This is a genomic window from Rhodococcus oryzae, from assembly GCF_005049235.1.
Taxonomy (GTDB): Bacteria; Actinomycetota; Actinomycetes; order Mycobacteriales; family Mycobacteriaceae; genus Rhodococcus_G; species Rhodococcus_G oryzae.
In genome coordinates this window covers 344,605-457,357 of the sequence record NZ_SUMD01000002.1, presented here as the reverse complement: position 1 = coordinate 457,357, position 112,753 = coordinate 344,605, and the positions used below count along the sequence as shown (strand labels likewise).

Genomic DNA, 112,753 nt, shown 5'->3' with positions numbered 1-112,753 from the left:
CGAGCTGATCCCTGGCGGAGAACTCACCACCACCTTCTACGCGAAGAACCCGACCAGCCAGGGCGGCACCCTGCAGGTGTACCTCGGGAACTGGACGAAGACCGCCCCGGACATGCAGGCGTACGTGCGCGTGGAGGTCAACGACGCCTCGGGCGCCATCGTGGACCTCACCAACAACCTGGCCGCGCCGGGCACCGAGCTCCAGTCGACCCACCTCGGCGCCGGGCAGACCGCGAAGGTGATGCTGGTGGTCGGCATGCCCGCCGAGGCAGGCAACGAGTCCCAGAACCAGTCGGTCAACCCGGACTTCGCCCTCGACTTCGAGCAGGACGCAGCCGCGGTCGCGACCACCACCACGCTGACCGGACCGGCCACCGCCAACTCCACCACCGCGTTCGAGCTGACCGCGACCGTGGCCCCTGCCGGCGCCACGGGCACCGTCCAGTTCAAGGACAACGGCGCCATCATCGGTAACCCGGTGCCGCTGACCAACGGTGTCGCGAAGCGGACGCAGATCCTCACCACCGCAGGCGCGCACAGCATCACCGCCGTCTACAACGGTGCCGACGGCTTCATCGCCTCCACCTCCGAGGCCCTCACCGTCACCGTCACCACCACCCCGGTCGAGCCGGGCACCGGCTCCGCCGGATCCTCCTCCGGCTCGCTCGGCGATCTGGGCAGCATCTTCGGCTCGTAATCGACCGAGCCCCAAGGCTTCACCGGAAACGCCCCTCACCGCGAAGGTGGGGGGCGTTTGCGTGCGCGCTCCGAGGTTGGCTTACCGACCACCGCCCCAATCGCCGCAATTGTTCAAAGAAATCTGGTTGAGCAACATTCCTTGCTGTCGAACACCTGTTCGAGTATGCTTCGAACATGGATCTCGACGAGATGCTCACCGCGCCACAGGATGTGGTCGCATGGCAGCTCGCCGACGCTGAGCTCCTGAGGCTGGTTCCCGAGCTCTCGCTGCGGATGCGGCAGCTCGAGGCGCTGCGCGTGCGTCTGATGCATCAGGTCGATCAGCGGTGCGTGGCCGAAAAGGTCGGCGCATCGTCGCCCGGCAACTGGCTCGCCGGAGCGACCACCATGACGCCCGGCCAGGCCAATAAGATCGTCCGGCTCGGACGGGAGCTGGCGAAGCATCCGGAGGTGGCCGCCGCGTTCGACGCCGGAGAAAGCGACCACGACCAGATCCGGGTGATCGTCGAACTCCTGGACAAGGTGCCCGATCCCGATGCCCCGGCCCACTCCGACGACAACACCGCCGCGGACAAGACCGACGGTGACGGTGGTGGGGACAGTGATGGCGACGCTGCGAAGGTGTTAGACATCGTCGGAACCGACGCCACCCGAACACAAGCCTGCGCCCGCTACCTCCTCTACGCCGCCCGCACCGAAGACTCCACCACCCTCGCCCGCCGCGCGAAGGCCCTCGATCAGATCCTCAACGGCGACAAGAAGAACCCCGACTCCGAGAACGCCGAACTCAACGAATTCCACGCCTCACCCGGACTCGGCGGTCGCGTCCACCTCAAGGGACACCTCGACGCCGCCTCCGGCGAAGCCCTCCTCACCGCCCTGTCAGCACTGTCCAAGCCGCGCCCCGGGGCCGACAACCGCGACGGACAAACCGGCAAGGACCAACGCACCCCCGCGCAACGCCGGGCCGACGCCTTCACCCACATCGTCCGCAGCTTTCTGGACTCCGGGCAGGCGCCCAGCGAAGGCGGCGAACGACCCCACATCAACGTCTTCGTCGACGCCGACGACCTCGCCGCCACCACCGACGACCACCACCATCACGAACACGGCCAGCGTGGGCGGCGGCGCGGACCTGCTTGGATGCCCTGGCTCGGACCGATCTCCCTCGACCTCGCCGCCCAGATCTCCTGTGACGCCGACATCACCCCCATCACCATGGACTCCGACGGCAACCCGATCGATGTCGGTCGCACCACCCGCCTGATCCCTCGCAGGCTTCGCCGCGCCCTGAACGCCCGTGACTGCGGCTGCGCCTTCCCCGGCTGCGGGCGACCCGCAGCCTGGACCGAAGGCCACCATATTCAGCACTGGTCCAACGGCGGACCCACCAACCTGTCAAACCTGGTGCTGCTCTGCCGCTTCCACCACACCACCATCCACCGCGGCGACTGGACCGTCCACATCAACAAAGACGACGGCCACCCTCCCCCAAGGACTTCGTCCAGGGGGGACCCCCAGGTTCACCCCACCACCCTGGATCGACCCCCAACGACAACCCATGCCGGCACACAACCGGCGCAACCAACTCACCTTCGCCGCCTAGGTGAAACCACAGGGCACCGCCCGACACCACCCAGAAGATGGGAGGCGTCGGCGCGGTGCCCTGCGCTATCAGTGTTCGTGCCAGAGACGGACGCGATTCAGGCGTCGGCGGGCTTGAAGTCGTCGGCGGGTGCGGACTTGTCGCGCGACCGTTCCCGGAACGCGCCGACGAACATCCACCCGGCGTAGAGGAACAGCCCGCCGACCACAACCGTGATCATCAGCGCACGCTGCTTGCCGGTGATGAGGCTGTTGACGTAGCCCATATAGGGCACGCTGTACCAGACCTTGCCTCGAACCTGCTCCGGAACAACCGGATTGGTGTCCGGCGACGGGTTCGCGTCACCCTGGGTGACGAAGGTGGTCTCGCCCTGCGAGTTCTTGCGCACCATGGTGATGCGATGGGTGACCACCTCGGGCTTCCCCGATTCCTTCTGGAAGGTGATCGCATCGCCTGCCGTCAGCGCGGTCGGGTCCTGCGGCTTCACCACGATCAGGGTTCCTGGCGGATAGGTGGGCACCATCGAGCCCGTGAGCACGGTGTAGGGCGTCGACCCGGTGAGCCGCGGGATGACGATCGTCAGCGCGAGGATTGCCACCAGCACCAGGAGCAAGAGCCACGAGACGATGCTCTTGATCCAACCCCACACACTGGTGTCCGTATCGGCGTCCTGCACCGCGTGGCTCATCGGGATTCGGCCGCGAACGTAAACGTCGCGGTGGTGCTTGCGCTCGGCGCCGCGGCGGCCCCCACCGTGCCCCGCAGGCACAGCACCTCACTCGCGCCCGGCTGCACCGTGCGCCAATCCGGAGCCGCCGGGGCCTGAGCACCGATCATCGCGCCGGCGTAGAGCTGCGTCGCTCCTGCCGGGTCACCCTGCGCGGGGCACGCGGACTCGGAGCCCACCGTCGAGACCGTCAGCTCCAGCGGCACAGCGGCATTGGACTGCGCGGCGTTCTGCAGCCGGTACTTCATCAGCACGTTGCCAGAGTTGTAAATGGTCACCGGCGCCTGGGCGTACGCGCCCGGCATCAGGTTCGCCCCAGCCAGGGCCGAGAACGGGTAGTTCGTGGTACCACCCTGTCCCACAGATAGATCCAGGATGCCCGAGTGGATCGAGCCGGCGTCGACGGCCACGGACTTGCTCCACAGTGCGCCGGTCTGCTGGGCCGACATCAGCGCCACTCCGACGACCACGGCGCCACCGATCGCCAACCAACGAGTCTTGTTCGACATGGTGCCTACACCTGCTTCAGAGTGACGTTGAAGTTGGACAGATCGATCTGGGCGGTCTGCGCCGTGACGCCCTGGGTTCCCTGCGCGAAGTTGAAGGTCACCTTCACGTCGACAACCTTTCCGTTCTGCGCGGGCGTGATCACGGCACCCCCGGCGCCCGACGGGAGCGGTGCCCCGTTGACGGTCGCGGTGACGGCGGTCGTCATCGCGGCCTTGAGCGCCGGGTCGCCGGTGATGGTGGCGCCGTCGACTGCGAGGTTCGCCCGAAGGTTGGTGCCCTGTGCGGTGACCGTGAAGCTAGCGGTATAGGTGACGACGTCACCCGGCACCGCCCGGAAGCCGGTGATGGAGACGGCTCCGTTCTGGTCTTTCCAGTTCGGCGTGCCGCTCTGTCTGAGTGCGAGCGCACCGGCACCGACCCCACCGCCGCCGATGCTGGCCCCCGAGTTCCACGCCGCCAGAGTGCCTGCACCGCCGGCCAGCAGGACGGTCGCGGCCCCAGCCGCGATCGCGCCCTTCATCTTGTTGTTCATCTGATGATCAGCTTTCGTCGGAACCCCGTCGGGGGTTGGATGATTCGGCGCCGAAGCGGGCTGTTACTTGACGAGTTCCGCGATCGCGGCCGGCACGTCACCGGTCTTCGGATCCACCTTCGTCTTCGTCCAGCCCGACGAACCATCGACCACATACAGCGCGTCGGCGTCGATGATCCACAGCCGGTCGGTCCCGTCCTGCCACTTCACCATCGCGTTCGCACCCGCCGGGGTGCTGAACACCTCGGCACCCGAGGCATCGGTCACCACCGCGTTCGAACCGGACACTCCGGCCTTGTACGTTCCCGACGGCGACGGATTGCTCAGCGTCAGACCGCCGAGGGTCGGCGAGGGCTCCTGTGCCACAACGGCCTCCGCCGCGGCAGGGGGTTCCGTCGTCGTGGTCGTTGTCGTTGTCGTCGTTGTCGGCGGCACGGTCGTCGTCGTTGTCGTCGGCGTGGCCGTCGTGGTGGTCGGCGCAGTCGTGGTGGTCGTCGGCGTAGCCGTCGTCGTGGACGGCGCGGTCGTCGTGGTGGACGGCGCAGTCGTCGTGGTCGTAGTAGTCGTCGGCGCAGCCGTCGTCGTCGATGGCGCGGCGGTCGTTGTCGATGGCGCCGTTGTCGTTGTCTCGGGCGCAGCCGCTCGGGCCATCATCGCCTCGGCCCCACCGGGAGCCATCAGCGCCTGGGGCCCGCTCGAGATCTTGCCATCGCACTTGATGTTCCAGAGCGTGTAGGCCCAGATCTTCTCGCCGACCATGCCGGTACCGACCTGCCCGTTCCGCACCGCCTTCACCTCGATACGGGACGACGAGGCCGTCTCGTACACATTGTTGTACGCGTTCACATCGATGTAGACCTGGTCACCCTTGTTCGGCGGAATCGTGGGATTCCAGCTGCCACCCCAGGCGTCATACAACTTGATGTCGTAGGTGTAGCCCGGGCCGAGATGCTCCCACTTCATTCGGACGTAGCTGCTGTTGCTCTCGCAGCCCAGCCACTTCGGAGCGGGCAGGAAGTCGACCGCCGATCCGAACGAGCTCGTCGCGGCGGAGGTCTTCGTCCACGCCGCGCTGGTGCCGGCGACCTGGGTCATACCGAGCACCGCCAGCGACGCGGCACCGAGGGCCATCAATGACCGGGCAGGTACCGCGAAATGCTGTGTCGGAGTGTCGGTTCCGTCGTATGCCCCCGGGCTCGGCTGGGACATCACCTGATCCTGCTCCGACACCACCTGGTCCTGCGCGGCCGGAGCGCCACCGGTGCCCGCATCCCCGTCGTCGCCCTTGCGACCCGAGGTGGGACGGAAGGCGATGACCATCAGGCCGCCGACAAAGGCGCCGCCGAGGAAGATCGCGATCGGCGAGGACAGCCACGCCACCACGTATCCCAGTCCGGGAAGGCTGAAGAACACCCGGTCGGCCTCGGTGACCGTGTACGGGGAGATGTCCGCGTCCTGGTTCGCGTCGCCCTTGAGGATCAGCACGGAGCTGTCGCCGTCGGCGGAGACGATCTCGTGCACGCGGTGGGTGATCCGCGTGCCCTGCTCGTTCTCGACACTGACGATGTCGCCGACGCTCAGCTCGGAGGCAGGCACGGGCTTCGAGAGCGCGAGGGCCCCGGTGGAGATCTCCGGAGACATCGAACCGGAGCGGAAGATCAGCGGCTTGATGCCGAAGAAGAACGACGCCGCGGCGGCCAGCACGCAGATCAGGCCCGCGATGGCACCCACGTTCAGGGCGATGTCACGCCCGGAGCGAGAACTCGTGGAATCCACTGGATTCTGGTGGTCGGTCATGGCGCGCTCAGGCCGTCGTCGCGTTGAAGTTGAAGGAGGTGTTGACCGTCTGGTTCTGCGCGGCCGTCGGCGCCGCCGAGTCCAACACCACCTGGAAGCAGAGGGTTTCGCTCACGCCGTTGGCCAACGAACGACCCGTTCCGATCAGGTTGGCCGAGCCGCCCGACACCAGGGCGACGTTGTTCGCGATCACCGTGCCACCGCTACACGCGGTGCCGTTCGACGTCCCGGTGGACACCGTCACCTTGAGGTACTGCGCCAACGCCGAGGACGTCGACGACGCCGCCATCGTGTAGGAGAACGGTCCCGAACCGTTGTTCTTCACCGGCAGCGTCGCCGCGACGCTGTTGCCCGGCATCATTCCGGTCTTGGTCAGGGTCGTGAACCCGACCGTCGACCCGGAATCCCCGTTGAGCTGCAGATCGATCGACCCCGTGCTGAACACACCTGACGTTGCGGTCGCCGTGTCACTCCAGGCTGCCAACGTCCCGATCGCCCCGAGACCCAACACAATCCCCAGCGACGCAATCGCCCGCGGCTTTCTCCCCGACATCACAGAACGCGCCCGGGCGCCCAGCCCCGACACCGAACTCGAATCCTCATGACGAGACATTGATATGCCTTTCCTGCTCAGTCCAACGGGGCGCCGCAGCGCCGAGAGTCGATGTGTGCGTGGCGATGCCGACGCGGGACGCGATTGATCACCTGGCCCGCGATCCCCGCATCGGCGTCGGCGGCCGGCCCGGGATCGGGCCGGGCCGACGACCGACGCCTCCGGGTGCTCGCCGGATGGCGGCCAGGCGTTGCGGTGCTAGTTCTGCTGCAGCTTGACGGCGAAGTTCGACAGGTTGACGCTCTGTCCCTGCGCGGTGGTGCCGGTGGTGGCGTTGTCGAAGGTGAACTTCACCTTCACATTGACCGTGCTGCCGTCGTTGGCCTCGGTGATTGCTCCACCGGCCAGCGGCGTGGCACCGATGGTCGCGGTGGTCTCCTGCCCCAGAGCCGCGAGGAGCTCGGCGCCGCCGGTGATCGTCGCGGGATCGGCAGTCAGGGTCGCGTGCAGGTTCTTACCCTTCGCACCGACGTTGAAGCTGGCGTTGTAGACGACGATATCGCCGGGCACCGCCTTGAACTGGGAGATGTCGGCGATGGCGGTGCCGTTGCCTTCGGTCCATCCCGTGGAGCCCGTCTGCGTCAACGACAAGGTGCCGGAGTTGACGGCGCCGCCACCGACGGTCTGCGAGGAGTTCCAGGCGGCCATGGTGCCCGCGCCACCTGCGAGGAGGAGTGCGGCCGCGCCGGCGGCGATGGCGCCCTTGGTCTGCTTGTTCATGTAAGAGCTCAGCTTTCGTCGGACCCCCGTCGGGGGTCAGGGAGAGTCGGTGATCGGATCTGGTTACGTGCGCCCAGTCGAGTGGGCTCGGTTTCGGACATCCGTGCTCGTTCAGAGGGTCTCGACATCGCGGCCGGTTCGCAGGTGAGGCGGCGCCTGACTCCGGTAGCCGGTTTGCGATTGCATGTGTTTATCACAACGCTGTATCGAATTTCCGGCGTTTCGGGTCAATCGTCCAAATGATCTTGAACAGTTGTCCAGATGCCATTCCATTTCCCGATAGAGCGGGACAGATCCATCGCCTACCAGTGACTATCCGTTACACATGCCCCTGAATCGACTGTCCCTCATTCGGCGGATAGCGCGCCTCAGATCGATTACGTAACGTAATTACACTTCGCATGGAATGGTGAATGCCGGTCGAGCCCTCGAACGTCGAGGCCGGCTGTTAACGTCATCCGCGGCCCGCCCGATAACGCGATGGGCACGGTGCCGAGAACCCCCGGTGCGAGGAGCAGATTGACCGAGAATTCGTCGAACGCAGACCATCTCCCCGTGGCCGAAGCGGACCCGCGACGCGTCGGCATCGTCGAGGACCACGAATCCGTCGTGATGGGCCTCGAGGCGATGCTGGCCGACCAACCGGATCTGGTGATCGTGGCGTCGGCCCCCACCGTGCCCGAACTGCTCGCGCTCGGCGTCGATCTGGATCTCGTCATCCTCGACCTTCGACTCTCCGACGGCTCCTCCCCCAAGACGAATGTCGAGCAACTACGGGACGCCGGACTCGAGACCCTCGTGTTCACGGGGGCGGAGAATCCCTACCTGGTGCGGCTCGCCGCAAAGGCCGGGGTACTCGGCGTGCTGCGTAAGTCCGAGCCCACCGCCACCGTCGTCGCCGCAATCACCGCGGCCGCGAACGGCGAGCAGGTGGTGACCACCGAATGGGCCGCCGCTATCGACGGCGACCCCGGCCTGCACGATGTCGGCCTCAGCCCTCGCCAACGAGATGTGCTCGCGCTCTATGCCTCTGGAGAGAAGGCCGCCCGCGTCGCCAGCCTGACCGGCCTCGCCCCGCACACCGTCAACGACTACCTGGCCAGGATCCGTGCCAAGTACGCCGAGGCCGGCAGGCCTGCCCGCACCAAGACCGATCTGTACAAGCGGGCGGTGGAGGACGGGTGGCTACCGCCACCGCTGCTGCACCCCGGCCGGCCGTGATCACACCGGCGAACAGTCCGCGCCACGAGTCCTCCGATCACATCTCGCGGATGGTCGCGCGGTTGATCAGCGCCGGCTACGCGGCCTACCTGATCCTGCTGTTGCCTGCCGCGATATCCATGGCGCCGCGGATGGACGCCTGGTGGACCCCCGTGATCGTGGCCGCCGTCTACGGGTCGGGGCTGCTTCCCGGCGCGCTGTCGTTCCGCCGCGACACCCGGCCGATGCGAATCGCCTCCGGGGTCGCGGCCACGGCGTTCCTGCTGGCGGTGTTCAGCTGGCCCCTGGCCTGGAACGGCCCGCCACTCCCCAGTGGCGAACTCCTGTGGTTGGCCACCTTCCCGGGCCTGGCGAGCCTCGCGGTCGTTTCGACATGGCCGACATGGATGATGTTCGCGCACTTGGTGATCGGGTGCGTCACAGTCCAGATCGCCAATTTCGCCGCACACGAGGACGCACCAAGGGAGCTGCTGCTCCCGGAGATCACCTTCGCCATCATGTTCTGCACACTCTTCGTCGGCGCGGCGGTGATGGCGCTGCGCACCGGCCGGGTCCTCGATGCCACCACCGATGCCACCCACGCCGCGGCGGCCGCCGCGGCCGCACGGCGCGCGCGCACCGTCGAACGCGAACGCTTCGACGCACTGATCCACGACGGCGTGATGTCCACCCTGCTGGCCGCGTCCCGGCAGGGTGCGACGCCCGCGGTCAGCCGCCTCGCGACCACGACGCTCCGCCAGCTCGACGCCCTGCGCGACGGTCGGGGCACACAGGAGCATTTCGGCTGCGAGGAGGCACTCTCCCTCTTCCGCGCGGCGGCGACCGATGTGGACGAAGGAGTCACGTTGCACGTCGAAAGGCTCGACGGCGCAGAAACTCTCACCGTCCCGGCCGAGACGGCCCGAGCCCTGTCCGCGGCCCTCGCGGAGGCACTGCGCAACAGCAGTCGCCACGCGGGCGAGGCCGCGACCCGCTCGGTGGAGGTCGCGGTGGCGCGGGAGGGGATCGCCGTCCTGGTCGCGGACGACGGGCGGGGCTTCGACCCCGCCGCGGTCCCCGCACACCGACTCGGGGTGTCCGTGAGCATCAACGGGCGGATGCGGCAGCTCCACGGCGGGTCCGCCCGGATCGAGACCGCGCCGGGGGCAGGCACCCGGGTCCACCTGGCCTGGAGCTCGTCATGAGCACCGCGGGCGGAACCCGGGACGTCCGTGAGCTGCTCGGGCTGCACACGCGCGGAGCGAAGGCCCTCGTCGCCGCCTATGTGCTGACCTTCCTGCTGCTCTCCCTCAGCTCGAGCCCGGGACCCGGCGCGGTGTGGGCGGAGCTGGCAGCCTGGCTCGTCGTCAGCGCGGGCGCGATCACCCTCGTCCGGATCGCGGGAGACCCCTTGCCGTTCCGTCCGGCGGTGGCGATGGCACTCGCAGGCCCGATCGCGCTCAACCTGGTGCTGTCCGTGGTCCCCGTCCCGGTCGACGGGCTGCTGCAGACCTGGCCGCTCGGCGCGGGAACCGCGATCCTGGCGTACATGTGCGTACGCGGCCGGATCGCACTCGGCTGGCTCGGCATGACAGCGATGCTCGGCAGCTGCGTGCTGTGGGCGATGCGTACCGGGCAGGGCGCCGGCTACGGCCTCGGCATGTCGGCGATCAACATGGCGCCGCTGCTGATGGCCACCTTCGTCGCCTACACCGTCCGACCGGCCGCGAAGGAGATCTTCGAGCTCCGCGAGCAGACCGTCCAGCGCGTCGCAGCCGAGGCCGCCGACTCCGCGGTGCTCGAGGAACGCGACCGACAGCTGCGTCGCCTCGACGAGCTGGCCAGGCCGCTGCTCGACCGGATCGCCACCGGCGTCGAACTCGATGAGAACGAGCGGATCGCCTGCCGGCTGCTCGAGGCGCACCTGCGCGACATCCTGCGTGCCCCTGGTCTTTCCGGACCCGTCGTGTCCGCCGCCGCACGCGCCGCCCGGGGCAGGGGAGTCGAGGTCGTCCTGCTCGACGACCGCGCCGTTGACGACGGGGGCGGGGCGCCGGACCGATTCCTCGGCATGGTGGCGGCCGAGCTCTCCGCGGCCACCGACGGGGCGATCACGGTGCGCGTCCTACCCCCCGGCCGCGCCACGATGGCAACGGTGCTCGCCAGCAGCGCCGACCGGGTTCGACGCACCGAGTTCGACCACGACGGCCACCCCGCGGACGCCGAAGCTTCGCTCAGCTAACCGTGCCCCTGGTTTCATGGGCAGGAAACTGCCGTCTCGGCAGATCGCGTCCCACCCCATAGCCTCGATCCGCAAGGAGGGCCCGCGACGAGGGGTCGTGCCCTCGGCCAGCCGCGTACGTCCGGGGGTCGTGACATGAGAACCGCAGTCGACGAACAGCACCACCATGCGCACGCCCCCGCGGCGCGACCGGAACCGCGCAGCCTGCGCAGGCCGGCGCTGTCGCCGCGCGAGGTCGAGGTGCTGCTCCAGTGGCTGCGCTGCGATTCCAAGAACACCGTCGCCGCCGACCTGTACCTGTCCGTCGGCACCGTGAACACCCATCTCGCACGCATCCGCGCCAAGTACAACCAGGTCGGCCGCTCGGCCCCGACGAAGGCCGCGCTCGTCGCCCGCGCCGTGCAGGACGAGTTGATCTCGCTCGACGAGCTGTGAACCGGCCTTCGGCAGTGCCCGCGTGAATGACGGACCGCGGACGCGGATGACGAGACGCGTCAATCGGATCGGCACCGCCGAAGAGAAGATCATCCGCACCTTTGCCCGCGTGATCGGCGCCGGAGCGCTGGTCTTTTGCGTGGTGCTGATTCCCATCCTCATCATCCAGTCCCGTGAACTCGCACCGTGGTACACCCCGGTGGCCGCGGTTGTCGTCTTCGTTCCCCTACTCGCCCTGTGGCCCGCAAGCTTCGCCAAGGACCTCCGTTGGGTTCGCGGTCTCGGCTCGCTCTGCGCCGCGACCTACCTCCTCGCGGCAGCCGGCTGGCTGGTCGCGCTGCAGGGACAGATCTCGCCGACCCGCGAGGTGTGGATGTCCGCGATCCCTGGTCTGGTGGCGATGGCGGCGGCGCTGGGCTGGCGTCCGGCGCCGAGCGTGCTGTTCCTCGTGGTCAGCGCCAGCACTGCAGAGGTGATCCGTCACGTCACCCGCGGCGACTCACAGAGTCCACTGCTGGCGGAGACCTTCTACGTTGTGATGACCAACAGCCTGTTCGTCGTCGCGACCATCGCCGCGGTCCAGTCCGGACGCACCCTCGACCGCACCCTCGCCGCAGCCAAGCGCCAGTCCGCGGCGACCGCCGCCGCCTCCGCGCTGTACGTGGAACGCAAGCGGTTCGACGGGCTCATCCACGACCGCATCATGTCGACGCTGCTCGGCATCTCCCGGCACGGCAACACCGATCATCTCAGCGGGCAGTCGGCCGTCGCGCTGGCCGAACTCGATCGGCTACGCGCCAGCGACGTCGCCACCGAGGACCTCGACGTGGACGCCGCGGTTGCGCTGATCCGCACCGCGCTGGTCGAGGTCGACGAGGACGCGTCCGTCGACCTCGAGGTCCGGGACGCAGCGCTGACCGTTCCCAGGGAGGTCGCGCGCGCGATGGCATCCGCCGCTGCCGAGGCGCTTCGGAACAGCCTGCGGCACGCCGACCACCCGGAGGTGGAGGCCGACCGACTGGTGATCATCGACGTGGACACCGAGGGCCTGCGGATGCTTGTCGCCGACAACGGCCGCGGCTTCGATCCGGCCCGGGTCCCGCAGTACCGCTTGGGGATCAGCGTGAGCATCAGTGCGCGCATGGCAGCGGCCGGCTGCACCTCGGAGATCCACTCGGTCCCGGACCGCGGTACCCAGGTCACGCTCCGATGGGCGGCCCCGTGAGCGAGGTCCCGCCGCGCGACGTGCGCGACGTGCGCGTGCTGCTCGGCATGGACCGTCCGGCGGCGAAGGTGCTCGCTGCTCTTTTCTGCCTGAGCTTCACCCTGGCGGCCCTCGCCAATCTCGACGGGGTGCAGCATGTCTGGCCGATCGTCCTGGCAGCCGTGCTGGTCACCGCCGCGGCGGTGGTGATCATCGCCGTCCCCGGGGACCCGCTGCCGATGGCCTACACGCTCGCACTCACCGCTCTCGGACCGGTCGCGTGCGCACTGGTCCTGTGGCAGCTGCCCGTGCCGGGCTGGACTCTGGACTCCGCCTGGCAGATTCGGGCGGTGACCGCTGTGCTGGTCTACATGTCGGTGCGCGGCCGTGCGCCATACGCCTTTGCCGGCGCCGCGCTGATGGTCCTCACCAGCGGGGCCTGGTCCGACGCGACCGGCCAGGGATGGGGCACCGGAATCCGTTTGGCTTCAATCAATCTCGCACCCGTGCTGATGTCGGTGTTCTTCGCGTTCAGCATCCGACCGGTTGGCCCCGCGGTGTTCAGGCTGCGCGAGCAGGAGTCCGAGCGGGCCGCGGACGAGGCGATGACCCAGGCCGTGCTGCGCGAACGCGACTCCCAGCTGACCCGGTTGGACCTGCTGGCCCGGCCGCTCCTCGAGAGGTCCGCGACCGGGGACGAGTTCGGCGACGGATGCCGCGAGGAATGCGGGCTGCTGGAGGAGCGCCTGCGCGACACCCGCCGTGCTCCCGTGCTCGCGTCCGACGAGGGGGTCAGCCGCGCCGTGGAATCGGCAAGGAGGCGCGGCGCCAGGGTGATCCTCCTCGACGACGGCGGACTCCGCGACGGACCGCAAGCCCTGGTGTCGCAACTGCACTCCGCGTTGATCGACGCCCTGCAGGACACAGAAGGCGGGAAGTTGACCGCCCGCGTCCTGCCCGCGGGACGGGCGACCGTTGCCACCATCCTGTCCGAGAACGGCGCTCGCGTCGGTCGCGTCGAACTCGGTCACGACGGCCGGGTGCAGACCGCGGTACACCACGGCGGCATGCGCGAGATCATTCCTCAGCGATGATGCGGCGTGTCCCTGGCACCGCGCCTCGGCCCGCTCAGGTGATCGTGAGTCCACCGTCGACCGGAATGGTCTGCCCGGTGACATAGGCGGCCGCGTCCGAGGCGAGCCAGACGAGGGTGGCGGCGAGTTCCTCCGGGTCGCCGATCCGGCCCAGAACCAATCGCGGCGCCATGCTGTCGAGGTACCCGTCCTGGTAGGAATCGGTCATCTCGGACTTGAAGAAACCGGGCGCGATCGCGTTCACCCGGATGCCCCTTCTGGTGCCCCACTGCTGGGCCAGGTCGCGGGTCAGTCCGATCAGCCCGGCCTTGCTGGCGGCGTAGGCGGCCTGCGGCAACCCCGCGGTGGTCAGGCCGAGGACACTGGAGATGTTGACGATCGCCGAACCCGGCGCCATCACCCGGCCACAGGCCTGCGCGGCCCAATAGGCACCGTTGAGGTTGATGTCGATCACCTGCCGGAACTGTTCCGGGGTCTCCCGCGTCGCGGGGTGCGCCGTGCCGATCCCGGCATTGTTCACCAGCACGTCCACCCGGCCGAAGCACTCCATTGCGGCATCGATCATGTGCTGGGCCTGATCCGGATCGGCGATGTCGGTCGACACGCACAGTGCCTCTCGGCCGGTGTTGCGCACGAGTTCGGCTGTCCGCTCGAGCTTGTCGACGCGACGGGCCGCGAGCACGATGTCGGCGCCCGCCTCAGCACAGGCCACCGCGAAGGCCACCCCAAGACCCGAGGAGGCGCCGGTCACGACGACGACCTTGTTGTCCAGCCGGAACCTGTCCAGGATCCCCATCGCGTTCTCCTTCCGAAGGCTTCTAAGCGTGCGCTTAGTTTAGGGCATGGGGGCAGGGCCCCTGTGCGCGGTTGATGAGTCCAGACACTCGCCAACCGCGCACAGGCGGCGCAGCCGCCTATTGGTCTTACCACTTGACCACTGACCACATCAGGCCTAGCGTCGGTCACATGACCTTCGAGCCGATCGTGCGGCAGTCCGCGTCAGGCGCCGTGTTCGAACAGATCACCGCCCGAGTCCTCGGCGGCGAACTCGCCGCGGGCGATTCGCTCCCGAGCGAACGCCACCTGGCCGAAGCGCTCGGGGTCTCCCGCCCCGCCGTCCGGGAGGCGCTGCAGAAGCTGGCGCACTCCGGCCTCGTCGAGGTGCGGCAGGGAGACTCCACCTCGGTCAAGGACTTCCGGCGCCACGGCGGCCCCGAACTGCTGCCGAGGCTCCTCATCCGTGGCGGGCAGCCCGACTGGGCCGTGGTGCGCAGTGTCCTCGAGGCCCGCACCATGATCGGCTCCCAGGTCGCCCGGTTGGCGGCCGCCCGGTCGGGGACCGAACTCGCCACACAGTTGCGGGACGCGGTGCACGCACTCGGCACGGACGACGACCCCGTCGCCCTGCAGCGGCACGCGCTGGCCTTCTGGGAATGCGTCGTGGACGGCGCCGACTCCATCGCCTTCCGCCTGATCTTCAACAGCCTGCGTCAGGCCTACGAGCCCACGATGGCCGCCCTCGGCGAGGTGATGAAGGCCGAGGTGGGCCGAACGGACGCGTACCTGCGACTCGCCGACGCCATCGCCGCGCGAGACGAGGACGCCGCGGAGCGCCTGGCCGTTGAGCTCCTGGAGCTGGGCACCACCGCGATCAGCACCATCATCGACAGCCTGGAGGGAGCGAGATGAGTACGGATACACGGCCCGCGCGCGGCAGGAAGCCCGTCGATCTGCGTACCGCCGCAACGGAATTCTGGCGGCACCCCTCCCCCTGGATGATCTCGGCGATCCTGGTGACCGCCCTGATCGGCCGCCTCGTCGTCGGCGACTGGCAGCTGAGCGACGCCGTGCTGCCGGTCGTCATGCTGGCCGCGTTCCCGTTCGTCGAGTGGACCATCCACGTCTGCATCCTGCACTGGCGGCCGAAGACCGTCGCGGGCGTGACGCTCGACTCGCTGCTCGCCCGGAGCCATCGTGAACACCACGCGGACCCGCGCGATGTGCCGCTGATCTTCATCCCCTGGCAGACCCTGGTCTGGCTGATCCCGACCCTGGCCGTGCTCGCGGCGCTCGCCTTCCCCCGGGCGGGCCTCGCCCTGACATTCCTCACCGTCATCGGCGCGATCGGGCTCGTGTACGAGTGGACGCATTACCTGATCCACAGCGACTACCGCCCGAAATCCCGTATCTACCACTCGATCTGGCTCAACCACCGCCAGCACCACTACAAGAACGAGCACTACTGGTTCACCGTCACCACCGCAGGCACCGCCGACCGGGTCCTGCACACCTACCCGGATGCCAAGCAGGTGCCGACCTCGCCGACGGCGAAGAACCTGCACGCGGGCGCGGCACGCGGCACCTGAGCTGCGCCTAGGGCGCATCTCCGGACGAGCGGCCGGCCGCGTCGAGTGCCGCGAGGTAGCCGAACACGATCGCGGGACCGATGGTCGCGCCGGGTCCGGCATAGGTGTGGCCCATGACCGGCGAGCTGGTGTTGCCCGCGGCATAGAGCCCCTCGATGATCGACCCATCCTCGCGCAGCGCCCGGCCGGCGCTGTCGGTGTTGACGCCACCCTTGGTTCCCAGGTCTCCCGGCACCATCTTCGCGGCATAGAACGGCGCCTTGGTCAGCTCGCCGAGGCTGGGGTTGGGCTTGTTGGTGATGTCGCCGTAGTAGTGGTCGTATTTGCTTTCCCCGCGGTGGAAGTCGGGGTCCGTGCCCGTGCGCGCGTTGGCATTGAACCGCTCGATCGTCTCCGTGAGGGAGCGTTCGGGCACACCGATCTCGAGAGCCAGTTCTGCGATCGTCCCGGCGGTGACGATCGCTCCCGATCGCAGCCAGGATCGCGGCAGCGGCCTACGGGCGGGGACACCCGCGAAGAGATACCGATTCCGGTAGGTCTGGTCGAAGATCAGCCATGCCGGGAGGTTCTCGGCCGGGCCCTCGCCCTGCCCGTACGGGCCGCCGAACATCGCATGGGTCGCTTCGACATACGGCAGGGACTCGTTCATGAAGCGCTGCCCCCGGTCGTTGACCATCAGGCTGCGGGGCAGCGACCGCTCGGCGAGGGCGAACCACGGCCCCTTCGGCAACGGGATCGACGGGGCCCACCAGGCGTCGTCCATGTAGGAGATCGCCGCGCCCGACTGCAGTGCGGCATTGATCCCGTCGCCGGTGTTGGTGGGAGCGCCAAGAGTCCATTCGGCGCTGCTGGGCGCGCGGTGGTACCTCTCCCGCATCGCACCGTTGTTGTCGAACCCGCCGCACGCGAGCACCACCCCGCGGCGAGCGAGCAGGCGCGATCGGGTTCCGTCGCTCTCGATGACCACACCGGTCACCCGAGCTCCGTCGGTGATCAGGTCCGTCATCGCCGTGTCGAGCCGCACGGGCACTCCCGCGGCGCGCACACCGATCATCAACTGCGACATCAGTGCCGGGCCGAGACCGAGCAGCTTTTGTCGACGCATCTTGGCCAGCATCGACCGGGCGCCCACCTTCAGCATGCGCTGAGGGCCGCGCCAGCTCCGCAGCCCGGTGCTGAGCCACCGGTAGTCGGACTGCTGGACCACGACATTGAGTGGCGCCTTCATATAGGGCGGATGCAGCGTGGCCAGATCCTCATCCGCCAGGGCGCGCGCATCGAACGGAGCCGGCTCACACGAACGCCCGGTGGCGCGGCCGCCTGGTGCTTCCGGGAAATAGTCGGAGTAGTCCTGCACCCATTCGAGCTTCAGCGCCGAGTTGTCGATCAGGAAGTCGAGGGCCTCGGGCCCGCGATCCACGTACGCGGCAATGCGATCCGCGTCGGCGTCCTCCCCGACAATGCTGGTGAGGTAGTCGCTCGCCGCCTCCCGATCGTCTGCGGGCGCTTGGCTGCGCAACACCGAATTGCCCGGGATCCACACCCCGCCACCCGACCGCGCGGACGAGCCGCCCCAGAACTGCGACTTCTCGACGATCACCGTGGTGAGACCGTGCCTCGCGGCGGTGATGGCCGCGGCCATCCCGGCTGCGCCCGACCCCACCACGACCAGATCGACGATGCTGTCCGCGCTGTCTCGCGCGCCGACGGTCGACTCTGTCATTTCGAAACCTCCGTGTGTCCGTTCATCGGAATCAGCGTGCAGATCATCAGCTTTCGACCCCTTCACTCTCGACGCCGTCCGCCGACGCCCATCGGGGGTGGAGGACCGCGGTCAGCGCCCCCTCGACGCAGACGGGAAGCGACGCCCCACGGTTCTGCGGGCTGCGTATCCACTGGCGGTAGCCGAACTCCGCGGCGGCGAGCATCAGGTGCACGAGAAGTCCGGGGCGACTGTCGATCTCGGGATCGCACCCCATTCGCTGTGCAGTGAGCTCGACCAGCCGGGACCGATGCTCGGGTGCGATCAGCGTGACGCGGTCCATCAGGTGGGGCGCGGTCCGGAAGGCGGCACGCCACGGATCGATCTCCGCCGCGGTGAGCGCGGTCGAGCGGGCCAGGATCGCCCGCGCGAGCGCCGCGTCGGCCGGCTCGGATCCCGGGCGCTGTTCCACGAGCGCCACGATGCCTGCTCCGCCCTCGTGCACCGGCTCCAGCAGCAGGTCCTCCTTGCTGCGCACGTGGCGGAAGTACGTGCTCGGCGACACCCCCGCGGCCGCAGCGATCTGTTCGGTTGTCACGGCATCGAAGCCGTCCCGGGCGAACAACTCGAACGCGGCGCGCTGCAGGTCCGCACGAACCTGGAGGCGCTGCCTCTCACGTAGCGACATCGTCAACTGCCTTCCTCTCACGAAGAAACCCGGGTACCGATTTCATCAGCGGTCGATCTGCGATGAAATCGCTAAGTGACAGCATCTCTAAAGATGACAGTTTCTGTCAAGAGTGAAGTATCGCTTGCACATACCCACTTTTGTGGGTAGCGGCCGCCTGCGACCGGGCCATAGCGTCGCAGCAACCGCCTGTACGCCCGTCATACGAGGTAGCCGCATGTCCACCACCCCGACCGCCCACAACTCCGAGCTCAGCCCGCTGCGCTTCCTGGAACGCTCGGCGGCCGTCTTTCCCGAGCGCACCGCGATCATCCACGGCCACCGGCACTACACCTACCGGGAGTTCGCGGCGGAGGTCGAGCAGCTCGCGCACGCGCTGCGCGGGCGGATCGAGCCCGGCGACCGGGTCGCGTACCTCTCGCCGAACACCCCGGAACTGTTGATGGCGCATTTCGCGGTGCCGCTGGCCGGGGGCGTGCTGATCGCGCTGAACTCGCGACTTGCGGGTCCCGAGCTCGAATACATCCTCGAGCACTCGGGCACCCGCATCCTGTTCGTCGACTCGGAGTTCCTCGGCTCGGTCACGACCGTCCGCGACCGGGTCACGTCGGTGCACGAGATCGTCGAGATCCCCGACTCGACCATCACCCTCGCCGACCCCGTGACCGGCATCGCCACCGCCGTCTACGACGACTTCCTGCGCACCGTCGACGCGGCGCAGTCGGAGCCCCTCGTGTGGGGCGTCGACGACGAGCAGCGGACGATCGCGATCAACTACACCTCGGGAACCACCGGAAAGCCCAAGGGCGTCATGTACTCCCACCGCGGGGCGTACCTGAACTCGTTCGGCGAGACCTTCCACAACGGTTTCACGGGGAACACCAAGTACCTGTGGACGCTGCCGATGTTCCACTGCAACGGCTGGTGCACACCATGGGCCGTCACCGCCGCCGGCGGCACCCACATGTGCCTGCGGGCGGTCCGGGCCGACGCCATCTGGGATGCCATCGACACCCTCGGCATCACCAACCTGTGCGGCGCGCCGACCGTGTGCTCGACCATCGCGGACGCGCCGCAGGCGCACCCCCTCTCGACCCCGCTGCGGATCACCACCGCGGGGGCTCCCCCGTCCCCGACGGTCATCGAGCAGCTCGAGACGCTCGGCGCGACGGTCGTGCACGTCTACGGCCTCACCGAGGTGTACGGGCCGTACACGATCTGTGAGTACCAGGAGTCCTGGGACGGGTGCTCGGCCGAGGAGCGCGCGGTGCTGATCTCGCGGCAGGGCGTCGGCATGCTGCAGGCCGAGACGGCGCGCATCGTCGACCCGCAGATGCGCGACGTGCCCGCCGACGGGAAGACGACGGGCGAGATCGTGCTGCGCGGCAACAACGTGATGCTCGGCTACTACCGGGATCCCGAGGCCACCGCGGAGGCCTTCGCGGGCGGCTGGTTCCACACCGGGGACCTCGGCGTCATGCACCCGGACGGCTACATCCAGCTCAAGGACCGGGCGAAGGACATCATCATCTCCGGCGGCGAGAACATCTCGACCGTCGAGGTGGAGCAGGCCATCGTCTCGCACCCGGCGGTCGCCGACGTCGCGGTCGTGGGCGTGCCCGACGAGAAGTGGGGCGAGCGACCGAAGGCATTCGTGCTGCTCAGACCGGGCGCCGAGGCGACCGTGGACCAGCTCGTCGCGCACACCCGTGGCCTGCTCGCCGGCTACAAGGTGCCACGGGACATCGCCTTCGCCACGGACCTGCCGCGGACCCCCACCGGCAAGATCCTCAAGTACCAGCTGCGGTCCGGCGCCGAGGCCGCTACCCGCGGGTAGCAGAATGACCCCCCGAGACAAGACGACCGACACGCGTTTGGAGATGACAGTGGAGCTAGTCGGAGTGATCGGTGGCGGCACGATGGGTGCCGGCATCGCAGAGGTGTGCGCCAAGGCCGGGAGCTCGGTTCTCGTCCTGGAGACCAAGCAGGAGTTCGCGGATGCCGCCAAGGCCAGGATCGCGACCTCGATCGGCCGCGGCGTAGCCAAGGGCAAGATCACCCAGGAAGAGGCGGACGCCGCCATCGCGCGGGTGCGCGTGACCCTCGACATCGAGGAGTTCGCGGACCGCGACCTGGTCATCGAGGCGGCCCCGGAGATCGAGTCGCTGAAGTACGAGATCTTCGGCAAGCTCGACAAGATCGTCAAGCCGTCCGGCATCCTGGCGACCAACACCTCCTCGATCCCCGTCATCAAGGTCGCGGGCGCCACCCAGCGCCCCGAGCAGGTCGTCGGCGTGCACTTCTTCAACCCGGTGCCGGTGATGCCGCTGGTGGAGATCATCTCCACGCTGGTGACCTCCCCCGAGGCCGCCAAGGCCGTCACCGACTACGCCAAGGACACCCTGCGCAAGACCACCGTGCAGGCGGGCGACCGCTCGGGCTTCATCGTCAACGCGCTGCTCATCCCGTACCTCACGTCGGCGATCCGGATGCTCGAGTCCGGCTACGCCACCGCCGAGGACATCGACGCGGCCATGAAGGGCGGCTGCGGCTACCCGATGGGCCCGCTCACGCTGCTCGACACCGTCGGCCTCGACGTCACGCTGGCGGCGGCGGAGTCGCTGTACGCCGAGTTCGCCGAGCCGCACTACGCCCCGCCTGCGCTGCTGCGCCGGATGGTCGAGGCCGGTCGCCTCGGCAAGAAGTCGGGCCGCGGCTTCTACGATTACAGCTAGGCAGCTCCGCTGCCCGTGAGTCCTTCTGGCCCGTATGGGGACCAGAAGGACTCACGGGCGGCGCGGCCACACGAGGGAAGGGAACGATGACTCTGCTGATACCCGGCCGATTCAACGGCCCGGACAATTCCGGCAACGGCGGCTACATCGCCGGCCTGCTCGCCGCGACCCTCGACCCAGGACCGGTCACCGTCTCGCTGCGCCGTCCGCCGCCGCTGGACACCCCGATGGATGTGGCCACAGCGGGCGGTCGATCCGTCGCGCAGGACGCCGATGGAGCCATCGTCGAGGCTCGGCAGGCCGCCGCCGAGGAGGAACTGCCGCGGGTGCTCGCGGTCGACCTGCCTGCCGCGCGAGCGGCGGCCGAGCGGTTCCCCGGCCACGTCAGTCACCCATTCCCGCATTGCTTCGTGTGCGGCAGCGCCCGCGACCGCGGCGACGGCCTGCGGCTGTTCTCGGGGCCGCTCGAGGACGGGCGCTCCGCGTGCGTCTGGCACGTCGAGGCCGACGTCGCTGGGCAGGCAGAGTTCGTTTGGGCGGCACTCGACTGCCCCGGCGCGTGGACCGCCCACGACAAGATGCCGATGGTGCTCGGTTCGATCACCGGACTGATCTCGGCGCTGCCCGAACCCGACGAGGATTGCGTCGTGCTCGGCGAGTTCCTCGGCACCGAACGTCGCAAGGTGTGGACCGCGACCACCGCGTATGGGTCGGACGGCCGCGAACTCGGCCGCGCGCACGCCACGTGGATCACGATCTAGCGGCGTAGCGTTCGGCGCATGGACGCGCTGGGTGCGACGGTCCGCCTGCGCTCGACCAAGGGCCGCTGGGTGGTGCTCGCGACGGTCCTCGGCTCCGCGCTGGCCATGCTCGACGCGACCGTTGTCAACATCGCGCTGCCCCGGATCGGCGAAGACCTCCACACCGATGTCGCGGGCCTGCAGTGGGTGCTGAGCGGGTACACCCTCACCCTGGCCTCCCTGATCCTGTTGGCGGGCGCGCTCGGCGACCGCCTCGGCAGGCGCAAGGTGTTCATCTGGGGCACCGTCTGGTTCGCCGCCTCCTCCCTGCTGTGCGGGCTGGCGCCGAACATCGAGCTGTTGGTGCTGGCCCGGATCCTGCAGGGCGTCGGCGCCGCCCTGCTGACCCCCGGCAGCCTGGCACTGCTGTCCGCCGCCATCGACCCAGACGATCGCGGCGCCGCGATCGGGCTGTGGTCCGGCCTCGGCGGGGTCGCAGGCGCGATCGGTCCGCTGCTCGGCGGCTGGATCGTCGAGGTGTCGAGCTGGCGGATGGTGTTCCTGATCAACCTCCCGCTCGCGGTCGCGGTGGTGTGGGTGGCCGCGCGGCACGTCCCGGAGAGCCGCGACCCCCACGCCCACGGCCGGCTCGACCTGCTCGGCGCCGCGCTCGCCGCCCTCGCCCTCGGCGCGCTGACCTACGGCCTGATCGGCGGGCGAGGGGCGCCCGTCGTCCTCGGGCTGCTGCTGTTCGCGGCGTTCGTCGTCGTCGAACGGCGCTCGGACAATCCGCTGGTCCCGCCCGCCCTGTTCCGCTCGCGTGTGTTCGTCGCCGCGAACCTGGTGACCCTGGCGGTCTACGCCGCGTTGGGCGGGGTGTTCTTCCTCCTGGTGCTGCAACTGCAGCTCGCGGCCGGCTACTCGCCATTGGCCGCCGGCCTCGCCACCCTGCCCATCACCGCCCTGATGCTGGTGCTCTCGTCGCGGGCGGGCCGCTTCGCCCAGCACCACGGGCCGCGCCTGCTGATGACACTCGGCCCGCTGCTCGCCGCGACGGGCCTGCTGCTGATGCTGCGGATCGGCCCCGGCGCCTCCTACCTGACCGACGTGCTGCCCGGCGTCATCGTGTTCGGGCTCGGGCTGTCGGCCCTGGTGGCGCCGCTGACCGCCGCGGTGCTCACCTCGGTGTCGACCGACCGGGCCGGGATCGCGTCCGGGGTGAACAACGCGGTCGCGCGCAGCAGCCAGCTGCTCGCCGTCGCCGCGCTGCCGGGGCTGGCCGGGATCGCAGGCGCGGACTTCGCCGATCCGGAGGTCTTCTCACACGGATTCGACGTGGCGATGCTGATCTGCGCGGGCCTGCTGGTGCTCGGAGCGGTGCTGGCCGCCGCGATGATCCCGGCGGGGGTTCCCACGGTGGTCGACGAGGAATCCGTTGCCTGCCGACCGCACTGTGACATCTCGGCTCCCGCGGTGCAGCCGGAGTCGGCGACCGGGCCCTGAACGATTCTCGACGCCGGGTGGGACGAATCCATTGGCACCGGCCCGATTCGGGTCGGGTTGCCTCTTCCCAAACGTCGCGGGTGCTGGAACCGTGGTCCGTGGGGCGTCACGCCCGCACCGACCGAGAGGAGCAGCAATGCCCACCCGTTCGAGCTACAAGCAGGGAACCCCGAGCTGGGTCGACCTGTCCACCACCGACCCCGAGGCCGCGAAGGCGTTCTACGCCGGGCTCTTCGGCTGGGAGTTCGAGGACATGCCCACCGCCGACGGCGGCATCTACTCGATGGCGAAGCTGCGCGGCGAGTACGTCGCCGCGGCCTCCGCCATGCCGCCCGATGTCCCCGAGGACCTGCCGCCGGTCTGGAACACCTACCTCGCGGTCGACGACGTCGACGCGGCCACCGCGCGGGCGACCGCCGCAGGCGGCACGGTACTGGCAGGCCCCTTCGACATCGACCCGTCGGGCCGGATGGCGTATGTCGTCGACCCGGTCGGCGCCGCGGTCGGCCTGTGGCAGGCAGGCACCCACATCGGCGCCGGACTGGTGAACGAGGCGGGCACGTTGATCTGGAACGAGCTGATCACCGCCGCACCGGAAAAGGCGCTCCCGTTCTACGAGGCCGTGCTCGGCCTCACCGGGACCACCACCGACATGGAGGGCGGGCAGTACACGGTCCTCCAGGTCGGCGAGGATCAGGTCGGCGGCTGCGCCAAGCCCCGAATGCCGGGCGTCCCCGCCCACTGGCACGTGTACTTCGCCACCGAGAACGCCGACGACACCGTCGCGGCGATCAAGGCGGCCGGTGGCAAGGTGGTGGCCGAGCCGTTCGACGTGCCCGAGGTCGGCCGGATGGCCGTGGTCTCGGACCCGCAGGGTGCGGTCTTCAGCGTGATCCAGCCACCGGCCGGGCAGTGAGAACCGGGGGAGCCTGACATGGCGCTGGGATGGCTGGAGCTGCAGCGTCGCTCCCACGTCGAGTTCGGGACCCGGATCGAGGCGGTCACCGACTGGTCCGCTCCCACTCCCGACACCGACTGGGACACGGAGCAATTGGTGCGCCACGTGGTCACCGAGCAACAGTGGGTGCTGCCCCTGGTCGGCGGGCTCACCGTCGCGAAGGCGCAGGCGCACGTGCACCCGCTCGGGGACGATCTCGTCGAGGAGTGGCGGCGGTACTCGGGACTGGCGACCGCGGCGTGGGCCGTGGCGCCGCCTGCCACCATGGTGCATCTCTCGTACGGCACCGTGCCGCTCGAGCGGTACCTGCGGGAGCAGGTCTTCGACGTGACCGTGCACAGCTGGGACCTGGCCCGGGCGGCAGGCCTCGACGAGAGCCTCGACCCCGAACTGGTCGCCGCGGTCTGGGAGGAGGCCGAGGCGCAGCGCGAGATACTGAGTGCCAGTGGACTGTTCGCACCTCCCGTCTCCGTGCCGGACGACGCCCCGCTGCAGGTGCGCCTGCTGGCCGTGACAGGACGCGACGCCCGTTCCGCGCCCACAGCCGGACCGACCGGAGGATGATGATGACCGTGCCCACTGACCCGAACGCCCCCGACATCAAGCCCCGCAGCCGCGACGTCACCGACGGCCTCGAGAAGACCGCCGCGCGCGGCATGCTGCGGGCGGTCGGCATGGGCGACGACGACTGGGGCAAGTCGCAGATCGGGGTGGCGTCCTCCTGGAACGAGATCACCCCGTGCAACCTCTCGCTCGACCGGCTCGCCAAGGCCTGCAAGGACGGCGTGTTCGCGGGCGGCGGCTATCCCCTGGAGTTCGGCACCATCTCGGTCTCGGACGGTATCTCCATGGGGCACGAGGGCATGCACTTCTCGCTGGTCTCCCGCGAGGTCATCGCCGACAGCGTGGAAACGGTGATGCAGGCCGAGCGGCTCGACGGCTCGGTCCTGCTCGCCGGCTGCGACAAGTCGCTTCCCGGGATGCTGATGGCCGCGGCCCGCCTCGACCTGGCCAGCGTGTTCCTCTATGCCGGCTCGATCCTGCCCGGCATCGCGAAGCTGTCCGACGGCAGCGAGCGTGAGGTGACGATCATCGACGCGTTCGAGGCGGTCGGCGCGTGCTCGCGCGGCCTGATGAGCCGTGAGGACGTGGACGCCATCGAGCGGGCAATCTGTCCCGGCGAGGGCGCCTGCGGCGGGATGTACACGGCCAACACGATGGCCAGCGCAGCCGAGGCGATGGGCATGTCGCTGCCCGGCAGCGCGGCACCCCCCGCCACCGACCGGCGTCGCGACGGCTACGCCCGGCGCAGCGGCGAGGCCGTGGTGGAGCTGCTCCGACGCGGGATCACCACCTCGGACATCATCACGAAGGAGTCGCTGGAGAACGCGATCGCGGTGGTGATGGCCTTCGGCGGGTCCACCAACGCGGTGCTGCACCTGCTCGCGATCGCACACGAGGCGAATGTCGACCTGAGCCTGGACGATTTCGCCCGCGTCGGCGCCCGCGTCCCGCACCTGGCCGACGTGAAACCCTTTGGCAAGCACGTGATGACGGACATCGATCGCATCGGCGGCGTGCCGGTGATGATGAAGGCCCTGCTCGACGCGGGTCTGCTGAACGGCGACTGCCTGACCGTCACCGGGCGCACCGTGGCGGAGAACCTCGCCGACATCGCCCCGCCCGATCCCGACGGCAAGGTGATTCGGGCGCTGAGCGCACCGATCCACCCGACCGGCGGCATCACGATCCTGAGCGGGTCGCTGGCGCCTGGCGGCGCGGTGGTCAAGTCGGCCGGTTTCGATTCCGACGTGTTCACAGGCACGGCAAGGGTTTTCGACCGCGAACGGGCCGCACTCGACGCCCTCGAGGACGGCACCATCACCGCGGGCGACGCCGTCGTGATCAGGTACGAGGGACCCAAGGGCGGGCCCGGCATGCGCGAGATGCTCGCCATCACCGCGGCCATCAAGGGCGCGGGCCTCGGCAAGGACGTACTGCTGCTCACCGACGGCCGCTTCTCCGGCGGCACCACCGGGCTCTGCGTCGGGCACGTGGCACCCGAGGCCGTCGACGGCGGCCCGATCGCCTTCGTCCGCGACGGCGACCAGATTCGGCTCGATGTGGCGTCCGGCAAACTGGACGTGATGGTCGAGGAGGCCGAGCTGACGCGGCGCGCGGAGGGCTGGTCGCCGCTACCGGCCCGCTACACCAAGGGCGTGCTGGCCAAGTACTCGAAGCTGGTCGGCTCGGCATCGCGCGGAGCCGTGTGTGGCTGAGGACACGGCCGGCGGCCACCCCACCCCGCCCGAATTCGCACTGATCCAGGCCGAGGTGGAGCGGAACCTGCTCGGCGGCGACGTCAAGTACACGCGCGGGCAGGCGACCGCGGTTGCCGGAGTGCCCCTCGAACGCGCGCAACGGCTGTGGGTTGCGATGGGCTTCGCGGTGGACTCGAACCCGGACACGCCGATGTTCACCGATGCGGACGTCGAAGCCCTACGCACCATCACCTCCCTCGTCGACATGGGGATCATCGACCCCGAGCTGGAGGTGCCGGTGACCCGCGCACTGGGCCAGTCCTTCGCGCGGCTGGCGGAGTGGCAGCTCGGCCTGCTCAACAGTCACATCCTCGACCGGGTGAAGCAGTCGGGCGGATCCGATCAGGCAGACGTGCTCGCCGTCGCGGCGCAGGCGACCCTGGTCGCCGAACAGATGCTGCCTGCGCTGGAGAAGCTGCAGTCGTACGTGTGGCGCAGGCACCTCGCCTCCAATGCCGCACGGTTCCTCGACAGCGCGGGCGACGGCTCCGACAGCCGCACCCTGGTGATCGGATTCGCGGACATGGTCGGCTACACCAGCCTGACCAGGCGCATCGACATCGACGAACTGACCCGCCTGCTCGAGGACTTCGAGTCGACCGCGATGACCGTGATCAATCAGGGCCGCGGCTGGGTGATCAAGAACCTCGGCGACGAAGTGATGTTCGCGGTCGAGGACCCCGCCGACGCCGCGCGGATCGCGCTCGCGCTGCAGGATGCCGCCCTCGCCACCGTGGACCTGCCCGCCCTGCGGGTGGGCCTGGCCATGGGCCCGGTCCTGTTGAGGTTCGGTGATGTGTACGGATCCGTGGTGAACATCGCTGCGCGCCTGACGAGTTCGGCCCGGCCAGGCGCCGTGCTCGTCGACGCTACGCTCGCGACCGCACTGGAGGGCGACGACGACCTCCAGCTCAGGTCGCTGCGGTCACTGCGCGTGCGTGGGTTCAGCCGCCTCAAGGCGTACGCGCTGCGGCGGTCGCGCGACATCTGAACCGGACCGTCGCCGAGCGTCAAATCTGCATTCACCGGTCCGTCACCTCAGACCTGCACACTGCGGCCCATGCCAGCAGTACGACCCCCGGTTGCGCCCCTCCGCGGCCGGTACATCTGTCTCGAACCCCTTTCTCCCGCAGACCTTCCCGAACTCTGCAAGGCGATCGCAGACCCCCGGGTGTTCGCGGGCGGCTTCGGCGGCGGCAGCGCGGGCTACCGGGCCGACCGAGACGACTTCCTGGCCTGGGCGAGGGAGTACCTGCAGTTCGACCGCTGCAACGTCTACGGCGTCCGGATCCGCGGTGGCGCGCACGACGGCGCCCTCGTCGGCACGACCTCCCTCGGCGACTTCGACGAGGCCACCGAATCCGCCCACATCGGCTGGACCGCCTACGACCTCCGGGTCTGGGGCAGCGCGGTCAATCCCGAGGCGAAGCTACTGCTGTTCGGCCTCGCCTTCGAGAGCGGCTTCGGCCGCGTCAAGATCCAGGCGGACGCCGCGAACGTCCGCTCGCGCTCGGCGATCGAACGGCTCGGCGCCGTGCTGGAGGGAGTACACAGGCGGGACAAGCGCAGAGCGGACGGCGCGTGGCGCGACACCGCCATCTACTCGGTACTCCGCGGGGAATGGCCAGCCGTACGGTCGGGGCTGCACGCGCGGCTCGACGCGCTCGGGGGCGAACCGATCGACTACCGGACCGTCGACGAGGCGCTCACCGCCTGACCGACCGGGCCGAGGGCTGCCGCATTCACCCCTGCCCGCGAAGTCGCTCCCCCTCCGCCTCGAACCGCTCCTCGTAGGCCGCCGCCAGCTCGCGAAGCGCGCCGGCGCAGTCCCCGGTGAACGCGGGTCCGTGCATGAGCCCGAGGGTCCGGGGGGCGAGGTCGGCCAGCCCCCGGATGGTCGGGCCGAGGGCGGGGGTCAGCGCCGTCGCATGACCCATCTCCTCCCCGGCCAGCGCGGGGCCGACGATCTCGCTGTCGGTGACGGCAGGATGCCGGCCGAACGCCGTGAACAGGTCGCCGCACAGCAGGGTCGACGTCGTCTCCTCGTACACCAGGCAGGCGTCCCACCCGTGCGGCACGTGCGGGGTGTCGATGTGACGCACGCGCCGAGCGCCCACCTCGATCACCTCGCCGTCCTGCAGCGGTCGGGGCCGCCGGTCCGCCAGGTCGTCGACCTGGACGAAACAGCTCAGCGCGCCGTGTGCCACCTCCGCGTGGGGCGCGGCCGCCAGCCACGAGTTCATCGACCCGCACTCGTCGGCCTCGACGTGGCCGAACGCGATCCACCGCAGCCGGTCGAGTGGGAGCACCCGGCCGACCGCCGCGGAGGCGAACGGGAACAGCGCGCGCTGGCCCATGTGGAACAGCAGGGGTTCGTCGCCGTCGATCAGGTACTGGTTCATGACCAGGTTGGCGTCGCTGACGTAGGTCGAGAATCGGTAGACATCCGGTGCGATCTCGGTCGTCTCAGTGTCCATGTCCGGCTCCGCTCGCCTCACGGCCCCCTGGATCAGCGTGCGCGCCCGCGAGGGCGAGCACAAGGCCCGCCGCGGCTATCGGAACGCCGACTCGCCCGTCAGGGCCTGACCGATCACCAGTTGGTGCATCTCCGAGGTGCCCTCGTAGGTGAGCACCGACTCCAGGTTGTTGGCGTGCCGCAGCACCGGGTACTCGAGGGTGATGCCGTTGGCGCCGAGGATGGTCCGGCATTCGCGGGCGATGGCGATGGCCTCGCGGACGCTGTTGAGCTTGCCGAGGCTCACCTGCTCCGCCCGCAACTCGTGGCGATCCTTGAGCCGCCCCAGGTGCAGCGCCAGCAGCTGCCCCTTCCCCAGCTCGAGCGCCATGTCGGCGAGCTTCGCCTGGGTCAGCTGGAATGCGGCCAGCGGCTGGTCGAAGACCTCGCGGCTGCCTGCATAGTCGATCGCGGTCTCCAGGCAGTCGCGAGCGGCGCCGAGCGCACCGAAGACGATGCCGAACCGTGCCTCGCCGAGGCAGCTCAACGGTCCCGACAACCCACGCGCCTCGGGCAGCATCGCCGATTCGGGCAGCCGCACGTCCTCGAGTACGAGCTCCGCGGTGACCGAGGCCCGTAGCGACAGCTTGTGTTTGATCTCGGGCGCGGAAAAGCCGGGACTGTCGGCGGGAACGAGGAACCCGCGGATGCCGTCGTCGGTGCGTGCCCACACCACGGCGACGTCGGCGACCGATCCGTTGGTGATCCACATCTTGGTGCCGCTGAGCACCCAGTCGCCGCCGTCCCACCTGGCGGAGGTCCGCATTCCGGCTGGGTTGGAGCCGAAGTCGGGTTCGGTCAGCCCGAAGCAGCCGAGGGCTTCGCCAGCGGCCATCGGGGGCAACCACTGCTGCTTCTGCTCCTCCGAGCCGAAGCGGTGGATGGCGAACATCGCCAACGACCCCTGCACGGACACCAGGCTCCGGATCCCCGAGTCGACCGCCTCGAGCTCCAGGCAGGCCAGCCCATAGGAGGTCGCACTCATCCCGGCACAGCCGTAGCCCTCGAGGTGCATGCCGAGCAGCCCCATCCCGCCGAGCTCGGCCGCGAGCTCGCGCGCGGGCAGCGTGCCCGCCTCGAACCATCCAGCGACGTGCGGTCGGATCCGTTCCGCGGCGAACCGGCGGGTGGTGTCCCGGATCGCCAGCTCCTCCTCATCGAGCAGCGAGTCGAGCGAGAACAGCTGAGAGACGCTCTGGGGCACGGGCATCGAGTTACCTCCGCTGCGATCAGGCGCCGTCGGCGCTGGTTCGATCAGGCGCCGTCGGCGCCGAGCGCGGCCAGCGTGCTCTGCGCCTCGGCGAGCTGCCTGCTCAGTTCCTCCACCCGCTTGGCGGCGGCATCGCGGGCCGCGCTGAGCACGGACGCGACCGCCTGTTCCGCTGCGGGATCACCGAGCTCGCGCACCGCGCGCTCCACCGCATCGGCCGACACGGGGGCCGCGCGGCCAGGGCGACGCTCACCGTGGGTCACGGTCACCGTCCACTCGTTGCCCGCCTCGGCGTGCAGGGTGACGCTCACGCTGGCCGGATCCTTCGGCCTGCGTGCACGTTTCGCCTGCGCGGCCGCCGCTCCGTCCGTGTGAGCCGTCTCCGGCTTCGGCACCAGCGTCATCGATGCGGGGGTCTTCGGTGCGGTCACGGGCGCCTTCGGTCGGGTCGGGGTGGTTGCGGGTGCCGCGGGCCCGGCCGAGGTCGGCTGCGCGGCCTTCGCCGGGACTGCGGCCTTCACGGGTGCGGCCTTCGTCGGTGCGGCCTTGGCAGGCGCGGCCTTGGCCGGTACAGCCTTGGCGCCCTTCGCCTTTGCCTGTACCGCCGGGATCCGGGTGAACCGGAGCTCGTCGGCCTCGAACGGCAACTCGTCGTTGACGCCCTTCGGCCGCAGCATCAGCGTGGTGCCCTGCACGGAGAGCACCCGGGCGGAACAGCCCGCGGCCAGGTTCAGGCTCGGTGTGGGTTCGATCAGATAGACGGTGGCGCGCTTACCCGCGGCGAGTGCCTCGGTCAGCTCGATCAGGTTCTGTGCGGTGAGGCCGTCGCCGCTTCGCTTACGTGGTGGCATTCCGGGTTAGATCGGGCGATAGCCCGCGCCAACGCCACCACGGGCGTTGATGTCGGCCATGATCACATCGATATTTGTGCCGAGTTCCGGTCCGATGCATGCGAATCCCACGTAGGCGTTGACCATGCCGACCAGGGTAGTGCCTCGCACAACCGGGCTTCCGGAGTCACCCTCGATAACGCACATCTGGGTCCACGTCTCGTTGGTCTGGACCAGGTCACCCCACGTGATACCGCAGGTGTTGCCGGTGCGGAGGCCTTCCTTGCACACGATGTCCGGGAAGTTGGCCGGTGCGCCGATGCCGGTGATGGTGACGCCACCGACCCGGTTGACCGGGGCCACCGTGGCCGGGTTGAACTCGATCACCGCGTAGTCCCACTGGGTGCTCTTGCTGACCATGTGGCCGACGATGCCGGCTTCCTCGTTGTGCGAGGACGCGATTGCCATGCCCGGCTCACCGCAGTGGCCTGCCGTGATACCGACCAGTCGACCCGCTCCGTCGTGCCCGATGGTGGTCAGCGTGCACAGCGCTTCACCGCCGACGATGATCCCGGATCCACCTCCCAGCACCGCTGGACCGGCGGCCGACGCGGGACCGACACCGACGAGGGCGAACATGGCCGCCACCATGGCGAATAGCACTGCGAGTCTTTTCAACATCGTCTGTCCCCTCCGGACGTCTGTCGTCGTCATGTCTCGGCCCCATCTCACCTTTGATGATCGACTGCCTTGTCGGCTGGGCCTCACGATCGAACCGTGGGGTGCCTTCGATCATAGATCCGCGACAGCGTCGGCACCCAGCCTTTAGAGGGGGGAGGATTCAGAGGGGCACGATTGCCCAGCCGATGCGCGAGCCGTCAGGAAGTCGTCGACGATCCGCCCGCAGGCCTCCGGACCGAGCGGCCGCAGTGTCGCGAGTTTGGTGAACACCAACGGCCCGAGGAGCTGCGCAAGGGCCAACTCGTAATCGGTGTCCCCGAGCAGCGCCCTCGCCTCCGCACTCGCGAAGATCCGGTCGAACGGCGTCCGGTACTGCTCGGCGATCTGGCTGCGCAGCGACCGCAGCTCCGGACGATCGCTGCCGCCCGCATCCTCCCGAGCGGCACGTTCGTCGAGGCCGGGCCCCATCCCCAGCCAGCACAGCGCGGTCAGCTGCATCGGTGCGGCCTCGATCAGCCTCGCCTGGTCCGTGAGCAGTGCGATGAGCTGCCCCCGCAGGTCACCGTCCTCCGGCACCGTCGCGGCCGGGGGGATCAACCGACCGAACGCGGCCGCGACCAGTTCGGTGCCGCTGTCGAAGTGCCGGTACAGCGTCGCGCGGGCCACCCTCGCCGCCCTGGTCACCGCGTCGATGGTGACGGCCTCGGTGCCGCCCTTGGCCAACAGCGCGGTTGCCGCGTCGAGCAGTCGCGCCCGTGAGCGGACCTTGCGCGGGTCCTCGCGGGAATCGGTTTCGGCCGCCTCGGCGGGCTCGGCTCCCATGCCACCTCCATTGACCGCAGGTATGCGGGGTTGTGGAACCATCGGTCTTCAAACGATACTGACAGTCTTGTTTTCTCCTCCGGAGGCGCTGATGAACCGTCCGACCGAGTCCGCCAAGACCAAGATGTCCTTACGAGAAGTATGGACGCTGACGGTGGTGTGCTCGGCCGTGGCGATGGTCATCGCCGCGGCCGCCGGGCTGAACTCGGCGCTGCCAGCCCTCGCGCTCGACACCGGCGCCACCCAGAGCGAACTGACCTGGATCGTCGACGGCTACACCCTGACGCTGGCCGCGCTGCTGCTGCCCGCCGGGGCGCTCGGCGACCGGTACGGCCGACGCGGGGTGCTGCTGGTCGGGCTGCTGATCTTCGCGGCGGCCTCCGCGCTGCCGATCTGGCTCGACTCCCCGCAATGGCTGATCGGCTCGCGGGCGATCGCGGGAATCGGCGCGGCACTGGTGATGCCCGCGACCCTGTCCCTGCTGACCGCGAGCTTCCCGCCCGAGCAGCGTTCCCGCGGCGTCGCGATCTGGGCGGGCGTCGCGGCGTCGGGCGGGATCGCCGGACTGTTGGTGTCTGGCCTGCTGCTCGAGAAATGGCAGTGGCAATCGATCTTCGTCGGGTTCGCCGCGGCCGCGGTCGCCCTGTTCGCGATCGCCTGGACTGTGCCGTCGTCGCGGGAGGAGGACTCGCCGCCGTTCGACCTCCTCGGCGCGGTGCTCGCCGTCGCGGCCGTCGGACTGGTCGTGCTCGGCCTGCTCGAGGGTCCGGCCCGCGGCTGGCTCGATCCCCTGGTGCTGCTCGCGGTGGTCGGCGGACTGCTCGCGGCGGTCGCGTTCGCGGTCGTCGAGATGCGGCACGCACATCCACTGCTCGACGTCCGACTGTTCGGCGTGCGCGGGTTCGGCGCGGGCGCGGCCTCGCTGACGCTGCAGTTCCTGGCCTCCTTCGGGTTGTTCTTCCTGGTCATCCAGTACATGCAGCTCGTGCTCGGCTACAGCCCGCTGCAGGCCGGAATCGCCCTGGCCCCCATGGTCGTTCCGATGGTCGCGGTCTCTGCGATCACGCCGTGGCTGATCCCGAGGGTGGGCCAGCGCGTGCTTGCCCTGAGTGGACTGGCGCTGGCCGGGGTTGGCCTGATCCTGCTCGGCGGACTGGATATCGACGGCGGGTACGGCCAGGCGGTTGTGGCGTTGCTGATGTTCAGCACCGGCCTCGGTCTGTGCTCGGCCCCGGCCACCACCTCGATCATGGAGAACACCCCGGACGACAAGCAGGGCGTCGCGTCCGCGGTCAACGACACCGCGCGCGAGGTCGGCGCGGCGATCGGCATCGCGGTGGCGGGCAGCCTGCTCGCCGCCACCTACACCCGGGAGATCGCGCCCGCCGTCGCCGCGGTGCCGGAGGTCGCCAAGGATCCGGTCGGGGCGTCGCTCGCGTCGGCGCTCGAGGTCGCGAAACGTGCCGGCCCCCAAGGCGAGCAGCTCGCCGAGTTCGCTCGCGACGCGTTCATGGCGGGGATGTCGCACTCGTCGTATGTACTGGCCGCGGTGATGCTGGTATCCGCGGTGCTCGTCGGCATCTGGGCGCCGGGACGCGTGCAGCCGGCCGGAGCCGATTCCGAGGTCACCGCCCCCAGCCTGGTCGCGGCGGCCGAACCCGAGTGATCGGTCGCGCCCACCCCCAGGTCGTGTTGATCAAGAGGTTGGGCGCTGCTTCGAGCAAAGAAGCATCTCACCCTTCGAGGACGAACTCCTCTGCTTGGTCGCGGAACCACGTGAGCGATGCATCAAGGTACGCCTCACCATCGGGCGCCACCAATGCGATCTGGTCGGGGTCGTGCACGTAGGAGATCACCTGACCGACCTCGCCCCCGGAACCCGGGTGGCAATCGGCGAACAGCACGATCGTGCTCCCGCCAAAGGCCGCGAACGGCACCCACGCGTCGAGGAACCATCCCGGGCGGATCCGACCATCGCGAGGCTCCGGCTCCTGCCAGCCCGAGAAGTTGCCTGCGATATCGCGCAGGCGATTGCGCAGCGCAAGGGCCTGCGACACGGACAGGAAGTCCGCACCTGTGAAGAAGCCCGGCCGCGCGAACACCGAGCTGTACGCTGCCCCGCCGTCGGCGACTCGCCACAGATCGACGAGCCAGTCCGCCACTCCGAACCCCAGCGACCCGAGCATCGCGTCTCGATTCGCGTCCGCCAACGGGGCCCGCAAATCGAGAGAAGCACCAGACTCCGTGTATACCTCTGCAACGGCGTCGAGATAGGCGCGAGGTGTCGTCATGTGCTCATCCCTTCGCTCCTCGGCGCCCAGAGCATGAACGGCTCCAGGGGATTCGATCGTATCCGCGACCACAAAACGCTCGATCAACACGGCCTAGCGGCTGGCGTGCTCGTCGTGTTCCCCGTCGAAGTCCGCGACCCCCCGCTTCCAGTAGCCGGTGATCAGGCAATCCGCCGGCCCGAGTCCCCATTCGTCACGCGCCCAAGCCCGCAGAGGTCGCAGCATGGTCGCCTCACCGGCGATCCAGGCGTAGGCCCGCTCGCCCGGGGGGACGGTGACCGTGCGCAGCGCCCTCTCGAGTACGTCCGCATGGCCGGCCGGGACGGCCCCCCGATGCAGCCACCGCACCTCGACGTCGGCAGGTGCGGCCAGTTCGATCTCCTCGGACGCGTCCGCCACCTCGACGAAGGCCCAGCCGGCCGCGTCCCGCGGCAGCGCCTCGAGCCAGCGCGCGATCGCGGGCAACGCGGTGATGTCGCCGGCGAGGAGGTAGCGGTCGTAGCTCGGCGGGACCACCAGCCCTCCCGGCGGGCCCGCGACGTGCACCCGGGTTCCCGGCGTTGCCGCCGCCGCCCACGTCGAGGCGAATCCGCCCGGATGCAGGGCGAAGTCGATGTCGAGCTCACCCGCGACCGGATCATGTCTACGGACGGTGTACTCCCGCGAGATGGGGAGCGGCCGAGACCATTTGAGGCTCAACCCGTCGCGCTCCGGCAGCCGCAGCGCGCCGTCTGCATCCGGGAAGATCAACCGCACGTGCTCATCGGGCACATGGGTCTCGAACCCATCCAGGTCCGGCCCGCCCAGGGTCAGGCGCAGCAACCCGGACCCGACCATCCGTGAGCCGAGGACCTCGAGCTCGCGCAGACCGATCGGGTAGGGCACCTTCGCGCCGCTCGCCCCGGCGAGCACAACGGCTATCCGCTCGAGATGAGCGCCCCGGTTCATCCGAAGCTCTTCTCGATCACGTCGAGCGTGGCCATCACGCCGTCGTAGTCGGGCCGATAGCTGGTCGCGGGCAGCTCGAATGCCTTGCCCCGCGCGATGGCCGGGAGGCGGGCGTAAAGCGGATCCTGCGCGAGTTCGGCCAGGGCCCGACCGGAGACGGGGACGACGAACGCCACGGGCGCGTCGGCGACCGTGGAGAGCAGCTCCGGGCTCACCTCGAAGGAATCGCCTGAACCGAAGAGCGGCGGATTGCCCGCCTTGCTCAGCACGTCGTCGGCAGCGAACCCGAGCTCGCCCAGCATCTCCGGCAGCGCCGCGGCGGGCGGGATGAGGAACGGCTTGTCGCTCCCCACCGACAGCAGGTAGACCGTCGGGCCCTCGGGCACCGCGATTGCGGACCGCACCTGCGCGACCCGGTCGTCGTAGGTGGTCATCATCGCCTGCACCCGATCGGAGCGCCCGGCCGCCTCCGCCACCAGCCGGAGCTGCTCCTTCCACGACGTCACAGTCTTGGGGATCAGGACCGTCGGGGCGATCGCGGCCAGCTGATCGTGGAGCTCCTCGGCCTGGACGGAGGTGACGCCCTGACCGCCCCCGATGATCAGATCGGGGTCTGCGGCCGCCACGGCCTCGATGTTGAGCTGCTCTCCCGCGGGCAGCTCCGTGGTGCCCTGTGCGATGGCCTTCGCCGACCAGGCGGGCGGGAAGCCGCCGTCGAAGTTCGTCACGCCCAGCACCCGGGTATCGGTGGCGACCACCGGCGCTTCCAGCGCGTAGAGGTAGCCGGCGAGCCCGCCGCTGAGAACCACGATCCGCTCGGCGGCGGCCGGCACCGTGACGGGTCCGCCGGCGGTCTCGATCACCCGGGTCTGCGGCTCGGCGGCCTCGGTCTCTGCGCCCGAACCGCAGCCGGCGATCGCAGCGACCGCGATGGCGAGCAGCCCGATCAGCGCGATCACGCGCCGGCCCTTCCGAGCCGCGAGCGGCGACGATGTGGAACTCATGACTCTCCCGATGTGTCCGATTTGTTTGGTTAGGCTAATCAAATCAGACCCCCTCGGTCCGTGGTGGACCTACGTTTCGGGGCGGGTGGGCGTCAGGCGCCGGTGACGGTGAGGACCAGCAGAGCGAGGTTCAGCGCGACGATGACGGCCGTCGCCGCCCAGGCCGCGACGGTGGTTCCGCGCCGGTTGAGGTGCTCGCCCATCAGCCCGCGCTCGGATGTCATCCGCACCAACGGCACGAGCGCGAACGGGATGCAGAAGCTCAGCACCACCTGACTGATCACCAGCGACAGCGTCGGATCGGCGCCCATCGCGAGCACGACAAGCGCCGGGATGAGCACCAGGGTCCGGCGCAGCAGCATCGGGATCCGGAAGTGCAGCAGGCCCGACATGATCTCGGCACCCGCGGCGCAGCCGACCGAGGTGGACGCAAGACCCGAGGCCAGCAGGCCGATCGCGAAGATCACCGCGACCGCGGGGCCGAGCGCGCTGGAGATGGCCGCGTGCGCGCCGGCGATCGTGTCGGTTCCCTCGATCCCGCGCAGCGCGGACGCGGCCAGCAACAGCATCGCGATGTTGACCGAGCCGGCGACGATCAGCGCGCCGACGACGTCGATCTTGGTGGCCTTGAGCAACCGGGGCAGCCTGCCCGGCTCGATGTCGCGTCCGTGCCGGTCGCGTGCGAGCGCCGAGTGCAGATAGATCGCGTGCGGCATCACGGTCGCGCCGAGCATGCTCGCCGCCAGCAGCACGGTCTCGGTGCCCTCGAAGCGCGGCACCAGCCCGGCCAGCGCCTCGCCGCCCGACACGTCGGTGAACGCCAGCCCGCTGACGAAGCCGAGCGTGATGATCGCGAGCATGCTGATCACGACGAACTCGAAGGTCCGCTGGCCGCGGCTCTGGGTGGCGAGGATCGCCATCGACACGACGCCGGTGATGAGGCCGCCGAGCGGCAGCGGCACCCCGAACAGCAGGTTGAGGGCGATGGCGCCGCCGATCACCTCAGCGAGGTCGGTGGCGACCGCGGCCAGTTCGGCCTGGACCCAGAATGCCTTGCGCTGGGCAGGGCGGAGTCGGTCGCCGAGCAGCTCCGGGAGCGAGCGCCCGGTGACCAAGCCAAGTTTCGCGGAGAGGTACTGCACCAGCACGGCCATCGCGTTGGCCAGCACCAATACCCACACCAGCAGGTAGCCGTACTTGGCGCCCGCGGTCAGGTTCGAGGCGACGTTGCCCGGATCGACATACGCGATCGCGGCGACGAATGCCGGCCCGGCCAGAGCGATGAGACGGCCCTTGGCCGAGCCGTTACGCCTGGGCGCGCGCTCCGGCGTCGTGACGCCGAGCTCCTCCACTGACAACGCCGTCCCCCTGTCGATCCGTGCATCCACCACTCTAGTTCGCTAGACCATATCAGGAAGTTTGGTGAGCCAAACTTTGATCCGCCTGGACAGCCGTCCGGTGACAGTTGTCACACCACGGGGGTAGATGTACAGTCGCAGTACCTGTTACTCGGTGTCACACAAATGGAGGACTGCCAATGACGACCGCTATGCCGCTGCAGCGCCCCGCGATCTCCGACCGCGAAGAAACAGCGAAGCGGTTGCTGGCATCCTCCGCCCGCAAGTCCTACGACCCGATGATCGAGGTCGACTGGGAGGCACCGGTACCGGACGACAAGTACGGCCTCACCCCCGAATGGAGCACCCTCTACGGCACCGCGCTGTGGGACGAGATGACCCTCGAGCAGAAGGTCGAGCTCACCAAGCACGAATGCGCCAGCGTCGCAGGCGTCGGGCTGTGGTTCGAGATCCTGCTCATGCAGATGCTGCTGCGCGACGTGTACGGACGCGACAAGCACTCCCGGCACGTGCAGTTCGCGCTCACCGAGGTCGCGGACGAGTGCCGTCACTCGGTGATGTTCGGCCGAGCCGGCGAGCGGCTCGGCATGCCCAGCTACGGCCCGCACCCCGTCATCCACAAGCTGGGCCGGATCTGGGGCGGATTCTTCAAGGGGGCCAACGCCTACGCCAGCGTAATGGCCGCCGAGGAGATCCTCGACATGATGCAGCGCGACTTCATGAAGGACGAGCGCGTGCAGCCGATCACCCGCACGGTCAGCAAGATCCACGTCCTCGAGGAGGCCCGGCACATCCGCTTCGCCCGCGAGGAGGTCGGTCGCCGCCTGGAGGGCGCGAGCCGGGCGCGACTGGCGGTGGAGCGGGTCAACACGGCGGTCGTCGTCTACTTCGTGATGAAGTCGATGATCAACAAGGACGTCTACGCGAACGCCGGTCTCGATCCGGAGCGCGCCATCGCCGAAGCCAAGGCCAACGCGCACTACAAGGACAAGGTCCGCACGTCCGGCGCCAAGCTCATGCAGTTCCTCGACAGCGCCGGCCTCGTCGGCGGCCCGTCCAAGCGCCTCTACAAGAAGGTCAACCTGCTCTGATCGCGCGGTCGGGCCGAACCCGACCGGCGATCCGACCCGCAGCCCCAGCTCCCGCCCCTAGGAACGACTCCCATGGCATACGTGATCACCCAGGCGTGCTGCAACGACGCCTCCTGCGTTGCGACCTGTCCGGTGAACTGCATTCACCCGACGCCGGACGAGGCGCAGTTCAGGACCACCGAAATGCTGTACATCGAGCCGGACACCTGCATCGACTGCGGGGCCTGCGTGGATGCCTGCCCGGTCGCCGCGATCTTCCCCGCGGACCAGCTGTCCGAGGCGGACGCGCGATACGCGGAGATCAACGCGAACTACTACGAGAAGTACCCGTTGCAGGAGGGCTGGCAGCCCCTCCCGGCGACCGAGGCCAAGCGCGTCGATCTCGGCACCCTGCGGGTCGCCATCGTCGGCGCGGGGCCTGCCGCGTCGTATGCCGCCGAGCAGCTCCTGGTGCACTCGGACGTCGAGGTCGAGGTGTTCGAAAAGCTACCGACCCCGTGGGGGCTGATCCGCGCGGGTGTCGCGCCCGATCACCCAGGCACCAAGGTCATCACCGACGCGTTCGAGTGGACGGCAGCCAAGGACGGCTTCCAGTTCCACCTCAACGTCGAGGTGGGCAAGCACCTGAGCCACGACGAGCTGATGGCCAACCACCACGCGGTGATCTACGCGGTTGGCGCCTCCAGCGACCGCAGACTCGACATCCCCGGCGAGGACCTGCCCGGCAGCCACGCCGCCACCGAGTTCGTGGCCTGGTACAACGGCCACCCGGACTACGCCGATCGCGAGTTCGACCTGTCCGGCGAGCGCGCGGTCATCGTCGGCAACGGCAACGTCGCGATCGACGTGGCCCGCGTGCTCACCATGGACATCGCCGAGCTCGCCAAGACCGATATCGCCGATCACGCGCTGGAGGCCCTGCGCCACAGCAACATCCGCGAGGTGGTGCTGCTCGGGCGTCGCGGGCCCGCCCAGGCCGCGTATTCCACGCCCGAGTTCCTCGCCCTCGGTGAGCTCGAGAACGTCGACGTGGTGATCGACCCTGCCGAGCTCGAGCTCGACGAACTCAGCGCCCGCCTGCTCGAGAACGGCGAGTACGAACCGTCCACCGAATTCAAGGTGCAGCTCGCCCGCGAGTTCGCCGAACGCACGAGCACTCCCGGCCGCAAGCGGATCGTCTTCCGCTACCTGGCCTCGCCGACGGCGCTACTCGGCACCGATCGCGTCGAGGCCGTCGCCGTCGCGCGCAACGAGCTGGTCGCCGGGACCGACGGTTCGCCGAGCGCCCGGCCGACCGCGGACTCCGAGACGCTGGCGGCATCCCTGGTGCTGCGCTCGATCGGCTACCGCGGGCGGCCACTAACGGGCGTCCCGTTCGACGAGCGACGCGGGACCATCCCCAACGACAACGGCCGGGTGCTCGAGTCCGCCGGGGGTGCACCCGTCGACGGCGTCTACGTCACCGGCTGGATCAAGCGTGGACCGTCGGGCGTGATCGGGACCAACAAGGCCTGCGCCAAGGAGACCGTCCGCGGGCTGCTCGAGGACTTCCAGTCCGGCAGCCTCAGCCGCCCGGTCGGCAGCCGCAAGGACCTGACCAAGCTGGTCGCGCAGCGCCAGCCCGCCCGGATCGACTACCGCGGCTGGCAGGCGATCGACGCCGCCGAGCGGGCAGGCGGCGCCGCATCCGGTCGGCCGCGCGTCAAGATCACCGATGTCGACGAGATGCTCGGTGTGGCCAGGGTCCGCCGCCGCCTCCCGCTGATCCGGCGCTGACCCGGATGGGCGCCTCCCCGGCTGATCAGTACCGGGGCTCGCCCGCCGGTACTGCGCCGCCGAGGCCGACCCTCCGCAACAGGTGCGCGGTGACCGGGGTCAACACGATCGCGACAGCCACCGCGATCGACGCGCCGAACACCAGGCCCGCCGCCACGTCGTGCGGGTAGTGCACGCCGCTGACGACGCGCAGCATCGCGACCACGACCGCCGACGCGGCCGCGAGCACGCACAGCCATATCCGACGCGCGGCGTAGGAGGCGAGCACCACCGCGGTCGCCAGCGCGGCGGCGATGCCCGAGTGGTTGCTCGGGAACGACCAGTCCCCCATCGGCGGACACTCGGCGAGCGCGTGCACCCCGGGGACCGCCGTGCACGGCCGCTCCTCGGTGACGACCGACTTCACCGCGAGCGTCGCGAGCGCAGACGCCGCCGCGCCCGCGCCGCCCGCGAGCCCGACCGCGAGGGTGCGGGTGTCGCCGCGCCCCCACCACAGCGCCGCCGCGAGCATCGCCGCGAGCGCGAACAGCAGCGCCTCCGCCGCCAGCTCGGTGAGGGTGCCCATCTCGCTCGGCCACGAGCTGGTGACGGCGTCGACCTGCCGGTACAGCGACGTCGAGGCGCCGAACACCGGGTTGGTGGCGACCTCGGACGGGCCGAACACCGCGAGGATCCCGGCGGCGAGGATCAGGGCGGCAACGGCGAGCGGCCAGTGCCGCGGTGGGGAGGGAAGGCGATCACGCATCCGCGGGAATTTACCCAGGGAAACTGGCAGGAAACTGAGAGTGAACAACTCCGCCCTGTGAGTCCTTATGGCCCTATCCGGACCGAAAGGACTCACGGGCGGCGCAGGCGCCTACCCCCAGCGGGACTGGCCGCCGTCGAGCGGGATGGTGGCGCCGGTGAGGTAGCGGGCGTCCTCGCCGACCAGGAACACAACGGCCCGGCCGATATCGGCTTCCGGCTCGCCGACGCGGCCGAGCGGGATGCCGGCGACGAACTCGGCGGCCTCCTCCGGATTCTTGTTCATCCACCACTTCAGCGCGGGCGTGAGTGCATGCGGGGCAACGTTGTTCACCCGAATGCCGTCACGGCCCCACTCGGACGCGGCGGCGCGGGTCAGCACCCGCATGCCCTCCTTGATGGAGCCGTACACGCCGTAACCGCCCGCGTCCCACCGGACCGCCGCCGAGGTCACCAGGTTGATGATCGAGCCACCGCCGCGCGCGACCATGTGCGGATGACAGGCCTGCATCAGCCGCAGCGTCGCGAGCGGTCCGGAGGCAAACGCCCGCTCGAACTCCCCATCCTTGACATCGAGCAGCTTGCCGGGCATGGCGTCGTTGGCATTGTTCACCAGGATATCGACGCCGCCGAGTTCGGTGACGGTCTTGTCCACCGCCGCCGCGATGTCGTCGCTGTCCGAGACGTCGCAGCGCACGGGGATCGCGGTGCCCCCGAACTCACGGATCGCGGCGACCGTGGTGTCGAGCTTGGATTCGGTCCGTCCGGCCACCGCAATGGCGACGCCCTCCTTGGCGAGGGCGAACGAGATGCCCTGACCGATCCCCTGACCCGCACCCGTGATCAGCGCGACCTTTCCGTCGAGAGTCCCCATGTGCAGTGCTCCGATCCTTGAGAATGCGTGTGGCTCAGCCGAGCTCGGGATGGGTTGCAATGTAGCGCGCCGGGTACTCGCCGCCACCGTGAACGGCGATGTCGGCCCCGTTCACATAGGAGGACAGCGGACCGCCGAGGAACAGGCACGCGCCTGCGATGTCCGCAGGCACCGCCATCCGGCCGATCGGCAGCGTCCGGGTGACCGCCGCTCCCCCGTCCGCGCCGTACACCGACGCGGCGGCCTCCGTGCGGATCAGCCCGGTGGTGATGTGATTGACCCGGACCTTCGGCGCCCACTCGAGCGCCAGGGCCCTGGTCAGCACCAACAGGCCACCCTTGGCGGCCGAGTACGCGGCGGTGCCGGGCTGCGGGTCGTGCGCGGAGACCGAGCCGATGTTGATGATCGACCCGCCCTCCTGCTGTGCCTGCATCAGCCGGTTTGCGGCCTGCGCAACGTAGAAGGGCGCCAACAGGTTCAGCGCGACGATCTTCTCCACGAATCGGGGCGAGACCTCGGCGGCGTCGGCATCGGGCGAGCCACCGGCGTTGTTGACCAGCACGTCCAGCCGGCCCATCGCCCTATGCGCGTCCTCGACCATCGCCCGGACCGCATCCGGGTCGCGCACGTCGACCGACCGGAACTCGGCGCGGCGACCGTCCGCCTCGGGCAGCGCGTCCGGTTCGGTACGGGCGCACACCAGCACCCGGGCGCCTGCGGCCAGGAACGTCTCGGCGACCACGCGCCCGATGCCCTTGGTGCCGCCGGTCACCAGGACGGCGCGGCCGGCGAAGTCGGCGGGATTGGCGACACCCATCGCGGTCAGCCCGCGAACCGGGCGCGCGCGCCCGCGATCGCCACGGTGTCCGCGCCGACCTCGAACTCGACCGCGCCGCCGTCGCGCCAGCCGCGTACGGGCAGCACCTGCCCGGGGAACACCGGCGCGGAGAACCGCCCCGACAGCTCCACCAGGTCGGCGGGGTGCGCGCCGAGCGCGCGCGCCAGCGGCAGCGTGCTCGCGGCCAGGGTGCACAGTCCCTGCAGGATCGGACGCGGCTGGCCGATGCGCTCGGCGGCCGCCGGGTCGATGTGGATGTGGTGGAGGTCGCCGGTCAGCCGGTAGAGCGCGGCCTGGTTCTCGAAGGTCGCCAGCTCCGTCGACAGGTTCGGCTCACCCTCCGGCGCCGGGGGCTTGGACGGGCCCCGCTCGCCGCCGAAGCCGCCGTACCCGGGCGCGAACAGCGACCAGGTCGCCACGAAGTACTCGCACTCGACGCGCACCTCGAACACCGCGGCGGCGCCCTTGTCCCAGACCTCGCCGACGGAGGCGGTCAGGGTCAGCTCGCCGCTGCGCGGCAGCGGCCTGAGCACCTTCAATTCCTGCGACCCGTGCAATGCGGTCTTGGTGTCGAAGGCACCGCGTGAGCCCAGCTCGTCGGGGGCCCACTGCGCGAGGGTCAGCGCGAACGTCGGCAGCACGCGCAGCCGGTCCTCGAACACCAGGTCCAGCTCGCTCGCGGCGGCGCCGACCGCGAGCGCGTAGACGATCGCGTCCCGCTCGGTGTAGCTGACGGTCCTGGTGCCCAGGTCCGCGCCGCGCCAGCGGCCCGCGTTCGAGGTGTCGGTCTCGGTGGTGCTCATCAGGCTGCTCCCAGTATCAGTCCGCTGGTCGGCGCGGCTGTTCCCGCCGACACCAGCACGTTGTCCACTCTCGTCGCACCGTACTGACGGATGTGGTGCCGGGCGAACATCGCGACCCACTGGGCGGGAACCACCCTCGCCGCGATCATGCACCCACCTCGACGCCCGATGCGAGGAGTGCGCCCAGGCGAGCCAGGTCCGAGCTCGCGCCGCCGAGGGTGGCCGCGATCTGTTTGCCCCACAACAGGTGCCGGTGCACCGGGTAATCGGTGTCCACACCCATGCCGCCGTGCACGTGGGTGGTCCGGTGCACCACGCGCTGACCGCCGTCGGTCGCCCACCACTTCGCGACGAGCACCGAGGTGCCGGGATCCGCGCCGGCGGCGAGCAGCACCGCCGCCTGCCACAGGGTGACCCGCATGGCCTCGAGGTCGATGTAGCAGTCCGCGAGCTGGTGGCTCACGGCCTGGAAGGTCGCCAGCGGGCGCCCGAACTGCTTGCGCTCGTTGAGATAGGCAACGGCCTGGGACACCGCGCCGGAGCCGACACCGAGCTGGATCGCGGCCAACGCGAGCTCGGTGCGGTCCAGCAGCCAGGACACGGCGGACCCGTCGGCCGGGCCGAGCAACTCCACCGCGGCGCCCGAGAACTCGACGTTGGCGCAGATCTCGTGGGTGGTGGACTGCGTCCGCACGACGCTCACGCCGTCGCCGGAGAGGTCGACGAGGAACAGGGCGGCGCCGGATCCGGTGGTCGCCGACACGACCGCCCGGTGCGCGAGGTGCGCCACCGGTACCGCGGCCTTCGCGCCGTCGAGGCGCCACACGCCGTCGGCGGACGCGGCGGCGGTGGTCTCGGGGTCGCCCGCGACGTAGGGCCCGAACTCCTCGAGCCCGACGGTGAGGAAGGTGCTGCCCTCGGCGACGCCTGGCACAAGCGCGTTGCGCTGATCCACGGTCCCGAACTCGGAAACAGCCAGCGCCGCAATGGCGGTCGGCCAGATCGGCACGGGCGCGACGTGGCGACCCTGCTGTTCGAGCAGGACATACAGCTCGGCGACGCCCAGTCCCCCGCCGCCGAGATCCTCGGGCAGGGCGATGCCGAGTAGTCCGGTGGCCGCCAGCTCACGCCAGAGGTCGCGGTCCACGCGGTCCTCGGTGGCCTCCACCGCCTTGACCCGGTCGATGCCCGCCTTGCTCGTGAAAACCTCGTCGGCGAGGGCGCGGATCGCCTCTTGCTCTTCGCTGAAGTCGAAGTCCATCAGTGCTCCTCGCTCATCTGACCCTCTTCTCCCGGACCAGGCCCAAACCGATGGTGCCGACCATGTCGCGCAGCACCTCGTTGACTCCGCCGCCGAAGGTGTTCACCACGCCCTGGCGGGAGATCTGCTCGATCTGGCCGGCCAGGATCGCGCCCGGCGACTCCGGCCGGATCCGGCCCGCGGCGCCGAGGATGCCGAGCAGGGTGCGGTACACGTCGACGTGCGTCTCGGTGCCATACGCCTTGGTCGCACCCTCGTCGGCACCGGACAGGGTGTCCCGAGCGACCGCCGAGGTCATCTTCCAGTTCAGCAGACGCATCGCCTCGAGCTTGGCGTGGGTGCGCGCGAAATCCTGCTGTACCCATGGAATCTCGATGGTGCCGTTCGCGCGCGACCAATCGAGCACCTGGTTCCACAGCCCGTAGGTCCGGCCACCGAGGGCCGCCAGACCGATCCGTTCGTGGTTGAGCTGTGCGGTGATCAGCTGCCAACCGCCGTTGACCTCGCCGACGACGTCCTGGTCGGTGACCCGGATACCGGTGTAGTAGGTGGAGGTGACCATCAGGCCGCCCACCGTGTTGATCGGCGACCAGGAGAAGCCCGGGTCGTCGGTCGGGACGATCAGGATGGAGATGCCCCTGTGTTTGGGCGCCTCGGGATCGGTGCGGCAGGCCAGCCACACATAGTCGGCGGTGTTCGCGCCGGAGGTGAAGATCTTGTTGCCGTCGATCACCCAGCCGTCGCCGTCGCGGATCGCACGGGTGGTGAGTGAGGCGAGGTCGGTGCCGGCCTCGGGTTCGGTGTACCCGATCGCGAAGACGATGTCCCCGGCGAGGATGCCGGGCAGGAACCTGTCCTTCTGCTCCTGCGTGCCGTACTTCATCAGGGTCGGGCCGACGGTGTTCACCGTGACGAACGGGAAGGGCAGACCGGCCCGCTGGACCTCGTCGAAGAACACGAACTGCTCCTCGATGGAGCGGCCCTGTCCGCCGTATTCGACCGGCCAGCCGATGCCGAGCCAGCCGTCGCGGCCGAGCAGCCTGACGATCTCGCGGAAGTGCTCGCCGCCGACGCCCTGCTCACCGGCGGTGCGGCGCTTCTGCTCCGGCAGCAGCGTGGCGAAGTACGCGCGCAGCTCGCGGCGCAGCTCGGTCTGCGCGGCCGACTCCCTCAGGTCCATCGATGCTCTCCCCTCTCTCGCGGCGCTTGCGCAGGTCACGTGCGCTCGCGCGAATGGGACGCTACGGAGCGGCGCGGATCCGGTCCGGTTCAGTCTCACTCAGCGGCAGATCCTGCGGGCGGACTTCGTCGCCCGGGATGAACACCGCGACCAGCAGCGCGACAAGCGCCGCGGCCGATCCGATCCCGAACACCAGCGCGTACGCGCCCGCCGTCGGGAACTGCACGCCCGCGACCTGCATCATCGACGCCGTGGTGACCGCCGCGACGACCGCGCTGCATGCGGAGGTACCGATGGAACGCGCCAGCGAGTTGAGGCTGTTCGCGGCCGCGGTCTCGGAAACCGGAACGGCGCGCATGATCATCGCCGGGACCGCCCCGTAGGCGAAGGCGGCGCCGATCGCGGTCACCGCGATGCACGCGACGATCACGCCCAGCTGGTGCGGCACCAGCGCGCGCGTGAGATTGGCGACCAGCAGGATGACGGCGCCGAGCATGAACGTCGTCCGCGGCCCCCTGCGCCGCGAGATGTGCGCGGACACCGGCGAGAAGGCGATCATCATCAGGCCGCCGGGCAGCAGCGCGATCCCGCTGAGCGTCAGCGACATCCCGTATCCGTACCCCGTCGCGGCAGGCGCCTGGAAGATCTGTGCGCTCACCATGAACGAGGTGAACATGGCGAAGCCGATCAGGATCGAGGCGATGTTCGTCAGCAGCACCTGCCGTCGAGCGGAGACACGCAGGTCCACCAGCGGGCGCTTGACGCCGGTCGAGGCCAGCCGCAGCTCGTAGACGCCCCAGAGCAGGAACAATGCGGTCGACCCCGCGAACAGCCCGAGGACCACCGCGCTGGACCAGCCCCAGTTGTTGCCCTGCGTCACCGCGAGCAGCAGGCAGACCAGCGCCGCGGACAGCCCCACAGCCCCCACCAGGTCGAACCTCCCGCCGGTCCGCACCGGCGACTCGGGTACCAGCGCCCAGACGGTGACGATCTCGATGATCCCGAGCACGGCCGCGCCACCGAAGAGCCAATGCCAGCTCAGGTGCTCCGCGACCACGCCGGTCAGCGGCAGCCCGATGGCGCCGCCCGCGCCGAGGGTCGAGCTCATCAACGCGATGCCCGAGCCGACCCGATCCTCGGGCAGCTCGTCGCGCATGATGCTGATGCCCAGCGGGATGACGCCCATCGCGGTGCCCTGCAGCGCCCGAGCGACGAGCACCACCGCGAACTCGTCGGAGACCGCACCGAGGGCACTGCCCAGCACCATCACGGCCAGCGCGATCAGCAGCATCCGGCGCTTGCCGAACATGTCGCCGAGCCGGCCCAGCACGGGAGCGCAGACCGCGCCCGCGATCAGGGTCGCGGTCACCAGCCAGGCCGCGTTCGAGGCGGAGGTGTTCAGCAGCCGCGGGAACTCGGGGAGCAGCGGCATCACGATCGTCTGCATCAGCGAGACCGCGATGCCGCAGGAGGCCAGGGCGATGACCACGAGTCGGGCGGACGTCGGCCTCCCGACAATCGGTTGTGTGGCCAACATTCCTCCAGACAGAGTTCTCGACCCCGATCATGCGCCCGCGCAGCCGAATCCCGGAGCACATTTCCCGCTCAGCGGGCGCGGGCGCGGTCCGAACCCGCAGCCGGCGTCGCATACTCGGGACATGAGCACTCACAACCACGCCGACCGACTCGATCTCACCGATCTGGTCGGACGGTACGCGGCGGCGGTGGACGGCCGTGACACCGCCGCCCTCGCCGCGCTGTTCACCACGGATGCCGAGTTCGTTCAGCCCTCCGCGCTCGTCCGGCGCGGTCAGAGCCCCACCGTCGCGGGCCCCGAGCAGATCACCGCGACGGTGCTCGGGGCGGTCGGGCACCTGCACTCGACGCACCACGCGGTCGGGCAGCAGGTGCTCACCGTGGAGGGGGACGCCGCGGACGGCCTGGTCTATTGCCAGGCGCACCACATCTACCGGGTCGAGGACGGGTTCCGTGACAACAGCCTCGCCATCCGTTACCGGGACAGCTACCGGCGCGTGGACGGTCGATGGCTGGTCGCCCGCCGCGAGCTGACCGTCGACTTCGCGGAGGACCGACCGGTGACGGTTCCCGGCACCTGACCACCCTTCCCGGGGCCCTCGATCAGGGGACGCCGAGCAGCCGCAGTCCGGCTGCCGTCGCCGCCGCGGCGAGCACGGCCACCAGGAAGGGCGCCTTGCGCCAGGCGAGCACCCCGCCGACCAGCACGCCCAGCGGTCGTGCGATGCCGGCCGCGCCCTGGTCCTGCGTCAGCGCCGTGGTGGCGGCGACCGCGACCAGTAACACCACCGCGGCCGTCCCCATCAGCTTCTCCACCCGATCCGGCACGACCACCCGGGTCCGCAGCGCGGGGCCCGCGAATCGGAAGGCGAACGTTCCCGCCGCCAACACGAGTATCGAAACCATCAGTACCGCAGACACGTTCACCGAACCGCCACCTTTCGTACGCCGCCGGCACAGAGCCCAACGAGCGCCAGCAACACCGGGATGCCCGCGGGCAGGAACGGTGTCGCGGCCAGCGCCACGCCCGCGCCGACCAGTGCCGCCCGAGCGGTGGCCAGATCCCGCAGCGCCGGAATCACCAGCGCCAGTAGCACCGTGGGGAACATCGCGTCGAGTCCGAGAACGTCGGTGTCGCCGATGACGCTGCCCGCGGTCGCGCCGATCAGCGCCCCGGCGGGCCAGCAGACCAGGATCCCGATGCCGCACAGCCAGTAGGCGGCGCGCCTGCGCGCCGCCTCGTCCTGACCGAGCGCGAAGACCGCGCTCTCGTCGTTGAGGATGTGGCTGCCCAGCATCCGCCGCCAGCCACCGCCGGTCACGTCGCCGACCGCCAGACCGAACGGCAGGTGCCGCGCGTTGACGAGCAGGCCAGCGGCGAGCGCGGCGAGCGGGCTGCCGCCTGCCGCAACGATGCCGACGAACAGGAACTCCGAAGCGCCCGCGAGGACCAGCCCGGCCATCAGCACGGGCAGCCACGGCGCGAACCCGAGACCGACCGCGATGGCGCCGTAGGACACGCCGACGATCCCGTCGGCGAGGCACACCAGGGCGATGTCTGCCCGGAGCCCGCGATCAAGTGTTCGCCATGTCGAACGCATGGCTTTTATAATGAACAGGGTGCCAAGTGTTCGTCAAGTCGAACAATACGACCGATACAGTGAACACATGGCACCGGAGGGGAAGGCACCGCTGGACGCGATCGCGTCCGCGCTGCGGCAGGAACGCGAACGGGCCGGGCTCTCGCTCACCGAGGTCGCCCGGCGGGCCGGGGTGGCCAAGTCGACGCTGTCCCAGCTCGAGGCGGGCACGGGTAATCCCAGCGTGGAGACGCTGTGGGCACTGTGCACCGCGCTCGACATCCAGATCTCGCGGCTGCTCGATCCGCCGCGACCGAGGGTGCAGGTGATCCGTGCCGACGAGGGCCCGGCGCTGCATTCTGATCGGGCCGACTACCAGGCCACGCTGGTCGCCTCCTGCCCGCCCAACGCACGCCGCGATGTCTACCGGATCGCGGCCGAACCCGGTCCCGCGCGCGAGTCACAGCCGCACCCGCCCGGTGTCATCGAGCACGTCGTGCTCAGCGCAGGCCGGGCCCTGGTCGGGGTGACCCCGAATCCCGTCGAACTCGGCCCCGGCGACTACATCGCGTACCCGGGCGATGTCGCGCACGTGTTCCAGGCGCTCGAGCCCGGCACCCGCGCGGTGATGATCTCCGAGCACACCTGAGCTCCACCACCCCAGCACCTCGACCGGGAACCGAATCCCGACGGCGTGCGTCCAACTGGTCATGACGCCGACACACCTGAACTCGACCGCCCCCGCCCCCGTCTCCGGACTGAGCGAGAGGTGGATGTTCCGGTTCGGCTTCTTCGCGCAGCACGGACTGCCCGGATTCTGGAAGAACAGCCCCGAGTGGGTCGCCGCGTTCAAGGCATTGCCCTTCGGTCGACGGATGACCGTCCAGTTCAACTGGCTGGCCGCGCTTTTCGGCGTCTTCTACCTGTTCGCCAAGGGCCTGTGGCGGAAGGCCGTGGCATTCATCGCACTCGGCGTCACCTATGGCGTGGTCGCGACGTTCGGGGACACCCCCGAGTGGGTGGACCGTGGCGTCGCAATCGGTCTCCTCGCCTTCTGCGCGACCCGAGCGAACGTGTACGTCTACGAGAAGAAGGTCCTCGGCAAGCACACCTGGTCGCTGTAGCAGGGCCTACGGGATCGGTGCATCCTGGAGACATGACCGAACGCAAGCCCTGGGACGTCCCGTTCGAGTCGTGGGTCGAGCGTCAGATCCGGGTCGCCCAGGAACGCGGCGACTTCGACCACCTACCCGGCGCGGGCAAGCCGATCCCGCACCTCGCCGACGACGACGAGCTGTGGTGGGTGAAGAACAAGCTGCGGGCCGAGGGGCTGTCCACCGAGGCGCTGCTGCCGCCGTCGCTGCAGCTGCGGCGCGAGGTCGCGCGACTGCCCGAGACGGTCGCCGACCTCCCGACGGAGGCCGATGTGCGGGAGGCTGTCGCGGACCTGAACCGTCGCATCGCCGACTACCTGCGCGCCCCGAGCGCGCCGCGGGTGCCGGTGCACCGGGTGGATGCCGAAGCGGCCGTGGCCGGCTGGCGGTCCTGCCGCGTGAACCGGCGCGGCGATCGCGGCTAGGCCAGGCCCAGCCGCTTCGAGCACTCGGCCATCTCGTCCAGCACCGCCTCGAAGGTGGTCGCGTGTCGCGACGCGGACAGCAGGATCCGATCGGACCCGAGCGACGTCGCCCAGTCGATCTTCGACTCGTCCACCCTCGTCAGCAGGTGGCCGAGCACCAGCGCGACCTCGGACGGGTCGCGGCCCGCCTCGACGGCGGCCGAGCGCATCAGCGCGACCGCCGCGTCGAGGTCCTCGCCGCCGAGACCGAGCGGCTGAAACCCGTTGCCCAACCGCCCCGCCCGCCGCGCCGCCGCCTTGCTGTGGCCGCCGATGTACAGCGGCACGCCGGACGGGCGCGCCGGCTTCGGGAACGAGTACGCCCGCTCGAACCGATAGTGCTCGCCCGCGTGGTCGACGCCCTCTGACCCACCGGCCCACAGCGCGCGCATCACCGCGATGGCCTCGTCGGCGACCTTCCCGCGGCGGTCGAACTGGCCCCCGCAGGCCTCGATCTCCTCGCGCATCCAGCCGACGCCCAGGCAGATCCGCAGGCGCCCGCCGGAGAGCCGGTCGAGGGTCGCGAGCCGCTTCGCCAGCACCACCGGGTTGTGGTTCGGCAGCACCAGCACCCCGGTCGCGAGGCCGAGTGTGGTCGTGGCCCCCGCCACGAAGGACAGCAGCTCCAGCGGGTCCGGGATGTCGCAGTCGTCGGGCAGGTGGGACTTGCCCGTCGGCGAGTACGGGTACGCGCTGTCGGTGTCCCCGATGACCACGGAATGCTCCACGGCGGAGATCTCGTCGAACCCGAGAGACTCGGCGGCCCTGGCGAACTCGAGGATCTTGTCGGGCTCCCCGGTGACACCGAGCTCGACCGGGATCACGACTCCCAGCTTCATGGAACATCCTTTCGACAGAGGCGACTGCGCCGCCCGTGCGCGGTTGGCGAGTCCACACACTCGTCAACCGCGCACGGGCAGCGCAGCTGCCTAGATGTAGCGCTGACGCCCGTGCGAGGCGAAATCCGCCTCCAGTGCGACCTTGTCATCCTCGGACATCTCCCGGTACATCGGTTCGCCGCGTCCCTCCCAGCGGAACACCGCGTCGACACACCGCCAGAGCTCGGCCTGCAGCTCGCGTTTGAGCACCTTGTTCGACCCGGTCACCGGCAGGTTCGTCGACACCCGGACGAAACGCGGGGCCGCCTTGGTGCCCAGGTCGTCCTGGGCCGCGAGGAAGGCGGCGAACTCGACCGGATCGAAGTCCGAGGCGTCGGCCACCTCGATCGCCGCCATCACCTGGTCGCCCGAGCGCGGATCCGGCACCGCGTACACCCCGGTCGCGATGACCTTCGGGTGCCTGCGCACGATCCGCTCGACCATCAGCGCCGAGGTGTTCTCGCCGTCGACGCGGATCCAGTCGCCCTTGCGCCCGGCAAAATAGATGAACCCGGCCTCGTCCACGTAGCCGAGATCGCCTGTCCAGTACCAGCCGTGCCTGATCCGGTCCGCCACGGCCTGTTCGTTCTTGTAGTACCCCTCGAACCGCTTGGCGCCGCCCTTGTCGACCATCTCCCCGATCGCCGCGTCCGGGTTCAGCACCCGACCGTGCTCGTCGAGGCTTGCCCGCTCGCACTCCACCAGGCTGTCAGGATTCACCACCGCGATTTCCGCGTGCGCGGGACGCCCGAGCGCACCGTCGGGCGCGGCCGGGTCGAGGCGAACCGAGCCCGCGCCCTCGCTCGAACCGTAGCCCTCGAACAGTTCGGCACCGAACCGGCGGACGAACTCCGCCCTGTCCTCCGGGGAGGCCTCCGTGCCGAAGCCACGGACCAGCGTGTTGTCGTGGTCGTCCGGCCGCTCCGGCGTGGCCATCAGGTACGCCAGCGCCTTGCCCACATAGGTGAAGTAGGTGGCGCCGAAGAACCGCACGTCCGGCAGGAACCCGGTCGCGGAGAACTTGCGCGTCAGGCAGACCGTCGCGCCGTTGGCCAGGGCCGGAGCCCAGAGAGCCATCAGGGCGTTGCCGTGAAACAGCGGCATGCAGCAGTAGTCCACGTCCTCGCGGACGTGACCGTACTTCGCGGTGTTCGCGTGCGCGAGGCGCGCGAGCCTGCCCTGGCTGCATCGCACGGCCTTGGACATGCCGGTGGTGCCGGACGTGAACAGCAACAGGAACAGCGTCGACCCGGAGACCTCCGGATCCGCGGCGGGGGCGGCCACCCGATGCGCCGCAACGCGTTCCGCGTACGCGGGATGGTCGACGAGGAGGAACCGGTCCTCGGCCAGCCCGAGATCGAGCCCGCGCAGCTGCGCCATGCCCGCCGCGTCGGTGACGATGAGCTGGCAGTCGACATAGCGGACCTCGGCCTCCAGTTCGGCGCCGCGCCGCGTCGGATTGATCCCGACGATCGCGGCCCCGCTCAGCGCGGCGCCGCCGAGCCAGAAGAGGAACTCCGGGGTGTTCTCGAGCAGCACACCGATGTGGAACGGACCGTCGACGCGCAGCGCGGTGGCCAGGGCGCCGCGGGCCGCGCTCTCGTGGACGGTCTCGTCCCAGGTCCAGTCCCGCTCGCGGGTGCGCACGCCCAGGTGCTCGTCACCGACGCGGTCCAGCAGCATCTCGGCGATCGTGGCGCGTTCCAACTCGACTCCTGTAACTGGGTGTCTCGGTGTTCACAGCTTCGGCGGCTTCGACACTAGCCACACCGCCGCCGCTCGGCGGCGGAAGTCCCGGTCAGCGGTGCGACCGCCCTCTCCCTCCTCCCGGTGACCGGGAAGGTCCTGCCCCACGGCCAGGCCCTGCGGTAGAACTCGTGGGCGCAACGTGGCACGGGGCGACAGGAAGGGGACGGCAGTGACGGCACTCGATGAACTCCTCGACAAACAGGCCATCTACGAGGTGGTGATGCGCTACTGCCGCGGCATCGACAGACTCGACTTCGACCTGGTACGCGGCGCCTATCACCCGGACGGCATCGACCACCACACCGGTTTCGACGGCGGCGTCGAGGAGTACATCGCCTGGGTACGCCCCAAGCTGGAGCTGCTCGGCGGCACCATGCACCACATCGGGAACCATCTCGTCGAGTTGCACGGCGACCTCGCGATCAGCGAGTCATACTCCACGGCAACACATTGGGGCCATCCCACCGGGGGCGACTTCACCAGCGGCGCCCGCTATGTCGACCTGATGGAGCGCCGCGCGGGCCGCTGGGCGATCGCGGAACGCTGGGCCGTGCGCGAGTGGACCCGTTCCGACGAGGGCCGGATGATCACGCCGGAGGCCGACGGACCGCGCGGCCGTCGCGACGGCGCCGACCTGGTGGTCGAGCTGCGGTCGCGACTGACCGCGCGATAGCGACGCTCGGCGCCTATCAGCTGGAGAACACCATCGCGGCACTGCCGGCAAGATCCAGGGGCGGGTGATCCGTGCCGGGAAGGGAGGTCACACCGTCAGCGTCGACGCAGGTCGGCTCGACAAAGTAGGTCCAGGACTTGTCGGGCACGGTCAGGCGGTAGGTGCCCGAGCCCGGATCACCGGTCAGCGCCATCTCGCCCCGGATTTCGAACCTTCCGTATGTCTCGACCACGTCCACGTAGCATCCGACCAGGGTCGGAGAACTGATGCCCGTGAATGTCACCTCGATGACACCGTCCGACCTAGTTGCGTGGAAGGAACCGGCGACTGCTGCGGAGCCGACCGCGGGGTTGGCGAGCAGGGCCAGTCCGGCGAATCCGGCGATCGCGCCCACACGGGCAATGCTCTTACGAGATGTCTTCACAGTGTGTCCAATTCTTGGCTGGTGGCCTGTTCCGATGGCGCGCGAGCAGGCATGACAGCTGACATCATGCACCGGCCCTCCCGATCCGATATCTCATTCGGAAATGATCGGACCATTCGCCTATTTAGGCCAGTCATGCTGTTTAACAACATGTTTCAGTAGCGAATAGCACTCCGCCTCACCCCCGGTGATGCGCGAACGGGACCCTCTCCGGCGCAGGCCGGAGTCCTGGGAACCGCGCGGCCGTCGCGACCGCGCCGACCTGTTGGTCGAGCTGCGACCGCGACTGACCGCGCGGTGGCGGTACGGGGCGCGGGGTCGATCAGCTGCCGGTGGTCAGTTGGACGCTGCCCAGGTTTATGCCGCTGCTACCCGAGCCGTCACCGATGGTGACCTCCTCGCCGCCCGCAGGGGTGAGGAAGGTGAAGCCTCCGGCGTCGAAGCAGACCGCCTCGACGCGGTAGGTGCCATCCTTGAGCGCGGGCGACTTGTACGTGCCCGAGGCCGGGTTGCCCGACAGCGGGGCCGGGTCTCCCGCCACCCACTGACCGGAGAGATCCTTGACCTGGCCGGAGCACACGAGCAGGGTCGGGGAGCTGACGCCGGTGAACTCCACGACCACGCTCTTGCCCTCGACGTGCACGGCGGCCGAACCGGCCACCGCGGCGGAGCCGAGGGCGGGGTTCGCGAGCAGGGCGATGGCGGCGAGTCCGGTGACGGCGCCGGCACGGGCGATGCTCTTACGGGATGTCCTCACTGCATGACCTTTCATGTCGGTTTGTCCGGGATCTCCGACCTGGACAAACGGGGATAGTCGAACTGCGGCTGCCATCATGCATCGGCCCTCGGTGCCTCATCCGGACTTCCCGCATTTCAGCACCTGCGGTGATCCATCGAATTAAGGTGCCTGCCTCGATCATTCGGCGGCGAGCGCCCGACGCTGGCAGGAGCAGCCGCGGTGGCCGTAGTATCGGCAGGGTGTCGCAGATCAGCGGTACCGACGATCTGACCTCGGCGATCGCCGCGCTGCGCGTGCGCGTCGCGGGGGAGGTGGACGACAGCACCCGACGCCGGGCCGAATACAGCACCGACGCCTCCAACTACCGTGTCGTGCCCGATGTGGTGGTGTTCCCGCGCTCCGACGAGGACGTGGCGGCGGTCCTGGAGGTCGGCCGCACCCACAACCTTCCGGTGACCGCCCGTGGGGCCGGAACCTCCGTGGCGGGCAACGCGATCGGTTCCGGATTGGTCCTCGACTTCAGCAGACACCTCGACCGCATCGTGGCGCTCGATCCGGACCGCAGGACGGCCGTCGTGCAGCCCGGCGTGGTGCTGAGCACCCTCCAGCGGGCGGCCGCGGCGCACGGGTTGCGGTTCGGCCCGGACCCGTCCACGCAGGACCGCTGCACCCTCGGTGGGATGATCGGCAACAACGCCTGCGGCCCCCGGGCCGTCGCCTGGGGCCGCACCGCCGACAACGTCCACTCCCTGCGGATCCTCGACGGGACCGGGGCCGAGCGGCGCCTGGCCGACGACCTCTCGGCCGCGCCCGGACTCGACCGTCTCGTGGCCGAGAACCTCGCGCTGATCCGCACCGAACTGGGCCGCTTCGAACGGCAGGGCTCGGGGTACGGGCTCGAGCACCTGCTCCCCGAGCGCGGGCACCACGTGGCCCGTGCCCTCGTCGGCTCCGAGGGCACCTGCGGCCTGATCCTCGATGCGACGGTCGGGCTGGTCCCGGTCCCGGCCGCCACCGCGCTCGCGGTCCTCGGCTACCCCGACATGCCTGCCGCGGCGGACGGTGCCGCCATGGTGCTGACCGGCCGCCCGCTGGCGATCGAGGGCATCGACGCCCGGTTGGTCGACGTGGTTCGCAGACACAAGGGTGCGGGCGCGGTCCCGGACCTGCCCCGCGGCGCCGGCTGGCTGTTCGTCGAGGTCGACGGCTCGACGCCGGCCGAGGCGCTGGCCAGGGCCGCCGAGATCTGTCGCGGCGCGGGCGCACTGGACAGCCGCGTCGTGCCGACCGGCCCGGAATCGGCCGCGCTGTGGCGGATCCGAGCGGACGGCGTTGGGTTGGCCGGCCGCACCGTCGACGGGCGGCCCGCCTGGCCCGGCTGGGAGGACGCCGCTGTCCCCCGGGAGCGCCTCGGCGCCTACCTGCGCGATTTCGCGGAGCTGACCGGCAGGCACGGGGTGGACGGCCTGCTGTACGGGCATTTCGGCGACGGCTGCGTACACGTGCGGCTCGACCTGCCCATCGCCGATGCCCCGCAACGCTTCCGGGCCTTCCTGGTCGACGCCGCCGCGCTGGTCGCGAGCCACGGCGGATCGCTGTCCGGCGAGCACGGCGACGGTCGCGCCCGCTCCGAACTGCTCCCGCTGATGTACTCGGAGTCTGCCCTGGCCGTGTTCGCCGGTTTCAAGGCGGTCTTCGACCCGAGCAATGTCCTGAACCCGGGCGTGTTGGTGGACCCGGCGCCCGTGGACGCCGGTCTGCGGGTGGCGCAGGCGCCGCCGGTCCCCTTCGCAGGCGGCCTGGCGCTGGCCGCGGACCGCGGCGACCTGAGCATGGCGGCGCACCGCTGCGTCGGCATCGGCAAATGCCGTGCGGACACCTCGGGCGCGGGCGGTTTCATGTGCCCGTCGTACCTCGCGACCGGCGACGAGAAGGACAGCACCCGCGGCCGTGCCCGGGTACTCCAGGAGACGATCAACGGGTCGCTGGTGACGGGCGGCTTCGGCTCGCCGGAACTGGAGGAGTCGCTCGACCTGTGCCTGTCCTGCAAGGCGTGCGGCTCGGACTGCCCCGCCGGGGTTGACATGGCCGCCTACAAGTCCGAGGTGCTGTATCGGCGGTATCGACGGCGGCCGCGTCCGCGGACCCACTACGCGCTCGGGATGCTGCCGCGGTGGTCGCGAATCGGCGGACGGCTGCCGTCGATCATCAACGCGGCAAGCACAATCGGGGCGCTGCGCCGAACGGGACTGCGAATGGCCGGACTCGACCCGCGGCGCGGGGTCCCCCGGTTCGCCGACCAGACCTTCCGCCGATGGTGGCGGCGCAGGCCCACCCCCACGGGGCCCGGCCGCGAGGTGCTGCTGTGGGTCGACACCTTCACCGAGACCTTCTCCCCCGCGGTTGGCCGTGCGGCGGTCGCCCTGCTCGAGGACGCCGGCTATCGGGTCCTGATCACGCGACGGTCGACCTGTTGCGGACTCACGTGGATCAGCACCGGCCAATTGGACGGCGCGCGACGACAATTGCTCGGGACCCTGGATCAGTTGCAGCCCCACCTCGAGGCGGGCCGCACCATCATCGGCCTCGAGCCGTCATGCACCGCTGTGCTCCGATCGGACCTGCCCGAGCTGCTCCCCGACGATTCCCGATCTGCCCTCGTCGCTGCGTCCACGCGCACACTGGCCGAATTCCTCACCACCGCAACCGATACCGACGGCAAGCCGTGGTCGCCGCCTCGGCTCGATGGGGTCCGGGTCGTCGTGCAGCCGCACTGCCACCAGCACGCGGTGATGGGCTTCACGCCCGATCGAGCGCTGCTGGTGCGGGCGGGCGCCGAGATTCAGGAGATCGCCGGGTGCTGCGGACTGGCCGGGAACTTCGGGATGGAGCGCGGCCACTACGACGTCTCGGCCGCGGTGGCCGAGAACGGGATCCTGCCCGCGCTCCGGGAGGCGGGACCCGACGCCGTGCTGTTGGCGGACGGCTTCTCCTGCCGCACCCAGGCCGATCAGCTGGCCGGCCGCGAGGGCATCCACCTGGCGCAACTGCTGCAGGCGCCTCCGGCGCCCGTGAGTCCTTCTGGTCCGCCAGAGGGCTAGAAGGACTCACGGGCGGCGTGGCCGCCTACCGGGGGCGCGGCACCGCGGCGTCGATGAACAGTCCCTCCACCGAGACGCACACCTCGCCGTCCGCGGTGGTGATGCTGCCGACGGTGTTGATCTTGCGACCCTCCACGGACATCTGCCTACCGGTGACCGTGAGCGGCTCGAACAGCGGGGTCGGGCGGTGGTACCGCACGTTCAGCTGCGCGGTCATGCCCGCCTGGCCGCCCCATGCGTTCGCGACGCCGAGCACGTGGTCCAGGATCAGCGCCGAGACGCCGCCGTGCACACACCCCGGCGGCCCCTGGTAGGGCATGGTCAGGGTGACCTCGCCCCGCACCGAGCCATCGCTCAGACCCTCGAGCACGATCGGCGGTGCGATGGCGTTCTCCGGGCCGGTGACGGGGTCGTGCCGGGTCACGCCCTCGCCGTTCCACATGTCGATCAGACGTTCCGCCACGGCGGGAGCGTGCTCCTCGAGGTGATCGGCGATGCTGTTCAGCTCCTCGGCCACCCGGTCGAGGTTCGCGTTCGCGCGGTCGGTGCGCAACATCGCATCGACGACCCGGCGGGCCGCGGCGGTGGCCCGGTCCACCGGAGCGTCCTGCGGGGCGGAGGTGAGAACCGTTCCGTCGTCATGACTCTCGAAGGTGGGGTGGCTGCCGAGGTCCATCAGTTGAGCTCCAGGGTCCCGGCCCGGTACAGCGTGACCACGCACGCGCCGCCGAGGCCGAGGTTGTGCTGCAGCCCCACACGGGCACCGTCGACCTGACGGGCGTCCGCCTTGCCGCGCAGTTGCCAGGTCAGCTCGGCACACTGCGCAAGGCCTGTCGCGCCAAGCGGGTGGCCCTTCGAGATCAGGCCGCCGGACGGGTTGACCACCCACTGACCGCCGTAGGTGGTGGCACCGGACTCGACCAGCTTGCCGCCCTCGCCCGCCTCGCACAGGCCGAGGCCCTCGTACGTGATGATCTCGTTGATCGCGAAGCAGTCGTGCAACTCGATCACGTCCACGTCCTCGATCGTGAGCCCGGATTCGGCGAACACCTGCGCGGCGGCCGCCCGCGTCATCGGGGCACCGACCACGTCGATCATCGACTGGTCGGCGAAGGCCTCCGCGGTGTCCGTGGTGAGCGCCTGCGCGACGATCTCGATCGCCTGGTCCTCGAGTCCGTGCTCGCGGACGAAGCGCTCGCTGACGACGATCGCGGCGCCCGCACCGTCCGAGGTCGGCGAGCACTGCGAGCGGGTGAGCGGCGCGTGGATCATCTTGTCGTCCAACACCTGCTGCAGCGTGTACTCGTCACGGAACTGCGCGTACGGGTTGTTCACCGAGTGCTTGTGGTTCTTCACCGCGACGGATGCGATCTGCTCGGCGGTGGTGCCGTAGCGCTCCATGTGCTCGAGCGCGGCGTTGCCGAACAGCTGCGCCGTCATGGGGCCGCGACCCCACTCGTGCTTCGCCTTCATGACCTTCAGGTGATCGTCGAGCGTGGAGACCTTGGGCATCTCCCCGGTGCCGGAGAGGGCGGTCTTGGTCATCTTCTCGAAGCCCACCGCCAGCGCGACGTCGACGATGCCGCCCTGCACCCACTCGCGGGCCATCATCAGCGCCGAAGAACCGGTGGCGCAGTTGTTGTTGACGTTGACGATCGGGATGCCGGTCAGGCCCGTCTCGTACAGCGCGCGCTGGCCCGCGGCCGACGGCTGGAACACGTAGCCGACCGCGGCGCGCTGCACCTGCTCGTACGAGATGCCCGCATCCTCGAGCGCGGCGCCGACGGCCTCGGACACCATGTCCGGGTACTCCCAGTCGCGGCTCTCGATCTTCTCGAACTTGGTCATGCCGACGCCGACAACGAAGGTGCGATTCATAACGGTTGCTACTTTCCGGGCTCGGGGTCTCGGGGAGACCCGGGATGCGCTCGCCGATGGTGTTCGGCTGCGCATTGGTGGTATCACCCGCAACGGACACGCACTGCGAGTTCACGAACATCAGGGAGGGTTACCGGCACCCGGAGGGTGGCAGGACCACTTTTTGGAATGTATTCCATTTCCTCGGGCCTGGCAACGGCCTGCCCGGCTACGGCCGCGTCGTCCGTTCCCACCCGCGCCGGACCGTCGCCAGGCGCCGCCACCCGAGGCCCTCGAGGTATTCCATCTCCTCGACGTCCCCCCGCCCGAGAGCGATGAAGAGGTTCGCGACGCCGCCCGTTCGGAGCCAGTCCGCGACGGTCCCCATGAACGCACCCCTGGCCCCGGGATCCGGAGGCAGCTTCAGGTCTGCCAGCTCTGCCCATCCGGCGAGCCGCAACAGTGTTCCGCCCCTGGTGCAGTCATCGATCGTCTCGACGCGGCCCTGCTCCGTCCCGCTGTCACCGAGCGTGAACCGAACCCCGCGTTCCCCCACCGATCGCCGAATCTGTTCGGACGCAGAATCATCGGCTATCGGGAGGGTCTCGATCCCGCCGGCGAGGAGCAACTCGACGGCGCCCTCGGCGGACCGGAACCCCGCGCCGAGCAGCAACTCCTCGAGGTGCGGCCAACAGTCCGGGATTCCGAAGGTGGCAGGCGTCGGAAGGTCGCCATCGGCGAATATTCGTCTTGCGCCCCATGACTCGAACACGCGCAGCGCGGCGCCCAACAGCTCCGCTGCGGCGTCGGCCTGGTTCGGCCAGCAGACCATCCAGGCCACCTCGCCCGAGCCGCGGTGGTCGGGCTCCACTTCCGGAGAATTCCGATAACACCGCAGGTGCGCCGCGCCGACCACCCGGGAGTCGACGACCACCACCAGGGTTTCGCGGGTGCGCACCCAGGGGTCGGCCACGTACTGTCCGGGATCGGCCTCGAGCTGGGAGATCAGGGTGTCGGTCGAGACGGCCCATCCCGGCACGACGGCCGAGATGTGGGCGTTCACCACGTCCGTGACCTGCCTGCGGTCGGAGCGGCGGAACGGACGAATGTGCGGCATGCGGGTGGTCCGCTAGTGGACGGTGCCGGTGAGGTCCGCGAGCAGCAGGTCGCACGCGATCCGCAGGTCGGATTCGATCTCGGGGATCGACGCCCGTCCGTTGAGGCTGGACTGGATCAGCCCGAACCACAGTGACACGATCAAACGGATCACCGTGGTATCCCGGACGGAGGGGTTCGCGATGCCCGCGGCGTCGAGCAGCTGCGCATCGAAATGCTGGTCGATCTTGGCGACGTCGGGAATCGTGGCCGCGTTGGAGGTGGCTGCGGACTGGATCATCGCCGTCGCCAGCATGGGCCTGCGCAGCAGCGCCCTGGTCGCGCGGAGCAGGATCTCGTAGACCGCGTCCGCGGGCGAGCCGGTGCCCTTCGGCCGCTTGGTCAGGCCGACGCCCATCTGGTCGATCTGGTCGACCATCACCGCGACGAACAGGTGTGTCTTCGATGGGAAGTAGCGGTAGAGGGTGCCGATGGCCACGCCCGCCGACTTGGCGACCTCGTGCATCTGGACGCGCTCGAGCTCCTTCCCGGAGGCCAACACGGCGGCCGCGTCCAGGATGCGGCCGTACCGCGCCCGCTGTTCGACCGAACTGGGTTCGGCCGCGTCGCGCGCCTCCGCAAGCCTGGGCATGTCTCCCCGCCTTCTGTCCGCATTCCGTCCCCGCAGGATAGATCCTGACATCAAACGCGGACCACCGTCCGGGCGGCTCCGCTCAGTGGGACAAATAGGCGGCTCCGCCGCCCGTGCGCGGTTGACGAGGGCAGGGACTCGTCAACCGCGAACAGGCGCGGAGCGCCTCCTAGGGTGTGTCCCATGCCGACACGCCGGGAGCCTGTGCAGTTCGATTCGCTCGATGACGCCACGGAATGGCTGCTGACCCGCACCGACGGCCCACTGCACGTGGCGGGTCCGCTCGGGCTCGGCAAGCCGCACCGCCTGCTGAACGCGCTGTACCAACGGGTCGAAGCCGACCCGTCACAGCCGCTCCACCTCTACACCGCGCTGTCGCTGGACCCGCCCGCCGCAGGCGAGGGCCTGCAGGCGCGCTTCCTCGGACCGTTCCTGCAGCGGCACTTCGGCGACGACTTCCCGCGGCTGGCATACGTGCGGGCACTCAAGCGCAACGCGCTGCCTGCGCACATCGAGGTCGAGGAGTTCTACCTGCAATCGGGCGCGCTGCTGGGCTTGCCCCAGGCTCAGCAGCGCTACGCGAGCCTCAACTACACGCACGTTGCGCGGGCACTCGCCGATCGCGGCGTGAATGCGGTGCTGCAGAAGGTCGCCCGAGAGCCGGGCGGAACCCGACTCTCGCTGTCCTGCAACACCGACCTGACCTTCGACACCCTCGACGAGATCGCGGCGCGCGGCCTGCCGCGGCCGATGCTGATCGCCGAGGTGGACCCCGAACTGCCGTGGCTCGGCGGCACCGCGGCCGTCGATCCCGACTTCTTCGACGCGGTGCTGACCCCGCCGGGCCCGCACCCGAAGCTGTTCGGCCTGCCCCGCGAACCGGTCACCGACGCCGACTACGCGATCGGCTTCCACGCCAGCACCCTTGTGCTCGACGGCGGCACCCTGCAGATCGGCATCGGCGCCCTCGCCGACGCGCTGTGCCACGCGTTGGCGTTGCGGCACACCGACAACGCCACCTACCGACGGGTGCTGCGCGCCCTCGGGTCACCCCACGCGGACGACCCGGCGCTGGCACCGTTCATCGACGGCCTGTACGGGTGCACCGAGATGATCAACGAGGGCTTCAAGCGGCTGGTCGAGGTCGGCGTCGTCAAGCGCAGGGTGGTCGACGACGCCGAGGCGATGTCCCGCATCAACGCGGGCACCGCCACCGAGGACGACCATGCGATGGTGGCACGCGACGGTGAATTCCTGCACGGCGCTTTCTATCTCGGCTCACCGGAGTTCTACGACTGGCTGCGCGACCTCCCGGACCTGGACCGCGACGGCATCGGCATGAAGCGCGTCAGCGAGGTCAACGAGCTGTACGGCGGCAACGAAACGCTCGAACGGCTGCAGCGCCGCCACGCGCGGTTCTTCAACACCTGCATGATGGCCACCGCGCTCGGCGCCGCCGTGTCCGACGCACTGGAGGACGGCCGGCTGGTATCGGGCGTCGGCGGCCAGTACAACTTCGTCGCGATGGCGCACGCGCTGCCGCAGGCGCACTCGGTCCTGATGCTGCGCTCGACCCGCGGGACGGGCGACAAGGCGAGCTCGAACGTGCTCTGGAACTACGGCCACACCACCGTCCCCCGGCACCTGCGCGACATCTACGTCACCGAGTACGGGGTTGCCGACGTGCGCGGCCGCACCGACGAGGACTGCATCGCGGCGATGACCGCGATCACCGACGCCCGGTTCCAGGCAGCGCTGATCGAGGCGGCCACCCGCGGCGGCAAACTGCCGCGGGACTTCGCCCTGCCCGCAGGCACCGCGGGGAACACCCCCGCGCGACTGCGATCCGCGCTGGCGCCCCTGCGCCGGGACGGCACCCTGCCGGAGTACCCGCTCGGCAGCGACTTCACCCCCGTCGAGCAGCGCCTGGCACGGGCCCTCGGCTGGCTCAAGGGCAGGACCACCGACCGATCCGGACGGCTGCGGACGGTGCTACGCGCGTTGCCCGGCGGGGTGACGGACGACCACGAGGCGGCCGAGCGGATGTCGCTCCAGAACCCGCGCGGCCTGGGCGAGATCGTCGAGTCGCGCCTGCTCGCATTGGCTTTGCGCGAGACGCGGGGCTGACCGGACGCGCGATTCTCGACCGGTCACAGGGTTCCCAAACCGGTGTCGCCGGAGGATACTCGCCAGTAACAACTGGCACGTCCTTCCAGGAGGCGGATCATGGTTGCACCGGCCGAGGTCACCGAGGAACAGGCGAGAGCGGTCGCCGAGGAAGCCAGGGAGAGCGGGTGGGACAAGCCCTCGTTCGCGAAGGAACTCTTCCTCGGGCGGCTTCGGCTCGACCTCGTGCACCCCTTCCCCCAGCCGTCGCCCGCGGATGCGGCCAAGACCGACCGGTTCCTCGCCGAACTCGAGCGGTACTGCGCCAGCCTGAACGGGGCTGTGATCGAGCGCGAATCCCGGATACCCGACGACTACGTCAAGGGGTTCGCCGAGCTCGGCTGCTTCGGCCTCAAGGTCTCCGAGGAGTACGGCGGGCTCGGTCTGTCGCAGGTCGCCTACAACCGGGCCCTGATGCTCGTCGCGACGGTGCACCCGAGCATCGCCGCACTCCTGTCGGCGCATCAGTCCATCGGCGTGCCGGAGCCGCTCAAGCTCGCGGGCACCCCGGAGCAGAAGCGGGAGTTCCTGCCCCGCTGCGCGAAGGGCGCGGTGTCCGCGTTCCTGCTGACCGAGCCCGATGTCGGATCGGACCCGGCCAGGATGGCCTCCACCGCGACCCCGACCGAGGACGGCTCCGCCTACCTACTCGACGGCGTGAAGCTGTGGACCACCAACGGCGTGGTCGCCGAGCTGCTCGTCGTGATGGCGCGGGTGCCCCGCAGCGAGGGGCGCCCCGGCGAACCGGGCAGTGAGCACCGCGGCGGGATCACGGCCTTCGTGGTCGAGGCGGATTCGCCCGGCATCACCGTCGAGCGCCGCAACTCGTTCATGGGCCTGCGCGGGATCGAGAACGGCGTCACCCGTCTGCACCAGGTGCGGGTGCCGGCCGCGAATCTGATCGGGCGCGAGGGTGACGGCCTCAAGATCGCGCTGACCACACTCAACGCCGGTCGTCTCGCCCTCCCCGCGATGTGCGCGGGCGCAGGCAAGTGGTCGCTGCTCATCGCGCGCCAGTGGTCCCAGGAGCGGGTGCAGTGGGGCAGGCAGGTCGGCAAGCACGGGGCGGTCGCCGCCAAGCTCTCGTTCATCGCCGCCACCACTTTCGCGTTGGAGGCGGTGCTCGAGCTGTCCGGGCAGATGGCCGACGAGGGCCGCAACGACATCCGGATCGAGGCCGCGCTCGCCAAGCTGTGGTCGAGCGAGATGGCCTGCGTGATCGCCGACGACCTGATCCAGATCCGCGGTGGTCGCGGCTACGAGACCGCCGAGTCGCTGGCCGCGCGGGGCGAGCGGGCGGTGCCCGCCGAGCAGCAGCTCCGCGACCTGCGCATCAACCGGATCTTCGAGGGATCCAGCGAGATCATGCGGCTGCTGGTGGCCCGCGAGGCCGTCGACGCCCACCTGGCCGCGGCTGGGGATCTCGCCGACCCCAAGGCGGACCTACAGCACAAGGCCAAGGCGGCCCTCAGCGCCAGCGGCTTCTATGCCAAGTGGCTGCCACACCTGGTCTCCGGCAAGGGGCAGCTCCCGACGTCGTACGGCGAATTCGGCGGGAACGCAACGCATCTGCGCTTCGTGGAGCGCAACGCACGCAAGCTGGCCCGCTCCACCTTCTACGGCATGGCCCGCTGGCAGGCCGGGATGGAGAAGCACCAGGCGTTCCTCGGCCGGGTCGTGGACATCGGCGCCGAACTGTTCGCGATGTCGGCGAGCTGCGTGCGAGCCGAGATGCTGCGCGGGCAGGACCCAGGCCAGGGCGACGCCGCCTACGAGTTGGCCGACGCGTTCTGTCAGCAGTCCCGGATCCGGATCGATCGGTTGTTCGCGGCCCTGTGGGACAACTCCGACGAGGTGGACCACCGGCTCGCCGACGGCATCCTCGACGGCCGGTACACCTGGCTGGAGGCCGGGGTGCTCGACCCGAGCGAGGGCACCGGCCCCTGGATCTCGCAGTGGTCGCCGGGCGCGTCCACCGAGGAGAACGTCGCGCGCAGGTTCCTGCCGCCGACCCGAAGCGGTGGCTCGACGACACCGAGCAGTTAGGAAGCCCGATCCTGTGGCCGGTGGTGGCCACACCCCGCGATCGGGGGTGCGGCCACCACCGTGTCAGCGGACCTTATCTACCCGAACCGTATGGCCGGGTGATGATCTCGAGAAAGTGCCCGGCCGGGTCGAGGAAGTAGGTCCCACGACCCCCGTCGTTGGTGTTGATGCCCGTGGCCGATTGCCGGGGATCGGCCCAGTGCTTCATTTTGCGCTCGAGGATTCGACCGTAGATGCTGTCGAAGTCGTCCTCCGAGACCAGGAACGCATAGTGCTGCGGGGTCACGTCGAGGTGGGGCGGGGGTTCGGCGAAGTCCAGGGTGACTCCGTTGTCGAGCTGGACGGCGAGAAAGAAGCCGGCCGGAACCGGATCCGGGAGGCCGAACAGCGTGGTGAAGAAGTACGCCGAGAGCTGCTTGTCTTTCGCGGCGACGATGGTGTGGTTGAACGAGATGGTCAAGGAAACCCCTTGCGGTCCGGCGCCTCCATGCCTGACGCAGTCCGTCATCGACACGCGACGCTGTATCCAGAGATACCTCGACCGCGGCGCACGCGCAAGTCCGGCGCCGCTCCCGTTCCGACGCGTGGCCGACCGACTACAGCGAATGCTGCTCCGGTGTAGCCGTTTTCCGCGAGAAGACCGCCACCACAACCACCACCGTGGCGAGCGCGGCGGCATAGCAGCCCCAGAGCAACAGGAAGGGCCGCAGCCAGCCCGCATCGATCGTCTGACCGCGATCGCCGACGCAGTAGAGCGTGAAGTCCGTCGAGGTGCCGTCCCCCGAGGCGTAGGTGTCCGAGACGACGACGGCCTCACCGGTCGGTTGTTCGCAGAACAACGGGGCCAGGTAGAGGGCCTGCCCCGGCCAGATCACCGAGGAGATCAACGTGAGGAAGCCCGCGCCGAAGACGATCACCATTCCCCAGAACAACAACGCGCGACAACCGGTCGCCGCCTCGGTTCGGCGTTCACGCCGAGCTCCACGGGTTCGGTCACAGCGGATGCACCCCCGAGACCGCGCCATCGGCATCGAACACGACGAGTGCCCGGGACCGCGGCGACTCGACCATGACCGTCGGCCGTATCGCCTCGGTTCTGTTGACCGAGATGCCGGTGACCTGGCCGTCGTCGAAGGCGGTGTCCGCAAGGGCATCGTCGACCAGGCTCTCCACACGGCCGAGCGCGGGAACCTCTCCGAGACTGAAGGATTGCGCGTCGAGATCGTCGTGGGCACTGACCGGTACCGGGGTCGGTTCACTCAGATATCGGCCGTCGAAGGTGTAACTGTCCAGCTGATCGGGACGCGCAGGGTTCCGTACAGTCACATCGACCGTCTCGACCGGGCCGATGTTCACCGACGTGACCTGCAACTGTGCGACGCCGTACTCGAGCGCGAGGGCGGCCATCGCGTCCCGGACCACGGCCGTGGTCATCCCCCCACCGCGCGCTCGCATCGCCGCATCGAAGTCGGCCCGGTCCACGGCTCCGATACAGCCCGTGGCGCCGAAGGTCACCGCGATGGCCATAGCGGTCCACGCGGCCGATCGCCCCACCGAGGCCGCTGACGCCATGGCGAGAGGCTATCCCAGCGACACCCCGGACGCAGCGGACGCCGTCAGCGGTAGTCGGGGTTCGCGAAGTCGGGCCGGCAACCGGCGTCCCACTCGGACCGCTGGTTCCCGTAGGCGGGGAACCCGCCTGCCTCCTTCAGCATCGCCGCCGCGTGCATCAGGTTGTAGGTCATGAAGGTGGTGTTGCGGTTGGTGAAGTCGTTCTCCGGCCCGCCCGACCCCTCGTCCAGGTAGGACGGACCGGGACCCGCCTCACCGATCCAGCCGGCGTCGGCCTGCGGCGGGATCACATAACCCAGGTGCTGGAGGCTGTAGAGGATGTTCATCGCGCAGTGCTTGACACCGTCCTCGTTACCGGTGATCAGACAGCCACCGACCCGTCCGTAGAACGCGTACTGACCCCGATCGTTGAGGATCGACGAACAGCCGTACAGACGCTCGATGACCTTCTTCATCACCGAACTGTTGTCGCCCAGCCAGATCGGGCCGGCGAGCACCAGGATGTCCGCCGCGATGATCCGCCCGTACAGCTGCGGCCACTCGTCTGTCGGCCAGCCGTGTTCGGTCATGTCGGGGTACACGCCGGTGGCGATGTCGTGATCGACCGCGCGGATCTCGTCGACCGCGACGCCCGCGTCGCGCATCAGCCCGACGCTGCGGTCGATCAGTCCCTGGGTGTTGCTGACCTCCGGCGACCGTTTCAGCGTGCAGTTGACGAAGGCGGCCAGCAGGCCGTCGAACCTGGGCGCCGTGCCCTGTGGCGATGGAATTGTCATCCCGGACTCCTCCGCGAGTTCCCCCGGCATTCCACGATATGCGCCCGCCCGGCCCCCCGGGCGCCGAACACTACGACTCGGGGGTGAACGCCGCGAGGGGCTCCGAGCCGGACCAGTCGTGACCCCAGTAGCTGTCCGCGGTGATCTCCTCGGCGGTGTAGTGACTCTCGTCCACCAGCATGCCCTCGGTGCCGAACTCGAGGTCCCAGCCGCCGGGCGCGCGAACGTAGAAGGAGACCATCTTGTCGTTGGTGTGCCGACCGAGGGTGGACGAGATCGAGAACCCGAGCTTGCCGACCCGGTCCAGCGCCCGGCCCACGGCGTCGAGCGTGTCGACCTCCATCATCAGGTGCACCATCCCGGGTGCCTCCGACGGCGGCGCCGGACAGATCGCCAGGCTGTGGTGCCGCTGGTTGATGCCCAGGAACCGCACCCGCAGGGCCGGGCCGGGTGCGCCCGGCCCACCGAGTCGCATGGCACCGCGGGGCAGGAAGCCGAGGACCTCGGTGTAGAAGTCGTAGGTCTCCTGGAAATGCGGCGTCGGCAGCACCACGTGGCCGAGGCCCGCGGGCCCGGTCACGAACCGGCCGCCGTGCGGGGTGACCACCGGGCTGTGGTCGAGCACCGGACCGAAGTACACCTCGACGGTGGTGCCTGCCGGATCGGCGAAGGTGATCGCGCGCTCCACGTCTCGCTGGTCCGCCTCCCCCTGCGACAGCTCGCGGACCTCCACGCCTGCGTTCTCCAACTCATCGCGCACGGCTCGCAGCGCGAACTGGTCACGCACCTCCCAGCCGACCGCGAGCACCTTGTCCACCTCGCCCGGCAACACCTGCAGCCGTGACCGGCGCTCGTCGATCCGCAGGTACAGCCCGTCCTCGTCGGGGCCGGTCCCGACGGCCATGCCGAGGCCCTCGACCACGAGTTCGCGCCAGCGATCGACGTCCCGCGTCTGCACCTTGAGGTAGCCGAGCGAACGGATGTCAGACATGTTCTCCACCAATCCCTCTGCTGCGCGGATGAGCGTGGTCTCGATCATCGTCCGATCTCCGCGATTGGGGAACACATGCCGTTCGGGACTACTTGTCGGCCTCGGAGGCGATGCAGACCGAGTTCAGGACGTGGTGATAGGTCACCAGCCCGTAGACGTTCGGCGCATTGATCAGGGGGAACGGCGAGGGAATCCACTCGAAGGGGTTGACGAGCGCGCCGACACCACCCGAGGCACCGGTCCAGGCGGCGGACATCGCGTTCATGGATTCGTCGAAGACGAGTTCCATCACCTGGCTGGTCAGTGCGTACGAGAAGTAGGCGGCGGTCAGCGAATCCCCCACCGTGAGCGTGCCGAGCGGCACCAGCTTGCTGAAGTCCTTCCCGGCAAAGACATTGTGGCCCAACCCGATCAGGGCATCCGTCGCCGCGCCACCGACCTTCGGGACCAATCCGAGGCCCATGGAGAGGAACTTCTCGATCGACGAGAAGTCGTCCGGGTGCGCGGGGATGAGGCTCGCAGGCACCATCGCGTTGGCCATGATCCACTCCAGCCGCGAGCGCTGATCCTCGATCTGCGCGCGGCGGGCGGGATCGGCTTCGACGGCGGTCAGGTGGCTCGTGGTCCGCGACAGCACCCGAGACAGCGGCATGCCGGAAACCGCCAGGCAGTCGGGGCCTGCGATGTCCAGCTCGCTCGCCAGGGCCTCGACGAAGGCGGGGGCCTGGAAGCCGTAGTCGAGTGCCGGGTCCGGTTCGCCCGCTCGGTCGGCGACGGCCTTCGTCGTCCAGACCACGCAGCTCGTCTCGAGCTGCTCGCGGGCCGCTTCGTAGATGGCGGTGAAGCCCTTGGTGCCCAGCTTCAGAGGGAGGCTGATCAGCGTCCCGGCGCTGACCGGCCCGACCGCGAACATCGACGGGATCATGCCGGCGACGATGTTCGCCGGGATGACGGCGGTGGTGTAGATGACCGCGTACGCCGTCTCGATCGCCTGGCCGAGGGTGAGGTTCTCGGCGCGGATGACCGCGCCTTCGCGCCCGGCCTTCACGTTCATGAGCTGCGTGACGATGTACTGGGTGATCGGATCGCCGTACTTGTGGATCCCCGCCTCGTCGTCGGTCGAGTAGACGGATGCGGGGTTCGACACGCCGAGGGTGCTGATGCCGACCGATTTCAGCCGCGCCTGCCCCTCCGCGCGGATGCCCTCGTAGTTGTCGAGGTACGGCTGGGGCAGGATCGGCTTCGAGGCCTGCAGGACCGCGTCGAAGACCGCGCTCATCGTGGCCTGCTTGGATCCCACGCAGACCGGGTCGTCCTGGCGAACCGCGTCCGCGGCACTCGCGGGCGAGGCGACGGCGAGCTGCGAGAGCGGTCCACCCAGCAGCGCCACCGCGACAACCCCCGCGGCCACCACGGATCGAAACCCTCTATGACGTGAAACCCGGCTCATGCTCGTTCCCGACTGATCGAAGTGGAGGACTGCGTGCGCGTGCGGCGGCAGCCTGCTGCCAGCGACGATGCCGCTCGGCCGGGTAATCACACCCGTTCATGAACGGGTGTTCAACTCAAGGAGGGGGTGCTTCGCAACATTAATGAAGGGTTCACTCACCGGACATTCGATGCCGCCCCGAGCGACACCGGACGCGCTAGTTCCAGCCTCGACCGAGCTCGGGAAACAGCGTCCGAGTGATCTCTCGGGCGGCCTCGACCACCAGCGGTGCGACCCGCTCCAGCGGCGCCGTGCGCGCATCCCCGCACAGCGAGAGCCCGGCCACGGGGCCATCCTGGCCGCGGATGCCGGCGCCGACACAGGCCACCCCGCGCGCGGACTCGCCACGTTCGAACGCCAGCCCTCGGCGCTGCCGGATCCGGTTGAGCTCCTGATGCAGGGCCCCGAGGTCCGAGATGGCCTGGTCGGTGCAGCCGTTCATCCCACCTCCGAACAGCGCGTCGACCCCTTCGGGGGCGAGCCAGGCGAGCATCGCCTTCCCGCCCGCGGTGGAGTGCGCCGGCACCCGTCCGCCCACCCGGGAGGGAACGGACGAGGCGAGCGGGCCACCGATCTTGTCGAGGTACACGGCCTCGTGCCCGTCCAGGACCGACAGGTGCACCACCATCCGGGTCTGCAGGTGCAGTTCGTGCAGCACCGGCGCCGCCGCCTCCCTGACCCCTGCGTGCCCGCCGTCCCCGCCGCCGATCCCGAGCGCGCGGCGGCCCAACCGGTACCCGAACGACGCATGCTCCACCCAGTTCAGCTTCACCAGCGATTCGAGGATCCGATGCACTGTCGATCGAGGCAGCCGAGCCCGGCTGGCCACCTCAGCCAACGTCAACCGCGCCGACCGACCGTCGAACGCATCGAGGATCAGGGTCATGCGTTCGATCATCGAGAGCGGCGCCGCACCGGTGTCGTTGCGCACCGCGTATTCGGTGACGACCGTCATGGGGGTCCTCCTCCGGCCCTGATCGGGGGCCGCCCGATCGCCACAACTGAAATCAATTCTGAAACTGTAGCAACCGATCTCCATGCTGAGGAAGGATTGACCCATGACCGACACCGAAACCCTGCTCATCGCCCTCGCCGCCCGGGTTCAGCTCCTCGAGGACCAGCTCGACCTGATGCGCATCATCAGCGCGTACGGGCCCGCGGTGGACAGCGGCGAGAGCGCGGCCGTCGCCGGGATGTGGACCGAGGACGGCGTCTACGACGTGGACACCGGTTCCCTGCGCGGGCATGTCGAGATCGAGGCCATGGTGCTGTCCAAGCCTCACCAGTCCTACATCCAGGCGGGCAGCGGCCACCTGATCGGCCCGCCGCACATCGAGATCGACGGCGACACCGCGGTCGCGACCTGCCACTCACAGCTGGTCCTGCACGAGCCGGAAACCGGGACCTACCGGGTCGCGCGGATCACCGCGAACCGTTGGGAGTTCGCCCGCGTCGACGGGCAGTGGAAGGTCACGGTCCGCACCAGTCGGCTCCTCGACGGGCGGGCGGAGGCGCGGGAGATCCTGGCCGCGGGCGTCAAGAACTGAAATCCGCTCTACCCCCGCGTTCGCCGAACCGGCGGTCGCCAGGGCCTCGCGGCGGTACCGCGGGCGTGGGGGTCGGGCCTAGGCTGGACACACTCCAGCAACGTTGCTCAGTGCGTCGTCACGCGATCGACCGACGGAGGCTCGACATGCCCCGATCCACACCCTCGTTCACCCCAAGGCGGGCAACACATCGGCGGGCGGGTCTCGCCGCGCTCGCCCTCGCGGCCGGGCTCGCGGCCGCGTGTTCCTCGGACGACGGATCCGAGCATCACCCGGACACCACGGCCGTCGCGCCCGAGTCCGGGGCGCCGGTGATCGCCATCGAGAACTCGACGTACACGACCCCACCGGCCGTGCGTCCCGGCGAGGAGATCGTGGTGAGGAACGGTGCCGGGCCGGAGCACTCGGTCACCTCCGACACCGAGGGCTTGTTCGACGTCCACGTCGACGGCAACGAGTCCGCCACCTTCACGGCGCCCACCACCGCAGGCGGGTACACCTTCCACTGCGCCTATCACCCCGAGATGCACAGCATCCTGATCGTCGAGTGACGGCGCTGCGCGCCCGTGCGTGGTTGAGGAGTCCAGGGACTCGTCAACCACGCACGGGCGGCGAAGCCGCCTAGATCATCGCGCGGTGGATCCCCTGCGGCTCGCCACCGAGCTGGGTGAGCGCCGACGAATGGAAGATCGAGCCCGGCACGTGGATCGCGTGGGCGATGCCCGCGTGCGCGTCCCGGAAGAAGCGCTGCATCGGGAACTTGTAGTGCAGGGCGCCTCCGCCCGAACGCGCGAAGATCTCGTCCACCGCGCGCACCGCGCGCCAGGCCGCCGCGGTCTGGGTGCGACGCCCGATGGCACGCGCCTCGAAGTCGACCTCCTTGCCCGCCTCGGTCATGTCCCAGAACCGGTCGACGGTCTCGAGCAACGCGGCGCGGGACGCGGCGATCTCGGCCGCGGCCTCGCCGATCGCGTAGAGGACGTACGGATCCTCCTTGATCCTGGTGCCGGTGATCGCGACGCGATCCTTCTGCGCGGCGATGTGGCAGGCCAGCGCGCCCTCGGCGATGCCGACGACCGCCGAGGTGATGCCGAGCGGGAACATGCAGGAGAACGGCATGTTGTACAGCGTCTCGGTGCGGCCCGCCTTCTTCACCGCGGTGCCGTCCATCACCTCCGAGGCCAGCATCGTGCGGTAGCTCGGGATGAAGGCGTCCTTGACGATCAGGTCCTTGGACCCGGTGCCGCGGAGTCCGATGACATCCCACGAGTCGGCGACGATCTGGTAGTCCGACCGCGGCAGGATCACGTGCAGCGGGACCGGCGGCATCACCGGCGCGCCGTTCTCGTCGCCGAGCAGGGCGCCGAGGAATGCCCACTGACAGTGATCGGTGCCCGAGGAGAACGACCAACGACCGTTGAGGACGTAGCCCCCGTCGACGGCCTTGGCCACGCCCATCGGCGCGTACGGGGACGCCACCCAGGTGTCCTGATCCGCGCCCCAGATCTCTTCCTGCACCTTCGGGTCGGCGAAGGCCAGCTCCCACGGGTGGACGCCGACGATGCCGGTGACCCATCCGGCGGCGCCGTCCATCGCGGCGATGCTCATGACCGTCTCGGCGAACTCGCGCGGGTGGACCTCGAGCCCACCGTGCTGCTTCGGCTGCAGCATGCGGATCGCGCCCGATTCACGCAGCCGCTTCGCGGAGGTGTCGGTGAGCCGCATGAGCCGGTCGCCCTCCACACCCTCGGCGCGGATCTCCTCCGCGAACTGCTCGATGCGTTCCTGGACCTGACCCATTGATTGCCTCCCACTGCCGTGGCGTCGGTAGCGCGCCGTCGTCAATCGAACACCATCGTGCACCCGGCCGGGCCGGTTCGGCGAGACGAAACCGCCGCATGGGAGAGAATCTCGCCGCTCCGAGAACTCAGCGCCCGCGATGATCGGTGATCGGGGTGCGCGGCCCGAACTTGGGCTTGACCGCCTGGCCGCTGACCTGGAGCAGCCGGACCACCCGATGCCGGTGCGGCCGCACCGATTCGAGGTACTCGACCATCCCCGCGTCGTCCAGCGGGCGGCCGAGCAGCGACCACCCGACGATCGCGGACAGATGGAAGTCCCCCACCGAGAGGGCGTCGGCGTCGCCGAGGGCCCGCTGGGCTACCTCCGCCGCCGTCCACTCCCCGATCCCCGGAACCACCCGGAGGCGGGCCACCGCGTCCGGAGCCGACATCGCGGCGGTCTCCTCCAACCGGTTCGCCACCGCCGCCGCCGTGACGATCGCGCGGGAGCGGCGCGGATCCACTCCGGCCCGATGGAACTCCCAGGACGGTATCCGGCGCCAGACCTCGGCCGGGGGTGGCACCCGCATCCCCTCGGGTGCGGGGCCCGGCGCGGGCGCGCCGTGGTGGGTGACCAGCCGCCTCCAGGACGCGCGGGCCGCGACGGTGTGCACCCGCTGTTCCAGGATCGCTGGCACCAAGGCCTCGAAGACCCGGCCGGTTCGGGGGATCCGGAGCCCGGGGAACCGCCGATGAGCCTCGGCCACCTTGGGGTGCTCGGGCGCGAAGTCGGCGGTATCGTCCGACTCCCCCAGCAGGCCGGCAAGCGTGGTCTCGAACTCTGCCGCGCCCGGACCCCAGGCGCGGCAGGAGACCGACGTCGCGCCTGCCTGGACAAGCCGATAGGTCACCGCGCCGGTCGGCATCAGCGACGTCCGCCAGAGCGCGCCGTCGGCGGTGGTCCGGTGGCAGGGGTCGTACGGGCCGCGGCCGAGCGGGGCGAGGGTGCCGGCCAGCGCCAGGGGTCGAGCGCTGACCAGCGTCGTCTCCACCACATCGGGATGCGCGGCGGGGAGGGTCATCCTCTGACCATAGGTCGCCGCTGGCCGCCTGACGCGCGTGACCTCACGACCCGAGCCCGCTAGCGGGAACCGAACACTTTCTCGAACTTGGCCGTGTCGCCCGCAGTCTGGATCTTGACGACCTTTCCGTCCCGGAAGGTCATGACGTCGGCGGAATCCCAGCCCTCCCCGCCCGCGGTCACATGGGTGAGGACCACAACCCTCTCGTCATCGCCGAGAAAGTGTTGCGGCGAGGTCGCCAGGGCCTTCTCGGCCATCTTCATCCACAGTCCGCCGACCTCGGCCTTGCCGTGGTAACTGCCACTGACCGCGCTGTTCCCCGGAATTATCCACTCGATGTCGTCGGCGAGGGCGGCCATTGCCTCCTCCGCATCCCCTGCTGAGAAGGCCGCGTACCCCTTCTTCGTGATCTCGATGTTCTGCTCAGCTGACATGAGACACCTCCCGTGTCCTGTCGTCCTCATATGAGACCGACAGGTCCAGTCAAACAACGGGCACCCGGCATGTACATGTCATCCACCGATTGGTCGTATCCGTCAGCCGTCGCCTCGGTACGACGCCGCCGACCGACCGTGGCCCGCCTCGCGGGTGATGTGATCGACCAGCGGCTGCGTCCGGTATTTCACCGGCGTCGTCAGCGCGAGCGTGGTGGTGGTGTGCGCGACGCCGTCGAGACCGAGGATGCTCTCGAGCACGTGCAGCAACTCCTCGTGCGAGGGCGCCGCGATGCGGATCAACAGGTCCTCCCGACCCGTCGTGGTGTGCACCTCCAGCACCTCCGGTACCCCGCGCAGGTCCTCGATGACGTCCTTGATGCGGCCCTGTTCCAGCTCGGCACCGACGAAAGCCTGCACCGGCAGCCCGAGGGTGGGCAGGTCGACGTCCGGGCGATACCCGGTGACCACTCCGGTCTCCTCCAGGCGCCGCATCCGAGAGGCGATGGTGTTCCTGGCGACGCCAAGGCGGGCGGCCAGCTCCATCACCCCGGCGCGCGGATCGTCGGTGAGCAGTTTGAGCAGCGACGCGTCGAGCCGATCGATGCTGATCACAATGTCGACCTCATTCCAGTGTTGTGGGTCACAACTGATCATATCTTTCAGCTCAATCGGCGGGTGTTGACGGTCACACCACCTGGGCAAATCATTGCTACACCTGATGCCCGATTTATGCGCGCAACGTGATCCGATGCGGCGAAGAAACGGTGGACCGCGATGACTGAACTGGCCGATCGTCCCGTCACCCCGACGGCGGCGCTGCCCGCTCCCTACGACCTCGACGACCGTTACCGGTCCGGGTCGGGCCCGGTGCTGCTGACCGGCGTCCAGGCGATTGCACGCCAGTTCGTCGAGCAGCACGTCCACGACATCCGCGCGGGCCGACGGGTCGCGACCTTTGTCTCCGGCTACCAGGGCAGCCCGCTCGGCGGCGTCGACAAGATGCTGCACGGGATGCCGCAGGTGCTCGCCGAGCACGACATCACCTTCGTGCCCGGCTTCAACGAGGAGCTCGCCGCCACCGCCGTCTGGGGCAGCCAGATGGACCTACCCTCCGGGAATGCGACGCACGACGGTGTCGTCGGCGTCTGGTACGGCAAGGGCCCCGGCGTCGATCGCGCCACCGACGCGCTGCGGCACGCGAACATGTACGGGGTCAACCCCAAGGGCGGCGTGCTGCTGCTCGTCGGCGACGACCCCGCCTCCAAGTCCTCCACCGTCCCCGCGGTCAGCGAGCGGTCCCTCGCCGCGCTGGGGATTCCGGTGTTGTTCCCCCGCAACGCCGAAGAGATGATCACGATGGGCATGCACGGCGTCGCGCTGTCGCGCGCCTCCGGCTGCCTGGTCGCACTGAAGGTCGTGGCGGACGTCGCCGACGGCGCGTGGACGGTCGACGGCCGGGTGTCGAACATCGACATCACCGTCCCCGAGATCGAATGGGAGGGTAAGCCGTTCGTCTACAAGCAGCGCCCGATGGCGGTGCCGACGGACAGCGTCATCGCTGAGGCCGACCTGTACGGGCCCCGCTGGGAGATCGTGCGCGCGTACGGCGAGGCCAACGATCTCGATGTCATCGAGGTCGACCCCACCGGCGCGACGATCGGCTTCGCCGCCACCGGCACCACCTTCGACTCGCTGCGCCAGGGCCTGCTCGACCTCGGCGTCGACGAGGCCGCGCTGCACCACGCCGGGATCCGGTTGCTGCGCATCGGCATGCCCACCCCGCTCGGCGCGAAGAAGGTCCGGGAGTTCGCCGCCGGCCTCGAGCAGCTGATCGTGGTCGAGGACAAGACGGCCTTCATCGAGACCCAGATCCGCGAGATCCTCTACGGCAGCGAGCACACCCCGCAGATCCTCGGAAAGCGCGACGCCGCGGGCAGGCCGCTGATGCCCGTCGACGGCGAGCTGACCGCCGGTCGGCTGCTCGGCCCGCTGCGTCGGGTGCTCAAGAACCGGGTGGAGCTGAAGAAGGCTCTGCCTCCGCAGCTTTCGCTCGAAGTGCTCTCCGCCACCCGCACCCCCTACTTCTGTAGCGGTTGCCCGCACAACCGATCCACGGCTCTGCCCGAGGGTTCGATCGGCGGCGGCGGCATCGGCTGCCACACCATGGTCACCATCTCGAATCGCGAGGACAGCGCCGTCACCGGTCTGACCCAGATGGGCGGCGAGGGCAGCCAGTGGATCGGCCAGGCGCCGTTCACCGACGTCAAGCACCTGTTCCAGAACGTCGGCGACGGCACCTTCTTCCACTCCGGCCAGCTCGCCGTGCAGGCCTGCGTCGCGGCCGGGGTGAACATCACCTACAAGCTGCTCTACAACGACGTCGTCGCGATGACCGGCGCCCAGGACGCCGAGGGCGCGCTGTCCGTCGCCAAGCTCACCCACAAGCTCACCACCGAGGGTGTCAAGCGCATCATCATCTGTGCCGACGATCCCAAGCGGCACAACAAGAGGCAGCTCGCCAAGGGCGTCAAGCTGTGGCACCGCGACCGCCTCGACGAGGCACAGAAGGAGCTTCGCGAGGTCGAGGGCGTCACCGTGCTCATCTACGACCAGCACTGCGCCGCCGACGCACGCCGTCAGCGCAAGCGCGGCACCCTGCCGACCCGCAACACCCGCGTGATCATCAACGAGGCCGTCTGTGAGGGCTGCGGCGACTGCGGGACCAAGAGCAACTGCCTGTCCGTGCAGCCGGTGGACACCGAGTTCGGCCGCAAGACGCGAATCGACCAGACCTCTTGCAACACAGACTATTCCTGCCTGGACGGCGACTGCCCGTCGTTCGTCACGGTCGAGGTGGTGCCGGGCAAGAAGAAGTCCGCCCGGGCCGAGCGCCCCGTGCCGCCGCTCGCGGCCGAGCCGGATCTCGGCGAACTGACGTCGACGCAGAATGTCTTCCTCGCGGGCATCGGCGGCACCGGCATCGTCACGGTCAACCAGGTGCTCGCCACCGCTGCGCTGCGCGCCGGCTACGAGGTGGAGTCCCTGGACCAGATCGGTCTCAGCCAGAAGGCCGGGCCGGTGGTCTCGCACCTGCGATTCTCCCCTGGCGCGCTCGAGCCGTCGAACCGGCTCACGCCGGGCAGCGCCGACTGCATCGTCGCCTTCGACCTGCTCACCGCCACCGACAACAAGAACCTGGGCTACGGCAGCGCGGCCACCACCGTCGCGGTCGCCTCGACCAGCCAGACCCCCACCGGCGACATGGTCTACGACAAGTCCGTCCGGTACCCGGACGAGCAGGGGCTGCTCGACCGCCTCGGCTCGGCATCCAAGTCGCTCAACGCTTTCGATGCGTTGGCCGCCGCGCAGCAGTTGTTCGGCAACACCGCCGCCGCGAACTTCCTGCTGATCGGCGCGGCCTTCCAGAGCGGCGGTCTGCGACTGCCCGCCGAGGCCATCGAGGAGGCCATCGGCATCAACGGCATCGCGGTCTCCGCGAACATCGATGCCTTCCGCTGGGGCCGAGTCGCGCTCGCCGATCCGGATGCGTTCGCCGCGGTCACCTCGCGGGTCGCCCGCACCCCCGCGGTCGCACCGGCACACCTGCTCTCCGACTCCACCTTCGACGGTGAGGTCCGCAGGCTCGTGGAGCTTCGCGCCGGCGAGCTGGTCGAGTTCCAGAACGCGAAGGTTGCGCGCCGGTACATCGATGCAGTGCAGTCCATCTGGGCCGCAGAGCGCACGGTCACCGACCGGACGGAGTTCAGCGAGGCCGTGGCCCGCGGACTGTTCAAGTTCACCGCATACAAGGACGAGTACGAGGTGGCACGGATGCTGGTCGATCCCGCCTTCCTCGAGGACGTCGCGTCCCAGGTCCCCGGCGGCGAGAACCTCACCTACAAGCTGCACCCGCCCGCGCTGCGAGCACTGGGCCGCAAGAAGAAGATCGGACTCCGACCGAAGTCGCATGTGGCACTGAAGATGCTGGCCAAGGGCAAGGTGCTCCGCGGAACCAAGCTCGACCCGTTCGGCTACGCCCACGTCCGCAAGGTCGAGCGCGAACTGCTGACGCACTACACCGCAATGGTGCTGCGGCTCGCGCACGAACTGGACTCAGGCAACTACGACAGGGCCACCACGATCGCCGCGCTGCCCGACGTCGTCCGCGGCTACGAGGACGTCAAGCTCGGCAACGTTGAGCTCTACTGGGAGCAGCTGCGAGAGCTGGGAATCGAGCGGTAACAACGGAGTTCCGCTCCCGCAGAGGGCATCCGGCGGTCGTCTTCCCCGACCGACCACCGGATGCCCTCTTTTTGCGGTCAGGGTAGCAATCCTGCGAAGAACAAACGAGGATGGCTTGAGCTGCCGTCATCGACATGCCGCACGGAATGAAACTCTGCGATATGCTGACCCCGGGCAGCAGCCCTCCTGACAGGCCTGAGCCACGGCGTTGACGCCGGCCCCGCCTCCTGTCCACGCTCTGTGCGCAACCCTCGCGACGAGCGGATCGAATGCTCTCCTTCTTCCCGGTCATCCCCGACACCGGACGTTTCGCCACTCTCCCGAGACCGATCGCCGCTGCGCCGCATTGTGTTGTTCAGCCCGACCGATGCTTACCGCACAGCCTCAGCCACGCAATAGAATGGAGTGAAATACCATGCATACCAATTTAATTACCAACGACACCGAGCGAGCGATCATCGAAAGCATGCTCGACCGCAACCGCGAAGCACTCATCCAGACCGCACGCGGCCTGTCGGATGCCGATGCCCGTCTACGCCTCGTCGCGTCGCTGACGACGCCGATCTCACTGATCAAGCATGCCGCTGCCGCGGAACGGATCTGGTTCCAACGGTTCTGGGCGGGACTCGAAGAATCCGAATGCGATGGTTACTCGCGCCGCGACGAGGGCACTTTCGCAGTCGCCGACGACGAGTCGCTCGCAGACGTCATCGCCGAGTTCGAGCGCGCAAGCCAACGATCACGTGCGATCGCGTCCCGCTTCGACCTCGACGACACCAAGGACAATCCCCGCGAGGGAAACGTCAGCATGCGATGGACACTGATCGCAATGATCCAAGAGTTCGCCCGGCACGCAGGCCACGGGGACATCCTCCGCGAACAGATCGACAAGCCCGTACTGCGTCAGCCGAACTCGTAAAGTTCGGCAAGATCCTTCGCCGGCCATCCCTGGATTCCGTAGGCAACCTTCGCTAGACTCGTACGTATGTTCGATAGTGGGTCGGCATCGGGACTGCTGGACAGCGTGCCGGATTGGAAGCAACCGGCAACGCTGCAGGAACACCACGCCCACATCGCCCGCGAACACTTCCGCGAAATCCATGCCGTCACCGCCGTCTACCTCGCCCGCTGCGAGGAAGACGGCCGCCGCGGCAATAACGAGGCCCACCAGGGCGAGTTCGCCCACGTCGAGATCGCTGCGATCCTGCACGTCACCGAAAGCGCCGCCGCCCGAATGATCGACCTCGGCTGCGACCTCCGCTTGCGACTGCACCGGGTCTCGGCCGCGTTCGCCGCGGGCACGATCGACCTCACCCAAACCCGCGCCATCGTCGGCGCCCTGGCGAACGTCTCCGACGACAAACTCGACGACATCGAGAACAGACTTCTGTCCGACGGCGATCACCTGACCTCGACCAAGCTCAAGCAACGCGCACGGCGGTTGATCGCACGATACGACCCCGACGGGGTCCACCGCCGCCGCGAACGCGCCGAAGAGGATCGCGACGTCCGCACCCACGCCTCCGACGACGGCATGTCTACCTTGGAAGGACTGCTCCCCGCCGTCGGTGCCCAACGCCTGTCCATGCGGCTACGCGAGATGTCGCTGCAGGTGTGCGCCGACGACCCCCGCACCCACGCCCAGCGCCGCGCCGACGCACTCATCGCCCTCACCGACGGCGCAGACCACCTGCCCTGCCACTGCCGACGCGAGCACTGCACCGCCACGAAGGCGACGGAACGACTAGGGACCGAGGACGTCACCACACGCGCACCACGGGAGAAGGCCACGATCCTGGTCGGTGTCTCCGCCACCACCCTGCTCGGCCTCGACGACCTCCCCGGCTACCTCTATGGCTACGGCGCCATCGATGCAGACCTCGCCCGCGACATCGCCGCCGACGGCACCTGGAAGCAGATCCTGACGCTGACCGGCAAGGATCGTGAACGCCTCATCGAGCATCTCCTCGATGAACTCCGCGCGGCTGCACCTGAACTGTTCTACGAGACAACAGAAAACGACGAGCCCTGGGTCTCCGGCCGCCGGATCGACACCAACCCACCCGGACCGATCCTCGGGGTCGGAAATGCTCTGAGGGCCGCTGGTATCACCCCGTCCAACATCCGCAGCCGAACCAAGACCTCACGCGAGGCTCACACCTACCAGCCCAGCAAACGCCTCGCCGAGATCATCCGCACCCGCGACGGCACCTGCCGATTCCCCAACTGCACCGCCCGCGCGCAGGACTGCGACCTCGACCACACGATCCCGTTCAACCACGCCAACCCGGCAAACGGCGGGCTGACCGTCGAAGAGAACCTGGCCTGCCTCTGCCGGAAACACCACCGCCTCAAGACCGAGGGCTACTGGACCGTCACACAACTCGGATCCGGCCTACTCCGGTGGACCGACCCACACGGCACCATCACCGTCACCGAGCCGAACGGCCCCTTCAGCGACCCCGTCGACGAGCACAACGACGACGATCACGACACCACGGATGCCCGCGCGCTCCGTGTCCTCTCCGACCGCAACAGCGGCCGCACCGCCGAGGACGACCTCGCCTACCTCCTCGACACCCTCGTGCCACCAGGCGCACGACACCCCAAACCCCGCATACCGGCAGGCCCGATCCTCGTCATCGACCTGGACGAACCACCGCCGTTCTGACATCAATCCCGTAGTACCCCAGCGATTTAGGTGGGAACAGCCAGCAACGTCGATCCAGTTGCCACGAGCTTGCTGACACCGTCGCGCTCCGCGAACAGCTCCGCCGTGGTGAACACCTGCCGCTTGCCTGCTTTCACCACCACAGCGCGCGCCACGAACTCGTCGCCGACGGCCGGGGACAGGAAGTTCACCGAACACTGGGCGGCGAGCACCTGCCCGACTACTGTCGCCGCCGCGAAACCACAAGCGGTGTCGATCATCCCGGCCACCACCGCAGCGTGGAGGAATCCGGAGTACTGGCCCAACTCCGCTCGCCACGGCAGCCGGAGCTCGGCCGTACCGTCGCCCGCCGCGCTCACCACGAACCCCGCCCATCGATTGAACGGGGCGGTGTCGTTGACGCCACGCAGCAGCGTCAAGAAGTCGATCGGTTCGGGGTCACCGTCAGCCATCAGGTCGTTCCTTCCGATTCAGGGCTGGAACACGATCCGTCCCACGGTGGTGCCATCGCCCAGCCTGCCGATGCCGTCCGCCACCTCGGTGAGCGGGAGCCGCTCGCTGATCAGCGGCTTGATCGCCCCCTTGGCAGCGAGCCGGGTCAGCTCGACGTGGCAGTCGTCGATGGCCTGCTGGTTGTACGCCTTGTACAGACCCCAGTGCAGCCCGATGATCGAGTAGTTCTTGATCAGCGCGTGATTGAGGGCCGGCTGCGGGATGGTGCCGCCCGCGAACCCGATCACGATGATCCGGCCCTCGAAGGCGATGCACTTCGTGGACTTGGTGTACGCATCGCCGCCGACCGGGTCGAACACCACGTCCGCACCGCGGCCCCCGGTGAAGTCCTTGACCGAAGCCACGATGTCCTCGGTGTGCCGGTCGATCACCAGGTCCGCACCGAGTCGGCGGCAGTACTCGGCCTTGTCGGGCCCGCCGACCACACCGATCACCGTGGCGCCCACAGCCTTCCCCAACTGCACGGCCGCGCTCCCCACGCCACCCGCGGCGGCGTGGACCAGCAGGGTCTCGCCGGGCTGCAGCTGGGTGCGGCGGTGCAGCGCGAACCAGCCCGTCTGGTATCCGATGCTCAGCGCGGACGCCTCCGCGTCGTCCAGGGAGGCTGGGGCGGGGAAGGTGTTCGTCTCCTCCATCACCGCCAGCTCCGCGAACCCGCCACCGGGCAGGCTCGGGTTGCCGATCACCCGGTCCCCAACCGCGAACCGCGCGACGCCATCACCCACTGCGACCACCTCACCGCACAGCTCCACGCCGGGGGTGAACGGCAGCGGCGGCTTGATCTGGTACTCGCCGCGGCACAGCAGCACGTCGGGGAAGTTCGCGGGCGCCGCCAACACCCGGACCATCAGCTGGCCGGGGCCGGGCGCGAGGTCTGCGACCTCCTCGAGCTTCAATACGTCGCGGGGTTCGCCGAGTTCGTTGACGCGCCAAGCCTTCATGATGCCTCTCCTGAGAACTACGTCGATGGATGATGAATGGGAATCGATCAGATCCCGGCGTCCGCCGCGACGCCGCGGGCCTTGCGAACCAGCGCTTCGATCTGTTCGGCGGTGGGTGTGCCCGCGGCCGCCCTGTTCTGTGGGTTCTCCATGGCCCGGCGCATGACGCCCTCGGCGATGACGGCGATCTTCCACAGGCCCAGCACATGCCAGAACTTCAACGCCTCGGCGTCGCGGCCGGTCTCGTCCAGGTAGAGCTCGGCGAGTTCCGCACGCGTGGGGAAGCCCGCCAGCGTCGACGCCGGGAAGTCGCCGATCGCGTCCTCCCCCGGCTCCGGCCAGTAGGCGAGCATGCTGCCCATGTCGGCCAGCGGGTCGCCGAGCGTGGACAGCTCCCAGTCCAGGGTCCCGACCACCTCGCCGGTCTCGTGCGAGACGATCACGTTGCGCAGGTGGAAGTCTCCGTGCACCAGCGCGACCTCGCGCTGCTCCGGGACCGCCGCGGCCAGGCGCCTGGTCAGGTCGTCGAGCTCGGGCAATTCACGGGTCTTGGTGACCTCCCACTGACCGGCCCACCGCTTGAGCTGGCGCTGGGCATACGGCTTGTGGCTGGCGAGGTCGGTCAGGCCGGTCGCCTCGAGGTCCACGGCGTGGATCTCGGCCAGGGCCCGCGGCAGCGCGACCGCGATGTCCCTGCGACGCTGCGGGGCAAGTGATTCCACGATCGGCATCGTGTCGACGACCTGGCCGTCGAGGAACTCCATCAACACCAGCGGTACCTCGGATATCGATGGGTCCTGTGCGAGCCCGAAGATCCGGGGCGCGGGTACCTCGGTCTCGGCAAGCGCAGCCATGATCCGCGCCTCGCGTGCCACGTCGTGCGCCGAGGCGAGTAGGTGCCCCAACGGCGGGCGCCGCAGGACCCACCTGCGGTCCTCCGCATCCCGGACCAGGAAGGTCAGGTTCGACTGGCCAAGCCCGATCCGGTCGAAGCGCAGCGGGCCCGTGAACCCCACACCGAGCGAGCCGAACCACCGCGTCACCGCGGCCGGGTCGAGTCCGACGATCTCGCCCACCTCAGGCCCCAGCGGGCCGGTGGGCCCGGTACTTGCGCAATTCCTGCTTCGCGATGGCCCGCTTGTGCACCTCGTCGGGCCCGTCGGCCAGGCGCAGGGTCCGCAGGTGCGCGTACGCCATCGCCAGCGGGAAGTCGTCGGTGACGCCCGCCCCGCCGTGCACCTGGATGGCCCGGTCGACGATCTTCAGGGCCATCTGCGGGGCGGCCACCTTGATCGCGGCGATCTCGGTGCGCGCCTCCTTGTTGCCCACCGTGTCCATCAGGTAGGCGGCCTTGAGCGTGAGCAGGCGGGTCATCTCGATCTCGATGCGCGCCTCCGCAATCCAGTCCTGGATGTTGGAACGGTCCGCGATCGGGCGGCCGAAGCTGACCCGGGACTGCGCGCGCTTGCACATCAGTTCCAGCGCCCGCTCGGCCATGCCGATCGCCCGCATGCAGTGATGGATGCGGCCGGGGCCGAGGCGGGCCTGGCTGATCGCGAAACCCTCGCCCTCACCCTTGAGCACGTCCTTGACCGGGACCCGCACGTTCTCGAAGGTGATCTCCGCGTGGCCCTCCCGGTCCTGGTAGCCGAAGACCGGCAGGTTGCGCACGACGGTGACGCCGGGCGCATCGATCGGCACCACGAGCATCGACTGCTGGCGGTGGATCTCGGCCGTCGGATCGGTCTTGCCCATCACGATCAGCACCCGACAGTTCTGGTGCATTGCGTTGGAAGCGAACCACTTACGTCCGTTGAGGATGAACTCGTCGCCGTCGCGCTCCATCCGCATCTCGACGTTGGTGGCATCGGAGCTGGCGACGTCGGGCTCGGTCATCGCGAAGGCGGAGCGGATCTTCCCGTCCAGCAGCGGCTTCAGGTACTTCTCGCGGTGCTCATCGGTACCGAAGATCTCGAAGACCTCCATGTTGCCGGTGTCGGGTGCGTTGCAGTTGCATGCCTCGGAGGCAAGGTGACTGCGACCCATGATCTCGGCCAGCGGCGCGTATTCCAGGTTGGTCAGGCCGGCCCCGGTCCCGGGATGTGGATGGAAGAGATTCCACAGCCCGCGCTTTCGCGCCTCGACCTTCAACTCCTCGATGATCGGCGGCTGGAAGTGTGGGTCTCCCGCGGCCCGCATCTGCTCCTCGTAGACGGTTTCCGCCGGGTAGACGTGCGAGTCCATGAACTCGAGCAGGTCGGCCCGGATCTTCTCGGCGCGGTCCGAGACATCGAACAGGGACATGTGAACTCCTGACAGGTGGGGAGGAAGGAATGGTGGGAGGGGCGATCAGGCTCCCGGCAGCAGCCCGGCCTGGAACCGCCGCATCCCGCGCAGCCAACGGTCGTAGTCGGCCCCCTTGCGGCGGTACATCTCGAGCACCTCCGCGTGCGGGAGGATCAGGAAGCGCTCCTCGTCCATCGCGGCGAGCACGTCGTCGGCGACCTGCGCTGGTTCGAGCACGTCGCCGGCCGAGGTCACGGCCCGCGTCGCCGCGACGCCGCGGGCGTCCCCGGACTCCTCCCCCTCGTAGAGCAGCTTCGTGTTCACGCCCATCGGGCACAGGCAGCTGACCCGGATCCCGCGATCGCCGTAGGTCACGTTGAGCCACTCGGCGAAGCCGACCGCGGCGTGCTTGGTCACCGAGTAGGTGGCGGAACCGATCTGGGTCAGCAGGCCTGCCGCCGACGCGGTACTGACGAAGTAGCCCTCGCCCCGTTCGAGCCACTGCGGGACCAACAGCTGCGCGGCGCGGATATGGGCCCGCAGGTTGACGTCGATAGACAGGTCCCAGTCACCCTCGGTCGCCTCAAGCCCCGGCGCGCCGCTGACGCCCGCGTTCGCGAAATACAGGTCCACCGGCCCGAATTCGGACTCGGCGAGCGAGATGAGTCGCCGGATGGCGGAGGTGTCGGAGGCGTCCGCGCCCGAGCCGACCGCGGAACCGGGATGCTCGGCGTTGACGCTCGCGGCGACGGCGCGCGCGGCGGCCTCGTCGAGGTCCGCGACGACGACCTTCGCGCCCTCGGCGGCGAGCCGTGCGACGAGCGCGCCGCCGATGCCGCCCCCGCCGCCCGTCACGATGGCGACCCTCTGCGCAACCTTCACAACGATTCCTCTTCCTCGCGGTGAGACCTGATCCGAGCGTTGTCGAACTGTATAGTTGAATTCGGACTCATATTCAACTATGCGGGCTGTTTCAACCCTTGACCAGCAGAATTCGATGGCGCGGCGTCAGCCGCGGGGAGCGATGCGGAGCGCGTTCACCCACAGGCGTGTGGCGGTGTCGACAATGTCGTCGAGGGACGCCGCCTCGCCGCCGGTGACGAAGTACCCGAACGCGAGGCGGCTGATCATCCCCGACAGGGCCGACGACGCCAGCAACGGATCAAGATCGGGATCCGCGAGTCCGCGTTGCTGCAGGTTCGCGATGCTGCGCGCGTTGCGGCGGATGAACGCGTCGGCGCGCTGCTGCCGCAGCACCCGGAACTCGGGATCGATGCTGGCGACCTGTTCGAGCAGTCCCATCAGCTTCGCGTTGCGCTTGTAGGCCTCGAAGTACGCCCGATTGCTGGCCGCGATGATCGCGGCGGGATCGTCCTCGGCCGCCACGTGCGGCATGCCGGGATGCATCATGTCCTCTTGCGCCAGCTCGAGGACCGCGGCGAAGATCTCTTCCTTGCTTGCGAAGTAGGTGTAGAAGGTCCCGGCCGAGCACTTGGCCGCCTTGGTGATGTCGATCAGGCGGGTGTCGAGGTAGCCCGAACGTTCGAACACCCTTCTGGCGGCCGCGATCAGTGCCGCCCGGGTCCGCAGCCCGCGCTCGGTGACGGGTAGCTCACGAAGCAGACCCGATCGCGCCATCGACGGCGGCGCGTCGTCGCGATCATCCCCGGAAACCGATCCTGACATGCCGTATTTATACGGCAACGCGGGTCGTCGGCGTGCGTGGCCTACTCCCCTCCTGCGGCCCATACTGAGAGGAAGGCGTGATGCCACGCGGAGCATGGGAGCGACAGATATGACGAACTCCAGCGCCGACCCGGTCCGGCCGAGCACCCTCGCCCAGCTCACCGCGCTGATCGGGACCGTGCTCGGCCCGACCGGCTGGCACGAGGTGACGCAGCAGCGGATCGACGCGTTCGCCGATGCCACCGGAGACCACCAGTGGATCCACGTCGACCCCGAGCGGGCTGCCGACGGACCCTTCGGCACCACCATCGCGCACGGGAACTACAGCCTCTCCCTCGGCCCGTTCTTCACCGGGCAGTTGATCGCCTTCGACGGCTTTGCGCACGCCCTCAATTACGGCTACAACAAGGTCAGGTTCTCAGCGCCGCTACCGGTCGGGTCCCGAATTCGCATGCGCGCCACCATTACCGCGGTGCACGAGATCGCCGGGGGCGCGCAGGTCCTGAACACGCTGACCTTCGAGCGGGAGGGCGCGGCCAAACCGGTCCTGGTCGTGGAGGCGGTGGGATTCCTCGCCGAGTGCAAGGACAAGCCTGGCCGAGAGGTGGCGGACACCCTAGGCTCGGAACGGTGACGACGACGTTCTCGGCCTACATCGCACGCGAGCAGGACGGGGAGATCACGCTCGCCCCCGACACCCTCGACACCGCCGCGCTGCCTCCCGGCGAGGTCACCATCAAGGTGCACTTCTCGAGCGTGAACTACAAGGACGCCCTCGCCGTGACACCGCGGGGCGGGGTGGTGCGCGAGTACCCGATCGTCCCCGGCATCGACCTCGCAGGCGAGGTCGTCGCCTCGGACGACGACTCGTACACCCCCGGCGACCTGGTCCTCGCGCACGGATACGAGATCGGCACCGGGCGTCACGGTGGATATGCCGAACTCGCCCGGGTCCCCGCCGACTGGGTGGTCCGGCTCTCGGACCTCTCCCCCCGGGATGCGGCGACCATCGGCACCGCGGGATTCACCGCGGCGATGAGCGTGCAGGCCATCCTCGACCACGGCATCACCCCGGCCGACGGGCCCGTCCTGGTCACCGGCGCCAGCGGCGGCGTCGGCAGCGTGAGCGTCGACCTGCTCGCCGCGGCCGGGTTCGAGGTGATCGCGTCGACCGGCAAGCCCACGGCCGCGGACTTGCTGACCTCGCTCGGCGCGGCATCCGTCATCGGCCGGCTGCCCGAGGACCCGGACGCGAAGCCCCGCCCGCTCGGCAAGGCGGAGTGGGCGGCCGCGGTCGACTGCGTAGGTGGCAAGACGCTTGCCCACGTGCTCAGCACGGTCCGCTACGGCGGCGTGGTCGCGGCGAGCGGATTGACCGGCGGATCGGCACTGCCGACCACCGTGCTGCCGTTCATCCTGCGCGGCGTCTCCCTGCTGGGAATCGACTCCGTGCAGCTGCCGATCGACAGACGCCGCGCGCTGTGGTCCCGCCTCGCGAGCGATCTGCGTCCACGGCACCTGACCTCGATCGCGAACGAGGTGCCGATCAAGGACGTTGCCCTGGTGCTGGACCGGGTACGGGCCGGGACCTACACCGGGCGCGCCGTGGTCCGGGTCGACGGCGGATTCTGAGCACCGAGCCGGGCATGACAGGGTGGGTCACGTGATCGACGAACCCGAATCCCGGCAGGCCGACATCGACGCGGTGACCGCGTTCCGTGAGCAGTGGAACCTGCCCGGAATCGTCGACGTGCACACACATTTCATGCCCAAGAACGTGATGGACAAGGTCTGGCGGTACTTCGACTCGGCCGGACCGTTGACCGGCATGGAGTGGCCGATCGCCTACCGGCACGAGGAGGACGTTCGGCTCGACCGGCTGCGTTCCTACGGGGTCCGGGCGTTCACCTCGATGATCTATCCGCACAAGCCGCACATGGCAGCCTGGCTCAACGAATGGGCTGTCGAGTTCGCGGCCCGCAACCCCGACTGCCTGCACACCTCCACCTTCTATCCCGAGCCCGGTGCCGCCGAGTACGTCACCGCAGCGCTCGAGAACGGCACCCGGGTGTTCAAGTCGCACATCCAGGTTGGCGACTACGCCCCGAACGATCCGCTGCTCGATGGCGTATGGGGAGTCCTCGAAGACGCCGGCACCCCCATCGTGATCCACTGCGGGTCCGGGCCCGCGCCCGGACGCTTCACGGGCCCGGGACCGATCGCGGAGCTGCTGTCCCGATATCCCCGGCTGCGTCTGGTCATCGCGCACATGGGCATGCCCGAGTATGCGGAGTTCCTCGCACTCGCCGAGCGCCACGACCGGGTGCTGCTCGACACCACGATGGCGTTCACCGACTTCATCAACGATGCCGCGCCGCTGCTGCCTGCCGACCTGCCACGCCTGCTCGACCTGCAGGAGCGGATCCTGTTCGGCAGTGATTTCCCGAACATCCCGTACCCGTATGCCCATGCCCTGGAGGCGGTTTCTCGGCTCGACCTGGGCGCGGAGTGGGTCAGCGCCGTGTGCCACGACAACGGTGCGCGGCTGTTCGACCTCTGATCAGAAGAGGGTGAGCGAGTCGTCCGATTCGGAGACCTCGAACAGCGTCGGCTCCATCTCGTTCGGGACGACGGTGTGCGCCGCCACCGACTTGGCTCGCGAGACCTTCTTCGCCGGCGACACCGGCGCGGAGTGCGTCGTGGCCTTCGCCCGCGGGGCGGGCGCAGGGGCGGAGGCGGCGGCGGCCGCGACGGCACGAGCGGCCTCACCGGCCAGCTTGTCCGCCTCCTCGTTGTAGTGGTTGCCGACGTGACCGCGGACCCAACGGAAGCGCACCGGGCCGGTCCGCTCGGCGATCGCCTCGTCGATGGAGCGCACGAGGTCCAGGTTCTTCACCGGTTCGCCGGAGGCGGTACGCCAGCCCTTGCGCTTCCAACCGGACACCCACTCCGATGCACACTTGATGGCGTACTGGGAATCGGACTCGATCAGCATCGGCTCGTCACCCGGATGCGCCCGGATGGCCTCCAAAAGCGCACGCAGCTCGGCGATTTGGTTGGTGCCCGACCGCTCGCCGCCGGAGCGGCTCGGCCCCATGTGGTTGACCCACGCCCAGCCGATCGCGCCGCCGGGGTTGCGGAGGCAGGAGCCGTCCGTGCTGACGATGATCACGTCCGACACCTTACGGTGGCCCCCCGACATTGCGAAGGGCCCGCGCCGGGTCCGCGGCGGGCACCCCGCCCCTGGCCCGGCTACGCCCCGGTGAACCGAGGCGGCCTGCGCTCGAGCATCGCGGCCACCGCCTCCTGGTGATCCTGCGTGTGGTGCGCAAGCGCCTGCATCGAGGCGGACAACTCGAGCAGGCTCTCCAGTCTCTGGTGCTGCCCCTCGCGGAGCAGCTTCTTGGTCATCCGCAGGGCCTGCGGCGGGTTCACCGCGACCCGTTCTGCCAGCGCACGGGCGGTCGACACCAGCTCATCCGGCTCCACCACCCGCGAGACAAGGCCCCACTCGAGGGCGGTCGCGGCGTCGATCGCGTCGCCGGTGAAGGCCATCTCGGCGGCCCGCGCCTGCCCGACCGCGCGCGGCAGGAACCAGGCACCGCCGTCGCCCGGGATGATGCCGAGCTTGACGAAGCTCTCCGCGAAGGTGGCCGTGGTCGCCGCGATCCGCATGTCGCACATGAGTGCAAGGTCACAGCCCGCCCCGATGGCCGGGCCGTTCACCGCGGCGATCACCGGCGCCTCGCAGTGATAGAGCGCCAGGGGGATCCGCTGGATGCCGTGCCGGTAGCCGCCGCGCAGTTCCACGGGCGAGCCGCCGAACATGCCCTCGCGGTCGCGCATGTGCTTGACGTTGCCCCCGGAGGAGAACGACGGCCCGGCCGCGGTCAGCACCACCGCGCGCACCGTCACGTCCCGATTGACGTCCGCGATCGCCGTCTCGAAGGCCTCGATCATGTCGGGCTCGGAGATGACGTTGCGGGTCTCCGGACGGTTCAGCGTCCACGTGACGATGTCCCCGTCCCGCGCCACCACGATTGCCTCGGTCACTGCGCACTCCTTCCGGTCGCGGCCAAGGGTAGGCGGTGCGCGACCGTGCGCGTGTCCTACCCCAGGTCGGGTGTGACCCGCGCGCCGTCGGCGAAGCCGCGATAGCCGTGCGCGTCCGCGACCGCGGTGGAGAGCACCTCGCCGTCGTGGGTACTCAGCCCGGCGGCCAGCGCCCGGTCGGCGGCGGTGGCCCGGCGCCAGCCCAGTTCCGCGATCTCGAGGACGTACGGGAGGGTGGCATTGGTCAGCCCGAAGGTGGACGTGCGGGGCACCGCGCCCGGCATGTTCGCCACGCAGTAGAAGACGGAGTTGTGCACCCGGTAGGTGGGGTCGGCGTGGGTGGTCGGACGCGAGTCCTCGAAGCACCCGCCCTGGTCGATCGCGACGTCGACCAGCACCGAACCCGGCTTCATCCGGGACACCAGTTCGTTGGACACCAGCTTCGGCGCCCTCGCCCCCGGCACCAGCACCGCGCCGATCACCAGGTCCGCGCCCAGCACCGCCTGCTCCACCTCGAAGGCGTTGGACACGACCGTCCGCAGCCGTCCGCGGTACCGGTCGTCGAGCTCGCGCAGACGCGCGACGTTCAGGTCGAGGACGGTGACATCGGCGTGCATCCCGACGGCCATCGCCGCCGCGTTCTGGCCTGCCACCCCGCCACCGAGGATCACCACATTGGCCGGGCGCACCCCGGGCACGCCGCCCATCAGGACGCCGCGGCCGCCGGAGCTGGCCATCAGGTGGTAGGCGCCTGCCTGGGGCGCGAGCCGCCCGGCGACCTCGCTCATCGGGGCGAGCAGGGGCAGGGAACCGTCGGGGGCCTGCACGGTCTCGTAGGCGATCGCGGTCGTCTTCGCCGCGATCAGCGCGTCCGTGCACTCCCTCGAGGCCGCCAGGTGCAGGTAGGTGAACAGCACCAGGTCCGGACGCAAGCGCGAATACTCTTCCGCGATAGGCTCTTTCACCTTCAGAAGCAGCTCCGCGGCCGCCCACACATCGTCGGCCTCGGCCAGGATCTGCGCGCCCGCCGCGCGGTAGTCGGCGTCGGCGAAGGAAGAACCGGCACCGGCCTCCTGCTCGACGAAAACCTGGTGGCCGCGGGAGACGAGTTCGTGGACGCCTGCGGGCGTGATGGCGACCCGGTACTCGTGGTTCTTGACCTCGCGGGGGATTCCGATCCTCATGACACTTCCTCGGGTTTCGGGGGCGGTTCGGTGTGGGTGAGCGTGATCGACGCTGGGTCAAGTATGAATTTTCCTCGATTCCATGCACAGATTTGTGCTGATAATTCTCTAGAATCTGCACATGGTTGCGGAATCTTCGGCACAAGGCCCCTCGCGGGGCGCCCGCCCGAACGATGTTCGGGCGGTCAGGCTCGACGAGATCGATCACGTCCTGCTCGCCCAGCTCACCCGCGACGCCCGCACCCCGAACAACGCCCTCGCCGAGCTGGCCGGGATCGCGCCCTCCACCTGCCTGGCCCGGGTGCGCGCGCTGGTCGAGAAGGGCGTCATCCGGGGCTTCCACGCCGACATCGACCCGGCGGCCCTCGGACGGGACCTCGAGGCGATGATCTCCGTCCGACTGCGCGCCGACGCACGCCCGCACATGGCGCAGTTCGCGGAACGGATGTCCGCGACGCCCGAGGTGCTCGACGTCTACTTCATCGCGGGCGCCGACGACTACCTGCTCCACGTCGCGATGCGCGACACCGGCGCGTTGCGCGACTTCGTGCTCGACCACCTGTCCGCGCGGCCGGAGGTCGCGGCGACCGAGACGATCCTTATCTTCGAGCACATCCGGCCCAGGTCGGGCCGCTAGCTCATGGCAGCAGCCTGTCCAGGAAGCCGTTGCTGAAGATCCGGTGCGGGTCATTGGCGTTGTACACGGCACGTGCCGTGTCCCAGTTGTCGCCGGACGGCACCCCTTCCCGGTAGGTGTCGGGGATGACGGAGTCGATGGACGGCCCGTCGGAGTGCCCGGCCCGGTCGGTGAATGCCCAGCCCTTCGCCCATTCCGGCCGGAACGTGGCGTAGTCGCCGCTGTAGTTCTCCCTCATGAACAGCTCCATCTCACGGAAGTACGCGGCCTGGCCCGGCGTGCCGGGCACCCCGACCACGTTCATCCAGATGGCGGTGTCCCACTCGGGGTGATCGGGGCGGGGACGCAGCGCCGAGATGGTAGGCGCACCAGCGCTTTCCACCGTCACCTCGCCTTGGTCGTCGAGCCCACACAGCCGCACCTCGAAGGGCCCGTTGATCGGATACCGACCCGCGGCCCGGAGTTCCTGCTGACGCCGGTGATGCCAGCCGGTGAACTCGTTGATCACCCGCGCGATGTTGGACCTGCGGGTGATCACCACACCACCGCCCGCGTTCATTCGCAGGGTCGTCGCGCGGAGGTAGAACAGCACGTCCTTGGACCAGCCCCACAGGTCGGCGGTCCCGGTGGTGGCGAGACCTGACGCGATGGTCTCGAACTGCGCCTGACCGAACTGCGGTGTGGCGCTGCCGATCCCCCTGGTGATCAGCCCGAGCGGATCGGTGACCGCCTGCGGGAGGTTGTCCGAGTACCAGTAGTTGTAGGGCCCCGTCACCTCCCGGGACTGCGGCGGCTTGACCGGGCTGGGCGTCCACACCTTGAGCCACGGCGTCTCGGTGAAGGGGAACCAGATCGCCTCGACACGACCCGAGCGGGCCACGTAGCTCTCGAAGGTCCGGCCCGGCGACCCTGCCGGGGCGAACAGTTCGCGCCACGGGATGTCGGTGACGGACTCGCAGCGGAGCCGGTAGTTGGGTCCGGCCTGCAGCGTCACCGAGGTGACGAAGGACCGGCCGAGGTGGGCGAGCAGCGGGCGGATGGCCGCGTCGGCCCTGCTGAACTCCCGCAGCTCGTACCGAGCGCCGGCCTCGTCCCAGACCACCGCCGTCATCGCGGTCACCAGGTTGCTCAGCGACCCGAAAGACGCTCCCGGGAGCGCGGATTCACCGTCGGCGGCCAGGGTGGCCCCGTGTGCGTCGATCGCGAGCACACCGGCGATGGTGAGTACGCCGATCGCGGGGGCGTTGGCCCAGCCGAGCCCATGCGCCTGCAACTCGGCGAGGATGGCCTCCACGGTGGCGCCCGCGCCCGCGGTGACCGTGGCACGGCCCTCGGCGGCGCCCACGGCGTCGACCGCGATGGCGTTCAGTCCGGCCATGGTGTCCACCAGCAGCACCCGGTCGACATTCTGGCCGGCCTCCAGGGTCAGCGGGCTCCACCCGTGCATGGTCCCTCGCGGCCGCAGTCGGTAGCCGTTGGCGTGCGCCCAGTTCGCGAGGCGGACCACATCCTGCGCGTCCCGGGGCGTGCAGGTCCAGACCTGGTCGAAGCGGATCTCCTGCGCCCAGTTCTCGTAGCTCTGCTGAACGAGGGCGATGCCGTCGGGGAAGGCGGGCGGTGCGGGCAGGGTCGCCCTGGCGTCACCGAGTGGGATCGCGCGCGCCGGCGTCCAGCCGAGTCCGGCGAGGGCGGCGGCCCCCGTCGCGGCGGTCAAGAAGCCTCTGCGCGAGACGCCACGGGTCTGCTGATCCGAACGACCTGCGGTCATCGACACTGTCCCCTCTCTCTGTGGTGGCGCGGTCGGCGCGCCGGAGCGAGGACAAAGTTAGAACATGTTCCCGTCACCGTGTCGGGAAAACGCGAATCGGTCAAGGGAATCCCGGATCCCCCGGCCCACCCCGTGGTCTACTTGAACCCGTTGGAGACCTGCGGTGACGGGCATTTCCGAGGAGAACCGATGGCCGAACTCGACATCAGCGACGAGCCTTCGACGGTGACGCCCCGGAAGCCCCGACGCGGCTGGCCGGTCTTCACCGTCATCGCGATCGCGCTGATCGCCTTCCTGGCCGGCGGCGTCGGCGGCTCTTTCCAGGGCAAGCTCGCCGAGGTCCAGAAGAACGACAACGCCAGCTATCTGTCCGCCTCCGCCGAATCGACCATCGTCGCCGACGAATCCGCGAAGTTCGTCACGGTCGAGACCATCCCCGGATTCGTCGTCTTCCACCGCGACGGGCCGTTGACCGAGCAGGACAAGGAGTCGATCGCCAACGCCGCGACGGCGGTGACGCAGGTTCCTGGTGTCGACAAGACCGGCATGGCCCCGGTCCAGTACTCCGAGGACGGCACCACCGCGGCCCTGTTCGTGCCGCTGGTGGCCAAGTCCGACGGCACGCAGGTCCAGGGCGACGTCCTCGCCGAGACCGAACAGCACGTGATGGACGCGGCCAGATCGGCGGCCGCCGCCGAACTCGAGGTGCTGCCCGCGGGCCCGGGCGGGCTGCTCGTGGCGTTCATCGACGCCTTCCAGGGACTCGACGGCGCGCTGCTCGGAGCGGCCCTCCTCGTGGTGATCCTGATCCTGCTGGTCGTCTACCGCTCCCCGGTCCTCTGGATCTTCCCGCTGCTGTCCGCGATGCTGGCGCTCGGCCTCTCCTCGATGGTCATCTACTTCCTCGCCAAGCAGGACATCCTGACGCTGACCGGCCAGAGCCAAGGCATCCTGATGGTCCTCGTACTCGGTGCTGGTACCGACTACGCGCTGCTGCTGATCGCGCGGTACCGCGAGGAACTGCACGCCTACCCCAACCGGTTCGACGCGATGATCCGGGCCTGGCGCGAATCGGCCCCCGCGATCACCGCCTCCGCGGTGACCGTCATCCTCGGCCTGCTGTGCCTGACCTTCTCCGAACTGAACTCGAACAAGAGCCTCGGTCCGGTCACCGCCATCGGCATCGCCTGCACCTACCTGGTGATGATGACGTTCCTCCCCGTGGCGCTGGCGACCGCCGGCCGGTGGGTGTTCTGGCCGCGCGTCCCGCAGGTCGACCACGCCGCCGATCTCGCCGCGCACGGCATGTGGGGCCGGATCGCGACCACTGTCGGCAACCGGGCCCGGCCGGCGTGGATCGGCACCACGGTGCTGTTGATCGCGCTGTGCGCCATCGGGATCGGCAGCCTGCAGACGGATGGGCTCACCTCAACCGAGAACTTCACCAACAACCCCGAGGCCGCCCAGGGGCAGGCGATCTACGACGCCAAGTTCCCGCAGGGCACCGGCGCGCCTGCCGTCATCATGACCAACGCCGACGCCGCCGAGCAGGTGATCGCCGTCGCGGGCGGGGTCGAGGGTGTCGCAACGGCCCCCGGTTCGGTATGCCTGCAGATCGACTACGCCAAGGTGGCTGGGCTGAACCTGGGTACCGGCGCCCCCGCAAGCGCACCGACCGGCTGCCCGCCGCCACAGCTGACCGTGCAGCCTATCGACGGCCGCACCGTCGTCACCGCCACGCTCACGGACTCCTACGACTCACCGGAGGCGTTGGAGACCATCGAGCGGCTGCGCACCGCGGTGCACGCCGTCCCCGGCGCCGACGCCCTGGTGGGCGGGAACTCCGCGGCCACCCTGGACGTGCAGACAGCCTCGGTGCACGACAGGAACCTGATCATCCCGATCGTGCTCGTGGTGATCTTCCTGGTGCTCGCCATCCTGCTCCGGGCGCTGCTCGCGCCGCTGATCCTGATCGCCACCGTGGTGCTCTCGTTCGCGGCCACGCTCGGCGTGTGCGGGTTCTTCTTCACCCACGTGTTCCACTTCGCGGGCGCCGACCAGGCCTTCCCGCTGTTCGCCTTCGTGTTCCTTGTCGCGCTCGGCATCGACTACAACATCTTCCTGATGACCCGGGTGCGGGAGGAGTCACTCACCCATGGAACCCGCTCCGGGGTGCTGCGCGGGCTGGCCGTCACCGGTGGCGTGATCACCTCCGCTGGTGTGGTTCTCGCCGCGACATTCGCGGTGCTGGGTGTGCTGCCGCTGGTGTTCCTCGCGGAGATCGGGTTCGCGGTGGCCTTTGGCGTTCTGCTCGACACCATCATCGTGCGCAGCGTCCTGGTTCCCGCTCTCTCCTATGACATCGGTAAGCGAATCTGGTGGCCGTCGGCGCTGGCGAAGGCCGAGGACTGAAACGCGCAGGACGTTTCAACCGATATCTTGGGGTATCGCGTGCTTGAATGGCGGTCGGAGAGTGCAGATTTCCGAAAGCCCCAACACGGATACGGGTCCTAGTCCAGACTGAACCCCGTTCGTCACCTCCTGCGGGGGAGGAGCCGTTCGTCCAAAAGGAGTGTCATGTCGTTTCGTTCGCCGTCTCTGCTCGCCCGCAGGATCCTGGCCGCCACCGCAATCGCGGCCGCGGCTGGCGCCGTCCTGCCTGCCACGGCGAATGCCGACGTGACACCGACCACGCTCGTGAACGGCGTGCTCTCGACCATCGGCGGCTGCCAGACACCCTCTCGGGATGCGATCCTCGCCTGCACCCGGTTCGAGACCCTGACCACCCAGTTCCCGGTGGTCCTCGACCTGAATCCGTTCGGCACCAACATCGTGGCGCTCGGCGCGGGGCTGTTCCCCAACGGCACGATGCGGCCGGTGCTCGAGTCCCGGATGCAGGCGACCCTGCAGGTCGCCCACCGCTACCCGCTGTCCCCGATCATCGTCAGCGGCGGCGTACCGCAGAACGGGATCACCGAGTCCCGCGCGATGCGCGATTGGCTGATCGGGCACGGCATCCCCGCATTCCGGATCACCGAGGAATACACCTCGCGCTCCACGGTCGAGAACGCGCGGAACACCAACGCGATCCTCGCTCAGCGCGGCGCCACCAGCGCCGTCGTGGTCACCTCGCCGGACCATCTGCAGCGCGCCATGGTCGACTTCCGCGTCGCGGTCGGCGGACGCATCCCGATCGCGGGCGTCGTCGCTCCCTGAACGTCCGACGAGTTTCCAGGTTTCCGCACCGCGCCCTCGGCGCGGGTGGGAACCTGAATCGATGATCGCAATTGTCGATGGCGGACTGGGTGATCGGTGATGGCGCGGCCGGTACGGGTGGTGGTGCTGGGGGCCGGCTCGTGGGGAACCACGGTCGCGGGGCTCGCCGCGCGGAACACCCCGACGCTGCTGTGGGCTCGCGATCCGAACACCGCCGATGAGGTCAATTCCGAGCATCGCAACTCCCGCTACCTCGGCGACCGGGCCCTTTCGCCGGACCTGCGCGCGACCTCCGATATCGCCGAGGCCGCCAACGAGGCCGATGTCCTGGTGGTCGGGGTGCCCTCGCACGCGGTGCGCTCGACGCTGAGCGAGATCTCCAACGGGGTTCGTGCATGGGTGCCGGTGCTGTCGCTGGCAAAGGGGCTCGAGCCCGGCACCAGGCAGCGGCCAACCGAGGTGATCGCCGAGTGTCTGCCTGGCCATCCGGTCGGGCTGCTGGCCGGACCGAACATCGCAAGGGAGATCGTCGACGGCCTGGCCGCCGCCTCGGTGGTCGCGACCCAGGACGATCGGGTGGCCACCGCGCTGCAGCCGCTCTTCGCCTCGCCGGTGTTCCGCGTGTACCGCAACACCGACGTGCTCGGCTGCGAGCTCGGCGGCATCCTCAAGAACATCGTGGCGATCGCCGCGGGCATGGCCGACGGCCTCGGCGTCGGCGACAACACCCGGGCAATGGTGCTCGCCCGCGGGCTCGCCGAGATGACGCGGCTCGGCGAGGCGATGGGGGCCAACCCGCGCACGTTCGCCGGCCTCACCGGCGTCGGCGACCTGATCGCGACCTGCATCAGCCCGGCCTCCCGCAACCGCAGGGTCGGCGAGGCGCTGGCCCGTGGGCTCACGATCGAGCAGACCCTCGCCGAGCTCGGTCAGGTCGCCGAGGGCGTCAAGACGGCCCCGACGGTGATGGAACTGGCCCGCGACTACGACGTCGAGATGCCGATCGCCGCGGAGGTGGAGGCGGTGGTCGCAGGCCGCCGCACCCCCGCGGAGGCGTATCGCGGGTTGCGGCGGGTGACTCCCGGCGACGAGGACGACATGGCCTGAGCGGCAACGGCTCCGGATGGACCCATTGCCGCCCGGCCGCGGTCGGCTAGGAGCCGCTCGGCCCGAGCAGCCCGATCTTCACACCCATATCGGGCCATTCCTGGGTGGCCTGCCCACTGACCTCGATCGCGGTGCCGCTGTCGAAGACGTCGATGTCGAACGAGATGTCGGTGCGCACGCGGTAGGTCACCTCGAAGGTGACGGTCTTGTTGCCCGTCGCCGAGACGACCCAGCCGACATCCTTGGACACGGCGAGGCGTCCGTTGGCCTCGGCGGGGACGACACCCTCGGTCTTCATCTGGCCGTCCTGCCATGATGTGACGGTCGCGCTCCCCGACACGTAGCTGAGGGCGAACGGGAAGATGTCGGCAATCTTGTTGACGAGCCGGTCCGGGCCGCCGGTGGCCGCGATGGTGGTCCGATACGTGACCTGACCGGTGGTCGCGATCTTGTTGCTGCCGACGACGGCCTTGGTCACCGCGAGATTGTCGGTGGTCACCGTGGCGGAGGCAGGCAGCTCCTGACCGTTCGAGCTGGAGCCGAGGTCCAGCTGCGCCGGTCCCCCCGCCGTGGAGCCGAAGTCGAACAGGCTCGGTGCAGCGGACGCGGCGCCCGCGCCGAGGGCCAGGCCGCCGCTTGCGAGCAGGGCCGAGGCGGCAACGGCGGATACGAGGCGGCGCATCGTGGGACGGGACATGCGGGATCTCCATTCGTCGGGGACAGATTCACGACACCTCGGTACCGCTGAGACCCCGGATCCGAACGTGCGTCGCGCCATCGTATGGATGGACACCCGCGTACGCGCAGGATTTCGAAAACTCCTGTCGCACTTGATAAATCGTTAGACAAAACAAGGGCCGTCCGAAGTATCCGGACGGCCCTTGTTTCAGGTGTGTACGGCTAGCTGCCGACGACCCCACGCAGCACGTCGACGACGAAGCCCGTCGGGTTCTCGACGATCGCGGATCCAGCGGAGCCGGTGGTGCCGCCCTCGCCGTCGGACGAGCCGAGGCCGAACTCCGAAGAACCGGTGGCGACCGCCTCGCCCGGGTTGAGAGCACGGATGGTGGCGCTCACACCCATCGGATTGAAGGTCTGGGTGGTCGCGAAGCCCGACACGTCGAAGGACACGCCACTGTCGGGCGCGGTGCCGATCTGCGCATTCTGCGGCACCAGGTAGGTCACCTCGAAAGTGACGGTCTTGCTGTCGGTCTGGGAGATCGCCATTCCGGCGCTGGGCACCGAGACCGTGTTGTTGTTGACGTCGACCTCGGGCGTCACGTTCTCGGTCTTCACGCCGCCGACGAGGTGCCAGGCGGTGAGCTTCGCGCTCCCGTTGACGTACTTGAAGCCCGCCGGGTGGAAGTCGGTGACCCGGCTGATGAACCGATCGGGATGGGCGGTGGTCGCGATAGTGGTCCGGTAGGTCACCTTCTGTCCCGGCGCGACCGTGCCGTCACCGACGACGCTCTTGGTCACCTTGATGTTGCTCGTGGTCTTGGTGGCCGAGTAGGGCGCCTGGGCGGCCGCAGCGGTACCCGCACCGATCGCGAGACCACCGGCGATCAGTGCCGTGGCGGCAACCACAGACGCGATGCGACGCATCATGGGACGGGACATTGAGATCCTCCGATCGAGTGAAACAGGGGACACGAGGGGCGACGCCGAAGGGCCGTCGCCCGGGTCCGGCATGGGGCCGGCTTCGCGCGTCGATACTTATATGAACAAACGTCCAACTATTTAACTACATATGGACAAGCGTTCAATTTCGCGGGGCGATTCTTCGCCACAGTTGCGTCATCGCGGTTTCGCCTCTACATTCGGACCCCATGAAGCGCATGAAGCTCGTATTCCGCCCGTAGCGGGGTCTGATTCGGACCGACCCCTCGCTGCGGGTCGTCGAGCTATCTGTTGGTCCTTCCTCTCCATCCAGGAAGACCGCTTCAATGAACTCTCTTCAGGCATTCGCCTCACACACCGCCACCCCTGCGTCTGACCCGTTCGCGCTGCGTTTCGGCATCCCGCTCCCCCGTGCACTGCGCGCCGAGGCCGCCGGCATGAGCTGGCGCACGTTCCGCGCCACCTACTCGCCGACCGGCGGTCCGATCCGCTTCGGCCGATGGTCCGCACATGCCCTCGGCGCCGGCCGCACCGAGTTCCGGGCCACGCTCGCCCTCGGCGACACCATTCACCAGGCCGAGGCCACCGCGGCCGGGCCGATCGCGGCGCTCACCTCGATGCTCTACGACGCCGGACTGCCGATGGAGATCCTCTCCTTCCACCAGCAGAGGGTCGGCGACGGCCGGACCGCGACCTTCCTGCTGTGCGAGCACGGGGGGCGCAGGCACTGGGCGGCAGGCCTCGCGGACACCGCGACGGAGTCGTCCGTCGAGGCGATGATCGCGGCCGCGAACATCCTGCACGGCTAGCGGGCTCAGACAGTCAGGGCATCTCCACGGTCTGCGCGCGGGCGACCTCGCCGATCGCCCGCCGGATGTAGCCCGACCCGGGCGCATCCGCGGCCGCGAGCAGGTCCGCGATCACCAGGGTCGCGTACCGGGGCAGGTCCGCGCGGGCGAGCGGACGCGGGTCCTCGTCGGGGTCGGTCAGCCCCAGCGCACCGGTCAGCACCACGACGAGCACCGACACGTCCAGATCGGGCACCCACGACACGGCGGACCGGGCGCAGCGCTCGAGCACGGCCTGCACGTCGTCACCGGTCAGGCCGTCGGGATGCAGCTCCTCGAGCAACTCGCGCACGATCGACGCGTGCACCACGGTGACCTGCTCCTGATCGAGGGCGGCGAGCCGGGCGGACGCCTCCGCGAACGGCTCGGGTTCGGCGGTGCGTACCGCGGCGACGGCAGCGTCGGTCGCGTCGGCGATCTCACGGGCGACGGACGGCCATTCGGTGGGCCACATCGGGTGGTTCGGCTCCTTCGAATTCATTGTGGCGGCACCATGTTCCGATACCGCTACGCTCCTGGAGTCCAGAGCGATCCGACTCAGTTCAGCTCGGCGCGCATGAGGAAAACGTTGTAGTCGGACCACGTCGAGATGGTGAAGTACAGATCGTCACCTGTCGACCAGGGGTGGATGAAGCCACCGTACAGCTCGGGGTACTCGGTGACGCTGACCAGCGGCGCCGGCTCCGACCACTCCCCCTGCGGCGAGTCGGATTCACGCAGGACGATCGCGGTCCTTGCGGTGTCCAGATAGACCATCTGCCAGACCCGCCGGACCTCGTCGTACCGGACCGACACCTCGGCCACCGGGCCGCGTACCACCGGCGTCGCGGCCGCCTGTCCACCGACCGGCGTCCAGACCCCGTTCTGCCAGTACTGGTACGCCGACGTGTTGAGCACCTCCCCGACCGGCACCCGGGCCAGCCCCAGGTCGCCGAGCCGGGTGTTGGGGGTGCCGAACATGTAGACGTAGTCGCCCTGCGGGACCATCGCACTCACCTGGAAGTTGGAGAGCCCGAATATGTTGTCCCACCGCGCATACGGATCCTTGACCCAGGTCTGGCCGTGGTCGTCGGAGTAGGCGATGCCGCCGTGATTGGTGAACCAGGTGCCGGGGATGCTGTTCCACGTGCGGATGGACATATAGCTCATGTACTGCCGCTCACCGATCGCGAAGCCCGAGGTGGGGATGGTGGTGATCTCCACGTTGTCCAGCTTCCGGCTGCTGAGCAGCTCCGCCGCGTGACACCGATCGTCCTGCACCATGGAGTCGAAACTCATACCGTCCGAAAGGTTCTCGTCGCTGCTGAAGGCAAGCACATTGCTGCGCCAGTCGCCGCCCTGGCCGCCCGGCGGGTGGAAGCCCCGGCCGACGGTGTCGCCGAACGCGACGGCGACCTCGCCGGGCGCGCTCTCCCACATGATGCCCAGATCGGTGCCGTTCACCTGCCAACGCTTGTCCGTGCGGTTGATCGAGCCGGCACCCGTCAACTTCGCGACCCGGGTGACCGCGCCGACCCCTGGGATCGGGCGCGGGGCCGAGTTCGCCACCGCCTCCGTCGGCGGGAACACCGGAGCCGGGGCGACCGCCTGCTGCCCTGGATCCGGCCCGGGCACAGGAATGCCCAGGTGAAAAGGCTGGAACTTGAGACCGACCTCGGGAATCCGCAGCGCCTTCAGCAGCGAGTCCGGGCCGGCGGGCCCCTCGTCGGTCAGGTCCGGGCAGGGATCGGCGCAGGGATCCGGCGGCAGCGCCTGCGCGGGAATCCGGGTCGGGGTGGTCGTCGGCGCCGGGAACGGCACCGCGGTGACCACCGGCAACGGCACCGGGATCTCGAGCTTCTCCGGCAGCAGCGCCGCCGTGGTGGTCACCAGGTCGGCGGCACAGGATCCGCTCCCCTGCGCCCCCGCTCGGTCCGAACCCAGCGGAGCGGCGACGGCATCCGGTCTCTCCGCGTAGACCACCGCACAGGAACCGATCACCACGGCCGCGACCAGGACGGCAAGCCTGCGTGTCAAAGGCACCTCCGCGTTGAGCTCTGCTCGGGCCCGCAGACCCGCCACCGGGCTGACCACGTTGCGGTCGGAATCTAACATCGACGTGCGGGAACTCCGCGTCTCCCGGGCCGGGTGTCGACGGAATAGACCGCCACCCCTACGCTGGCTGGACCCGAATCGAGGTGAACGGTGCCACAGTCCAACCATTCGAGTCCCGTCGGCCCCTACGCGTCGGGACCGCCCGCGGCCGCGCTGTCGGTGCACATGCCCGACCTCAACAAGTTCGGCCCGGCCCAGCTGTGGCGCGCCGTTGTGGTCGGTGTGGTGATCCTCGCCTGCGCGGGGTACGCGGTGCTCACCAAGCCGTTCCTGCGGCGCGGTGAGACCTGGGCCGATGCCGCATCGGAGGGTGTGGTCAACGCCTTCGAGGCGCTGGGCCCGACCTTCGTCAAACTCGGGCAGCTGATGGCCTCCTCGTCCGGAGTGTTCCCTGCCCCCCTCGCCAACGCCTGCCTGCGGTGTCTCGACGACGTGCCGCCGGTGTCCGCGCAGAAGGCCAGGGAGGTCATCGAGGGCGACCTCGGCGGGCGCGTCGACGAGATCTTCGCGAGCTTCGACGACGAACCCCTGGCCGCGGCATCCGTAGCGCAGGTGCACGCCTGTGTGCTCCCCGACGGCCGCGAGGCCGTGATCAAGGTGCAGAGGCCGGGCATCTATCACCGCATGCTCGTCGACCTGCGCACCGCGTACGGCGGCGCCAAACTGCTCGAGCGACTCTTCGAGTTCTTCCGGATCGCGAACGCGACCGCGATCATCCGAGACCTGCACGCCGCCACCATGACGGAGCTCAACAGCGCCGTCGAGGCCGACCGACAGACTCGGTTTCGTGACGCCATCTGGTCATTCGGCGACAACAAGGGCGTGACGGCGCCCGAGGTGTACTGGGACTACTGCGGTCCGCACGTGATCTGCATGGAACGGCTCCACGGCGTGCCCCTCGACCGGTTCGTCCCCGACGCCGATCACGACACCACGATGCTGATCCGGCGCGGCGTCAAGGCGTGGATCGAGTCGATCACCGTCCACGGACCGTTCCACGGCGACGTGCACGCGGGAAACCTGTGGGCGCTCGACGACGGACGCATCGCCTTCCTCGACTTCGGCATCGTCGGCGAACTGCCCGAGGTCTGGCGGTCGATCCTGCGGGACATGTTCTACGCCAACCTCATCGACGGCGATTTCGCCCGGGTGGCGCGCGGCATCCGCGACCTCGGTTACACCGCGGACATCGAGGCAGGCGACGCCGAGATCGGCATGCAGGTGGCCGCCGTCCTGGCCCCGGTGTTCACCAATGACCTGGCCGAACTGAACCTGGGCACGCTCATCATGGCGCTGGTCCAGCTCGGCAAGCAGTGGGGAGTCGCCAGCCCGGAGGAGCTGGTCCTGTTCGGCAAGCAGCTCGGCTACTTCGAGCGGTACGCCACCAGGCTCGCCCCCGGATGGGTGATCGGCAAGGACCCCTACCTGTTCCGGAATGTCTTCCCCGAGGCGGTGGCCGAGCGCGCCGCGACCCTGGGCGTCGAGTTGCCCGAGGAGTGAGCCGCTGGGCGGCGCGGAACCCGTCCCCGGCCCGTCAGAGCGCCCCGAGCCGCCGCCCGAGCGCGATCGCGTCGAACGGTGCGCGGCCGCGCGCGTCATTGTCGAGGTAGACGTACACGTCGAGCCCGTCCGCGCACCACCCCCGGATCCGCGTCGCCCATGTGTCGAGGACGTGGTCGCCGTAGCCGCTCTCATAGAGCTCGGTGTCGCCGTGCAGCCGTGCATACATGAAATCGCTTGTGCGCCTGTCGAACATCGGGTATCTGCCCGCCGAGTCCGCGACCACCAGGGCCACCCCGTTCCGCTCGATCAGCGCCACCGCCTCCGGGTCACCGAAGCTGCCGTGGCGCGCCTCGAGGGCATGCCGGACCGGCCTCGGCGCATCGGTGACGGTGAGCGCACCCCCCTCGGGCACCTTGTCGTCGTGGCGCGCGGCGAGCTCCGCTGCCGCCATCGTGGTCCGCGGCAAGGCGGCGAGGAACGGGGCGAGGCGGTCGGCGTCGAACGCGAACGTGGGCGGAAGCTGCCACAGGATCGGGCCGAGCTTGGCGTGCAGCGCGAGCGGGCCGGATGCGAAGAAGTTGGCCAGTGCGGTGTCCGCGTCGTGCAGGCGCTTCATGTGCGTGATGTAGCGGCCGCCCTTGACCGCGAACACGAATCCGTCGGGGGTCTCGTCCCGCCACCGGGCGAAGGAATCGGGGGTCTGCAGCGCGTAGAAGGATCCGTTGATCTCGATCGAGGCCATTCGGGACGCGGCGTACGCCAGCTCCCGCCGGTGCTCCAGGCCGGCGGGATAGAAATCGCCGCGCCAGCCGGGATACGCCCATCCGGAGATCCCGATGCGGACTTCCGCCATGAGCCGAGCGTAGATCCGTCGTCGTTTCCTCGATACCGCACCGGTCCCCGGCCGGGAGGAGGACGATGGATACACCCCAGAAACCGAGCCGAGGGACATGATCATGCCCAAATACCTGTGGCAGGTCGGCTACACACACGATGGTGCACAAGGCCTACTCATCGAAGGCGGATCGGGACGCCGCGACGCGATCGTGCAGGCGGTCGAGAGCGTCGGCGGGACCGTTGAGAGCTGCCACTTCGCGTTCGGCGGCCACGACCTCTACGTCATCGGCGAGGTGCCCGACGAGGTGGCCGCGGCGGCGCTGAGCATCCGCACCGCCGCGAGCGGCGCGGCCCGCACCGTGACCGTCGCCCTGCTCACCCCCGAGCAGATCGACGAAGCGGCCAAGCGCCCCGCGACCTACCGACCGCCCGGCAGCTGACCTCCGTCCCGCGTGCCGTGTGGGCCTACATCCGGCGCGCACCGGGCACGTTCATCTGGCTGGCGATCCTGCTCGCGACGACCGTGGTGGGCCGCCACCTGGCGCCGGACCTCCTGACCGACGTGCTCGGCAATCGGTCGACCAATCTGCACCACCTGGCCGAGGACCCGATACGGGTGCTGATCACCAGCGCGTTCTGGCTCGCGGGCGGCGGCTGGATCACCTACTTCGTCGTCTACAACGTCTTTCATGTGCCGGCCGAACGCTGGCTCGGCACGCGTCGGTGGCTCGTCGTCGTGGTGATCGCGCACGTCGGCGCCACCTACATCAGCGAGGGCGTCCTGTACTGGGCGATCCAGCACGGTCGCGCCCCGGAGTCCGCGGTCGACACCCTCGACTACGGAGTCAGCTATGCCCTCGCGGGCGTGGTTGCAGTACTGACGTATCGGATCGCCCTGCCCTGGCGGTACGTCTACCTGGCCGGCGTGCTCGTCTTCTATGCGGTGCCGCTGCTCGGCGGCGTCACCTTCACCGACGTCGGCCACCTCACCGCCGCAGTCCTCGGACTCGCTTGCTACCCCCTCGTAAGGGCCCGCCCCGGGGTGTGGGACCCGATCGCGGCCGCGCGGGCGGTCGACCGGCGGATCCGCCGGCGAGGGTGACGCCCCCGCGTGGTCGTCAGCTCACCGCGTCCAGCAGCACGCGGGCGGCATCGCGGGCCTGCCGGGCGGGCAGGGGTGAGCCGGCGATCGCGGCGATCGCCATCGCACCGTTCGCGAGGATCGCGAGCTGGTCGGCCAGCGGCGCCGATAGGCCCGCGGCGGAGACCAGCTCGCGCAGGCACTCGAGCAGTGCCGCCTTGTTCGCCTTGGCGATGTCGGCGACGGCCTGGTTCCCCCCGCCCAGCTCACCGAAGGTGTTGATGAAGGTGCAGCCCCGGAAGTCCTCCCGCCGAAACCAGTCATCCAGGTAGTCGAAAACGCCGAGAACCCGCTCACGGGGGTCGTCGATCGGCTCCAGGAAGCGGGCCAGCTCCTCCCGCACGACGAGGTCCCGCCTGCGCAGCACCGCCTCGACCAGCCGGTCCTTGGCCGGGTACAGCCGGTAGAGGCGCTTGAGGGAGACCCCGGACCTCGAGCGGATCTCGTCCATCCCGACTGCCTGCACACCGCGCTCGTTGAACAGTGCCTCGGCTGCGTCGAGCAGCTGGGCGTCTGCGGTATCCGGATCCATCTCTCACCTCGACACTTGCGCGGAGAACCATCGTTCTCTACTGTACACGTCATGGCGGAGAACGATCGTTCTCCCAAAAGAGTCAGGAGCCACCATGTCCAGCTTCGACACCCGCCACCGCACCGCGACCATCGACGGACTCGAGGTCTTCTATCGGGAGTCCGGCCACCCGGACAACCCGACCCTCGTTCTGCTGCACGGGTTTCCGAGCAGTTCACACATGTTCCGGAACCTGATCGCCGAACTCGCGGACGAGTTCCACGTGATCGCGCCCGACCACATCGGCTTCGGGCGCTCCTCGATGCCCGCGGTCGACGAGTTCGACTACAGCTTCGACCGCCTCGCCGAGATCACCGATCAGCTACTCGACCGGCTCGGCATCGACCGCTTCGCGCTCTACATCCAGGACTACGGTGCACCGATCGGGTTGCGGATCGCCGCCAAGCACCCGGAACGGGTCACCGCGCTGATCACTCAGAGCGGCAATGCCTACCGGGAGGGATTCACCCCGTTCTGGGACGTGCTGTTCGCGCACGCACAGAACCGCACGGAGCACGAACCCGCGGTCCGCGAACTCCTCGAGCTCGACGCGACGCAATGGCAGTACACCCACGGCGTCCCCGCCGACCGGCTGGACCGGATCGCGCCCGAGACCTGGCTGACGGACCAGGCGGGCCTGGACCGGCCGGGCAACAAGGAGATTCAGCTCCAATTGTTCTGGGACTACCAGTTCAACCTCGACGGGTACCCGGCCTTCCAGGAGTACTTCCGGACCCATCGGCCGCCGACACTGGTCGCCTGGGGCCGCGGCGACGAGATCTTCGGCCCCGCAGGCGCCGAGGCATTCGCGACCGATCTCCCCGACGCGGAGATCCACCTGCTCGACGCGGGCCACTTCGCGCTGGAGACCCACGGACAGGAGATCGCCGACCTGATCCGGGACTTCCTCCGCCGAAACCCCTGATCCGCAACGCCTGCCAGAAGGAGTCCCATGTCCGTCCTCACCAGCGCCTCCGCCGCGATCGCCCGCCGGGGCACCACCGCCTCGGCCCTCAGCGCGGCCGCGTCGGCGCTGATCATCATCGCGTCCCTGGCCACGGCCGAACACCTGCTCGGACTCGCGGTCTTCGCGCTGCCGTTCGTGGCGTCGGCCGCCCTGATCGCGCTCGCCCCCGCAGGACCGCCCGCGAGACCGGGGGCGATCCTGCGGGCCTACCCGGCCGCCGCGGCGACGGCGCTGCCGATCACCGCGGTCCTCGGACCGTCGGAGGTCGCCGTCGCGGCCTCGGTGGTCGCCACGGTCGCACTGATGGCCATCCTGCGCGCGCCGCACATCCCCGCGGCGCTGTGCGCGGGCGGCATCGGGCTCACCGGCCCCGGCCTGGGCTACCTCCCGCACACCCTGATACCCGCGGTGGCGATCGTGCTGGCGGCCGCCTGGGTCGCCGGACGGCTCGTGCCGGGCTTCGAGTACCCGTTGCGCGGGTGATACTGGTCGACACACGATGGAGGTGAGGCCGTGAGCGTGGTGCGCAGGATCGTGGATCTCTCACACCCGATCGACACCGGCATGCCGGTGTACCCCGGCGACCCGGTGGCGAGGCTGATCCCGCACTGCACCGTGGCCAGCGACGGCTACAACGTCCTGCGTGTGGAGATGGGATCGCAGTCCGGCACCCATGTGGACGCGCCGGTACACCTGCGGGACGGCGACACCCCGATCGACCGAATGGACCTGTCGCTCTTCGTCGGCCGCGGCGTCGTGTTCGACCTGCGCGGACTGGCCCCTCGGCAGCCGGTCACCGGGGCGATGATCGCCGGGCCGGCCGAATCGGTGCGGTCCGGCGACATCGCGCTCATCCATACCGGGTGGGACCGGCACTACGGCACCGACGCCTACTACGACCACCCGTTCCTCGGCGCCGACGCCTGTGCGCTGCTGCTCGAGCGGGGGGTGCGGGCGTTCTGCCTCGACGCGCCGAGCGTCGACCCGTCCGGCGACGAGGACACGGACTATCCGGCGCACCACCTGATCGCGAACGCGGGCGGCGTGATCGCCGAGAACCTCTGCAACCTCGAACTCATCGACTTCCCGGACCCGCTGATCAGCATCCTGCCGCTGAAGCTGGCGGGCGGCGACGGTGCGCCGGTGCGGGCGGTCGCGATGGAGCTCGACCGGCCCTGACCATCACCGGCGGCGGCCGACCAGCCCCACCGCCGCCGCCTCGATCTGATCCTCGGAGACCAGCACAAGACGCGCGGCCTCGCCGAGCGGGACGAAGCTGTCCTCGCTCGTGACCCGCGCGATCGCGCCCTCGAAACCCGCGTCGACGAGCGCCGCGATCACCCCCTCCGAGACGCCGCCCGACCGGCGGGTCTCGTCGACCACCAGCACCCGCCCGGTGACACGCGCCTCGCGGAGCAGGTCCGCCACCGGCAGCGGTGCCAGCCAGCGTAGGTCGAACACGCGCGCGTCGAGACCGCGCGTGCGCAGACGGCGGGCGACCCGCAGGCTCATCCGGAGTCCGTTGCCGAACGTCACGATGGTCAGGTCCGTTCCGTCCCCGTGGGTGCGTCCGCTCCCGATCGGAACGTGTGTCTCGACCCAACGGCCCGGCCCCTCGTACGGCGCCAGCCAGCCCTCGTCCCCGGGCTCGTACAGGTCCCGCTCGTGGTACAGCGCGATCGGTTCGAGGAGAACACACACCGCGCCTTCGGTTTTCGCGGCCGCGACGCAGGTGCGGAGCATCGCGGCGGCGTCTTCTGGCCGGGCGGGGGAGGCCACCACGAGGCCTGGGATGTCGCGCAGCACGGCGACCGCGTCGTCGTTGTGGAAGTGCCCCCCGAAGCCCTTCTGGTAGCCGTAACCGGCGACCCGCACCACCATCGGGTTGCGGTAGCGGCCGGACGAGAAGAATCCCAATGTCGCTGCCTCGCCCCGAATCTGGTCCTCCGCGTTGTGCAGATAGGCGAGGTACTGGATCTCCGGGATGGGCAGCAGCCCGGAGACGCCCGCGCCGAGCGCGAGCCCGAGCACGGTCTGCTCGTCGAGCGGGGTGTCGAAGACCCGAGCCCCACCCACCCGATTCGCGAGCCCCCGGGTGACGCCGTAGACCCCACCCTTGCGCGCAACGTCCTCACCGAAGACCACCGCCTCGGGGTGGGCGGCGAGGACGTCCAGCAGGGCACGGTTGATCGACTGTGCCATGGTGAGACGACCCGCCTGCTCCGGCAGTGCACCGTTGAAAACCTCTGCTCGAGAACGTGTCCCGGCCGGTATGCCGACCTCGGCGGCCACCGACCCGGGGTCCGGCCCGCGCAGCGGGGACATCACAGCGGCCGCGGTCGTCAGCCGGGGGAGCAGGGTGACCTCGCGGGCGAGAGCCAGCACCTCGTCGCGCTTGCGCTGGTACCGGGCGAGCACCTCGGCAGGCGTCAGGGCCCCCGATTCGACGAGCAGCCGGGCG

At 69.4% G+C, this 112,753-nt stretch carries 113 protein-coding genes (2 of these 113 running past the window's edge); 49 read left to right on the top strand and 64 right to left on the bottom strand.

Going from position 1 to position 112,753, the window contains the following annotated elements:
* Both FCG67_RS05530 and FCG67_RS05525 read left to right on the top strand, forming a co-directional pair.
* Positions 1-697, top strand: partial view of an Ig-like domain-containing protein gene (locus tag FCG67_RS05530; protein WP_136907846.1) — the 3' portion only. It extends 197 nt beyond the left edge of the window; 697 of the gene's 894 nt are visible here — the last part of the coding sequence; its start codon lies beyond the left edge, outside the window; the stop codon is at positions 695-697.
* A 176-nt stretch (positions 698-873) separates the two neighbouring features.
* The gene (locus FCG67_RS05525) at positions 874-2,493 is read left to right on the top strand and encodes an HNH endonuclease signature motif containing protein (RefSeq protein ID WP_136907844.1); all 1,620 of its coding nucleotides are present in this window, start codon (positions 874-876) and stop codon (positions 2,491-2,493) included.
* On the opposite strand, the gene FCG67_RS05520 is transcribed toward FCG67_RS05525, so the two are convergent.
* The 6 genes from FCG67_RS05520 to FCG67_RS05490 all read right to left on the bottom strand — a co-directional run bounded on the left by FCG67_RS05520 (position 2,403) and on the right by FCG67_RS05490 (position 7,204).
* On the bottom strand, positions 2,403-2,993 hold the full coding sequence (locus FCG67_RS05520; RefSeq protein WP_136907843.1) for a signal peptidase I: 591 nt from the start codon (positions 2,991-2,993) through the stop codon (positions 2,403-2,405). The genes FCG67_RS05525 and FCG67_RS05520 overlap by 91 nt on opposite strands.
* Positions 2,990-3,541: a hypothetical protein gene (locus tag FCG67_RS05515; RefSeq protein ID WP_136907841.1), complete on the bottom strand. Its 552-nt coding sequence runs from the start codon at positions 3,539-3,541 to the stop codon at positions 2,990-2,992. The genes FCG67_RS05520 and FCG67_RS05515 overlap by 4 nt, the downstream gene beginning before the upstream one ends.
* A gap of 5 nt (positions 3,542-3,546) precedes the next feature.
* Positions 3,547-4,074: an alternate-type signal peptide domain-containing protein gene (locus tag FCG67_RS05510; RefSeq protein WP_136907839.1), complete on the bottom strand. Its 528-nt coding sequence runs from the start codon at positions 4,072-4,074 to the stop codon at positions 3,547-3,549.
* Between the two features lie 63 nt (positions 4,075-4,137).
* Entirely contained in the window at positions 4,138-5,871 is a 1,734-nt protein-coding gene (locus FCG67_RS25160; protein WP_211243116.1) for a signal peptidase I, read from the bottom strand.
* Between the two features lie 7 nt (positions 5,872-5,878).
* Positions 5,879-6,424 carry a SipW-dependent-type signal peptide-containing protein gene (locus FCG67_RS05495; protein WP_281282322.1) on the bottom strand — a complete coding sequence of 182 codons (546 nt, stop codon included), beginning with the start codon at positions 6,422-6,424 and terminating at the stop codon, positions 5,879-5,881.
* Positions 6,425-6,682: 258 nt separating this feature from the next.
* Complete coding sequence (locus FCG67_RS05490) at positions 6,683-7,204, bottom strand: alternate-type signal peptide domain-containing protein (RefSeq protein WP_136907836.1); 522 nt, start codon at positions 7,202-7,204, stop codon at positions 6,683-6,685.
* A 612-nt stretch (positions 7,205-7,816) separates the two neighbouring features.
* Between FCG67_RS05490 and FCG67_RS05485 the strand changes: the two genes are divergently transcribed.
* The 6 genes from FCG67_RS05485 (at position 7,817) to FCG67_RS05460 (ending at position 13,379) form a co-directional block, all read left to right on the top strand.
* Entirely contained in the window at positions 7,817-8,425 is a 609-nt protein-coding gene (locus tag FCG67_RS05485) for a response regulator transcription factor (RefSeq protein ID WP_246044900.1), read from the top strand.
* On the top strand, positions 8,386-9,609 hold the full coding sequence (locus FCG67_RS05480) for a sensor histidine kinase (RefSeq protein ID WP_246044862.1): 1,224 nt from the start codon (positions 8,386-8,388) through the stop codon (positions 9,607-9,609). The genes FCG67_RS05485 and FCG67_RS05480 overlap by 40 nt, the downstream gene beginning before the upstream one ends.
* Positions 9,606-10,646, top strand: coding sequence for a hypothetical protein (locus FCG67_RS05475; protein WP_136907832.1), 1,041 nt, complete (start codon positions 9,606-9,608; stop codon positions 10,644-10,646). Before FCG67_RS05480 ends, FCG67_RS05475 begins: the two co-directional genes overlap by 4 nt.
* 135 nt (positions 10,647-10,781) lie before the next feature.
* Complete coding sequence (locus FCG67_RS05470; RefSeq protein ID WP_136907830.1) at positions 10,782-11,081, top strand: LuxR C-terminal-related transcriptional regulator; 300 nt, start codon at positions 10,782-10,784, stop codon at positions 11,079-11,081.
* Between the two features lie 46 nt (positions 11,082-11,127).
* A complete protein-coding gene (locus FCG67_RS05465) occupies positions 11,128-12,306 on the top strand; it encodes a sensor histidine kinase (RefSeq protein WP_136907828.1) in 1,179 nt (392 codons plus the stop codon).
* Entirely contained in the window at positions 12,303-13,379 is a 1,077-nt protein-coding gene (locus tag FCG67_RS05460; RefSeq protein WP_136907826.1) for a hypothetical protein, read from the top strand. Before FCG67_RS05465 ends, FCG67_RS05460 begins: the two co-directional genes overlap by 4 nt.
* Positions 13,380-13,413: 34 nt before the next feature.
* Here the strand turns inward: FCG67_RS05460 and FCG67_RS05455 are convergent, their stop codons facing one another.
* Positions 13,414-14,175, bottom strand: coding sequence for an SDR family NAD(P)-dependent oxidoreductase (locus FCG67_RS05455; RefSeq protein ID WP_136907824.1), 762 nt, complete (start codon positions 14,173-14,175; stop codon positions 13,414-13,416).
* Between the two features lie 170 nt (positions 14,176-14,345).
* Between FCG67_RS05455 and FCG67_RS05450 the strand changes: the two genes are divergently transcribed.
* Positions 14,346-15,068 (top strand): FadR/GntR family transcriptional regulator, encoded by a 723-nt coding sequence (locus FCG67_RS05450; protein ID WP_136907822.1) that lies wholly within the window; start codon positions 14,346-14,348, stop codon positions 15,066-15,068.
* A complete protein-coding gene (locus tag FCG67_RS05445) occupies positions 15,065-15,745 on the top strand; it encodes a sterol desaturase family protein (protein WP_136907820.1) in 681 nt (226 codons plus the stop codon). Before FCG67_RS05450 ends, FCG67_RS05445 begins: the two co-directional genes overlap by 4 nt.
* A gap of 7 nt (positions 15,746-15,752) precedes the next feature.
* On the opposite strand, the gene kstD is transcribed toward FCG67_RS05445, so the two are convergent.
* Both kstD and FCG67_RS05435 read right to left on the bottom strand, forming a co-directional pair.
* A complete protein-coding gene (kstD, locus tag FCG67_RS05440) occupies positions 15,753-17,468 on the bottom strand; it encodes a 3-oxosteroid 1-dehydrogenase (RefSeq protein WP_136907818.1) in 1,716 nt (571 codons plus the stop codon).
* A gap of 46 nt (positions 17,469-17,514) precedes the next feature.
* Positions 17,515-18,135, bottom strand: coding sequence for a TetR/AcrR family transcriptional regulator (locus FCG67_RS05435; RefSeq protein WP_136907816.1), 621 nt, complete (start codon positions 18,133-18,135; stop codon positions 17,515-17,517).
* A 217-nt stretch (positions 18,136-18,352) separates the two neighbouring features.
* On the opposite strand from FCG67_RS05435, the gene FCG67_RS05430 reads away from it, so the two are divergent.
* The 9 genes from FCG67_RS05430 to FCG67_RS05390 all read left to right on the top strand — a co-directional run bounded on the left by FCG67_RS05430 (position 18,353) and on the right by FCG67_RS05390 (position 28,109).
* Positions 18,353-19,972, top strand: coding sequence for a long-chain-fatty-acid--CoA ligase (locus FCG67_RS05430; RefSeq protein ID WP_136907814.1), 1,620 nt, complete (start codon positions 18,353-18,355; stop codon positions 19,970-19,972).
* A gap of 49 nt (positions 19,973-20,021) precedes the next feature.
* Entirely contained in the window at positions 20,022-20,870 is an 849-nt protein-coding gene (locus tag FCG67_RS05425; protein ID WP_136907812.1) for a 3-hydroxybutyryl-CoA dehydrogenase, read from the top strand.
* Between the two features lie 86 nt (positions 20,871-20,956).
* A complete protein-coding gene (locus tag FCG67_RS05420) occupies positions 20,957-21,631 on the top strand; it encodes a hypothetical protein (RefSeq protein ID WP_211243115.1) in 675 nt (224 codons plus the stop codon).
* Between the two features lie 18 nt (positions 21,632-21,649).
* Positions 21,650-23,113 carry an MFS transporter gene (locus tag FCG67_RS05415; RefSeq protein WP_136907810.1) on the top strand — a complete coding sequence of 488 codons (1,464 nt, stop codon included), beginning with the start codon at positions 21,650-21,652 and terminating at the stop codon, positions 23,111-23,113.
* A 136-nt stretch (positions 23,114-23,249) separates the two neighbouring features.
* A complete protein-coding gene (locus tag FCG67_RS05410) occupies positions 23,250-24,029 on the top strand; it encodes a VOC family protein (RefSeq protein ID WP_136907808.1) in 780 nt (259 codons plus the stop codon).
* Positions 24,030-24,047: 18 nt separating this feature from the next.
* Positions 24,048-24,635, top strand: a complete 588-nt coding sequence (locus tag FCG67_RS05405; RefSeq protein ID WP_136907806.1) for a TIGR03086 family metal-binding protein — start codon at positions 24,048-24,050, stop codon at positions 24,633-24,635.
* 2 nt (positions 24,636-24,637) lie between these two features.
* A complete protein-coding gene (gene ilvD / locus FCG67_RS05400) occupies positions 24,638-26,350 on the top strand; it encodes a dihydroxy-acid dehydratase (RefSeq protein WP_211243114.1) in 1,713 nt (570 codons plus the stop codon).
* Positions 26,343-27,383 carry an adenylate/guanylate cyclase domain-containing protein gene (locus FCG67_RS05395; RefSeq protein ID WP_136907802.1) on the top strand — a complete coding sequence of 347 codons (1,041 nt, stop codon included), beginning with the start codon at positions 26,343-26,345 and terminating at the stop codon, positions 27,381-27,383. The genes ilvD and FCG67_RS05395 overlap by 8 nt, the downstream gene beginning before the upstream one ends.
* Positions 27,384-27,452: 69 nt before the next feature.
* Positions 27,453-28,109, top strand: coding sequence for a GNAT family N-acetyltransferase (locus FCG67_RS05390; protein WP_136907800.1), 657 nt, complete (start codon positions 27,453-27,455; stop codon positions 28,107-28,109).
* Positions 28,110-28,134: 25 nt separating this feature from the next.
* On the opposite strand, the gene FCG67_RS05385 is transcribed toward FCG67_RS05390, so the two are convergent.
* The 5 genes from FCG67_RS05385 to FCG67_RS05365 all read right to left on the bottom strand — a co-directional run bounded on the left by FCG67_RS05385 (position 28,135) and on the right by FCG67_RS05365 (position 32,450).
* Positions 28,135-28,869, bottom strand: coding sequence for an oxygen-binding di-iron domain-containing protein (locus FCG67_RS05385; RefSeq protein ID WP_136907798.1), 735 nt, complete (start codon positions 28,867-28,869; stop codon positions 28,135-28,137).
* Between the two features lie 75 nt (positions 28,870-28,944).
* Positions 28,945-30,117 (bottom strand): acyl-CoA dehydrogenase family protein, encoded by a 1,173-nt coding sequence (locus tag FCG67_RS05380; RefSeq protein WP_136907795.1) that lies wholly within the window; start codon positions 30,115-30,117, stop codon positions 28,945-28,947.
* A 44-nt stretch (positions 30,118-30,161) separates the two neighbouring features.
* Entirely contained in the window at positions 30,162-30,968 is an 807-nt protein-coding gene (locus FCG67_RS05375) for a translation initiation factor (protein WP_136907793.1), read from the bottom strand.
* A gap of 6 nt (positions 30,969-30,974) precedes the next feature.
* Positions 30,975-31,628 carry a chymotrypsin family serine protease gene (locus tag FCG67_RS05370; protein ID WP_136907791.1) on the bottom strand — a complete coding sequence of 218 codons (654 nt, stop codon included), beginning with the start codon at positions 31,626-31,628 and terminating at the stop codon, positions 30,975-30,977.
* 144 nt (positions 31,629-31,772) lie between these two features.
* Positions 31,773-32,450: a TetR/AcrR family transcriptional regulator gene (locus FCG67_RS05365; protein ID WP_136907789.1), complete on the bottom strand. Its 678-nt coding sequence runs from the start codon at positions 32,448-32,450 to the stop codon at positions 31,773-31,775.
* Between the two features lie 91 nt (positions 32,451-32,541).
* Between FCG67_RS05365 and FCG67_RS05360 the strand changes: the two genes are divergently transcribed.
* Entirely contained in the window at positions 32,542-34,116 is a 1,575-nt protein-coding gene (locus tag FCG67_RS05360; RefSeq protein ID WP_246044861.1) for an MFS transporter, read from the top strand.
* Between the two features lie 67 nt (positions 34,117-34,183).
* Here the strand turns inward: FCG67_RS05360 and FCG67_RS05355 are convergent, their stop codons facing one another.
* From FCG67_RS05355 to FCG67_RS05340, 4 genes are all read right to left on the bottom strand, one after another.
* A complete protein-coding gene (locus FCG67_RS05355) occupies positions 34,184-34,831 on the bottom strand; it encodes an SMI1/KNR4 family protein (protein WP_136907787.1) in 648 nt (215 codons plus the stop codon).
* 3 nt (positions 34,832-34,834) lie between these two features.
* Positions 34,835-35,689: a siderophore-interacting protein gene (locus FCG67_RS05350; RefSeq protein ID WP_136907785.1), complete on the bottom strand. Its 855-nt coding sequence runs from the start codon at positions 35,687-35,689 to the stop codon at positions 34,835-34,837.
* Positions 35,686-36,693 carry an ABC transporter substrate-binding protein gene (locus FCG67_RS05345; protein WP_136907783.1) on the bottom strand — a complete coding sequence of 336 codons (1,008 nt, stop codon included), beginning with the start codon at positions 36,691-36,693 and terminating at the stop codon, positions 35,686-35,688. Before FCG67_RS05345 ends, FCG67_RS05350 begins: the two co-directional genes overlap by 4 nt.
* 92 nt (positions 36,694-36,785) lie before the next feature.
* Complete coding sequence (locus tag FCG67_RS05340; protein ID WP_425467799.1) at positions 36,786-38,081, bottom strand: Nramp family divalent metal transporter; 1,296 nt, start codon at positions 38,079-38,081, stop codon at positions 36,786-36,788.
* A 149-nt stretch (positions 38,082-38,230) separates the two neighbouring features.
* On the opposite strand from FCG67_RS05340, the gene FCG67_RS05335 reads away from it, so the two are divergent.
* A complete protein-coding gene (locus FCG67_RS05335; protein ID WP_136907781.1) occupies positions 38,231-39,142 on the top strand; it encodes an AurF N-oxygenase family protein in 912 nt (303 codons plus the stop codon).
* A gap of 72 nt (positions 39,143-39,214) precedes the next feature.
* Complete coding sequence (locus FCG67_RS05330) at positions 39,215-40,918, top strand: FAD-dependent oxidoreductase (RefSeq protein WP_136907779.1); 1,704 nt, start codon at positions 39,215-39,217, stop codon at positions 40,916-40,918.
* Positions 40,919-40,943: 25 nt separating this feature from the next.
* Here the strand turns inward: FCG67_RS05330 and FCG67_RS05325 are convergent, their stop codons facing one another.
* From FCG67_RS05325 to FCG67_RS05295, 8 genes are all read right to left on the bottom strand, one after another.
* A complete protein-coding gene (locus FCG67_RS05325; protein ID WP_211243113.1) occupies positions 40,944-41,663 on the bottom strand; it encodes a phosphatase PAP2 family protein in 720 nt (239 codons plus the stop codon).
* A 111-nt stretch (positions 41,664-41,774) separates the two neighbouring features.
* Positions 41,775-42,536 (bottom strand): SDR family NAD(P)-dependent oxidoreductase, encoded by a 762-nt coding sequence (locus tag FCG67_RS05320; protein ID WP_136907777.1) that lies wholly within the window; start codon positions 42,534-42,536, stop codon positions 41,775-41,777.
* 34 nt (positions 42,537-42,570) lie between these two features.
* Entirely contained in the window at positions 42,571-43,353 is a 783-nt protein-coding gene (locus tag FCG67_RS05315; RefSeq protein WP_136907775.1) for an SDR family oxidoreductase, read from the bottom strand.
* 5 nt (positions 43,354-43,358) lie between these two features.
* Positions 43,359-44,177 (bottom strand): MaoC/PaaZ C-terminal domain-containing protein, encoded by an 819-nt coding sequence (locus FCG67_RS05310; RefSeq protein ID WP_136907773.1) that lies wholly within the window; start codon positions 44,175-44,177, stop codon positions 43,359-43,361.
* On the bottom strand, positions 44,177-44,326 hold the full coding sequence (locus tag FCG67_RS24890; RefSeq protein WP_169310446.1) for a hypothetical protein: 150 nt from the start codon (positions 44,324-44,326) through the stop codon (positions 44,177-44,179). Before FCG67_RS24890 ends, FCG67_RS05310 begins: the two co-directional genes overlap by 1 nt.
* The gene (locus FCG67_RS05305; RefSeq protein ID WP_136907771.1) at positions 44,323-45,438 is read right to left on the bottom strand and encodes an acyl-CoA dehydrogenase family protein; all 1,116 of its coding nucleotides are present in this window, start codon (positions 45,436-45,438) and stop codon (positions 44,323-44,325) included. The genes FCG67_RS24890 and FCG67_RS05305 overlap by 4 nt, the downstream gene beginning before the upstream one ends.
* Positions 45,439-45,451: 13 nt before the next feature.
* Positions 45,452-46,618 (bottom strand): acyl-CoA dehydrogenase family protein, encoded by a 1,167-nt coding sequence (locus tag FCG67_RS05300; protein WP_136907769.1) that lies wholly within the window; start codon positions 46,616-46,618, stop codon positions 45,452-45,454.
* A gap of 61 nt (positions 46,619-46,679) precedes the next feature.
* Positions 46,680-48,107, bottom strand: a complete 1,428-nt coding sequence (locus FCG67_RS05295; protein WP_246044860.1) for an MFS transporter — start codon at positions 48,105-48,107, stop codon at positions 46,680-46,682.
* A gap of 169 nt (positions 48,108-48,276) precedes the next feature.
* On the opposite strand from FCG67_RS05295, the gene FCG67_RS05290 reads away from it, so the two are divergent.
* Positions 48,277-48,735, top strand: coding sequence for a nuclear transport factor 2 family protein (locus FCG67_RS05290; protein ID WP_136907765.1), 459 nt, complete (start codon positions 48,277-48,279; stop codon positions 48,733-48,735).
* Between the two features lie 22 nt (positions 48,736-48,757).
* Here FCG67_RS05290 and FCG67_RS05285 read toward each other — a convergent pair whose 3' ends face one another.
* The gene (locus FCG67_RS05285; protein ID WP_211243112.1) at positions 48,758-49,081 is read right to left on the bottom strand and encodes an AzlD domain-containing protein; all 324 of its coding nucleotides are present in this window, start codon (positions 49,079-49,081) and stop codon (positions 48,758-48,760) included.
* Positions 49,078-49,755, bottom strand: a complete 678-nt coding sequence (locus tag FCG67_RS05280) for an AzlC family ABC transporter permease (protein ID WP_136907763.1) — start codon at positions 49,753-49,755, stop codon at positions 49,078-49,080. The genes FCG67_RS05285 and FCG67_RS05280 overlap by 4 nt, the downstream gene beginning before the upstream one ends.
* 67 nt (positions 49,756-49,822) lie before the next feature.
* On the opposite strand from FCG67_RS05280, the gene FCG67_RS05275 reads away from it, so the two are divergent.
* The 3 genes from FCG67_RS05275 (at position 49,823) to FCG67_RS05265 (ending at position 51,313) form a co-directional block, all read left to right on the top strand.
* Positions 49,823-50,383: a helix-turn-helix domain-containing protein gene (locus FCG67_RS05275; RefSeq protein WP_136907761.1), complete on the top strand. Its 561-nt coding sequence runs from the start codon at positions 49,823-49,825 to the stop codon at positions 50,381-50,383.
* 61 nt (positions 50,384-50,444) lie between these two features.
* Complete coding sequence (locus tag FCG67_RS05270; RefSeq protein ID WP_136907759.1) at positions 50,445-50,858, top strand: DUF2628 domain-containing protein; 414 nt, start codon at positions 50,445-50,447, stop codon at positions 50,856-50,858.
* 32 nt (positions 50,859-50,890) lie between these two features.
* Positions 50,891-51,313: a DnaJ family domain-containing protein gene (locus FCG67_RS05265; protein ID WP_136907757.1), complete on the top strand. Its 423-nt coding sequence runs from the start codon at positions 50,891-50,893 to the stop codon at positions 51,311-51,313.
* Here the strand turns inward: FCG67_RS05265 and FCG67_RS05260 are convergent.
* A complete protein-coding gene (locus tag FCG67_RS05260; protein ID WP_136907755.1) occupies positions 51,310-52,191 on the bottom strand; it encodes an LLM class F420-dependent oxidoreductase in 882 nt (293 codons plus the stop codon). The two genes, FCG67_RS05265 and FCG67_RS05260, sit on opposite strands and share 4 nt — an antisense overlap.
* Positions 52,192-52,281: 90 nt before the next feature.
* On the bottom strand, positions 52,282-53,937 hold the full coding sequence (casI, locus tag FCG67_RS05255) for a steroid-22-oyl-CoA synthetase (protein ID WP_136907753.1): 1,656 nt from the start codon (positions 53,935-53,937) through the stop codon (positions 52,282-52,284).
* 211 nt (positions 53,938-54,148) lie between these two features.
* On the opposite strand from casI, the gene FCG67_RS05250 reads away from it, so the two are divergent.
* Entirely contained in the window at positions 54,149-54,652 is a 504-nt protein-coding gene (locus FCG67_RS05250) for a nuclear transport factor 2 family protein (protein ID WP_281282321.1), read from the top strand.
* A 16-nt stretch (positions 54,653-54,668) separates the two neighbouring features.
* On the opposite strand, the gene FCG67_RS05245 is transcribed toward FCG67_RS05250, so the two are convergent.
* Entirely contained in the window at positions 54,669-55,046 is a 378-nt protein-coding gene (locus FCG67_RS05245; RefSeq protein ID WP_136907751.1) for a hypothetical protein, read from the bottom strand.
* Between the two features lie 352 nt (positions 55,047-55,398).
* Complete coding sequence (locus FCG67_RS05240; protein ID WP_136907749.1) at positions 55,399-55,833, bottom strand: hypothetical protein; 435 nt, start codon at positions 55,831-55,833, stop codon at positions 55,399-55,401.
* A gap of 230 nt (positions 55,834-56,063) precedes the next feature.
* On the opposite strand from FCG67_RS05240, the gene FCG67_RS05235 reads away from it, so the two are divergent.
* Positions 56,064-58,916, top strand: a complete 2,853-nt coding sequence (locus tag FCG67_RS05235; RefSeq protein ID WP_246044898.1) for an FAD-binding and (Fe-S)-binding domain-containing protein — start codon at positions 56,064-56,066, stop codon at positions 58,914-58,916.
* A gap of 25 nt (positions 58,917-58,941) precedes the next feature.
* Here the strand turns inward: FCG67_RS05235 and FCG67_RS05230 are convergent, their stop codons facing one another.
* The 4 genes from FCG67_RS05230 to FCG67_RS05215 form a co-directional block, all read right to left on the bottom strand.
* Positions 58,942-59,592 (bottom strand): PaaI family thioesterase, encoded by a 651-nt coding sequence (locus FCG67_RS05230; protein WP_136907745.1) that lies wholly within the window; start codon positions 59,590-59,592, stop codon positions 58,942-58,944.
* On the bottom strand, positions 59,592-60,794 hold the full coding sequence (locus FCG67_RS05225) for a lipid-transfer protein (RefSeq protein WP_136907743.1): 1,203 nt from the start codon (positions 60,792-60,794) through the stop codon (positions 59,592-59,594). The genes FCG67_RS05230 and FCG67_RS05225 overlap by 1 nt, the downstream gene beginning before the upstream one ends.
* Before the next feature lie 208 nt (positions 60,795-61,002).
* Complete coding sequence (locus FCG67_RS05220) at positions 61,003-61,890, bottom strand: N-acetyltransferase (protein WP_136907741.1); 888 nt, start codon at positions 61,888-61,890, stop codon at positions 61,003-61,005.
* Between the two features lie 12 nt (positions 61,891-61,902).
* Positions 61,903-62,520: a TetR/AcrR family transcriptional regulator gene (locus FCG67_RS05215; protein WP_136907739.1), complete on the bottom strand. Its 618-nt coding sequence runs from the start codon at positions 62,518-62,520 to the stop codon at positions 61,903-61,905.
* Positions 62,521-62,703: 183 nt separating this feature from the next.
* On the opposite strand from FCG67_RS05215, the gene FCG67_RS05210 reads away from it, so the two are divergent.
* Together FCG67_RS05210 and FCG67_RS05205 are read left to right on the top strand one after the other, a co-directional pair.
* Positions 62,704-64,647 (top strand): acetyl-CoA hydrolase/transferase C-terminal domain-containing protein, encoded by a 1,944-nt coding sequence (locus FCG67_RS05210; protein ID WP_136907737.1) that lies wholly within the window; start codon positions 62,704-62,706, stop codon positions 64,645-64,647.
* 99 nt (positions 64,648-64,746) lie between these two features.
* On the top strand, positions 64,747-66,732 hold the full coding sequence (locus tag FCG67_RS05205) for an acyl-CoA dehydrogenase family protein (protein ID WP_136907735.1): 1,986 nt from the start codon (positions 64,747-64,749) through the stop codon (positions 66,730-66,732).
* A 73-nt stretch (positions 66,733-66,805) separates the two neighbouring features.
* Here FCG67_RS05205 and FCG67_RS05200 read toward each other — a convergent pair whose 3' ends face one another.
* The 7 genes from FCG67_RS05200 to FCG67_RS05170 form a co-directional block, all read right to left on the bottom strand.
* Entirely contained in the window at positions 66,806-67,192 is a 387-nt protein-coding gene (locus FCG67_RS05200; RefSeq protein ID WP_211243111.1) for a VOC family protein, read from the bottom strand.
* Positions 67,193-67,328: 136 nt separating this feature from the next.
* Positions 67,329-67,652, bottom strand: a complete 324-nt coding sequence (locus tag FCG67_RS05195; protein ID WP_246044859.1) for a hypothetical protein — start codon at positions 67,650-67,652, stop codon at positions 67,329-67,331.
* Between the two features lie 73 nt (positions 67,653-67,725).
* Positions 67,726-68,304, bottom strand: coding sequence for a hypothetical protein (locus FCG67_RS05190; RefSeq protein WP_136907731.1), 579 nt, complete (start codon positions 68,302-68,304; stop codon positions 67,726-67,728).
* A 44-nt stretch (positions 68,305-68,348) separates the two neighbouring features.
* The gene (locus FCG67_RS05185; RefSeq protein WP_136907729.1) at positions 68,349-69,080 is read right to left on the bottom strand and encodes a flavodoxin family protein; all 732 of its coding nucleotides are present in this window, start codon (positions 69,078-69,080) and stop codon (positions 68,349-68,351) included.
* A gap of 70 nt (positions 69,081-69,150) precedes the next feature.
* On the bottom strand, positions 69,151-70,071 hold the full coding sequence (gene bphC / locus FCG67_RS05180; protein WP_136908105.1) for a biphenyl-2,3-diol 1,2-dioxygenase: 921 nt from the start codon (positions 70,069-70,071) through the stop codon (positions 69,151-69,153).
* Positions 70,072-70,159: 88 nt separating this feature from the next.
* Positions 70,160-71,485: a hypothetical protein gene (locus FCG67_RS05175; protein ID WP_136907727.1), complete on the bottom strand. Its 1,326-nt coding sequence runs from the start codon at positions 71,483-71,485 to the stop codon at positions 70,160-70,162.
* 232 nt (positions 71,486-71,717) lie between these two features.
* Positions 71,718-72,515 carry an IclR family transcriptional regulator gene (locus tag FCG67_RS05170; RefSeq protein WP_136907725.1) on the bottom strand — a complete coding sequence of 266 codons (798 nt, stop codon included), beginning with the start codon at positions 72,513-72,515 and terminating at the stop codon, positions 71,718-71,720.
* Between the two features lie 103 nt (positions 72,516-72,618).
* On the opposite strand from FCG67_RS05170, the gene FCG67_RS05165 reads away from it, so the two are divergent.
* Both FCG67_RS05165 and FCG67_RS05160 read left to right on the top strand, forming a co-directional pair.
* Positions 72,619-73,107: a nuclear transport factor 2 family protein gene (locus tag FCG67_RS05165; protein ID WP_136907723.1), complete on the top strand. Its 489-nt coding sequence runs from the start codon at positions 72,619-72,621 to the stop codon at positions 73,105-73,107.
* 146 nt (positions 73,108-73,253) lie between these two features.
* Positions 73,254-73,658, top strand: coding sequence for a cupredoxin domain-containing protein (locus FCG67_RS05160; RefSeq protein WP_136907721.1), 405 nt, complete (start codon positions 73,254-73,256; stop codon positions 73,656-73,658).
* A gap of 70 nt (positions 73,659-73,728) precedes the next feature.
* On the opposite strand, the gene FCG67_RS05155 is transcribed toward FCG67_RS05160, so the two are convergent.
* The 4 genes from FCG67_RS05155 to FCG67_RS05140 form a co-directional block, all read right to left on the bottom strand.
* A complete protein-coding gene (locus tag FCG67_RS05155) occupies positions 73,729-74,907 on the bottom strand; it encodes an acyl-CoA dehydrogenase family protein (RefSeq protein WP_097213473.1) in 1,179 nt (392 codons plus the stop codon).
* 127 nt (positions 74,908-75,034) lie between these two features.
* Positions 75,035-75,970, bottom strand: coding sequence for a DNA-3-methyladenine glycosylase family protein (locus tag FCG67_RS05150; RefSeq protein ID WP_136907718.1), 936 nt, complete (start codon positions 75,968-75,970; stop codon positions 75,035-75,037).
* Between the two features lie 59 nt (positions 75,971-76,029).
* Complete coding sequence (locus tag FCG67_RS05145) at positions 76,030-76,404, bottom strand: nuclear transport factor 2 family protein (RefSeq protein WP_136907716.1); 375 nt, start codon at positions 76,402-76,404, stop codon at positions 76,030-76,032.
* 102 nt (positions 76,405-76,506) lie between these two features.
* Positions 76,507-77,019: an Lrp/AsnC family transcriptional regulator gene (locus tag FCG67_RS05140; RefSeq protein ID WP_077040068.1), complete on the bottom strand. Its 513-nt coding sequence runs from the start codon at positions 77,017-77,019 to the stop codon at positions 76,507-76,509.
* Between the two features lie 162 nt (positions 77,020-77,181).
* Between FCG67_RS05140 and FCG67_RS05135 the strand changes: the two genes are divergently transcribed.
* From FCG67_RS05135 to FCG67_RS25335, 3 genes are all read left to right on the top strand, one after another.
* Complete coding sequence (locus tag FCG67_RS05135; protein WP_136907714.1) at positions 77,182-80,649, top strand: indolepyruvate ferredoxin oxidoreductase family protein; 3,468 nt, start codon at positions 77,182-77,184, stop codon at positions 80,647-80,649.
* Between the two features lie 415 nt (positions 80,650-81,064).
* Positions 81,065-81,568, top strand: a complete 504-nt coding sequence (locus FCG67_RS05130; protein ID WP_136907712.1) for a DinB family protein — start codon at positions 81,065-81,067, stop codon at positions 81,566-81,568.
* Positions 81,569-81,634: 66 nt separating this feature from the next.
* Positions 81,635-83,320 (top strand): HNH endonuclease signature motif containing protein, encoded by a 1,686-nt coding sequence (locus FCG67_RS25335; protein WP_246044858.1) that lies wholly within the window; start codon positions 81,635-81,637, stop codon positions 83,318-83,320.
* Positions 83,321-83,346: 26 nt separating this feature from the next.
* On the opposite strand, the gene FCG67_RS05120 is transcribed toward FCG67_RS25335, so the two are convergent.
* The 6 genes from FCG67_RS05120 to FCG67_RS05095 all read right to left on the bottom strand — a co-directional run bounded on the left by FCG67_RS05120 (position 83,347) and on the right by FCG67_RS05095 (position 88,746).
* On the bottom strand, positions 83,347-83,772 hold the full coding sequence (locus FCG67_RS05120) for a PaaI family thioesterase (protein ID WP_136907710.1): 426 nt from the start codon (positions 83,770-83,772) through the stop codon (positions 83,347-83,349).
* 18 nt (positions 83,773-83,790) lie between these two features.
* Entirely contained in the window at positions 83,791-84,774 is a 984-nt protein-coding gene (locus tag FCG67_RS05115; RefSeq protein WP_136907708.1) for an NADPH:quinone oxidoreductase family protein, read from the bottom strand.
* 47 nt (positions 84,775-84,821) lie between these two features.
* The gene (locus FCG67_RS05110) at positions 84,822-85,850 is read right to left on the bottom strand and encodes a phosphotransferase family protein (RefSeq protein WP_246044857.1); all 1,029 of its coding nucleotides are present in this window, start codon (positions 85,848-85,850) and stop codon (positions 84,822-84,824) included.
* Between the two features lies 1 nt (position 85,851).
* Entirely contained in the window at positions 85,852-87,078 is a 1,227-nt protein-coding gene (locus tag FCG67_RS05105; RefSeq protein ID WP_136907707.1) for an acyl-CoA dehydrogenase family protein, read from the bottom strand.
* A gap of 45 nt (positions 87,079-87,123) precedes the next feature.
* Positions 87,124-87,942: an SDR family oxidoreductase gene (locus tag FCG67_RS05100; protein WP_136907705.1), complete on the bottom strand. Its 819-nt coding sequence runs from the start codon at positions 87,940-87,942 to the stop codon at positions 87,124-87,126.
* A 126-nt stretch (positions 87,943-88,068) separates the two neighbouring features.
* On the bottom strand, positions 88,069-88,746 hold the full coding sequence (locus FCG67_RS05095; RefSeq protein ID WP_246044856.1) for a TetR/AcrR family transcriptional regulator: 678 nt from the start codon (positions 88,744-88,746) through the stop codon (positions 88,069-88,071).
* A 109-nt stretch (positions 88,747-88,855) separates the two neighbouring features.
* Between FCG67_RS05095 and FCG67_RS05090 the strand changes: the two genes are divergently transcribed.
* The 3 genes from FCG67_RS05090 to FCG67_RS05080 all read left to right on the top strand — a co-directional run bounded on the left by FCG67_RS05090 (position 88,856) and on the right by FCG67_RS05080 (position 91,306).
* Positions 88,856-89,380 carry a MaoC family dehydratase gene (locus tag FCG67_RS05090; protein WP_136907703.1) on the top strand — a complete coding sequence of 175 codons (525 nt, stop codon included), beginning with the start codon at positions 88,856-88,858 and terminating at the stop codon, positions 89,378-89,380.
* Entirely contained in the window at positions 89,377-90,378 is a 1,002-nt protein-coding gene (locus FCG67_RS05085) for an oxidoreductase (RefSeq protein WP_136907701.1), read from the top strand. The genes FCG67_RS05090 and FCG67_RS05085 overlap by 4 nt, the downstream gene beginning before the upstream one ends.
* Before the next feature lie 64 nt (positions 90,379-90,442).
* Positions 90,443-91,306 carry an amidohydrolase family protein gene (locus FCG67_RS05080; RefSeq protein ID WP_246044897.1) on the top strand — a complete coding sequence of 288 codons (864 nt, stop codon included), beginning with the start codon at positions 90,443-90,445 and terminating at the stop codon, positions 91,304-91,306.
* Here the strand turns inward: FCG67_RS05080 and FCG67_RS05075 are convergent, their stop codons facing one another.
* The 3 genes from FCG67_RS05075 to ald all read right to left on the bottom strand — a co-directional run bounded on the left by FCG67_RS05075 (position 91,307) and on the right by ald (position 93,983).
* On the bottom strand, positions 91,307-91,918 hold the full coding sequence (locus tag FCG67_RS05075) for a ribonuclease H family protein (protein WP_136907699.1): 612 nt from the start codon (positions 91,916-91,918) through the stop codon (positions 91,307-91,309). It lies immediately after the preceding gene.
* 80 nt (positions 91,919-91,998) lie between these two features.
* Entirely contained in the window at positions 91,999-92,799 is an 801-nt protein-coding gene (locus FCG67_RS05070; RefSeq protein ID WP_136907697.1) for a crotonase/enoyl-CoA hydratase family protein, read from the bottom strand.
* A gap of 56 nt (positions 92,800-92,855) precedes the next feature.
* Entirely contained in the window at positions 92,856-93,983 is a 1,128-nt protein-coding gene (gene ald / locus FCG67_RS05065) for an alanine dehydrogenase (RefSeq protein WP_136907695.1), read from the bottom strand.
* Between the two features lie 121 nt (positions 93,984-94,104).
* On the opposite strand from ald, the gene FCG67_RS05060 reads away from it, so the two are divergent.
* The gene (locus FCG67_RS05060; protein WP_136907693.1) at positions 94,105-94,620 is read left to right on the top strand and encodes an Lrp/AsnC family transcriptional regulator; all 516 of its coding nucleotides are present in this window, start codon (positions 94,105-94,107) and stop codon (positions 94,618-94,620) included.
* A gap of 1 nt (position 94,621) precedes the next feature.
* Here FCG67_RS05060 and FCG67_RS05055 read toward each other — a convergent pair whose 3' ends face one another.
* Positions 94,622-96,388 (bottom strand): cholesterol oxidase substrate-binding domain-containing protein, encoded by a 1,767-nt coding sequence (locus tag FCG67_RS05055; RefSeq protein WP_136907691.1) that lies wholly within the window; start codon positions 96,386-96,388, stop codon positions 94,622-94,624.
* A gap of 189 nt (positions 96,389-96,577) precedes the next feature.
* On the opposite strand from FCG67_RS05055, the gene FCG67_RS05050 reads away from it, so the two are divergent.
* From FCG67_RS05050 to FCG67_RS05040, 3 genes are all read left to right on the top strand, one after another.
* Entirely contained in the window at positions 96,578-98,800 is a 2,223-nt protein-coding gene (locus FCG67_RS05050) for an MMPL family transporter (RefSeq protein WP_136907689.1), read from the top strand.
* 165 nt (positions 98,801-98,965) lie between these two features.
* Positions 98,966-99,604, top strand: coding sequence for a YdcF family protein (locus FCG67_RS05045; RefSeq protein ID WP_136907687.1), 639 nt, complete (start codon positions 98,966-98,968; stop codon positions 99,602-99,604).
* Between the two features lie 99 nt (positions 99,605-99,703).
* On the top strand, positions 99,704-100,711 hold the full coding sequence (locus FCG67_RS05040; protein WP_136907685.1) for an NAD(P)H-dependent glycerol-3-phosphate dehydrogenase: 1,008 nt from the start codon (positions 99,704-99,706) through the stop codon (positions 100,709-100,711).
* Between the two features lie 46 nt (positions 100,712-100,757).
* Here FCG67_RS05040 and FCG67_RS05035 read toward each other — a convergent pair whose 3' ends face one another.
* Both FCG67_RS05035 and FCG67_RS05030 read right to left on the bottom strand, forming a co-directional pair.
* A complete protein-coding gene (locus tag FCG67_RS05035) occupies positions 100,758-101,408 on the bottom strand; it encodes a hypothetical protein (RefSeq protein ID WP_136907683.1) in 651 nt (216 codons plus the stop codon).
* A 203-nt stretch (positions 101,409-101,611) separates the two neighbouring features.
* Positions 101,612-102,331, bottom strand: coding sequence for a hypothetical protein (locus FCG67_RS05030; RefSeq protein WP_246044855.1), 720 nt, complete (start codon positions 102,329-102,331; stop codon positions 101,612-101,614).
* A gap of 326 nt (positions 102,332-102,657) precedes the next feature.
* On the opposite strand from FCG67_RS05030, the gene FCG67_RS05025 reads away from it, so the two are divergent.
* On the top strand, positions 102,658-103,140 hold the full coding sequence (locus FCG67_RS05025; protein WP_136907681.1) for an alpha-isopropylmalate synthase regulatory domain-containing protein: 483 nt from the start codon (positions 102,658-102,660) through the stop codon (positions 103,138-103,140).
* A 13-nt stretch (positions 103,141-103,153) separates the two neighbouring features.
* Here FCG67_RS05025 and FCG67_RS05020 read toward each other — a convergent pair whose 3' ends face one another.
* Together FCG67_RS05020 and FCG67_RS05015 are read right to left on the bottom strand one after the other, a co-directional pair.
* Positions 103,154-103,633, bottom strand: a complete 480-nt coding sequence (locus FCG67_RS05020) for a hypothetical protein (protein WP_136908095.1) — start codon at positions 103,631-103,633, stop codon at positions 103,154-103,156.
* Positions 103,634-103,716: 83 nt separating this feature from the next.
* Complete coding sequence (locus FCG67_RS05015; protein WP_136908093.1) at positions 103,717-105,195, bottom strand: glycoside hydrolase family 183 protein; 1,479 nt, start codon at positions 105,193-105,195, stop codon at positions 103,717-103,719.
* 243 nt (positions 105,196-105,438) lie between these two features.
* Between FCG67_RS05015 and FCG67_RS05010 the strand changes: the two genes are divergently transcribed.
* Entirely contained in the window at positions 105,439-106,773 is a 1,335-nt protein-coding gene (locus FCG67_RS05010) for an ABC1 kinase family protein (protein WP_136908091.1), read from the top strand.
* A gap of 34 nt (positions 106,774-106,807) precedes the next feature.
* On the opposite strand, the gene FCG67_RS05005 is transcribed toward FCG67_RS05010, so the two are convergent.
* On the bottom strand, positions 106,808-107,629 hold the full coding sequence (locus FCG67_RS05005; RefSeq protein WP_136907679.1) for a DUF72 domain-containing protein: 822 nt from the start codon (positions 107,627-107,629) through the stop codon (positions 106,808-106,810).
* 103 nt (positions 107,630-107,732) lie between these two features.
* Between FCG67_RS05005 and FCG67_RS05000 the strand changes: the two genes are divergently transcribed.
* Both FCG67_RS05000 and FCG67_RS04995 read left to right on the top strand, forming a co-directional pair.
* Complete coding sequence (locus tag FCG67_RS05000) at positions 107,733-108,053, top strand: GYD domain-containing protein (protein ID WP_136907677.1); 321 nt, start codon at positions 107,733-107,735, stop codon at positions 108,051-108,053.
* Between the two features lie 17 nt (positions 108,054-108,070).
* Positions 108,071-108,715, top strand: coding sequence for a rhomboid-like protein (locus FCG67_RS04995; protein ID WP_246044850.1), 645 nt, complete (start codon positions 108,071-108,073; stop codon positions 108,713-108,715).
* Between the two features lie 16 nt (positions 108,716-108,731).
* On the opposite strand, the gene FCG67_RS04990 is transcribed toward FCG67_RS04995, so the two are convergent.
* Positions 108,732-109,286 carry a TetR/AcrR family transcriptional regulator gene (locus FCG67_RS04990; RefSeq protein WP_136907673.1) on the bottom strand — a complete coding sequence of 185 codons (555 nt, stop codon included), beginning with the start codon at positions 109,284-109,286 and terminating at the stop codon, positions 108,732-108,734.
* 94 nt (positions 109,287-109,380) lie between these two features.
* Between FCG67_RS04990 and FCG67_RS04985 the strand changes: the two genes are divergently transcribed.
* From FCG67_RS04985 to FCG67_RS04975, 3 genes are read left to right on the top strand one after another with little or no spacing between them, the layout of a single operon-like run.
* Positions 109,381-110,250 carry an alpha/beta fold hydrolase gene (locus FCG67_RS04985; RefSeq protein ID WP_136907671.1) on the top strand — a complete coding sequence of 290 codons (870 nt, stop codon included), beginning with the start codon at positions 109,381-109,383 and terminating at the stop codon, positions 110,248-110,250.
* Positions 110,251-110,277: 27 nt separating this feature from the next.
* Entirely contained in the window at positions 110,278-110,775 is a 498-nt protein-coding gene (locus FCG67_RS04980; RefSeq protein WP_136907669.1) for an HPP family protein, read from the top strand.
* 30 nt (positions 110,776-110,805) lie between these two features.
* Positions 110,806-111,471 (top strand): cyclase family protein, encoded by a 666-nt coding sequence (locus FCG67_RS04975; protein WP_136907667.1) that lies wholly within the window; start codon positions 110,806-110,808, stop codon positions 111,469-111,471.
* A gap of 3 nt (positions 111,472-111,474) precedes the next feature.
* Here FCG67_RS04975 and FCG67_RS04970 read toward each other — a convergent pair whose 3' ends face one another.
* Positions 111,475-112,753 carry the 3' portion of a thiamine pyrophosphate-dependent enzyme gene (locus tag FCG67_RS04970; protein ID WP_136907665.1) on the bottom strand. Its footprint extends 953 nt past the window's final position, so the window shows 1,279 of its 2,232 coding nt (coding positions 954-2,232); its start codon lies beyond the right edge, outside the window; its stop codon occupies positions 111,475-111,477.

Bases quoted from the DNA above. Each gene is read 5' to 3' on its own strand.
- FCG67_RS05000 (WP_136907677.1), top strand. From the start codon at position 107,733: ATGCCCAAATACCTGTGGCAGGTCGGCTACACACACGATGGTGCACAA.
- FCG67_RS05465 (WP_136907828.1), top strand. From the start codon at position 11,128: ATGACGAGACGCGTCAATCGGATCGGCACCGCCGAAGAGAAGATCATC.
- FCG67_RS05105 (WP_136907707.1), bottom strand. From the start codon at position 87,078: ATGTCCCTGTTCGATGTCTCGGACCGCGCCGAGAAGATCCGGGCCGAC.
- FCG67_RS05320 (WP_136907777.1), bottom strand. From the start codon at position 42,536: ATGGGGACTCTCGACGGAAAGGTCGCGCTGATCACGGGTGCGGGTCAG.
- FCG67_RS05215 (WP_136907739.1), bottom strand. From the start codon at position 62,520: ATGCCCAGGCTTGCGGAGGCGCGCGACGCGGCCGAACCCAGTTCGGTC.
- FCG67_RS05315 (WP_136907775.1), bottom strand. From the start codon at position 43,353: ATGGGTGTCGCCAATCCCGCCGACTTCGCCGGCCGCGCCGTCCTGGTG.
- FCG67_RS05475 (WP_136907832.1), top strand. From the start codon at position 9,606: ATGAGCACCGCGGGCGGAACCCGGGACGTCCGTGAGCTGCTCGGGCTG.
- FCG67_RS05415 (WP_136907810.1), top strand. From the start codon at position 21,650: ATGGACGCGCTGGGTGCGACGGTCCGCCTGCGCTCGACCAAGGGCCGC.
- FCG67_RS05265 (WP_136907757.1), top strand. From the start codon at position 50,891: ATGACCGAACGCAAGCCCTGGGACGTCCCGTTCGAGTCGTGGGTCGAG.
- FCG67_RS05145 (WP_136907716.1), bottom strand. From the start codon at position 76,404: ATGTCAGCTGAGCAGAACATCGAGATCACGAAGAAGGGGTACGCGGCC.
- FCG67_RS05405 (WP_136907806.1), top strand. From the start codon at position 24,048: ATGGCGCTGGGATGGCTGGAGCTGCAGCGTCGCTCCCACGTCGAGTTC.
- FCG67_RS05025 (WP_136907681.1), top strand. From the start codon at position 102,658: ATGAACTCTCTTCAGGCATTCGCCTCACACACCGCCACCCCTGCGTCT.
- FCG67_RS05230 (WP_136907745.1), bottom strand. From the start codon at position 59,592: ATGGACCTCGGCAGCCACCCCACCTTCGAGAGTCATGACGACGGAACG.
- FCG67_RS05385 (WP_136907798.1), bottom strand. From the start codon at position 28,869: ATGGACACTGAGACGACCGAGATCGCACCGGATGTCTACCGATTCTCG.
- FCG67_RS05195 (WP_246044859.1), bottom strand. From the start codon at position 67,652: ATGGTGATCGTCTTCGGCGCGGGCTTCCTCACGTTGATCTCCTCGGTG.
- FCG67_RS05520 (WP_136907843.1), bottom strand. From the start codon at position 2,993: ATGAGCCACGCGGTGCAGGACGCCGATACGGACACCAGTGTGTGGGGT.
- FCG67_RS05030 (WP_246044855.1), bottom strand. From the start codon at position 102,331: ATGTCCCGTCCCATGATGCGTCGCATCGCGTCTGTGGTTGCCGCCACG.
- FCG67_RS05220 (WP_136907741.1), bottom strand. From the start codon at position 61,890: ATGCCGCACATTCGTCCGTTCCGCCGCTCCGACCGCAGGCAGGTCACG.
- FCG67_RS05445 (WP_136907820.1), top strand. From the start codon at position 15,065: ATGAGTACGGATACACGGCCCGCGCGCGGCAGGAAGCCCGTCGATCTG.
- FCG67_RS05130 (WP_136907712.1), top strand. From the start codon at position 81,065: ATGCATACCAATTTAATTACCAACGACACCGAGCGAGCGATCATCGAA.
- FCG67_RS05035 (WP_136907683.1), bottom strand. From the start codon at position 101,408: ATGTCCCGTCCCACGATGCGCCGCCTCGTATCCGCCGTTGCCGCCTCG.
- FCG67_RS04985 (WP_136907671.1), top strand. From the start codon at position 109,381: ATGTCCAGCTTCGACACCCGCCACCGCACCGCGACCATCGACGGACTC.
- ilvD (WP_211243114.1), top strand. From the start codon at position 24,638: ATGACCGTGCCCACTGACCCGAACGCCCCCGACATCAAGCCCCGCAGC.
- FCG67_RS05370 (WP_136907791.1), bottom strand. From the start codon at position 31,628: ATGTTGAAAAGACTCGCAGTGCTATTCGCCATGGTGGCGGCCATGTTC.
- FCG67_RS05510 (WP_136907839.1), bottom strand. From the start codon at position 4,074: ATGAACAACAAGATGAAGGGCGCGATCGCGGCTGGGGCCGCGACCGTC.
- FCG67_RS05115 (WP_136907708.1), bottom strand. From the start codon at position 84,774: ATGAAGGCTTGGCGCGTCAACGAACTCGGCGAACCCCGCGACGTATTG.
- FCG67_RS25160 (WP_211243116.1), bottom strand. From the start codon at position 5,871: ATGACCGACCACCAGAATCCAGTGGATTCCACGAGTTCTCGCTCCGGG.
- FCG67_RS04980 (WP_136907669.1), top strand. From the start codon at position 110,278: ATGTCCGTCCTCACCAGCGCCTCCGCCGCGATCGCCCGCCGGGGCACC.
- FCG67_RS05515 (WP_136907841.1), bottom strand. From the start codon at position 3,541: ATGTCGAACAAGACTCGTTGGTTGGCGATCGGTGGCGCCGTGGTCGTC.
- ald (WP_136907695.1), bottom strand. From the start codon at position 93,983: ATGAGGATCGGAATCCCCCGCGAGGTCAAGAACCACGAGTACCGGGTC.
- FCG67_RS05455 (WP_136907824.1), bottom strand. From the start codon at position 14,175: ATGGGGATCCTGGACAGGTTCCGGCTGGACAACAAGGTCGTCGTCGTG.
- FCG67_RS05090 (WP_136907703.1), top strand. From the start codon at position 88,856: ATGACGAACTCCAGCGCCGACCCGGTCCGGCCGAGCACCCTCGCCCAG.
- FCG67_RS05430 (WP_136907814.1), top strand. From the start codon at position 18,353: ATGTCCACCACCCCGACCGCCCACAACTCCGAGCTCAGCCCGCTGCGC.
- FCG67_RS24890 (WP_169310446.1), bottom strand. From the start codon at position 44,326: ATGATCGCGGCGAGGGTGGTTCCCGCCCAGTGGGTCGCGATGTTCGCC.
- FCG67_RS05040 (WP_136907685.1), top strand. From the start codon at position 99,704: ATGGCGCGGCCGGTACGGGTGGTGGTGCTGGGGGCCGGCTCGTGGGGA.
- FCG67_RS25335 (WP_246044858.1), top strand. From the start codon at position 81,635: ATGTTCGATAGTGGGTCGGCATCGGGACTGCTGGACAGCGTGCCGGAT.
- FCG67_RS05290 (WP_136907765.1), top strand. From the start codon at position 48,277: ATGAGCACTCACAACCACGCCGACCGACTCGATCTCACCGATCTGGTC.
- FCG67_RS05155 (WP_097213473.1), bottom strand. From the start codon at position 74,907: ATGGGTCAGGTCCAGGAACGCATCGAGCAGTTCGCGGAGGAGATCCGC.
- FCG67_RS05280 (WP_136907763.1), bottom strand. From the start codon at position 49,755: ATGCGTTCGACATGGCGAACACTTGATCGCGGGCTCCGGGCAGACATC.
- FCG67_RS05120 (WP_136907710.1), bottom strand. From the start codon at position 83,772: ATGGCTGACGGTGACCCCGAACCGATCGACTTCTTGACGCTGCTGCGT.
- FCG67_RS05300 (WP_136907769.1), bottom strand. From the start codon at position 46,618: ATGGACCTGAGGGAGTCGGCCGCGCAGACCGAGCTGCGCCGCGAGCTG.
- FCG67_RS05225 (WP_136907743.1), bottom strand. From the start codon at position 60,794: ATGAATCGCACCTTCGTTGTCGGCGTCGGCATGACCAAGTTCGAGAAG.
- FCG67_RS05210 (WP_136907737.1), top strand. From the start codon at position 62,704: ATGCCGACACGCCGGGAGCCTGTGCAGTTCGATTCGCTCGATGACGCC.
- FCG67_RS05260 (WP_136907755.1), bottom strand. From the start codon at position 52,191: ATGAAGCTGGGAGTCGTGATCCCGGTCGAGCTCGGTGTCACCGGGGAG.
- kstD (WP_136907818.1), bottom strand. From the start codon at position 17,468: ATGACAGAGTCGACCGTCGGCGCGCGAGACAGCGCGGACAGCATCGTC.
- FCG67_RS05490 (WP_136907836.1), bottom strand. From the start codon at position 7,204: ATGAACAAGCAGACCAAGGGCGCCATCGCCGCCGGCGCGGCCGCACTC.
- FCG67_RS05275 (WP_136907761.1), top strand. From the start codon at position 49,823: ATGGCACCGGAGGGGAAGGCACCGCTGGACGCGATCGCGTCCGCGCTG.
- bphC (WP_136908105.1), bottom strand. From the start codon at position 70,071: ATGTCTGACATCCGTTCGCTCGGCTACCTCAAGGTGCAGACGCGGGAC.
- FCG67_RS05190 (WP_136907731.1), bottom strand. From the start codon at position 68,304: ATGGCGTCAGCGGCCTCGGTGGGGCGATCGGCCGCGTGGACCGCTATG.
- FCG67_RS05045 (WP_136907687.1), top strand. From the start codon at position 98,966: ATGTCGTTTCGTTCGCCGTCTCTGCTCGCCCGCAGGATCCTGGCCGCC.
- FCG67_RS05365 (WP_136907789.1), bottom strand. From the start codon at position 32,450: ATGGGAGCCGAGCCCGCCGAGGCGGCCGAAACCGATTCCCGCGAGGAC.
- FCG67_RS05205 (WP_136907735.1), top strand. From the start codon at position 64,747: ATGGTTGCACCGGCCGAGGTCACCGAGGAACAGGCGAGAGCGGTCGCC.
- FCG67_RS05495 (WP_281282322.1), bottom strand. From the start codon at position 6,424: ATGTCGGGGAGAAAGCCGCGGGCGATTGCGTCGCTGGGGATTGTGTTG.
- FCG67_RS05160 (WP_136907721.1), top strand. From the start codon at position 73,254: ATGCCCCGATCCACACCCTCGTTCACCCCAAGGCGGGCAACACATCGG.
- FCG67_RS05485 (WP_246044900.1), top strand. From the start codon at position 7,817: ATGGGCCTCGAGGCGATGCTGGCCGACCAACCGGATCTGGTGATCGTG.
- FCG67_RS05060 (WP_136907693.1), top strand. From the start codon at position 94,105: ATGGTTGCGGAATCTTCGGCACAAGGCCCCTCGCGGGGCGCCCGCCCG.
- FCG67_RS05050 (WP_136907689.1), top strand. From the start codon at position 96,578: ATGGCCGAACTCGACATCAGCGACGAGCCTTCGACGGTGACGCCCCGG.
- FCG67_RS05305 (WP_136907771.1), bottom strand. From the start codon at position 45,438: ATGGACTTCGACTTCAGCGAAGAGCAAGAGGCGATCCGCGCCCTCGCC.
- FCG67_RS05310 (WP_136907773.1), bottom strand. From the start codon at position 44,177: ATGAGCACCACCGAGACCGACACCTCGAACGCGGGCCGCTGGCGCGGC.
- FCG67_RS05330 (WP_136907779.1), top strand. From the start codon at position 39,215: ATGGCATACGTGATCACCCAGGCGTGCTGCAACGACGCCTCCTGCGTT.
- FCG67_RS05390 (WP_136907800.1), top strand. From the start codon at position 27,453: ATGCCAGCAGTACGACCCCCGGTTGCGCCCCTCCGCGGCCGGTACATC.
- FCG67_RS05325 (WP_211243113.1), bottom strand. From the start codon at position 41,663: ATGCGTGATCGCCTTCCCTCCCCACCGCGGCACTGGCCGCTCGCCGTT.
- FCG67_RS05450 (WP_136907822.1), top strand. From the start codon at position 14,346: ATGACCTTCGAGCCGATCGTGCGGCAGTCCGCGTCAGGCGCCGTGTTC.
- FCG67_RS05020 (WP_136908095.1), bottom strand. From the start codon at position 103,633: ATGTGGCCCACCGAATGGCCGTCCGTCGCCCGTGAGATCGCCGACGCG.
- FCG67_RS05165 (WP_136907723.1), top strand. From the start codon at position 72,619: ATGACCGACACCGAAACCCTGCTCATCGCCCTCGCCGCCCGGGTTCAG.
- FCG67_RS05150 (WP_136907718.1), bottom strand. From the start codon at position 75,970: ATGACCCTCCCCGCCGCGCATCCCGATGTGGTGGAGACGACGCTGGTC.
- FCG67_RS05170 (WP_136907725.1), bottom strand. From the start codon at position 72,515: ATGACGGTCGTCACCGAATACGCGGTGCGCAACGACACCGGTGCGGCG.
- FCG67_RS05525 (WP_136907844.1), top strand. From the start codon at position 874: ATGGATCTCGACGAGATGCTCACCGCGCCACAGGATGTGGTCGCATGG.
- FCG67_RS05055 (WP_136907691.1), bottom strand. From the start codon at position 96,388: ATGACCGCAGGTCGTTCGGATCAGCAGACCCGTGGCGTCTCGCGCAGA.
- FCG67_RS05435 (WP_136907816.1), bottom strand. From the start codon at position 18,135: ATGTCGCTACGTGAGAGGCAGCGCCTCCAGGTTCGTGCGGACCTGCAG.
- FCG67_RS05095 (WP_246044856.1), bottom strand. From the start codon at position 88,746: ATGTCAGGATCGGTTTCCGGGGATGATCGCGACGACGCGCCGCCGTCG.
- FCG67_RS05135 (WP_136907714.1), top strand. From the start codon at position 77,182: ATGACTGAACTGGCCGATCGTCCCGTCACCCCGACGGCGGCGCTGCCC.
- FCG67_RS05010 (WP_136908091.1), top strand. From the start codon at position 105,439: ATGCCCGACCTCAACAAGTTCGGCCCGGCCCAGCTGTGGCGCGCCGTT.
- FCG67_RS04990 (WP_136907673.1), bottom strand. From the start codon at position 109,286: ATGGATCCGGATACCGCAGACGCCCAGCTGCTCGACGCAGCCGAGGCA.
- FCG67_RS05350 (WP_136907785.1), bottom strand. From the start codon at position 35,689: ATGAACCGGGGCGCTCATCTCGAGCGGATAGCCGTTGTGCTCGCCGGG.
- FCG67_RS05185 (WP_136907729.1), bottom strand. From the start codon at position 69,080: ATGACAATTCCATCGCCACAGGGCACGGCGCCCAGGTTCGACGGCCTG.
- FCG67_RS05470 (WP_136907830.1), top strand. From the start codon at position 10,782: ATGAGAACCGCAGTCGACGAACAGCACCACCATGCGCACGCCCCCGCG.
- FCG67_RS05270 (WP_136907759.1), top strand. From the start codon at position 50,445: ATGACGCCGACACACCTGAACTCGACCGCCCCCGCCCCCGTCTCCGGA.
- FCG67_RS05360 (WP_246044861.1), top strand. From the start codon at position 32,542: ATGAACCGTCCGACCGAGTCCGCCAAGACCAAGATGTCCTTACGAGAA.
- FCG67_RS05345 (WP_136907783.1), bottom strand. From the start codon at position 36,693: ATGAGTTCCACATCGTCGCCGCTCGCGGCTCGGAAGGGCCGGCGCGTG.
- FCG67_RS05420 (WP_211243115.1), top strand. From the start codon at position 20,957: ATGACTCTGCTGATACCCGGCCGATTCAACGGCCCGGACAATTCCGGC.
- FCG67_RS05410 (WP_136907808.1), top strand. From the start codon at position 23,250: ATGCCCACCCGTTCGAGCTACAAGCAGGGAACCCCGAGCTGGGTCGAC.
- FCG67_RS05375 (WP_136907793.1), bottom strand. From the start codon at position 30,968: ATGCCACCACGTAAGCGAAGCGGCGACGGCCTCACCGCACAGAACCTG.
- FCG67_RS05335 (WP_136907781.1), top strand. From the start codon at position 38,231: ATGACGACCGCTATGCCGCTGCAGCGCCCCGCGATCTCCGACCGCGAA.
- FCG67_RS05005 (WP_136907679.1), bottom strand. From the start codon at position 107,629: ATGGCGGAAGTCCGCATCGGGATCTCCGGATGGGCGTATCCCGGCTGG.
- FCG67_RS05380 (WP_136907795.1), bottom strand. From the start codon at position 30,117: ATGCCCGTGCCCCAGAGCGTCTCTCAGCTGTTCTCGCTCGACTCGCTG.